Origin of the sequence: Pseudarthrobacter scleromae (genome assembly GCF_014644515.1) — a bacterium.
Taxonomy (GTDB): Bacteria; Actinomycetota; Actinomycetes; order Actinomycetales; family Micrococcaceae; genus Arthrobacter; species Arthrobacter scleromae.
This window is the reverse complement of the sequence record NZ_BMKV01000004.1, coordinates 288,358-403,700: the sequence shown is the minus strand read 5'-3', so window position 1 is coordinate 403,700 and position 115,343 is coordinate 288,358. Positions and strand designations below refer to the sequence as shown.

The 115,343-nt window shown below is 64.2% G+C and carries 92 protein-coding genes and 1 pseudogene (2 of these 93 only partly in view); 44 read left to right on the top strand and 49 right to left on the bottom strand.

Annotated features, from left to right (window positions below; translation table 11 throughout):
* From IEX33_RS12705 to IEX33_RS12695, 3 genes are all read right to left on the bottom strand, one after another.
* Positions 1 to 2,550: the 5' portion of a PEP/pyruvate-binding domain-containing protein gene (locus tag IEX33_RS12705; RefSeq protein ID WP_188730683.1), read on the bottom strand. It extends 264 nt beyond the left edge of the window; 2,550 of the gene's 2,814 nt are visible here — the first part of the coding sequence; the start codon lies at positions 2,548 to 2,550; its stop codon lies off the left edge, out of view.
* A gap of 9 nt (positions 2,551 to 2,559) precedes the next feature.
* A complete protein-coding gene (locus IEX33_RS12700; RefSeq protein WP_188730681.1) occupies positions 2,560 to 2,877 on the bottom strand; it encodes a hypothetical protein in 318 nt (105 codons plus the stop codon).
* Positions 2,878 to 2,956: 79 nt separating this feature from the next.
* Positions 2,957 to 3,877 carry a LysR family transcriptional regulator gene (locus IEX33_RS12695; protein WP_188730679.1) on the bottom strand — a complete coding sequence of 307 codons (921 nt, stop codon included), beginning with the start codon at positions 3,875 to 3,877 and terminating at the stop codon, positions 2,957 to 2,959.
* 187 nt (positions 3,878 to 4,064) lie between these two features.
* Between IEX33_RS12695 and IEX33_RS12690 the strand changes: the two genes are divergently transcribed.
* Positions 4,065 to 4,808: a LysE family translocator gene (locus IEX33_RS12690; RefSeq protein WP_188730678.1), complete on the top strand. Its 744-nt coding sequence runs from the start codon at positions 4,065 to 4,067 to the stop codon at positions 4,806 to 4,808.
* A 120-nt stretch (positions 4,809 to 4,928) separates the two neighbouring features.
* Here IEX33_RS12690 and IEX33_RS12685 read toward each other — a convergent pair whose 3' ends face one another.
* From IEX33_RS12685 to IEX33_RS19355, 4 genes and pseudogenes are all read right to left on the bottom strand, one after another.
* A complete protein-coding gene (locus IEX33_RS12685) occupies positions 4,929 to 5,501 on the bottom strand; it encodes a DM13 domain-containing protein (protein ID WP_188730676.1) in 573 nt (190 codons plus the stop codon).
* A gap of 6 nt (positions 5,502 to 5,507) precedes the next feature.
* Positions 5,508 to 6,206 (bottom strand): DUF998 domain-containing protein, encoded by a 699-nt coding sequence (locus tag IEX33_RS12680; protein WP_188730674.1) that lies wholly within the window; start codon positions 6,204 to 6,206, stop codon positions 5,508 to 5,510.
* Positions 6,207 to 6,341: 135 nt separating this feature from the next.
* Positions 6,342 to 6,770, bottom strand: a complete 429-nt coding sequence (arr, locus tag IEX33_RS19360) for an NAD(+)--rifampin ADP-ribosyltransferase (protein ID WP_229675378.1) — start codon at positions 6,768 to 6,770, stop codon at positions 6,342 to 6,344.
* A gap of 30 nt (positions 6,771 to 6,800) precedes the next feature.
* Positions 6,801 to 7,547 (bottom strand): annotated as a pseudogene (locus tag IEX33_RS19355) (alpha/beta fold hydrolase); the annotation flags it as partial.
* A gap of 213 nt (positions 7,548 to 7,760) precedes the next feature.
* Here IEX33_RS19355 and IEX33_RS12670 point away from each other — a divergent pair.
* A complete protein-coding gene (locus IEX33_RS12670) occupies positions 7,761 to 8,081 on the top strand; it encodes a GYD domain-containing protein (RefSeq protein ID WP_104186321.1) in 321 nt (106 codons plus the stop codon).
* Positions 8,082 to 8,386: 305 nt separating this feature from the next.
* Here IEX33_RS12670 and IEX33_RS12665 read toward each other — a convergent pair whose 3' ends face one another.
* The 8 genes from IEX33_RS12665 to IEX33_RS12630 all read right to left on the bottom strand — a co-directional run bounded on the left by IEX33_RS12665 (position 8,387) and on the right by IEX33_RS12630 (position 17,862).
* Positions 8,387 to 8,623 carry a hypothetical protein gene (locus IEX33_RS12665; protein ID WP_188730670.1) on the bottom strand — a complete coding sequence of 79 codons (237 nt, stop codon included), beginning with the start codon at positions 8,621 to 8,623 and terminating at the stop codon, positions 8,387 to 8,389.
* A 74-nt stretch (positions 8,624 to 8,697) separates the two neighbouring features.
* Entirely contained in the window at positions 8,698 to 10,716 is a 2,019-nt protein-coding gene (locus IEX33_RS12660; RefSeq protein WP_188730668.1) for an Ig-like domain-containing protein, read from the bottom strand.
* Between the two features lie 355 nt (positions 10,717 to 11,071).
* Positions 11,072 to 12,301 (bottom strand): amidohydrolase family protein, encoded by a 1,230-nt coding sequence (locus IEX33_RS12655; RefSeq protein ID WP_188730667.1) that lies wholly within the window; start codon positions 12,299 to 12,301, stop codon positions 11,072 to 11,074.
* Positions 12,298 to 13,857 carry an ABC transporter substrate-binding protein gene (locus IEX33_RS12650; protein ID WP_188730665.1) on the bottom strand — a complete coding sequence of 520 codons (1,560 nt, stop codon included), beginning with the start codon at positions 13,855 to 13,857 and terminating at the stop codon, positions 12,298 to 12,300. Before IEX33_RS12650 ends, IEX33_RS12655 begins: the two co-directional genes overlap by 4 nt.
* Before the next feature lie 69 nt (positions 13,858 to 13,926).
* Entirely contained in the window at positions 13,927 to 14,937 is a 1,011-nt protein-coding gene (locus IEX33_RS12645) for an ABC transporter ATP-binding protein (protein WP_188730663.1), read from the bottom strand.
* On the bottom strand, positions 14,934 to 15,992 hold the full coding sequence (locus IEX33_RS12640; protein WP_188730661.1) for an ABC transporter ATP-binding protein: 1,059 nt from the start codon (positions 15,990 to 15,992) through the stop codon (positions 14,934 to 14,936). The genes IEX33_RS12645 and IEX33_RS12640 overlap by 4 nt, the downstream gene beginning before the upstream one ends.
* The gene (locus tag IEX33_RS12635; protein ID WP_188730659.1) at positions 15,989 to 16,948 is read right to left on the bottom strand and encodes an ABC transporter permease; all 960 of its coding nucleotides are present in this window, start codon (positions 16,946 to 16,948) and stop codon (positions 15,989 to 15,991) included. The genes IEX33_RS12640 and IEX33_RS12635 overlap by 4 nt, the downstream gene beginning before the upstream one ends.
* A complete protein-coding gene (locus tag IEX33_RS12630) occupies positions 16,945 to 17,862 on the bottom strand; it encodes an ABC transporter permease (protein ID WP_188730657.1) in 918 nt (305 codons plus the stop codon). The genes IEX33_RS12635 and IEX33_RS12630 overlap by 4 nt, the downstream gene beginning before the upstream one ends.
* Before the next feature lie 228 nt (positions 17,863 to 18,090).
* On the opposite strand from IEX33_RS12630, the gene IEX33_RS12625 reads away from it, so the two are divergent.
* Complete coding sequence (locus IEX33_RS12625) at positions 18,091 to 18,795, top strand: GntR family transcriptional regulator (RefSeq protein WP_188730655.1); 705 nt, start codon at positions 18,091 to 18,093, stop codon at positions 18,793 to 18,795.
* Positions 18,796 to 18,867: 72 nt separating this feature from the next.
* A complete protein-coding gene (locus IEX33_RS12620) occupies positions 18,868 to 19,854 on the top strand; it encodes an ornithine cyclodeaminase family protein (RefSeq protein ID WP_188730652.1) in 987 nt (328 codons plus the stop codon).
* 74 nt (positions 19,855 to 19,928) lie between these two features.
* Here IEX33_RS12620 and IEX33_RS12615 read toward each other — a convergent pair whose 3' ends face one another.
* A complete protein-coding gene (locus IEX33_RS12615) occupies positions 19,929 to 20,858 on the bottom strand; it encodes an NADP-dependent oxidoreductase (RefSeq protein WP_188730912.1) in 930 nt (309 codons plus the stop codon).
* Positions 20,859 to 20,996: 138 nt separating this feature from the next.
* On the opposite strand from IEX33_RS12615, the gene IEX33_RS12610 reads away from it, so the two are divergent.
* From IEX33_RS12610 to IEX33_RS19435, 3 genes are all read left to right on the top strand, one after another.
* Entirely contained in the window at positions 20,997 to 21,824 is an 828-nt protein-coding gene (locus IEX33_RS12610; RefSeq protein ID WP_188730651.1) for a hypothetical protein, read from the top strand.
* 64 nt (positions 21,825 to 21,888) lie between these two features.
* A complete protein-coding gene (locus tag IEX33_RS12605; protein WP_188730649.1) occupies positions 21,889 to 22,659 on the top strand; it encodes a type 1 glutamine amidotransferase domain-containing protein in 771 nt (256 codons plus the stop codon).
* 101 nt (positions 22,660 to 22,760) lie between these two features.
* Entirely contained in the window at positions 22,761 to 22,889 is a 129-nt protein-coding gene (locus IEX33_RS19435) for a hypothetical protein (protein ID WP_268238416.1), read from the top strand.
* Between the two features lie 157 nt (positions 22,890 to 23,046).
* Here IEX33_RS19435 and IEX33_RS12600 read toward each other — a convergent pair whose 3' ends face one another.
* On the bottom strand, positions 23,047 to 23,265 hold the full coding sequence (locus IEX33_RS12600; RefSeq protein ID WP_188730647.1) for a helix-hairpin-helix domain-containing protein: 219 nt from the start codon (positions 23,263 to 23,265) through the stop codon (positions 23,047 to 23,049).
* Between the two features lie 117 nt (positions 23,266 to 23,382).
* Between IEX33_RS12600 and IEX33_RS12595 the strand changes: the two genes are divergently transcribed.
* Both IEX33_RS12595 and IEX33_RS12590 read left to right on the top strand, forming a co-directional pair.
* Positions 23,383 to 24,042 carry a dihydrofolate reductase family protein gene (locus IEX33_RS12595; RefSeq protein ID WP_188730645.1) on the top strand — a complete coding sequence of 220 codons (660 nt, stop codon included), beginning with the start codon at positions 23,383 to 23,385 and terminating at the stop codon, positions 24,040 to 24,042.
* Between the two features lie 537 nt (positions 24,043 to 24,579).
* The gene (locus tag IEX33_RS12590; protein ID WP_188730643.1) at positions 24,580 to 25,659 is read left to right on the top strand and encodes a N5-glutamine methyltransferase family protein; all 1,080 of its coding nucleotides are present in this window, start codon (positions 24,580 to 24,582) and stop codon (positions 25,657 to 25,659) included.
* 146 nt (positions 25,660 to 25,805) lie between these two features.
* Here IEX33_RS12590 and IEX33_RS12585 read toward each other — a convergent pair whose 3' ends face one another.
* Positions 25,806 to 27,461 carry a thiamine pyrophosphate-binding protein gene (locus IEX33_RS12585; protein WP_188730641.1) on the bottom strand — a complete coding sequence of 552 codons (1,656 nt, stop codon included), beginning with the start codon at positions 27,459 to 27,461 and terminating at the stop codon, positions 25,806 to 25,808.
* A 119-nt stretch (positions 27,462 to 27,580) separates the two neighbouring features.
* Entirely contained in the window at positions 27,581 to 28,084 is a 504-nt protein-coding gene (locus IEX33_RS12580) for an Lrp/AsnC family transcriptional regulator (RefSeq protein ID WP_188730639.1), read from the bottom strand.
* A 93-nt stretch (positions 28,085 to 28,177) separates the two neighbouring features.
* On the opposite strand from IEX33_RS12580, the gene hisC reads away from it, so the two are divergent.
* Positions 28,178 to 29,275, top strand: a complete 1,098-nt coding sequence (gene hisC, locus IEX33_RS12575) for a histidinol-phosphate transaminase (protein WP_188730637.1) — start codon at positions 28,178 to 28,180, stop codon at positions 29,273 to 29,275.
* A 44-nt stretch (positions 29,276 to 29,319) separates the two neighbouring features.
* On the top strand, positions 29,320 to 30,732 hold the full coding sequence (locus IEX33_RS12570) for an amino acid permease (protein ID WP_188730635.1): 1,413 nt from the start codon (positions 29,320 to 29,322) through the stop codon (positions 30,730 to 30,732).
* Between the two features lie 1,898 nt (positions 30,733 to 32,630).
* Here IEX33_RS12570 and IEX33_RS12565 read toward each other — a convergent pair.
* The 3 genes from IEX33_RS12565 to IEX33_RS12555 form a co-directional block, all read right to left on the bottom strand.
* Positions 32,631 to 33,218 (bottom strand): DUF7255 family protein, encoded by a 588-nt coding sequence (locus IEX33_RS12565; protein WP_188730633.1) that lies wholly within the window; start codon positions 33,216 to 33,218, stop codon positions 32,631 to 32,633.
* Positions 33,219 to 33,407: 189 nt separating this feature from the next.
* Positions 33,408 to 34,208, bottom strand: a complete 801-nt coding sequence (locus IEX33_RS12560; RefSeq protein ID WP_188730631.1) for a hypothetical protein — start codon at positions 34,206 to 34,208, stop codon at positions 33,408 to 33,410.
* 60 nt (positions 34,209 to 34,268) lie between these two features.
* A complete protein-coding gene (locus IEX33_RS12555) occupies positions 34,269 to 35,018 on the bottom strand; it encodes a FadR/GntR family transcriptional regulator (protein ID WP_188730629.1) in 750 nt (249 codons plus the stop codon).
* Positions 35,019 to 35,114: 96 nt separating this feature from the next.
* Between IEX33_RS12555 and IEX33_RS12550 the strand changes: the two genes are divergently transcribed.
* The 6 genes from IEX33_RS12550 to IEX33_RS12525 all read left to right on the top strand — a co-directional run bounded on the left by IEX33_RS12550 (position 35,115) and on the right by IEX33_RS12525 (position 41,171).
* Positions 35,115 to 35,993 (top strand): carbon-nitrogen hydrolase family protein, encoded by an 879-nt coding sequence (locus IEX33_RS12550; protein WP_188730627.1) that lies wholly within the window; start codon positions 35,115 to 35,117, stop codon positions 35,991 to 35,993.
* Positions 35,994 to 36,002: 9 nt separating this feature from the next.
* Complete coding sequence (locus tag IEX33_RS12545; protein WP_188730625.1) at positions 36,003 to 37,352, top strand: APC family permease; 1,350 nt, start codon at positions 36,003 to 36,005, stop codon at positions 37,350 to 37,352.
* Positions 37,353 to 37,400: 48 nt separating this feature from the next.
* A complete protein-coding gene (locus tag IEX33_RS12540; protein WP_188730623.1) occupies positions 37,401 to 38,180 on the top strand; it encodes a carbon-nitrogen hydrolase family protein in 780 nt (259 codons plus the stop codon).
* Positions 38,181 to 38,526: 346 nt separating this feature from the next.
* The gene (locus tag IEX33_RS12535; RefSeq protein ID WP_188730621.1) at positions 38,527 to 39,816 is read left to right on the top strand and encodes a hypothetical protein; all 1,290 of its coding nucleotides are present in this window, start codon (positions 38,527 to 38,529) and stop codon (positions 39,814 to 39,816) included.
* Positions 39,817 to 40,100: 284 nt separating this feature from the next.
* Complete coding sequence (locus IEX33_RS12530; protein WP_188730619.1) at positions 40,101 to 40,727, top strand: hypothetical protein; 627 nt, start codon at positions 40,101 to 40,103, stop codon at positions 40,725 to 40,727.
* 177 nt (positions 40,728 to 40,904) lie between these two features.
* A complete protein-coding gene (locus IEX33_RS12525) occupies positions 40,905 to 41,171 on the top strand; it encodes a hypothetical protein (protein ID WP_188730617.1) in 267 nt (88 codons plus the stop codon).
* A 3-nt stretch (positions 41,172 to 41,174) separates the two neighbouring features.
* Here the strand turns inward: IEX33_RS12525 and IEX33_RS12520 are convergent, their stop codons facing one another.
* The 7 genes from IEX33_RS12520 to IEX33_RS12490 all read right to left on the bottom strand — a co-directional run bounded on the left by IEX33_RS12520 (position 41,175) and on the right by IEX33_RS12490 (position 53,074).
* Positions 41,175 to 44,324: a UvrD-helicase domain-containing protein gene (locus tag IEX33_RS12520; protein WP_188730615.1), complete on the bottom strand. Its 3,150-nt coding sequence runs from the start codon at positions 44,322 to 44,324 to the stop codon at positions 41,175 to 41,177.
* Positions 44,321 to 46,834 carry a PD-(D/E)XK nuclease family protein gene (locus tag IEX33_RS12515; RefSeq protein ID WP_188730613.1) on the bottom strand — a complete coding sequence of 838 codons (2,514 nt, stop codon included), beginning with the start codon at positions 46,832 to 46,834 and terminating at the stop codon, positions 44,321 to 44,323. The genes IEX33_RS12520 and IEX33_RS12515 overlap by 4 nt, the downstream gene beginning before the upstream one ends.
* 411 nt (positions 46,835 to 47,245) lie before the next feature.
* Complete coding sequence (locus tag IEX33_RS12510) at positions 47,246 to 48,928, bottom strand: nuclease-related domain-containing DEAD/DEAH box helicase (RefSeq protein WP_188730611.1); 1,683 nt, start codon at positions 48,926 to 48,928, stop codon at positions 47,246 to 47,248.
* A 150-nt stretch (positions 48,929 to 49,078) separates the two neighbouring features.
* Entirely contained in the window at positions 49,079 to 49,381 is a 303-nt protein-coding gene (locus IEX33_RS12505) for a hypothetical protein (protein WP_188730609.1), read from the bottom strand.
* A gap of 404 nt (positions 49,382 to 49,785) precedes the next feature.
* Positions 49,786 to 50,481 carry a hypothetical protein gene (locus IEX33_RS12500; protein WP_188730607.1) on the bottom strand — a complete coding sequence of 232 codons (696 nt, stop codon included), beginning with the start codon at positions 50,479 to 50,481 and terminating at the stop codon, positions 49,786 to 49,788.
* 152 nt (positions 50,482 to 50,633) lie between these two features.
* Entirely contained in the window at positions 50,634 to 52,112 is a 1,479-nt protein-coding gene (locus IEX33_RS12495; RefSeq protein WP_188730604.1) for an ADP-ribosylglycohydrolase family protein, read from the bottom strand.
* Positions 52,109 to 53,074 (bottom strand): ARPP-1 family domain-containing protein, encoded by a 966-nt coding sequence (locus IEX33_RS12490; RefSeq protein ID WP_188730602.1) that lies wholly within the window; start codon positions 53,072 to 53,074, stop codon positions 52,109 to 52,111. Before IEX33_RS12490 ends, IEX33_RS12495 begins: the two co-directional genes overlap by 4 nt.
* 92 nt (positions 53,075 to 53,166) lie before the next feature.
* Between IEX33_RS12490 and IEX33_RS12485 the strand changes: the two genes are divergently transcribed.
* Both IEX33_RS12485 and IEX33_RS12480 read left to right on the top strand, forming a co-directional pair.
* Positions 53,167 to 53,832, top strand: coding sequence for an NUDIX hydrolase (locus IEX33_RS12485; RefSeq protein ID WP_188730601.1), 666 nt, complete (start codon positions 53,167 to 53,169; stop codon positions 53,830 to 53,832).
* Positions 53,833 to 53,897: 65 nt separating this feature from the next.
* A complete protein-coding gene (locus IEX33_RS12480; RefSeq protein ID WP_188730599.1) occupies positions 53,898 to 55,772 on the top strand; it encodes a TY-Chap2 family putative peptide chaperone in 1,875 nt (624 codons plus the stop codon).
* Here the strand turns inward: IEX33_RS12480 and IEX33_RS12475 are convergent.
* Together IEX33_RS12475 and IEX33_RS12470 are read right to left on the bottom strand one after the other, a co-directional pair.
* Complete coding sequence (locus IEX33_RS12475; protein WP_188730597.1) at positions 55,719 to 56,936, bottom strand: 5-methylcytosine restriction system specificity protein McrC; 1,218 nt, start codon at positions 56,934 to 56,936, stop codon at positions 55,719 to 55,721. The genes IEX33_RS12480 and IEX33_RS12475 overlap by 54 nt on opposite strands.
* A gap of 2 nt (positions 56,937 to 56,938) precedes the next feature.
* Positions 56,939 to 59,116 (bottom strand): McrB family protein, encoded by a 2,178-nt coding sequence (locus IEX33_RS12470; protein ID WP_188730595.1) that lies wholly within the window; start codon positions 59,114 to 59,116, stop codon positions 56,939 to 56,941.
* A 490-nt stretch (positions 59,117 to 59,606) separates the two neighbouring features.
* Here IEX33_RS12470 and IEX33_RS12465 point away from each other — a divergent pair, with 490 nt between their 5' ends.
* Positions 59,607 to 60,482: a DUF3883 domain-containing protein gene (locus IEX33_RS12465; protein WP_188730593.1), complete on the top strand. Its 876-nt coding sequence runs from the start codon at positions 59,607 to 59,609 to the stop codon at positions 60,480 to 60,482.
* A 423-nt stretch (positions 60,483 to 60,905) separates the two neighbouring features.
* Here the strand turns inward: IEX33_RS12465 and drmC are convergent, their stop codons facing one another.
* From drmC to IEX33_RS12435, 6 genes are all read right to left on the bottom strand, one after another.
* Positions 60,906 to 61,631 (bottom strand): DISARM system phospholipase D-like protein DrmC, encoded by a 726-nt coding sequence (gene drmC, locus IEX33_RS12460; protein ID WP_188730591.1) that lies wholly within the window; start codon positions 61,629 to 61,631, stop codon positions 60,906 to 60,908.
* Between the two features lie 5 nt (positions 61,632 to 61,636).
* Complete coding sequence (gene drmB, locus IEX33_RS12455; protein WP_188730589.1) at positions 61,637 to 63,712, bottom strand: DUF1998 domain-containing protein; 2,076 nt, start codon at positions 63,710 to 63,712, stop codon at positions 61,637 to 61,639.
* The gene (drmA, locus tag IEX33_RS12450; protein ID WP_188730587.1) at positions 63,709 to 67,446 is read right to left on the bottom strand and encodes a DISARM system helicase DrmA; all 3,738 of its coding nucleotides are present in this window, start codon (positions 67,444 to 67,446) and stop codon (positions 63,709 to 63,711) included. The genes drmB and drmA overlap by 4 nt, the downstream gene beginning before the upstream one ends.
* On the bottom strand, positions 67,447 to 71,493 hold the full coding sequence (locus IEX33_RS12445; protein ID WP_188730585.1) for a DNA methyltransferase: 4,047 nt from the start codon (positions 71,491 to 71,493) through the stop codon (positions 67,447 to 67,449).
* Positions 71,483 to 74,689: a DISARM system SNF2-like helicase DrmD gene (gene drmD / locus IEX33_RS12440; RefSeq protein WP_188730584.1), complete on the bottom strand. Its 3,207-nt coding sequence runs from the start codon at positions 74,687 to 74,689 to the stop codon at positions 71,483 to 71,485. Before drmD ends, IEX33_RS12445 begins: the two co-directional genes overlap by 11 nt.
* A gap of 63 nt (positions 74,690 to 74,752) precedes the next feature.
* Positions 74,753 to 75,913 carry a DNA cytosine methyltransferase gene (locus tag IEX33_RS12435; RefSeq protein ID WP_188730582.1) on the bottom strand — a complete coding sequence of 387 codons (1,161 nt, stop codon included), beginning with the start codon at positions 75,911 to 75,913 and terminating at the stop codon, positions 74,753 to 74,755.
* Between the two features lie 544 nt (positions 75,914 to 76,457).
* On the opposite strand from IEX33_RS12435, the gene IEX33_RS12430 reads away from it, so the two are divergent.
* Positions 76,458 to 77,438, top strand: coding sequence for a reverse transcriptase family protein (locus tag IEX33_RS12430; RefSeq protein ID WP_229675363.1), 981 nt, complete (start codon positions 76,458 to 76,460; stop codon positions 77,436 to 77,438).
* A gap of 469 nt (positions 77,439 to 77,907) precedes the next feature.
* Positions 77,908 to 78,438: a hypothetical protein gene (locus tag IEX33_RS12425; protein ID WP_188730578.1), complete on the top strand. Its 531-nt coding sequence runs from the start codon at positions 77,908 to 77,910 to the stop codon at positions 78,436 to 78,438.
* A 1,509-nt stretch (positions 78,439 to 79,947) separates the two neighbouring features.
* On the opposite strand, the gene IEX33_RS12420 is transcribed toward IEX33_RS12425, so the two are convergent.
* On the bottom strand, positions 79,948 to 80,355 hold the full coding sequence (locus tag IEX33_RS12420) for a DeoR/GlpR family DNA-binding transcription regulator (protein WP_308421977.1): 408 nt from the start codon (positions 80,353 to 80,355) through the stop codon (positions 79,948 to 79,950).
* 78 nt (positions 80,356 to 80,433) lie between these two features.
* On the opposite strand from IEX33_RS12420, the gene IEX33_RS19535 reads away from it, so the two are divergent.
* The 5 genes from IEX33_RS19535 (at position 80,434) to IEX33_RS12395 (ending at position 86,586) form a co-directional block, all read left to right on the top strand.
* Positions 80,434 to 80,787 carry a DUF6994 family protein gene (locus IEX33_RS19535; protein ID WP_377090830.1) on the top strand — a complete coding sequence of 118 codons (354 nt, stop codon included), beginning with the start codon at positions 80,434 to 80,436 and terminating at the stop codon, positions 80,785 to 80,787.
* Between the two features lie 333 nt (positions 80,788 to 81,120).
* On the top strand, positions 81,121 to 83,556 hold the full coding sequence (locus IEX33_RS12410) for a DUF4011 domain-containing protein (RefSeq protein WP_188730575.1): 2,436 nt from the start codon (positions 81,121 to 81,123) through the stop codon (positions 83,554 to 83,556).
* Positions 83,543 to 85,519: a DUF3320 domain-containing protein gene (locus tag IEX33_RS12405; RefSeq protein WP_188730573.1), complete on the top strand. Its 1,977-nt coding sequence runs from the start codon at positions 83,543 to 83,545 to the stop codon at positions 85,517 to 85,519. The genes IEX33_RS12410 and IEX33_RS12405 overlap by 14 nt, the downstream gene beginning before the upstream one ends.
* A gap of 328 nt (positions 85,520 to 85,847) precedes the next feature.
* The gene (locus IEX33_RS12400; RefSeq protein ID WP_188730572.1) at positions 85,848 to 86,036 is read left to right on the top strand and encodes a hypothetical protein; all 189 of its coding nucleotides are present in this window, start codon (positions 85,848 to 85,850) and stop codon (positions 86,034 to 86,036) included.
* Positions 86,037 to 86,088: 52 nt separating this feature from the next.
* Positions 86,089 to 86,586 (top strand): type II toxin-antitoxin system HicB family antitoxin, encoded by a 498-nt coding sequence (locus IEX33_RS12395; RefSeq protein WP_188730570.1) that lies wholly within the window; start codon positions 86,089 to 86,091, stop codon positions 86,584 to 86,586.
* A gap of 525 nt (positions 86,587 to 87,111) precedes the next feature.
* Here the strand turns inward: IEX33_RS12395 and IEX33_RS12390 are convergent.
* The 3 genes from IEX33_RS12390 to pdxA form a co-directional block, all read right to left on the bottom strand.
* Positions 87,112 to 88,191, bottom strand: coding sequence for a CBS domain-containing protein (locus IEX33_RS12390; protein WP_188730568.1), 1,080 nt, complete (start codon positions 88,189 to 88,191; stop codon positions 87,112 to 87,114).
* A 321-nt stretch (positions 88,192 to 88,512) separates the two neighbouring features.
* Positions 88,513 to 89,286 carry a DeoR/GlpR family DNA-binding transcription regulator gene (locus IEX33_RS12385; RefSeq protein ID WP_188730566.1) on the bottom strand — a complete coding sequence of 258 codons (774 nt, stop codon included), beginning with the start codon at positions 89,284 to 89,286 and terminating at the stop codon, positions 88,513 to 88,515.
* Between the two features lie 70 nt (positions 89,287 to 89,356).
* Entirely contained in the window at positions 89,357 to 91,741 is a 2,385-nt protein-coding gene (gene pdxA, locus IEX33_RS12380) for a 4-hydroxythreonine-4-phosphate dehydrogenase PdxA (protein ID WP_188730564.1), read from the bottom strand.
* A gap of 221 nt (positions 91,742 to 91,962) precedes the next feature.
* Here pdxA and IEX33_RS12375 point away from each other — a divergent pair, with 221 nt between their 5' ends.
* Positions 91,963 to 92,340: a VOC family protein gene (locus IEX33_RS12375; RefSeq protein ID WP_188730562.1), complete on the top strand. Its 378-nt coding sequence runs from the start codon at positions 91,963 to 91,965 to the stop codon at positions 92,338 to 92,340.
* A gap of 4 nt (positions 92,341 to 92,344) precedes the next feature.
* Here IEX33_RS12375 and IEX33_RS12370 read toward each other — a convergent pair whose 3' ends face one another.
* Both IEX33_RS12370 and IEX33_RS12365 read right to left on the bottom strand, forming a co-directional pair.
* Positions 92,345 to 92,938, bottom strand: coding sequence for an HNH endonuclease (locus IEX33_RS12370; RefSeq protein WP_229675362.1), 594 nt, complete (start codon positions 92,936 to 92,938; stop codon positions 92,345 to 92,347).
* A 437-nt stretch (positions 92,939 to 93,375) separates the two neighbouring features.
* The gene (locus tag IEX33_RS12365) at positions 93,376 to 94,101 is read right to left on the bottom strand and encodes a hemerythrin domain-containing protein (protein ID WP_188730560.1); all 726 of its coding nucleotides are present in this window, start codon (positions 94,099 to 94,101) and stop codon (positions 93,376 to 93,378) included.
* A gap of 471 nt (positions 94,102 to 94,572) precedes the next feature.
* Between IEX33_RS12365 and IEX33_RS12360 the strand changes: the two genes are divergently transcribed.
* Both IEX33_RS12360 and IEX33_RS12355 read left to right on the top strand, forming a co-directional pair.
* The gene (locus IEX33_RS12360; RefSeq protein ID WP_229675361.1) at positions 94,573 to 95,430 is read left to right on the top strand and encodes a metallophosphoesterase family protein; all 858 of its coding nucleotides are present in this window, start codon (positions 94,573 to 94,575) and stop codon (positions 95,428 to 95,430) included.
* Between the two features lie 81 nt (positions 95,431 to 95,511).
* Positions 95,512 to 95,739 carry a hypothetical protein gene (locus IEX33_RS12355; RefSeq protein ID WP_188730557.1) on the top strand — a complete coding sequence of 76 codons (228 nt, stop codon included), beginning with the start codon at positions 95,512 to 95,514 and terminating at the stop codon, positions 95,737 to 95,739.
* Between the two features lie 46 nt (positions 95,740 to 95,785).
* Here the strand turns inward: IEX33_RS12355 and IEX33_RS12350 are convergent, their stop codons facing one another.
* Complete coding sequence (locus IEX33_RS12350) at positions 95,786 to 96,874, bottom strand: LacI family DNA-binding transcriptional regulator (protein ID WP_188730556.1); 1,089 nt, start codon at positions 96,872 to 96,874, stop codon at positions 95,786 to 95,788.
* Positions 96,875 to 97,084: 210 nt separating this feature from the next.
* Here IEX33_RS12350 and IEX33_RS12345 point away from each other — a divergent pair, with 210 nt between their 5' ends.
* From IEX33_RS12345 to IEX33_RS12310, 8 genes are all read left to right on the top strand, one after another.
* Positions 97,085 to 97,567, top strand: coding sequence for a hypothetical protein (locus IEX33_RS12345; RefSeq protein ID WP_188730555.1), 483 nt, complete (start codon positions 97,085 to 97,087; stop codon positions 97,565 to 97,567).
* Between the two features lie 49 nt (positions 97,568 to 97,616).
* On the top strand, positions 97,617 to 98,777 hold the full coding sequence (locus tag IEX33_RS12340) for a substrate-binding domain-containing protein (protein WP_188730552.1): 1,161 nt from the start codon (positions 97,617 to 97,619) through the stop codon (positions 98,775 to 98,777).
* A 53-nt stretch (positions 98,778 to 98,830) separates the two neighbouring features.
* Entirely contained in the window at positions 98,831 to 100,339 is a 1,509-nt protein-coding gene (locus tag IEX33_RS12335) for a sugar ABC transporter ATP-binding protein (RefSeq protein WP_188730550.1), read from the top strand.
* A 2-nt stretch (positions 100,340 to 100,341) separates the two neighbouring features.
* On the top strand, positions 100,342 to 101,328 hold the full coding sequence (locus IEX33_RS12330) for an ABC transporter permease (protein WP_188730549.1): 987 nt from the start codon (positions 100,342 to 100,344) through the stop codon (positions 101,326 to 101,328).
* Positions 101,329 to 101,374: 46 nt separating this feature from the next.
* A complete protein-coding gene (locus tag IEX33_RS12325; protein WP_188730547.1) occupies positions 101,375 to 102,190 on the top strand; it encodes a sugar phosphate isomerase/epimerase family protein in 816 nt (271 codons plus the stop codon).
* A gap of 70 nt (positions 102,191 to 102,260) precedes the next feature.
* On the top strand, positions 102,261 to 103,433 hold the full coding sequence (locus IEX33_RS12320; protein WP_188730545.1) for a levoglucosan dehydrogenase: 1,173 nt from the start codon (positions 102,261 to 102,263) through the stop codon (positions 103,431 to 103,433).
* A 60-nt stretch (positions 103,434 to 103,493) separates the two neighbouring features.
* Positions 103,494 to 103,814 carry a putative quinol monooxygenase gene (locus IEX33_RS12315; protein WP_229675360.1) on the top strand — a complete coding sequence of 107 codons (321 nt, stop codon included), beginning with the start codon at positions 103,494 to 103,496 and terminating at the stop codon, positions 103,812 to 103,814.
* A 148-nt stretch (positions 103,815 to 103,962) separates the two neighbouring features.
* The gene (locus tag IEX33_RS12310) at positions 103,963 to 104,508 is read left to right on the top strand and encodes a flavodoxin domain-containing protein (protein WP_188730543.1); all 546 of its coding nucleotides are present in this window, start codon (positions 103,963 to 103,965) and stop codon (positions 104,506 to 104,508) included.
* 64 nt (positions 104,509 to 104,572) lie between these two features.
* Here IEX33_RS12310 and IEX33_RS12305 read toward each other — a convergent pair whose 3' ends face one another.
* Positions 104,573 to 105,349: an SDR family NAD(P)-dependent oxidoreductase gene (locus IEX33_RS12305; protein ID WP_188730541.1), complete on the bottom strand. Its 777-nt coding sequence runs from the start codon at positions 105,347 to 105,349 to the stop codon at positions 104,573 to 104,575.
* On the bottom strand, positions 105,346 to 106,080 hold the full coding sequence (locus tag IEX33_RS12300) for a FadR/GntR family transcriptional regulator (protein WP_308421973.1): 735 nt from the start codon (positions 106,078 to 106,080) through the stop codon (positions 105,346 to 105,348). Before IEX33_RS12300 ends, IEX33_RS12305 begins: the two co-directional genes overlap by 4 nt.
* 145 nt (positions 106,081 to 106,225) lie before the next feature.
* On the opposite strand from IEX33_RS12300, the gene IEX33_RS12295 reads away from it, so the two are divergent.
* The 4 genes from IEX33_RS12295 (at position 106,226) to IEX33_RS12280 (ending at position 109,814) form a co-directional block, all read left to right on the top strand.
* Positions 106,226 to 107,719 carry a GntP family permease gene (locus IEX33_RS12295; protein ID WP_229675359.1) on the top strand — a complete coding sequence of 498 codons (1,494 nt, stop codon included), beginning with the start codon at positions 106,226 to 106,228 and terminating at the stop codon, positions 107,717 to 107,719.
* A gap of 150 nt (positions 107,720 to 107,869) precedes the next feature.
* Positions 107,870 to 108,652 (top strand): SDR family oxidoreductase, encoded by a 783-nt coding sequence (locus IEX33_RS12290; protein ID WP_188730535.1) that lies wholly within the window; start codon positions 107,870 to 107,872, stop codon positions 108,650 to 108,652.
* A 103-nt stretch (positions 108,653 to 108,755) separates the two neighbouring features.
* Complete coding sequence (locus tag IEX33_RS19350; RefSeq protein WP_229675358.1) at positions 108,756 to 109,454, top strand: hypothetical protein; 699 nt, start codon at positions 108,756 to 108,758, stop codon at positions 109,452 to 109,454.
* 30 nt (positions 109,455 to 109,484) lie between these two features.
* The gene (locus IEX33_RS12280; RefSeq protein ID WP_229675357.1) at positions 109,485 to 109,814 is read left to right on the top strand and encodes a hypothetical protein; all 330 of its coding nucleotides are present in this window, start codon (positions 109,485 to 109,487) and stop codon (positions 109,812 to 109,814) included.
* Positions 109,815 to 109,847: 33 nt separating this feature from the next.
* Here IEX33_RS12280 and IEX33_RS12275 read toward each other — a convergent pair whose 3' ends face one another.
* Positions 109,848 to 111,437, bottom strand: coding sequence for an alkaline phosphatase D family protein (locus IEX33_RS12275; protein ID WP_188730532.1), 1,590 nt, complete (start codon positions 111,435 to 111,437; stop codon positions 109,848 to 109,850).
* A gap of 162 nt (positions 111,438 to 111,599) precedes the next feature.
* Between IEX33_RS12275 and IEX33_RS12270 the strand changes: the two genes are divergently transcribed.
* On the top strand, positions 111,600 to 112,838 hold the full coding sequence (locus tag IEX33_RS12270; protein WP_188730530.1) for a S8 family serine peptidase: 1,239 nt from the start codon (positions 111,600 to 111,602) through the stop codon (positions 112,836 to 112,838).
* A gap of 21 nt (positions 112,839 to 112,859) precedes the next feature.
* Here the strand turns inward: IEX33_RS12270 and IEX33_RS12265 are convergent, their stop codons facing one another.
* Both IEX33_RS12265 and IEX33_RS12260 read right to left on the bottom strand, forming a co-directional pair.
* A complete protein-coding gene (locus IEX33_RS12265; protein ID WP_229675356.1) occupies positions 112,860 to 113,279 on the bottom strand; it encodes a hypothetical protein in 420 nt (139 codons plus the stop codon).
* 41 nt (positions 113,280 to 113,320) lie between these two features.
* Positions 113,321 to 114,646: a GAF domain-containing protein gene (locus IEX33_RS12260; protein WP_188730528.1), complete on the bottom strand. Its 1,326-nt coding sequence runs from the start codon at positions 114,644 to 114,646 to the stop codon at positions 113,321 to 113,323.
* A gap of 172 nt (positions 114,647 to 114,818) precedes the next feature.
* Between IEX33_RS12260 and IEX33_RS12255 the strand changes: the two genes are divergently transcribed.
* Positions 114,819 to 115,343, top strand: the beginning of a protein-coding gene (locus IEX33_RS12255) for an NAD(P)/FAD-dependent oxidoreductase (protein WP_188730526.1). It continues 1,275 nt past the right edge of the window; 525 of the gene's 1,800 nt are visible here — the first part of the coding sequence; the start codon lies at positions 114,819 to 114,821; the stop codon falls past the right edge of the window.

The following is a 115,343-nucleotide window of genomic DNA, read 5'->3' as shown; positions in this document are numbered from 1 at the left end:
CCTCCCGGTGGCGGTGCCCGCGGAAGCGGGTGTCCCCGTCAGGCGGTCCGCGGCAGCCTGTTGCGGCAGGGCGGCGGCCGCCATCATGGCGGCTTCCACGTCGGTGCCGTCCGAAAGCAGGAGGCGCGGAATGCGCCGGCGCCGCAGTTCGACGTCGTACAGCCGACGGCGGCGGGTGACGATTCCCTTCAGGTCCGCGCCGCGAAGGCCCACACGCAGTTCGTCGAAGTCCAGGAAGAACACGTCACCGGCGTCGCCGATGGTTCCGTTCTTCACCAGTTCGGCGCCCACCTCCGCCAGCTGCCGGTGCATCTCCGCCAGTACCAGCACAATGCAGAACTTGGGCAGTTCCCGCAGGCCGGCGAGCTGCCGTGTCCGGTGCAGGCACAACGCCACCAGGCGCCCCCGCAGCCGGCTCTCCGTCCCGGCACGCTCCACCAGTTCGCTGATCCGGGCCTCCGCGTGCCCGGCGGCCCTGGCGAACTGGCGGTCCGGGGCCTGTTCGGGATCCTCCACGCGGAGGTAGTTGGAGACCATGCCGAGAATGTGGTCCGGCTCCTCGAACCACCTGGGCATCCCCAGGTCGATCTCCGCCACCGCCCGGTGGCCGTACTGGGACAGGAATGCCTGCAGCCCGGACTGGGCGGCGCCGGGCAGCGTGCCCGCCTTGAAGCGGACCGCCAGGTCTCCGGGTGTCAGCCCACTGAACGCCCTGCGGACTTCCGGGTCCTTCCCCAGGGACACGGCAAGGTGCCACAGCTCCAGGTCCATGATGGTGGTCACGTTGTGGGGCAGCCCGCGCAGCACAGCCTCAAGTTCACGCGGCTCGGCAATTCCGCGCAGCAGCCTCCGGGCACCGGCCAGCATCAGGTACCCCATGGCCGGGGCCGGCAGCGAGGCCTGGATCAACCCCTTGAACGTAATGGTAAGGATGTCCTCGGTGTGCTGGAGCCGCCTGGCCGCAGTGGCCGGCAGCGGGAGGGCCAGCCGGGCTGCGAGGCGGTCCTGGTACCGCCGCGCCCTCCGCAGTTCCCGGTCCGGCCACAGCAGGGCACGGACCATGCCGGGAATGATCCCCAGGAAGACGCCCAGTCCCTGGGTGCCTTCAGCGCCTTTGGACTGCGTCCGGGAAGGGGCGGTCTTGTCCTTGCGGCCGGCTTTCCTGCGGGGTGGCCGGGCAACGCTGAACCGCGGATCGTCCAGGAGGGCAGGGAGGATCGCTGCCGACCGTCCGTCCGCGAGCGGCAGCAGTTTGGCAATGACCTCGCGGCCCGATTTGTTGCGGAGGATGGGTGTCAGGTCCACGTACATCCGCAGGCCCGGGTTCAGGGTTTTCCACGGCCCGCTGTTGTTGCCGCGCATAAGGGCCAGCACATGGAGGCCCATCGGGGTGAGGGGGCGGGTTAGGCCTTGCATCAGGGTGCCGCACAGGTAAACGCGGGTGTCCGCGCCTGGCGCTGCGCCGGCCGGCCCCACCGTGCTGGTTTGCCCGGTGAACGGGTCCTCCTCCGGCAGCGGGTAGAGGGTGGTGATGGGCCGCGACTGGGTCAGCCAGGCTTTGCCGCCGTCGTCGATCACCCATTCCACGTCCTGGGGCGCGCCGAACAGCCGCTGGGCGTCGTCGCCAAGGGAGGTCAGTTCGCGAAGCTGCACCCCGGTCAGGGTGGACGGCTGGTCCTTTGGCTGGTGCAGGATCCGGCCCGAGGCCGTCTCCACCACGAAATGGTCCGGGTTCACGGTGCCGGACACCACCTGCTGTCCCGGCCCCGAGCTGGCGTCGATGACCGTCTGGGTCCGGGTGCCGGTCACGGGGTTGGCGGTGAACAGTACACCGGCCGTGGCGGCGTCCACCATACGTTGAACCACGACGGCGAGGCCCACCTCGCGGTGGCTGATCCCGTTCGTGGTGCGGTAGGCCACCGCCCGGTCCGTCCAGAGCGAGGCCCAGCAGCGCCGGACGGCCTGGACGACGGCGTCGGCTCCGTCCACGTCCATGAAGGAGTCCTGCTGCCCTGCGAAGCTGGCGAAGGGGAGGTCTTCGGCGGTGGCGGAGGAGCGCACCGCCACCGGGCCGCTGCCCATCGCGGCGTAGGCGTCACGGATGGCGGCCTCGACAACGGGCGGCACCGGCGCTGCCAACATGGCATCGCGGGCCTGCTGCGCGAGGCTGTCCCGGTCGTCGTGCGAAAGTCCGCGACCGCCGTCGGACGTTTCCGCCATGGCCAGCCTCTCTGAACCGTCCCGGCGGGTGCCGCCCGGTAGGAGGCTATCCAGCCCGACCTCGTCCAGTTCCATGCCGTCCAGTTCTATGCTGTCCAGTTCCATGCCGCCCAGTCGGGCGGCGATGGCGTCCATGTCCGTGGGTGCGGCATTCCGGTAAGCCGCCGTCGTCAGGCAGAAGCCCGGCGGAACGGGGAAGTCGGCGGCAACAAGCCGGCCTAGGTTGAGGGCCTTGCCGCCCACGGCGGCCAGCGACGCTGATGCCATGTTGCCGAGATCAACAACCAGGTCCGGCCCGGCGCTGCCCTGCTCAGTGCTTCCTGAAGCCATGTCCTGCTCCTAGCCGTTGCCCGCACCGTCTCCGGTGTCCTCCCACATGACATCCAGGTTGTGGAAGATCACGGGCCCGTCGCAAAGCTTCGCCATCTTGGCGGCGAACTCCGAGGTTTCCGGCCGGCCGGAATTCTCCATTGCCGAGTCGAAGGAATCGAAGTCCACGATGGTGAAGTAGGTCCCCGGGTGGTCCCTGTCCGCCGTGGCAACAATGCGGCGGAACGTGGGCGCAGTGCTTCCCTCGGTTTTTGAGGGTCGGCCGAGCTCTTCGATTTCCTTGATACGTGAGGTCCTGAACTCGATGATCTGCACAAACCCGGGCATAACGGCTCCTCGACGGCGGTGGGCACTGATGCGGATCAGGCTAGTCCCCTCGACGCGTGGTGCACAGGGGAGAAGTGCCCTACTTTCCCGGCTGCGCGTGGACAGTTTTCGGTGCAGCGGCTTCCCGGAGTGCTGTGAGTGCGGTGTGGATGAGGCGGGCCCGGACGGGGTGTGTGCGGGTGAAGGCCACGATGCGGCGGCTCACTGTGGGACCGGTAAGGGGGCGGTCGGTGAGGTTTTCGGGGAGTCCTGACAGCGCGATCCCGGGAAGGAGAGTCACTCCCAGGCCGGCAGCGGTAAGGCTGATCGCGGCATGGTGGTCATCGAGCCGGGCTACGTACCGTGGAGTGAACCCTGCCGTTGTGCAGGCCCGGGTGATGATGCGGCCGGTCGGGCCGTCATGAATGTCGTGGTCGATCCATGCTTCGTCCCGCAGCTGGACCAGGGCCACTGCGTCCTGCGAGCACAGCGGGTGGTTCAGGGGGAGGACCAGCCGCAGTTCTTCCTCGGCCAGGACATGCCGCTGATAGCCCTCAATGGTGAGCGGGTCCGCATCGAGCGCCTCGTTGCGGATGTCAATGTCAGGCTGGTGCCGTCCTCCGCCCGGGTGGAGCTCGTTGATGCTGATCTCCACCACAGTTTCAGGAGAGGCGGTTCGCAGCACGCCCACCACATGCGGCATCCACGCCTGGGCGACGGACGCGAAACAAGCAAATGTGATGCGCTCGGCCCGGCCTGCCCTGAGGTCTGCCACCGTACGTTCGAGGCGTTCCAGGTCAGCAAGCGCCTGGCTGCTTTCCTCCGCCAGATGGAGGGCAGCCGGCGTGGCCTCGATGCCCCGGCCACTCTTCTCGAACAGCACCAGCCCGGTCTGCCTGGCCAGGGCCTGCAAGTGCTGGCTCACCGTGGCGGGAGTGAGGTGCAGGCCTGCGGCCGCGCCCTGAACGGAACCGGCAGCGATCACCGCCCGCAGAATGATGAGCTTATGGGGATCCAGCATGTGCCGATTGTATGCCGATGCCTGATAATTCGACGGAAATACTTGCTGGTCCCTCACGGTGTTCCCGTGCCAAAGTGAAGGGGAAGGTGCGGGGCAACGGATTAAAATGGGCCTCCGCACCACACCCCCTCCTGAGGCCCGGCGCTCCGCCGCCATCCCTGCCCGACCCGCCCGAAAGGCCGTTCCCGTGGACACATCGAACTACCTCGCCCTGCTGGGAGTAGCCGTAATCCTCGCCATCACCCCAGGGCCGGACACGCTGCTGACCCTCCAGTACGCATTGCGCAGACGGAGCGCAGGGATCTTCGTCGCCGTCGGCTCCGCGTCAGGGATCTTTATGTGGGCGGGCCTGGTTGCTGCGGGTGTTGCAGCCTTCCTCCGGGACTCGCCCGTGGCCTTCCACACCCTTCGCGTCCTGGGAGGTGCTTACCTCTTCTACCTCGGCTACCGCGCCCTCACCACCCACACCCGCGCCCGCATGGCAGCGAGGAAATCGGTGGCAGCAGGATCTGTGGCCGGATCGCAGGGGCCACGCGCCACCACCCTCCTCGCCGTAGGCCCAGGTGATGCCTCCGCTGATACCCCTGCCGGTGACCTTCAGCCAGGAGGGGGTATCCCAACGAGGTGGTCGGCGTTCGGTGCAGGGGTGTTGTGTTGCCTCACGAACCCCAAGACCGGGTTGTTCTTTCTCGCCCTCATACCGCAGTTCAGCCCCACCGGCGCGGGTCCGCTTTACGTCGTCGCCGTGGTTGGCGGCACCGTGGCAGCCGTCATTGGCAGCTACCTCGCCGTCGTCGCTCTCGGTGCGCACACCGCCGGAACCTGGCTCAACCGGCCCGCGGTTACCCAATGGATCCACTGCATCTCCGGCGTGGTCTTCATTGCGCTCGGACTCACCACCAGCATCCCCGTCGTCACCGCTCTGCTCTAACCCACGATCGCGAAACGGACGGCACGCGCCCGGGCCCGACAGCGGCGGTCACTTCGCCGTCGAACGTTACGCCAGCGGTGTGCGCGCCCCAGGGACGGACGTTCCGGGCCGGAGCACGGATTACGTGTTCAGCTCGGCAGCGGCGAAGGACACAGCGAAACGTGCGCACCAGATGCTGACCGAGGTGTAGTCGCCCAGAGCAGCTGCAGCCGGAATCTCGTAGTTCTGATCGCCCTTGTTGGCTTTGAGCGCGCCCAGGTCCAAGTAGGCGCCGTCGTCGAAGACGTGCCAGCCTGCCACTCCCTCAATGACCGGGGCATCGCTCAGCCACACCTTCAAGTCCGGCCCATCAGAAGTGTCAAGGCGTTCGAGCCGGAGGATCCGGCTCCCGTCCGCGACCTCAAGGATCCGTACCGTTCCGGAGCTGGCATGTTCGTGGCTGATGAGCTGGCCTGTTGCCAGTTCACGCGGAGCGGCGGGCGCGGCGGGCACGCTGGGCGTGGTGGATGCAGCGGGGGCGCTGGGCTCCGCCGACGATTCCTGGGACGCGACGGCGGCCGGGGCAGCGGCCGGAATGTCCTCGGTCACGGTGGAGCTGGTGAAGAGCCGCCAGGGCTGGAACAGGTACAGCCCTACCGCCAGTGCAATTGCAGCCACGAACAGTCCTGCCGAGATGGCAGCGCGCTTTCCCATAACACCTCAACGAGCGGATCGATCCGGCCGTTCCTCGGCGGGCGCATGCAGCGGCCTCCTCCATAGCGCCGCCGCGAGCACTGCCACCCACAGCAGGAACGCCCCGATGCTGATCCGCTCGCCGATGCCCAGCACCAGGTTAGGGCCGGGAGCTGCCATGAACGCCACCATGCCCATGAGCGCAGAAGCGGCGAGCGAGAGGATCGAATACCACCGCATCCGGCCGTGGAACCCCGCCGCCACGAAGCACATCGCGGCCACCATCAGTCCGAGCTGGATGTTCGTGGCGAAGATATGCATGGGAACGGACGCATCGACTCCCAGCGTCAGCGGGTACAGGGCCCCCATGATGTTCCACAGCCCGTACGCGGTGAGCAGGCCGCCCGCGATGCGCAGGGCGCGGTTCCCCTGCACGGAATTCCATACGCCCACACCGAAAGCGGTGAACAGGGCTGTATAGAGCCACGTAAATACGACGAGGATGTCCCGGCCGGGGGATCCCACCGCGAACAGTTCGCTCACCATCTGCTCCGTGCGGCGGTACCCCTCCCATCGGGATGCCGCCAGCCCGTCCGTGGCCACCACGTAGAGCAGCGAAGACAGCGGCCCGGCAGCCAGGAGGACCCGCCGGACGGCGTCCCGCCGCGGGCTCCCGGTTTGTGCGGCCCGGCTGCGTTGGGGGTGCCGCCCTTTCGCGATTGGCATTTTGGAACGTTCCTCAGAGCCCGCGGGCTGGTAGGGGCTTGCTGCAGGATCTGCGGGCGTTGGGCCCTGATGCCTGCTTCTTTCAGCGTGTGCCGGCTTGCCTGATGCGGGTAGGGCCGAACGGCCTTGCCCGGGTTAGTCGATGGCCTCGATGCCCTGCCGTTTCAGTTCCTCCAGGTGGCTGAGCATGTGCTGCAGCGCCTCGGGGGAGTGCGGCTGCCAGTCCGGAACCTCGCCGAGCACGCGGAGGGGTTCACGGGTGCGGTAGGACCGGGTGGGGTTGCCGGGGAACTTCTTGTCGGTGAGGTTGGGGTCGTCCTGAAAAGCGCCGGTGGGCTCCACGCGGTAGATCCTGCCGGCCCCCTCACCCACGCTGAGTTCGGCGCCCCAGGTGGCGGCGTCCAGGGTGGCCGTGAAGTAGAGGTGGTTCGCAGCCTTCCGTCCCCCGTAGTTGGAAGCGTAGCCGGGTACCAGCAGGTCCCCGGGCCGCACGTCCGCCTTGGTGCCGTGATAGAAGGGCCCGGAATCGGTTGGGCCGGTTGGGGTGTTCTTGAGCGGGTGCAGGAAGGCCGCGGCATCCGTTGCCACCCGCTCCGGGCACTCCCACAGGACCAGGTGCCCGGCGTCGGGATAGACCGTCAGCACGGCTCCAGGAATCCGCGATGCCAGGACCTCCTGGTCCTGCCGTGGCAGCAGGTCATCCTGGCCGCCGTAGAGGATCAGCGTAGGCGTCCGGATGGCGCCGGCTTCGGTGGGCGGGGCGGCAGCGGTCAGCCCGGCCAGGATCTTCTTCCACACGTGGGCAGGCATCCGGACGCCGTCGCGCACCCGCTCCTCCAGGTACCAGTCCGGAACAGGCTGGTGCAGGGTGAACCAGGAGAGCGACGACCGGACCCAGTCCTCATCGATGGGGTCGGCCAGCCGGTCCACCTCCTTGGCGAAGGCCGGCAGTCCCTGCAGGCTCAGCGGCGACCCCACCAGGACCAGCCCGGCCACCCGCCCGGGATGCGATGCAGCGAGCTGCTGGGCCACGTAACCGCCGCTGGAGGAACCGAGGACAAACGCCGTCTCCACCCCGGCTGCGTCCAGGATGGCCGCCGCGTCCTCCGCCTGTTCCGCCAGGGAGTAGCCGCCCACGGGTTTGTCCGCCTCGCCCTGGCCGCGGAGATCCGGTGCATAGACCCGGAAGCCGGCCAGCCCGGGCAGCAGGCGGTCGAAGCAGCGGCGCGATTCGCCCCACGCATGCAGCAGGAGCAACGGTGCCGCGCCCGCGTCGCCCTGGATCAGGCACGGCACCGTGATGTCGGTGCGCAGGGTCAGGTTCCGGACCTCGGATTCCATGGCATCAGGGTACGCCGGGTGCTTGAAAGGAGCACGAAATCGGCCCACCGCTTAGGCACGCAGGCTTCGAAACCAGCTGGCAATCCGCGGCCTATTGACTGCCTGCAGGCGGAGGAATAGTTTCTGCGATAGCGGGGTCCAACACCCCGTTTCCACGGAATGAAGGGCCGGATCTGGGCCGCTCCTGCACCGCGAATACAGGAGGAAAACATCATGCCGAAGTATTTGTTTGAAGCCACCTACGTTGGCCAGGGAATCAAGGGGCTCATGCAGGAAGGCGGCACCAAGCGGCGTGAGGCGCTGGTGGAGGCCCTCAAGTCCGTCGGCGGAACGCTGGAGAGTTTTTACTACGCCTTTGGCTACTACGACGTCCTTGGCGTTTTTGAGGCGCCGGACGATGCAAGTGCCGCTGCCCTGTCGCTGCTGATCAATTCGAGTGGGAACGTCAACGTCCGCCTGAAGCCGCTCCTGACGGTGGAGGATCTGGACGAAGCCGCCAAGAAGACGCCGACCTACCGGGCGCCGGGACAATAGGGCGCCTGACAGTAGGGGAGCCGGGCAGACGAGCAGCAGGCCGCCGTCGTACATTTACGACGGCGGCTGCCTTAGGGTCCGGTGGCGCGTGTGGCCCTGGTGTTCGGGGGCCTGTCCTTCAATAGGACAGTCGCGGCGATAACGCCCCCGGCGGCGACGAGGGCCAGCGGGCTTTGCAGGATTGTGCCCAGGATGGCGAGCCCCGAATCGGACACGGGCCTCGACGCCGCAAACAGGCAGGCAACGTCCATCGCGAAGGCGGCCGCGTAGCCGGCACCGAAGCAGAGGAGCAGTGCAGGGGTCCTCTAGTCCTTGGTGAACGCCCTCACGGCTGCGTCGTAGGCAAGGTATTTGAGGCCGACGATCGTGGGGGCGAAAGTCAGAACGAAAAAGACGTCCAGGTCCTCCGGGAATTTCCTGAGCGGAACGTTCGCGTCTCCCTGGTAGACACCGGCTGAGTGAAACCACATGCTGCCCACCTGGGCCGCGATCAGCAGGACCGAGACCACGGCGTACCTCAGCGCTGTTCCACCCCGGGTCATCCCTAAAGCCATGGCTCAGTATGGCACTTGTGATCACGGGTGATGAGCTGCTTCCACTCACTCAGCCACGGCCCCTAGGGGGAGGTCAGGGTGAGGATGAGTTTGGGCCGGTTGGTGGTGGTGGTGTTCTCGCTGGAGGCGAAGTCGAGTCCGTCGCTGCTGGAGGAGTCCATGGCTAGCGAGAGTTTCTGGCCCAGTTCGGTTTTGAGTGCCTCCCGGTCGAGGGTGACGCTGTAGGTGGCGGCGGTGGTGGCGCCGGTCAGTGTCCCTGCCAGGGTTCCGAGGGGCGGGCGGGAGTTGTAGCGGATGGCGCTTTCGGTCCAGGTGTCGTCCGAGACGAGTTTGACCCGCTGGCTGCCTGTTGAGCCGTTGGTGACCCGGAGCTGGAGCTTGGCGTCTGTGATTGTCTTGCCCGCGTGGGGCCCGAGGTCGAACTTCAGGTAGCTGATTGCGGTGGGGCTGTAATCGACTCCCAGTACGGTGGCTGCGCCGTAGTCGGTGGTGGTGGCACCGCTGGAGACGTAGCTGTCCTCGAGCGCCTCAAGGGTGATTGTCTCGGCCGTTCCGCCGCCACCGCCGGCAGCGGCGGCGGTGGTGAAGGTCCACGTCTTGGCCGTGGCCAGCGCATTGCCGGTGGTGTCCTTCGCTCCGGTGCTGATGGACGCGGTGTAGGCCGTGGAAGCGGCCAGGTCTGCGTTCGGGTCCAGGGTGACTACCCTGTTGGTGGCGTCGTAGGTCACCCCGGCCGTCACGGCAGCTCCGGCAGCGTTCTTCAGCGTCACGGTGGTGCCGTTGATTGTGGTCGCGTCCATCGCCTCGGAGAAGGTCCCGGTCACATTCGTGGTCACCGCCACCCCGGTCGCTTGGTCATCCGGGGACACAGCGGTCACCGTCGGCGCAGTCGTATCCCCACCACCCGGCGGTGTGTCCCCAAGATTTATGTGGGCGTGCCAGTACCGGGCGTTGGGGGTGCTCGCGGCCGCCAACACCACCAGGCCTGTCTGACCGTTGACGTTTTGTTTCGTTGATGTGGGGTCGTTGATGTCCGTGTCGGTATCGCTGCTGATGATTGGCGTTCCGGCGCCGGGAGGGAAGGAAACGTTGTCCAGCGGCGACTTCTTGTAGTAGACGGTGCCGCCCTCCTCCGGTGCGACCGCGAACATCCAGACCTGACGGTGCTCCTCGTCAATCATGACCATGGGCCGGGTGTGCTCATCCTCCACAGCGCCGAACTGCGCGCTGGTCCATTGGGACCTGCCGTCGCGCACCAGGAGCGCCGCAAACGTCTGACCGACGTTCCGGTGGGCTGTCTTGATTGCTGCGTAGAGGCGGCCGCTGCCGTCACTTGTCAGTTGCCTGAGGTTCAGGTGGTCGTTCGCACATCCCCCGGTGCAGTTGTTTCCGCCCCCGTAGGCCACCTCTGTCTGCCACGAGTTCTCCGGCTGACCGTCCTGGTGGATGGCCAGGTAGAACTTCCTGTGCTCCGCCCGCTGGTTGCTCCACATGATTCCGATCTTGTCGCCCTGGAACGACGTGACTGCAGAGATATCGTCGTGGTGCACCTGGGCGTTTGTTGTCGGCAGGACGAACGGAGTCCCCCATGCTGTGTCGCTCGTCGTCGAGTGGTTGACATAGACACGGTTGCTGTTGTCCGCCGAGACGACCGTGTAGGTGACCCACAGCTTGCCGACGGAGTCTTTGGCCACCGTAATCGATTCCGTACTCCCACTGTGAAGGGTGACGGGGAAACCGGCGTCCCGTGAGTAGGTCTTCGTCGAGGCGTTGTAGCTGAAGCGGTGAAGTTGTGCGGACCCTGAAGTCACCGCTTCCTGGGAAGGTGGAGAGCTCCACTCCGATTCCACAGTCGTGCCGGACACGACGTAGAGCTTGCCGTCCTTTGCGTCCCACAGCGCGTCACCGCGCGCACTCGCCCGTGCATCAACAACCGTTGCCGTCTCCTGCCACGCCTGGGTCGCGACGTCGAGCCGGTGGATCTTCGTCGCATTTGCGGACGCGCTCCATAACAGCCCCCACCAGCTCCCATCCTGGAACCAGAGCTTGCTCTGCGCTTTGTCAGCAGTAGGGTTTCTCACGCCGTCGCCTGCGTACGATGGCCCCGGCTTTCCGAGATCGGCTGCCTGGGCGGGGACGGGGAGCGCCACAGTGGCGGCTGCGGCGAGTAGCAGAGCAATGAAAAGGCGTAGCAGACGCATAGTGGTGTCCTCGGGGTGATGTCGGCGACACGGAGGCCGTTTCTTCACCTCCCGGAGGGAACACTTTATGTCTGCTCGCCACATCCTGAACCGCAGCGGAAGCAGATAGGGGAGGCAGGAGGGGGTATTAGGTAGGCAGATACCGTACCCTGCCGGAGGGATTCAGGGTTTTTTCAGCCCTCCGGCACCCGGCCAGCCTGCCGCCGTCGTAAATTTACGACGGCGGCAGGCTGGCTTAAACCAGTTGCAGCGCGTCAGCCACCACACGGCCGCGGTGGATGACGGTGCGGCCGGGGAAGCGGTCCATCACGGCGGCCGTCACGGTATCGCCCTCCACGAGCACCAGTTCCGCCGCGTCGCCGACCGCCAGGCCGGGCCGGTCCGCCACGGAGGCAACGCGCGGCGCCTGCGGGTCGATGACGCTGGACCCGCCGATGGTGGCGACGGCCACGCAGTGCTCGATGAGCTCATCGGCCCGGAACTTGCTGGTGAACGCCAGCTGCCAGGTGCGGTCCAGCATGTCCGCGTTGCCGTAGGGGGACCAGTAGTCCCGCTGGCCGTCCTGGCCCAGCCCGACGCGGACGCCGGCGGCGGCCAGCTGCTGCAGGGGAAGCGGTGCGCCGGCCGGGGCGATGGTGGCCATGGAAACATCCAGCGCCCCCATCTCGTCGATCAGCTCCTGCAGCTGGGCCGCCGGCAGGTCAGCGAGCCCGTAGCCGTGCGAGATGGTCACCAGCCCCTGCATGCCCAGCGCCTTGGTGCGCTCCAGGATCAGCTGGGCGCTGAAGAGCCCCAGCTGGCCGGGCTCGTGCAGGTGCATGTCCACCGGGAGGCTGTACTTCTCGGCGAGCCCAAACACGATGTCCAGGTGCCGGACGGGGTCGCGGTCCAGGGCGCACGGATCGATCCCGCCCACCACGTCGGCCCCCATCCGGAGGGCTTCCTCCAGCACCTCGGCGCTGCCCGCCTCCCGCAGCAGCCCGGCCTGCGGGAACGCGATCACGGCAACGTCGGCCCGGTCCCGGTGCGCCTCGCGGGCGGCCAGGACGCCCTCGAACCGCTCCAGGCCGGCGTCGACATCCACCTGGGCGTAGCTGCGCACCCGGGTGGTGCCGCGCTCGATCATGGCCCCCAAAGTCATGGTGGCCCGTTCGGCAACAGAAGCCTCCGCGCCGCGCCAGTTCTGCCGGTCGTTGAGCATCATGTCCCACACGCCCGGCGCGCCGGTGTGCGGGCGGAACGGCAGGCCCAGCCGGGTGGAGTCGAGGTGCACGTGGACGTCGGAGAATGACGGCAGCAGGATGCGGCCGCGGCCCTCCACCACGGCGGCACTTCCCGGGGACGAACCCGCAGGAGCAGCCCCTTCCGGGGTGGCGGGCCCGACGGCGGCGATCACCCCGCCGTCGAGCGTTACGTCAGCTGCGTCCCCGCCCCAGGGACGGACGTTGCGGAGAACCAGGGTCATTTCTTCAGTCCTGTCGTGGAGAAGTCGTAGAGGCCGTCGGCGCGCTGGGTCCAGTCCAGTTTCGTGTCCACGGCGAAGTTGTTGGCGGGCACGTACAGCGGGATGTAGTAGCCCTGCTCGTTGCTCAGGCCCAGCAGCTCCTCAAACACGGACAGCCGGTCCTGGCCCTCAACGCCGCGCTGCTTGACGGCGAGCTCGGCGGTGCGCGGGTCCTGGGCGTAGTTGTTGTTCCCGGCCTTCTCGTAGAAGTCGGTCAGCGGCAGATCGCCGTCCACGGTGGACGGTGCCCAGGTGTTCAAGTAGATGCCCTTCATCTGCCGGTTGCGGACTTTCAGTGTATGGCTGGCCTGGTCCGCCCCCACCAGGTTCACCTTGATTCCGGCGGTGGTGAGGTAGCCCTGGATGGCCTGGGCCACCTCGCCGCTCAGCGGGATCCGCCCGTCCAGCGCGTACTCAAAGTCGATGCTTTCGCCGTTGTATCCGGCCTCCGCCAGCAGCTTCTTCGCCTCGTCCGGGTTGTAGCCGCCGTCGGACAGTCCGCTGACGAAGCCCTCAACGGCCGGGGCGAGCATCTGGGTGGCCGGTTCGCCCAGGCCGGACAGCACGGTGTCCGTGATGGCCTTCTTGTCGATCGCCAGCCCCACTGCCCGGCGGATCTTTTCGTCAGCCAGGACGCCGGCCGTGGAGTTGACGCCCAGGAATACCACGCCGTTGGACAGCTCGGACTGCACATTCGCCGCGCCGGACCCCTTGACCGGTTCCACCTGGGCGGGGCTGATCTGCGCCACGTCCAGGGATCCGGAAAGGACGCCGTTCACGCGGGACTCGTCCGAGGCCACCGGCACCAGGCTCACCGCGTCCAGCTTGGCGGGCTCGCCCCAGTACGAGTCGTTGCGCACCAGGTCGTAGGCAACGCCGCGCTGGATCTTCTCGAACTTGAACGGCCCGGACCCCACCGGGGCTGCGGCGAAGGCCTCCGGACCCATGGCGGCGTAGGCCTGGTCCGGGACGATGGAGATCAGGGATGTGTTGCGGGGGAACGCGGAAAACGGGGCCTTCATGGTGAAGCGCACGGTGAGATCGTCCACCTTCTCCACGGAGGCCAGTGAGCTGAGGTAGCCGAAGTTTTCCGAGGTGGGGTCCTCCAGGATCCGGGTGAAGGAGAACACCACGTCATCGGCGGTGAGGGGCTCGCCGGTGGTGAAGGTGACGCCTTCGCGGAGGGTGAAGTCCCAGGTGGTCAGGTCCGCGTTGGGCGTCCATTCGGTGGCGAGCTTGGGTTCCAGCGAGCCGTCCGCGGTGATCTTGGTGAGCTGGTCGAAGGTGTTGAAGAAGACGGAGAGGACCACCAGGCTGCCGGTCTTCACCGGGTCCATGGAGGTGGGATCGGTGGGCAGCGCGGCCACGATCCTGCCTCCGGTGCCGGCCTCGGCGGAGGAGTCCGAGGTGGATTCGAAGCCGCCGGCGCAGCCGGAGAGCATCAGCGCGGAGGCAAGCCCCACGGAGAGGGCGGGCAGGGCGCGGCGGAACGGGGAGCGGGCGCGGGACATCGGCATGGGTTCTCCTGGAAGGTGTGGTGGCCAGTGCGGCCGGAGGGTGGAAGTGCTGAGTGGGGCTGCGGGTGCCTAGGGGTGGACCAGCAGGCAGGCGGACTGGTGCGCCGGGCGGACGGGGAAGTCCGCCTGGATGGGCACCGGGGGAAGGAGCTGGGGTACGACGGCGGCGCACGCGTCCGTGGCCACCGGGCAGCGGGTGCGGAAGGAGCAGCCGGACGGCAGGTTGGCGGCGTCCGGGAGGTCGCCGCGGAGCACGATCCTCTGCCGGGTTGCGGCGGCGGCCGGGTCTGCCACGGGGGCGGCGGACAGCAGCGCCCGGGTGTAGGGGTGCTGGGGCTGGGTGAAGACGTCCGCCACGGGTCCGGTTTCCACGATCCTGCCCATGTACATCACGGCCACCCGGTGGCTGATCTGCCGCACCACCGAGAGGTCGTGCGCAATGAACAGGTAGGACAGGCCCAGCTCGGCCTGCAGGTCCTGGAGCAGGTTGATCACCTGGGCCTGCACGGACACGTCCAGGGCGGACACCGGCTCGTCCAGGATGAGCAGTTCGGGCTTGAGCGCCAGGGCCCGGGCGATACCCACCCGCTGGCGCTGCCCGCCGGAGAACTCGGAGGGCCGCCGGCTGCCCATGGCCCCGGTGAGCCCCACCTGCTCCAGAAGGGCGTTCACCGCGGCGGCGGTGTACTGGCCGTTGATCCGCAGTGGCTCGGCGACGATGTCATGCACGCTCATCCGCGGGTCCAGCGAGGAATAGGGGTCCTGGAACACCATCTGCATCCGGGCCCGTTCCTGCCGGCGGCGGCCGTTCAGCAGCCCGGCGAGGTTCCGGCCGCCCACCGCCACGGATCCTGAGCTGGGCTTGTTGATGCCCAGGATGGTGCGGACCAGGGTGGACTTGCCGCAGCCGGACTCACCCACCAGGCCCAGGGTTTCACCGGGGGCCACATGCAGGGAGACGCCGTTGACCGCCTTAAGCGTGCGGCGGGAGAACAGCGGGCCGCGGGCCGGGAACTCCACCGTCAGGTCCTGGACGGTCAGGACGTCGAGGAAGGGCGGGGCCGGGGTGTCGGTTCTCATGCCGGTTGTCCTTTCAGCAGCTGGAGGGTGTTTTGGCCGGCATAGTGGCAGGCGGCTGCCTGGGTGACGGAGTGTGCCGGGCCGTCAGCGCCTGACGGGGGCGTGGGGAGCAGCGTGAGCACCGGCCGCGCGGCGGTGCATTCGTCCCGTGCCTGTCCGAGGTGGCAGCGCGGCTGGAACGCGCAGCCGGCGGGCCGTTCAGCGGCGGCCGGGGGCGAACCCGGAATCGCGAAGGCGCGTCCGCCGGCGGTCCCTTCGCCCAGGATGCTGGCCAGCAGCCCGGCGGTGTAGGGATGGGCGGGGGAGCTGAACAGTTGCTGCACGCCGGCGGTTTCCACCACCCGGCCGCTGTACATCACGGCCACCCGGTCCGCGGCTTCGGCCACCAGGCCAAGATCGTGCGTAATGAGGATCATGGCCGAGCCGGCCCGGGTCCGGGCCTCCGCCAGGACGTCCATCACCTGGGCCTGGACCGTGACGTCCAGGGCGGTGGTTGGTTCGTCGGCGATCAGCAGGCCTGGATCGTGCGCCATGGCCATGGCGATCATGGCCCGCTGCCGCATGCCCCCGGACCACTGGTGCGGGAAGGAGGCGGCGCGTCCCTGCGGATCGGGAACGCCGACGGCGGCCAGCAGGCTGTGGACCTTGTCCGCGGCCTGCTTGCGGTTCAGTCCGGAAGCGTGCAGCTTCACGGCTTCGGCCAGCTGGCGTCCCACGCGCTGCAGGGGGTTCAGGGCGGACATGGGGTCCTGGAACACCATGGCCAGGTCCTTGCCGCGGAGGCGGCGCATCTCGGATTCGGGCAGCAGGGCGAGGTCCCGGCCGCGGAACAGGATCCGTCCGGAGGCGATCCGTACGCCCTGGGGCAGCAGGTCCATGATGGCAAGGACCGTCAGGCTCTTTCCGGAGCCGGATTCGCCCACTAGGGCGAACACCTCGTCCTGGTGGACGTCGAAGGTGACGCCGTCCACCAGCCGTACCGGGCCGTCGTCGCCCGTTGCTTCGATGGTGAGGTCCTGCACTGACAGCAGGGGGCCGGAGTAGGCAGTGTTCATGCTGTGCGTCCTTTCCGGAGGAGTGCGCCGGTGGTGCCTTCGGCGGTGAAGCGCTGGCTGGTGAACTGGGCGCCGGCCACGGTCAGGAACATCACGATGCCCGGCAGGATGGCCAGCCAGGGGTTGGTGCCCAGGTACTTCTGGCCTTCGAAGATCATCGATCCCCAGCTGGGGACGGGCGGCTGGACGCCCAGGCCAAGGTACTCGAGCGAGGACTCGATGAGGATGATGGTGGCGATGTCCGTGGCGGCGATGATCAGGGTCTGGGAGAAGACGTTGGGCAGGATGTGCTTGCGGATCACCCAGCCGTGTCCGCCGCCCTGGGTCAGCGGCGCCAGGACGAAGTCGCGGTTCCGCAGGGACCTGGTCAGGTTCCGGCTGACCCTGGCGTAACCCACCCAGTAGGTGAGCCCCAGGGTGGCGATGGTCACCGTGGCGCTGGGTCCGGTGACGGCGGCGACGGCGATCAGCAGCAGCACCACCGGCATGGCCAGGTTGACGTCGGCAAGGGTGGTGATGGCGGAGTCCAGGCGGCCGCCGAAGTAGCCGGCGGCCATGCCCAGCCCGGTGCCGATCACCGCATTCAGGATGACGACGGCGAGGGCTATGCCCAGCGTGACGAAGCTTGCCAGGGACAGGCGGCTGAGCATGTCCCGGCCCAGGGAATCGGTCCCCAGCAGGTGGTCCGGATCGGTGAAGGGCTTGCGCATGGCGGCGGAAAGGTCCTGGCCGAAGGGGTCGTAGCCCGGGAGCAGGGCGCCGCCGGCGGCGAGCAGGAACACCAGGCCCAGCATCACGCACCCGGCCACGAAGGCGGGGGACGCGGCGCCGCGCTTGCGGCGGCCGGCGGCAGGGCGGCGTCGTGCTTTACCTTGCTGGTCCGCTGGGGGACCGTTGGTTTCGCCGGCGGCGGCGGGAAGCCCGGTGGGGTCGGTGGGCAGCAGTTGCTGGGTCATGCCAGGCTCACTCTCGGATCGATCTTGGCGGAGAGCAGGTCCACGGCCAGGTTCACGGTGACGAAGACCAGGGCCACCACCAGCAGTCCGGCCTGGACAATGGGGAAGTCGCGCTGGCTGACGGCCTCGGTGAGCACCTGGCCCAGGCCGGGCCAGGCGAAGACGGCCTCGACGACGACGGTCCCGCCGAGGAGGGAACCCAGGTTCAGTCCCGCCATGGTGAGCACGGGCAGTACTGAGTTGGGGAGCATGTGGGAGAACAGGACCCGGGCGCGGCTTTGGCCTTTGGAGAAGGCGGTGCGGACGTAGTCCTGGCCGGCCTGGTCGCTGAGGGCAGCGTCGATGAGCCGGACGTAGAGGACGAACTGGCCGGTGGCAATGGTGAGGACGGGGAGCACCAGGCTTGCCGGGCTGGTCCGGCCGAGGGAGGGCAGCATGCCCAGCGCCACGGAGAAGAGGAGCACGGCGAGCAGGGCGAAGAAGAAGTCCGGAACGGAGTGGCGGAGCGAGCCGCCCCAGATGAAGATGGAGCGGAGGGTCCGGCTGCCGGTGAGCTGGATGGCGGTGGCGGCCAGGACGGCCAGCAGGAGGCCCAGCAGGAAGGACCAGAAGGCGAGCTCGAACGTGGCGGGGAGCCGTTCGGCGATCAGGGCCAGCGCGGATTCACGCTGGCGGTAGGAGATGCCGAAGTCGCCGTGGAGCACGTTGCCCAGGAAGGTCAGGTACTGCACGTGCAGGGGTTCGTTGAAGCCCAGAGCACCGTTCAGGGCGTCCACCTCTGCCGCGGTGGCGTTGTCCGGCAGGAGCAGGCCGGCCGGTTTGCCCGTGGCCCGGCCCAGGATGAAGGCGAAGGTCAGCACGCAGAAGAGGGTGAAGACCGCTTGGCCGGTGCGTTTAATCAGGTACTGGGGCACTGTGCCCCCTCTCAGGAAGTTGTTCTTGCTTACCCCTGGAGCAGGGGTTCCGATCACAGCGTAAGGGCGGTTTTTGGGGATCCTGCCCAGTTGACCGGAACGTCACGGAGGTTAAACATGCCGGAAACTTTTGAATACCAAACAGAGCAATATTGGCGTATTGCCGTCTAAAAGTGCATGCTTGGCATACCAAAGGGCATTTTTGACCCTGAAAGTTGAGGAGGAGCCATGGGGAACCAAGAGCCTTCGGAGTCCGGAGCCGGCCTGTCCGAGCAGGTGGCCGAGGCCTTGCGTGAACGCATCATTTCCGGGCAGCTTCCCGGCGGCAGCAAGCTCAATGAGAGGGAGCTGTCCACGGAGCTGCAGGTCTCCCGTATACCCCTGCGGGAGGCGCTTCCGCTGCTCGAGGCCGAGGGGTTCATCCATTCCGAGGCGCGGCGGGGAAGTTTTGTGCACACGTTCACGCTGCGGGATGCGGTGGAGGTGTTTGACCTGCGCCTGCGGCTGGAACCGTTCGCGGCGCAGTGCGCGGCGCTTCGCGTGGCCGGGGGCGCCAGCCCGGAGGACCTCCTGGCCTCGCTCGAATATGCGCGGACCGGTGTTCCGGAAGAGCAGGCCTCCGGCCGGAACTCGGACCTGCACGAGGAGATTGTGCGCCTGGCGGACCACGACCTGCTGCGCCGGCTGTCCAGCCTGCTCAACGGCCGGGTCCGCTGGCTGTTCCGCCTGACCCCGGAGCGGGACACCCCCGGGATGTGGGAGGAGCACGCCGAGCTGGTGCATGCCATCGCGGAGGGCCGGCCCGCGCTGGCCGAGGCCCTGGCCAGTGCGCATGTGGAGCGGGGGCGGCACGCCTCCCTGCCCCATCTGAGTGACCGCCTGCCCAGCGAGCCGGTGCCGCGGCGCGGGCGAAAGACCCGCAGCCCGGCCTAGCTGTTTTCCTGCTTCCAATCTGCCCCTGGCAACTGTTTCCTTCTTTAGTTGCCCCTTCACTTCGAGGTGAACATGACGCTTGTGCTTACTGCTTCCGTTCTTGAATCCCTGGCCGATATGCCGGCCACCATCGCCGCCGTCGAGGAGGCCTTTGCCGCGATTGCCACGGGCGAAGCCTGCCAGCCTGCCCCCACGTCCCTGCACCTGCCGTCCTCGGACGGGCGGTTCATCCTGATGTCCGGCCTGGGCGATGCGCAGGAGCTGGCCGGGGTGAAGCTGCTGGCCGATATCCCGGCGAACCGCGAGGCAGGGCTGCCCACGCAGCGGTCCAGCATTGTGCTCTCGGACCAGCGGACAGGGGAATGCCTGGCCCTGCTGGACGGCAGGGTGCCCACGCGGGTGCGGACGGCCGCCGCCAGTGCGGTCGCCAGCAGGCACCTTGCGCGGCCGAACAGTTCAACCCTGGGTTTGATCGGTGCCGGCGCGCTTGCTGTGGCGCATGTGGAGGCGATGCTCACGGTGCTGCCGATCGACACCGTGGTGTTGTGGTCCCGCAGCGGGGCCACGGTGGAGGCGTTCCGGGCGAAGATCAGCCATCTGCCCGTGAAGGTGGTGGCCGCGGGTGGGGTCCGGGACGTGGTGGAGGCAGCTGATGTGCTGTGCACGCTGACGCCGTCGGTGGAGCCGCTGGTGCGGGGCGATTGGTTCCTGCCCGGCCTGCACGTGAACGCAGTGGGCGCCCGCCCGCGCCGCACCCACCGGGAAATCGACTCGGACGGCATGTCCCGGTCCAGCCTGTTCGTGGACAGCATCGCCACCGTCGCGGAGAAATCCGGTGACCTGCTCATGGCCGTCTCCGAAGGTGCCGTTTCCGTGGACGACATCCGTGGTGAGCTGGGGCAGGTTGTTGCCGGCCAGGTTCCCGGCCGCACGGCTGAAGGGGACATCACGCTGTTCAACTCGGTGGGCATCGGGATGCAGGACGTGGCGATCGGGCGGCTGCTGTACGACGCCGCGGTTGAGCAGGGGGTTGGCGTCCGGGTGGACATGGCAGGGTAAAGGCGGTGCAGGGAACCTGGCTTTCGACACTCCTTCACTGCGATGGCCGGCCCGGCGCCAACCTGTTGCTGGACTCAGGAAACCTGGTCTACCGCAACCACAATCTTGCCGCGGGTGTGCCCCTCCATGTTTGAGCGGAAGGCGTCCGCGGCCTTGTCCAGCGGGAAGACCTCGGCAATCTCCACACGGATATTCCGGCTGTCCACCAGATCGGCCAGTTCCTGAAGGTCGGTTCCCACGGGATTGACCCACATCCAGTCGCCCCCGTGCTGTTCCACTTCACTGTCCGCGATCGAGGCGTGCCGGCCTCCCTCGGCCAGCACCGCCAGCGTCGCGTCGAGATTCCCGCCCACAAAGTCGGCAACCACGTCCACGCCGTCCGGGCGCAGTGCCCGCACGCGCTCCACGAGCCCGTCCCCGTACGCAACCGGCTCGGCTCCCAGGGAGCGGAGGAATTCGTGGTTCTTCTCCGAGGCTGTGGCAATAACACTCGCGCCGAGGGCCGCCGCGATCTGGATGCCCAGGGAGCCCACGCCTCCGGAACCGCCGTGGATCAGGACGGTTTCGCCTGCTTTCAGCCCCAGCCGGTTGAGGACCTGGTAGGCGGTCAGTCCGGCCAGCGGCAGGCCCGCTGACTCGTTCCATCCGAGCGAGGCCGGCTTCCGGGCCAGGAGCCGCTCCGGCAGCGCGATGTACTCGGCAAAGCTTCCGCCGTGGACGTAGTCCTTGCGGCCATAGGCGATGACCTCGTCGCCGGGCTGGAACTGCCGGGCATCGATGCCCACCGACTCCACTACCCCTGCCACATCCCAGCCGGGGATGGCGGGGAACTCCAGGTCCATGACGGCGTCGAGCCCGCCGGCCATGATCTTCCAGTCCACCGGGTTCACCGCGGCAGCCTTGACTTTGACCAGCACCATGCCGGGCCCCACCTTTGGCATTGGCTGATCACCAAATTCGAGGACGTCCGGGTTTCCGTAAGTGTTGTAAGTAATTGCCTTCATGACTGCCACAACGGCAAGGCTGCGCTTCGGTATTCCGGGTGCCCGCGCAAAGTGGCGAACCGCACGCGGCGATGGACGGGCAGCGGAGCAGGCCTGGGATTCCGTGCCGCGGCGTGGGCAGACCGTAGACTCGGGGTCATGTCTCTTGGGGGGATGCCGGCCCGGCGTATAACAACGTTCATTTTTGCGGTCGTTCTGGCCATGCCGCTGGCGGGGTGTGAGTACAGCGGCCCGGACAAGCCGCCGGCACCGTCGTCCCCGCCGCCCGCAACGCCGTCGGCCGCGTCCTTCAAGGACAACGTCAACGAAGTCACGCGCTTGCTCGAAGCGTCCCCTGCCGACCCCGGCATGCCGTCGGAGGCTGAACCTGCCGGGAAGCTGTCCCTTGACCTGGCGCCCGGAGACTACCTGGTCACCGGCGCCTGCGCAGGGGTCTACGGGGCCAAGCTCACCCTTGTGAAAGCTGACGGCGTCCCGGAAGCGTCCAGCTTTGAGTGCACCTCCACGCTGGACCGCTTTGTCAGGCACGACGGCGGGCCCCTCACCATCAGCGCCGTGCCGCCCACGGGCAGACCCGCCGCAACGGGCGTCAAGGTGCAGGCCAACCCTGACCGCAGGCTTTCGGAGCTCGAAGACCTTTCAGACTGGGCAGCGCAGCAGCTGCGACCGCCTGTGCCCGGCGAGCTGCGGGGCACCGGCAGCGGGAACACCACCACCACCGCCGGCGTGGCGGCCGCCCCGGGGCAGTACGAACTCCAGCTCGTGTGCGCCGGACTGCCGGTAGCCGAGCTGTCCGTCTCCACCTGGAACGGAGCGGAACTCCTCGCCCCCGTGTCAGTCCCTTGCGGCGGGAGCATGTTCAAGGCACCCCTGGTGCTGCCCACCGAGGGGGCCAACCTCACGATGGGACCCGGTGGCCTGGACAGCCGGTTCGCCTACCGGCTCGTCCCCACAGGCCAGCCCTGAGCCCAGCTCGGGGGCTGCGGATCGGCCGGGGCGTAGGGTGGAAGGCGGACGAAAGGAGCATTTCATGAAGAAAATCCTCATGGTACTGACCAGCGTTTCCGCGATCGGCGATACGGGAGAGAAGACCGGCTACAACGTGGCCGAGGCTGCACATCCCTGGAAGGTGTTCAAGGATTCCGGGCATTTCGTCGACTTTGCGTCCATCCAGGGCGGCCAGCCCCCGCGCGACGAGGTGGATACGAAAGACCCCATCCAGGTCGCCTTCACGGAAGACGAGACCACCCGCGCCGGCCTCTACAACACTGCCCGCGTCGACGTCGTGGATCCGGAACAGTACGACGCCGTTTATCTCGTGGGCGGCCACGGCACCATGTGGGACTTCCCGGACAGCGAAGGCCTGCAGAACCTGGTGGCCAGCGTCTACAACAACGGCGGTCTGGTGGGCGCGGTCTGCCATGGACCGGCCGGCCTGCTGAACGTGGAGCTGGAGAACGGTCTCCGCCTCGTGGAGGGCCGCAAGGTGGCCGCCTTCACCAATGACGAGGAAGTCGCTGCAGGCAAGGACAAGGTCATTCCGTTCTTCCTGGCAGACCGGCTTGAGGAGCAGGGCGCCACGCACGTCTCCGCCGGTGTCTTTGAGGAAAAGGTTGTGGTTGACGAGCGCCTGGTGACCGGCCAGAATCCGGCCTCGGCTGCCGGAGTGGCCAAGGAGATGGAGAAGCTGTTCGCAGTGGTCATCCACCAGGAAAAGGCCGAGGAACAGCACGACGCTGAGGCGCTCCGGGCCGAGAAGGACGCCGTCAAGGCGGCCGCCGCCGCGGAAGCTGAGCAGTAACACCAGCAGGCACTGAAAACTGACGGCCACCCGGATGCTGGGGTGGCCGTCAGTTTTGCGTCCGGGAGGCGGCAGCCGAGATGCAGCTCTAGGCTTGGCCTATGTCTACTGATGAAGAGAAGGACCCTCCCGTCCCCGCGGACGTTGAGGGCAAGATCCCGAAAAAGGTCCACGACAAGCCAGTCAGCGATGACGGTGAGGCAGCGGCCGACGAACCCAAGGACCAATAAGTCCCGCTCCAGAACGGACACGGGAGCCCTGGCGCGACGTACGTACGTGCCAGGGCTTTTCGGTGTTTGGGCGCACGACGGCGGCGCACGGGTTGGGTGCCACCGGTACAGCGGCCAGGGGGCTTAGCCACGGGCGGCTGTTACGTCCGTTTGTCCGCTACGAAGGGTCGGTGAACTCGAGTCCGCGCTCTTGCAGCGCGGCTTCGAGGAGTCGAATTGCTTTGGGACCCACGCCATGCAGGGCGAGCAGCTCACCAGGACCGTGCGACGCCACCTGCACCAGCGTCGTGATGCCTGACTGCAGCAGGGCGCTGTTGGCCGGTCGGCCCAGGGGAGGCAGGTCCCCGATCTGTGCCGGGGTGTCTCGGGTGCTCATCAGAAACAGGGTAACGGCGCCGGGATCAGCAGCACCAAAGAGTCCCGCATCAGGCCTTGAGCGGTGGGGGCCGACCGCCCTACAGTGACAGCCAACGACCACTTCAGGAGAGACGCCATGTCCCTTGTCCGCGTACATAACTTCTCCGTCTCCCTCGACGGCTTCGGCACCGGCGAAGGCCAGCAACTGGACGCTCCCTTCGGCCACGCAGGCACACGGCTGATGGAGTGGGCCTTCGAGACGCGGACCTTCCGCGCGATGGGCATCCATGGGGAATCGGAGGGATCTTTCGGCGTCGACGAGGCTTTCGCCAGCCAGTGGGGACCCGGGGTCGGCGTCGAAATCATGGGGCGCAACAAGTTCGGTCCCCAGCGCGGTCCCTGGGAGAACGAGGACTGGAAGGGGTGGTGGGGCGATAACCCTGTGTTCCACACTCCTGTGGTTGTCCTGACACACCATCCCCGGCCGGTCCTCGAAATGGAAGGCGGAACAACCTTCCATTTTGTTGACGCGGACCCTGCCTCCGCGCTGGAACAGGCCCGTGCCCTTGCGCCCGGCATGGACGTCAGGATCGGCGGCGGCGCCAGTACGGTCCGGCAGTTCCTCCAGGCCGGCCTGATAGACCATATGCATATCGTCCTCGTGCCGATCCTTCTGGGCCGGGGTGAACGGCTCTGGGACGGCCTCGAGAGCCTCGAAGAACGCTTCGACATTGAAGCGACTCCGTCCCCGAGCGGGGTGGTGCATCTGGTCTTCACCCGCCGCGCGGTGCTGTAGGCGGGGCTCGTTTTGCTCGGGTGACGTAGCATGCCGTTCAAGCCAAGCCGGAATAGAGACGGACACAAAGGGATGTTCTGAAGTGATCCGTCGGTCGGCCACGAAGGTTCCCTGGGCGCCGGCGTCGATCCAGTGGTGCAGTGCGGAGAGGTCATCCAGTGAGCGGATGACCGCCGACTCGGCACCGAGTGCGCGGGCAATCCCGCTGAAATCCACTTCGGGATCAGCACTGGCTGGGTGCCGCGGTGGATCACGGCACACCTGTATCCTGACAATGCAGGTTGAACGGCTCCAGCGGCCATCAACCAAGCTCGGTTCGCGGCCGGATGACAGTCCGGAATCCTGGGCCGTCGCCCTCTATGTCGTGGATTACCGCCGCAATCGTCAGTCGCCGATCGGCTCCTCTGACGCATGGAATGGACCTTTATCAGTACCGACACGCCAGCTCCCGTTGGAATCCCGACAGACCCCAAGCCCGCGCACATAGCTGCGGTGGAGCAGCCCGCCCTCGTAACCTGGGTCGAGGCTGGTGCGAGCATGACCGCGCGATGGCGTTCGGCGAACGGCAGGCCGGCGCCGGGGCGCGTCGAAGTTGTCTCCGACTCTTTTACGGCCGATGATGCGATCCGGATGGCGTCACAGGGGATCGCGATGCTCTGGCACGGTGACTTCCAGAACGCGCGGCAGATCCTCAACGCCCTGGACCGGCGGGTAGGCGCCGGAAAGAAGATCGCAGGAACTCCGGCCGAAAAGTTTTACCGGCATCGCCAGTCCCGCTCGCATCGTGCACGCATCCTGGGCCTGCTGCTGATTCCCCTTGATCCGGGCCCGGTGATTCCGCTGCGCCGCGCACCGGACATCCGGCAGGCCGCCGTTGAAGCGTACGGTGATATCGGCGAATCTTCCGTGGTGTCCCTGCATGAGCTAGTCGGGGCAATTGGCGCCCACGAGTGGCGACGGAATGGCGTCTACGTCGATGCCCTGCAGGGCCGCATCCACCCGCACTACGGCACGTTCTTCCCCACCCGAAGCGAGTACGTGGAGCTCGTGGCCGCCGCTCCGCTGCCGTCTGACACGCTGGCGTTCGACGTCGGAACCGGCACCGGGGTGTTCGCTGCCGTCCTCGCGCGCCGTGGCGTCCACCGCGTGATCGCGACGGACAATGAGCCGCGTGCCATCGCCTGCGCCGCTGAGAATTTCCGGAACCTCGGCCTCCAGGACCGTGCTGAGGCCGTCCTGACCGACATGTTCCCGCCCGGGCGGGCACCGCTCATCGTGTGCAATCCGCCCTGGATTCCGGCCACGCCGCATTCCAGCCTGGACAGCGCCGTCTATGACCCCGGGAGCAGGATGCTGTTCCGCTACCTGAACGAACTCTCCGACCATCTAGAGCCGGGTGGTGAGGGCTGGCTTGTCCTCTCCGACCTGGCCGAGCACCTTGGCTTGCGGACGCGTGAGGACCTGCTGGCCGCAATCACGGCGGCCGGGCTGAAGGTGGTGGAACGGCTCGACACCAGGCCAACGCATCCGAAGGCGTCAGACCATGACGATCCTCTCTTCGAGGCGCGCGCGGCCGAGGTCACGTCCCTCTGGCGGCTTGTTCCCCGCATGTTTTGAGTAGTCGAACCGCGGCACTTTGACACGGACACGCCGTGGATTGCGCCGTTTCGGGCCGTGCCAGCGTCAATGTGCCCCACGACGGCGTCCTGCCAGGTGTTCGGCGGCAGGCCGCTGGGGGAGCCCGGGCCTGAGCTGTGACCTAGTTAGCCCGCCACCGCCGTCGCCTCCTGCTTGGCCTGCATCCACTCGCTCAGCCACGGGGCGCGGACGCTTGAGGTGATCCGGCAGTCGGCCACGAAGGTTCCCTTGGCGCCGGCATCGATCCAGTCCTGCAGCGCGGACAAGTCTGAAAGCGAGCGGATGATCGCCGACTCTGCACCCAAAGCGCGGGCAACACCGCTGAAGTCCACCTCGGGGATCAGCATGGGCTTCTCGGTCAGGCCCTGGGAGCCGTACTGGTGGATCTCGGCCCCGTAGGCGGCATCGTTGTAGATCACCACGATCGCACTCCGGGCCGCGCCGATGAGCGATTCGAGGTCCGCCAGCCCCATCAGGAACCCGCCGTCCCCGGAGGACAGCACCAGGGTGCGGCCGTCCTCCACGGCACGGGCGGCCCCGACGGCGCTCGCGAGTCCGAGCCCGATGGACTGGAAGGCGGTCCCCACCATCACCAGGTCCTGCGGCCGCGGAATGTTCCAGTACATGGGTGCCCAGCCGATGAAGTGCCCGCCGTCCTGCACTACCGTGCGGCGCTCCGGCAGCACGGCATCCAGCGCCGTGGCAAGGGCGCGCGGGTCCAGCCGACCGTCCGCGGTTTCCGCGGATCCGGGGTGGTGGACCGGTCCTTCGGCGAGACGACGGCGGGCTTCCGCGCGCCAGCCGCGATCCGCAGGTCCGCCGTCCAGCAACTGCAGGAGACGTGCCGCGGCCGTCTTCGCGTCCGCGCTGACGAACAGGTCCACCCGCGGGTGCGTCGGCTCCACTGCGGTGTCGATCTGGATGACCGTGCTGTCCGGGCCGAGCAGGTGCCCGAACCGCATGGTGAACGGGCTCAGGCTCGCCCCGGCCACCAGGACCACGTCCGCCTCGCCCATGAGCCCGGCCGCGGTGTCGGTGCCGAAACCGCCGGCCACGCCCAGGTACCCCTCGCCATTGAGGAGGTTGAGCGCCAGGGCGGTTCCGGCGGTCAGTGCGCCGAGCCGGTCGGCGAGCTCGCGGAGCTCCGGGCCGGCGCCGGCGAGGTGCGCACCGCGGCCGGCCAGGATCAGCGGCCGCCTGGCACCGGCGAGCAGGCGGGCTGCCTTCCCAAGGCCGCCGTCGACTTCGTTCGTCACCTTCGGTGCGTGCGTCGCCGGAAGCTCCTCGTCCCCGGCCTCGAGGGACGCAAGGTCGTAGGGAATGGCAAGGACGACGGCGGTGCGCTTGGTGAGTGCGTAGTCCACCGCCTGCCGGGCGATGGCGCCGGCGGTCTCTCGGGTGACGGTGAAGGTGGCCGCGCCGAGGCCCGCGGCGATGGCCGCCTGGTCCACGTCTTGCGGCCGGGCACCGCTGGTGGGGGCGTCGCCGGTGACCAGCACCACGGGGATCTGCGCCTGGACGGCCTCCGCGAGGGCGGTGAGCGCGTTGGTGTAGCCGGGGCCGTAGGTGGTGGTGCCCGCGGCGAGGCGTCCCGACGTGCGGTAGTAGGCGTCGGCCGCGGCGATCGCGGCGCCCTCGTGCCGGACGGCGGTGAAGCGGAGGCCCTGCTGCTCCGCGGCGTCCAGGAAGTAGACGTTGCCGTTGCCCATGACGCCGAAGACGTCGCTGACATAGCTGCTGAGAACCTGCGCCACGCGGCCGGAGACGGTAAGAGTAGTCATGCAGGAAGCGTGTGGCCTGCATTTCACATTTGCAATACCCGCGGATGATGCTGGGACTTTTGGCAGCAGTGGGTTCTTGTAGTGACAATTTGCCCACTTGCGGCGCTCGTCACCCGCATCTAGTCCGACGTGCGGGTTTCCTGCTCGGACAGCCGGCTGATGAGCCCGTCGTAGCGTGGCGGCATCAGTTCCATGACGGAGATGGCGGTGCTGGTCCGCTGGATCCCGTCGATTTCCAGGATCTGGTTGGTGATGCGATAGAGATCGGCCGTGCCGCGGGCCACTACCTTGGCCATGAGGTCCGCGTCCCCGGTGGTGGCGTGCACTTCAATGACCTCCGGGATGGCAGCGAGCCCGCTTTCCACCGAGCCGAACCGCGTCTGGCTGATTTCCAGCGAGAGGAAGGCCATCAGCTCGTAGCCCAGTGCGGCGGGGTCCAGCCTCCGGCTGAAGGAGCGGAGGGCGCCGCTGCGCTCCAGCCGTGCCAGCCGGGCGTGGACGGTGTTGCGTGCGACGCCGAGGGTCCGGGAGAGTGCCAGGGCGCTGGCTTCGGGGTCCTTGTCCAAGGCAAGGATGATGCGGCCGTCGAGTGAATCGAGGGTACGGGGGTTCGCGATGGTCATATTTTCACCACAGACATTAGAAGTTGAGCAGAAGTCCCAATGGCTAGAGCGTATCTTGCAATGTGGGCCGGGTCACTTCCATGATCAATCCTCATGACCCCCGATCAACTCCTGACTGCACCGGACACCGCGCTGCCCGCCCTTCGTGGCGCCGTCGCCGGCCTTCCGTCCTACGTCCCCGGTCGGCGCAGCGCCGGCGCGGACATCGCAGCCCTCGCCAGCAACGAAAGCCACTATGACCCGCTGCCCGCAGCCGTCGCTGCGGTGGCCGAAGCGGCCGGCAGGATGAACCGCTACCCGGACATGGCCGCCGTCGAACTCCGGGAACGGATTGCCCGGCACCTGGGCGTCACCGCCGCAGAGGTTGCCGTGGGACCCGGCAGCGTGGGCGTCCTCCAGCAGATCATCACCGGACTGTGCGACGCCGGGGATGAAGTGATTTTCGCATGGCGCTCCTTTGAGGCCTACCCCATCCTGGTGGAGCTGGCGGGCGCCCGGCCGGTCCGCATCCCGCTGGACGACGCCGAGGGCCACGACCTCGACGCGATGGCTGCCGCCGTCACTGACCGGACGAAGGTGATCCTGCTCTGCACCCCGAATAACCCCACCGGCGTGCCGATCAGCCACTCTCGCATCGAGGCCTTCCTGGCCGCTGTCCGCTCGGACATCCTCGTGGTGATCGATGAGGCTTACGTGGAATATGCCGAAGCGGGCAGTGACCCCGATTCTTTGGCGCTCTATCGCCAGTACCCGAACGCATGCATCCTGCGCACCTTCTCGAAGGCCTACGGACTGGCCGGCCTGCGGGTGGGCTACGCCGTGGCGGGGCCGGCGATCGCCGAGGGGCTGCGCCGGACCGCCCTTCCCTTCTCTGTGAGCGCGCTGGCCCAGAAGGCGGCCGTCGCATCGCTGGACGCGGGGGAGGAGATGGAAGCGCGGGTGGCTGCCGTCAGGCAGGAGCGCTCCCGGATGGCGGCTCAGCTGGAAGCCCAGGGCTGGAAGCTGCAGCCGAGCCAGGGCAACTTCCTGTGGATCCGGGCCGATGACGATCTCCTCGCGAGGCTGGTGGACGCGTTCAACGGCGCGGGCATCATGGTCCGGGCGTACCAGGGGGACGGGGTGCGGATCACCGTTGCGGATCCTGCCTCGAACGACCGCGTGCTCCGGCTCCTGGAAGCCCACTCGGCCTGAAATTTTATCCCCAACAGTTCCACCTACTAACTAGAGGAATCCTCATGGAACAACAGACAAAGACGTCTGCCCGCGCGCTCGGCGCGGCCCTCAAACCCCGCCAGCTCACAATGATGGGCCTCGGCAGCGCCATCGGCGCGGGCCTCTTCATCGGCTCCGGCGCCGGCATCCAGGCGGCCGGCCCGGCCGTGCTGATCTCCTACCTCGTGGCCGGCACCCTCATCATCCTGGTGATGTGGGCCCTCGGCGAGATGGCCGCGGCCAACCCGGACAGCGGTGCGTTCTCCGTCTACACGGCCAAGGCCTACGGGCCGGTGGCCGGTGCAACCGTGGGCTGGCTGTGGTGGATCCAGCTCGTGGTGGTCATCGCGGCGGAAGCGCTTGGTGCGGCAGGCCTGCTCGCCACCATCTTCCCTGCCCTGCCGGTGTGGCTGATGGCCTTCGTGTTCATTGTGGTGCTCACCGCCGTGAACCTCACCAGTGTGAAGAACTTCGGCGAGTTCGAGTTCTGGTTCGCCCTGCTCAAGGTGGCGGCCATCGTCGCGTTCCTGCTGGTGGGCTTCGCACTGCTCTTCGGCTTGGTGCCCGGCGTGCAGTCGCCGGGCCTGTCCAACTTCATGGGCGACGGCTTCGCGCCGAGCGGTTTCGCCGGTATAGCCACGGCGCTCTTTGTGGTGGCGTTCGCGTTCGGCGGCACCGAGATCGTATCCGTGGCGGCAGCTGAGACCGCCGAGCCTGCCCGCAGCGTGAAGAAGGCAGTCCGCACCGTGCTGTGGCGCATCCTGGTGTTCTACATCGGTGCCATCTTCATCATCGCGGCCGTGGTTCCGGTTGGTTCGGAGGGGCTGAAGAGCCCGTTCGCCGCCGTGCTGGAGGCCGCCGGCATGCCCGGTGCGGCCACCGCCATCACCCTGGTAGCCGTCGCAGCACTGCTCTCCGCGCTCAACGCCAACCTCTACGGCGCCTCGCGCATGGCGTACTCCCTTGCGGAGCGGGGTGAAGCACCTCGCGTGCTTGCTGCAGTGTCCAAGGCCAGGGTTCCGGTTGTGGCAGTGCTGGCCAGCGTTGCCTTCGGTGTTGTCACGGTGGTGCTGGAGCTGGCGTTCCCCGAGATGGTCCTTGGTGTCCTGCTGAACATTGTGGGCTCGACCTGCCTGCTGGTGTGGACGTCCGCGCTCCTGGCCCAGCTGGCGCTGCGCCTCCGTGCCGACCGTGAGGGGACGGAACTTCCCCTGCGAATGCCCGGCTTCCCTTGGCTCACGTGCTTTGGCCTGCTCATCCTTGCGGCGATCTTCACGGTGGGCTTCATCGGCGAGGACTCCCGTCCCCAGCTCCTGAGCACCTTCGGGCTCGTGGCGCTGCTGGCTGTGGCGAACTGGCTGAACCACCGGAAGAGGGACGCTCAGCCGCGTGTCGAATCTTCTGAAGGTGACCAGCAGCTGGTGCTGATCGACTGAATCAGCCGCCGCGATCCCTTTTTCGGGTTCAGAGCATACGAAGGGCGCGTCCGGTTTGCCGGACGCGCCCTCCGCATTCAACCATCCATCGTCACCTCGCAACGGCTTGGCAGCTTGAGGCCTATGAATTCTTATCGAGGCGCCTGCTGACGGATACCGTGCTGACTAAGCCCTGTCAGGTATCCCGCACCTAGAAAAAGTGTCAGCCACAACTGCCACATAGGCTCACGCCCCAGATCCGTCCACGGGATTGTCCCTACGCCGACGCCAACCAGCACTCCCAGCCCAAACCAAAGGAGGGCTGCGATGACAACAGACCTGACGCCCAAGCCTGATCCAAGAGTGACTCCGGCCAGAAGCAGTCCACATCCGGACCAGACCATCAAAAAGACCCGCAGTGAATCTTGTGTCTGTCCACCTTCTGGCCACAGCAGGACTGGAACCACAACGGAGACAACTACAAATGCAATCACCCGAGCCGTGCGACTCCAGGTGTTGGTGCTCGTTTCTCGCGAGGTTTGAATCGACATGATTGCTCCTTAGTAAGGTCCGCACCGGACGATGCGGGTAGCAGGAAGACCTGTTGCAGCAATTGAGGCTTACGCACCAAGGGCACCCGATTGTTGCGCATGCTATGCAGGTAGACAAAATTCCGCAGGCAAATGCGCATCCGTAACAGCATGATTGGACGCATCCCCAGTTCTGTTCGTCGCACCTGCGGTACATACAGTCAGGGCAGCCATTAGCTAATATGCCAGGCTCGTCGGCCCTTAAAGCGCTGATATCAGTTGCAACGCCGTCGTCTGCTTCGGCTATGAGTTGCGATGTTTGGGCTCCAGTGACTTGGTAGACCCGCGTAAGTTGCCGCTTGCCTCCCGACCTGGTCGTGACGGTGTAATTGGCCACCACAATCTCATCGAGAACGAAAGAGACAGCAATCATGCTGCCTCCGTCAGCCAAGTCATGACGGACGCCTTTGACTGAAGCTGTGCCAATGACTTCTTCCGATGCCTCAATTCCGCGAAGCTGTGGGCTTGTCATCATTCGCGCAGATTACTGCATAGGTTTCAGTGCCATTAGCTTTTTCATGTGCTCAGAACGGGAAGACTCACGCCATGCCGACAGTGCTTGGGATGCAGTGAGGTTCACTTTCGATTTCCCCGTCAGCTGGTCAAACCAGTGCTGGTTTCGAAGGTTTTTCTGTGGGCTGGCGACAGCTGATGTGCCGCTGCCGCTCAAGATTGAAATTCCCAGTACCGCACCCACGGCACTTTTCACGAAAGAGCGCCAGCTCGGGACCTCTTTGTATTCGTTGCCCCTTCCTGCTTTAGCCGGCCAAGTTGCCGTAAAAGTTGCCAGCCGCCACGCAGACCCAACCTGGATGCCAGCGCGAATTCCATTCTCGCGCCCGTCCTCACAAACGTGGATCCCTTATTTATTTCAACGAGTGTTGGAGTCCATGGGGCATCGTGCCCGTAAGCTTCCACTCGCCAGGCGACCATCTCGGGTGCCGAGAGGTTCATAACCTCAAGCTTTCCGTGGCTTGCATCCGCGACACCTTCGGCGATTCGGCTGCAAGCCATGCACCCGGCATCAAAGCCCAGAACTAATCTGCTATTCAAAATTCCCCCCAATAGAAGACGGCATGCTGTCGCATGCCGTCAGGGGACCACCCTCTTTGAGATGACTAAACATGTCAAGTCAATTTACAGAATGATGTTACTAGGAACTCTCAGTGCGATGAGGTAGATGCCCTGGACAGACCTGAGAGCTGTTTGCCACTGGCGGTCGGGGATGCGATCCCTTGAATGAAAGGTTCGGAAGCGAGCGATTCGTGGGGAACGAGCCTTCCGGCAAGGTCTTTCCGTCCTAGGGACCGGGAACGTAGCATAACGGCCTCAGATGGAGAGAGCTCGAGCGATCCTGTCCCGATGCCTTGGATATGCCTCTGCTCCATCGTCGTCGATCGCCGGCACTCGAATGACAGGTGGCAAGCCCATCGCCGAGGCGGCCAAATCACGCAGCGAGTCGTAGTAGGCGCGCTGCCTCGTCCTTGAACCCGGGTTGGGGAACCCCTTGGCGAGCTTGGAGGCCCGATACTTGTCGGCTCGGACGGCGTTGCGACGGCATAGGTCAATGTATTCGTCGCGGTCGAATCCGAGGGCTGCATCCGGAGGGTAAGCGTCTAAGGTGATTAGCCGCCAGCTTGAGAAGTGTTGAAGTTCATCAACTTCAATGATGGTGCCGGTCGGCTTGTGGAGTAGGTCGCCTCGCAACACATTAGAACGCCCAGCGGCATACGGGGCAGCGTCGCCCTCAAGCGCCAGAAAGATATCGTGGAGGGACCTAACTGCGTCGGCCGCCTCTGGTGGGAGGCCGAAGTGTCCCTGCTCAGTCATCCACGTAAACGAGTAACTCTGCGTGAGCTCGATGCCATCAGCTGCGGCTGCTGCCTTGAAGGCCAGTTCGGTGTCTCCTCGTGCCATGCTGCTTACCATAACTGGGTCATCCTGTTACGTTAAGCCCTTCGCGGGGGAAACGGTCCGCACGAACCAATTACCCGATTCTCGATCGTGGCGGCGAATAAACACTTCCCCTGGTCTGGCCGTATGGCCAGAATTTCGGAGGTCTGGGCCGGACATGGACCACCGTGTTCGCAACGCGCCGAACAGAGGTTACGCTCGGCCCGTGGCCTTGAGAGGCTGGTCAGCGGCCCTGCCCTTTTCCAGTGTTTTGACCAAAACGTCAAGATTCTCTTCCAGCTCTTTTAGTCGATGGTTTTGAGCGACAGCCGGCACTTGGAGGTCCTGAGCAAAGCGCCCCAACCAGAGGGCAAGGTCTTCAGGGGTCTCGCTCCGAAGGTCTTCGCGATACCGCTTCCGGAACGTGGCGAATCCAGTGACAGTTGGTATGGGCTCGGTGCTGCCTAAATCGACCATAAGCTCGGCGACGGCCCGCTGCTCTTCTCGCCAAAAAATAAGGTCGAGTCCGGCAGAGCGGTCAGAAGCAAAAGTACGTGCCAAGCGCGCGACATCTGCCGCAACCTCGCGGGTATCCGGGTCGGATTGAAAGAGTAACAAGTTGGTACGGCTGTAAAGGAGTTCTTGAAGTGCCCAGTACCTAGCGAACCTATGGAGTGTTCCAAGAAGGGCCACATCACGTCGGTGGTCGTCTTCACTGTTGAGGTAAGCAAAGAAGTTTTGGTTGCGAATATTGTAGATTCGGCGCTGCAAATCATTCGCAGCGAGCAGGAGCGGCTCCCGAAGGTTATCTAGCTCAGCCCTCGCACTCAGATGCCGCTCGTGATGTGCCTTCTCCGCATCAAGGCGGTCCTTCAGGCGTATAAGCGCTTCGTTGTTTTTTGCTTGGCCTCGTTGCGTTCTCAGGCTCGCTGTCGCGGCAATTAGTGACGCCACAACCGAAGCGGCGAGAGCGAAAGAGGCCGTGACAACGACTGCAAGAAGGGCAGAATCCATGCCTCATGGTAATCCTCGAACTCGGCAGGCTGGGCTCGGGTCTCCTTTACAGAAGAAGGCTTAATCTTTACCTCGCGCCAGCCCCATAAACATTGTCCGGTGCAGGATGTCCACGTGCTTCCGGGAAACCTCTACGGCTTCCTCAACCTCGCCGGCGCGGAGGGCAGCCACCAGTGTGATGTGGTCCTGGTTGGACTTGTGCAGCTTCTCGATCGGGTAGGGGATGAAGTAGTCGTACAGCTCGGCGAGCGTCTCGTGATAAACCTCGACGGCGGAATCCAGGCATGACGCAGTACCCACCAGTTGATGGAACTGCTCGTCCATCCGGTGGTAATAGGACCAGTCGGTTGCATCAGCCATTTCGCGGGTCAGCCGCTCCAGTTCGTCCAACTGCTCGTCAGTGGCATTGACCGCCGCATAGTGTGTTACCGCGCATTCGAACAGCAGCCGCCGGTCCACCAGTCGGTTCACCGCCTGGGACTCCGCAGGCGATGCGGAAAGTGACGCCAACACCTCGGTAGGAGGCGAATCCGCCACAAACGTTCCGCCGGCCCGGCCGCGCCTGCGCACCACAACGCCTTGCTCGGCAAGGCTCGCCAAAGCACGGCGAGCCGTGATCGGGCTGACCGAGAGACCCAAGGCCACGTCCTCCTGGTCCGGCAGCCGCTCGCCCGGCTTCAGCAGCCCCAGTGAAATCGCCATCCCGATCCGCATCCGCACGGCATCCATGGCACTGCGGCGCTCCATCCCGGGCATCCTGCCGGCGCCGAGGCGCGAGTGCTCGGCGGTGTCCTCCAGCTGACGGGTCATATCCGCTACTTTACGGCCCACACCAGCCCTCTTCCCTTTATTGGATCATTCTGATCTAATATAACCCGGATCACACCCCAACGCGGAGACAAACCCATGCAACGCATCCTTCCCCTCATCGCTGCCCAGGCCCGGCCGCGGCTCATCGGCGAGCCCGTCTCGGCCTTCGCGGACGAGGTCAAAGCAGCCCTCGAAGCCCAGCCGCACAGCAAGCTGGTGGTCTTTCCCGAGCTGCACCTCTTCGGCGACGAAAACCCGGACCTGCAGCGCACGGAAATCCTTCAAGAATCCGCCGAGCCCCTGGACGGGCCACGGGTCAAAGAGCTCAAACAGCTAGCGAAAGACCTCAGCATCTGGCTGGTCCCCGGCAGCGTCTGCGAACGCGGCCCGGAAGGCCAGCTCTTCAACACCCAGCTGGTCCTGTCCCCGGAAGGGGAGCTGGCCGGCTACTACCGCAAGATCTTCCCCTGGCGCCCGTTCGAGCCCTACGATCCCGGCGACCGGTTCACCACAGTGGACCTGCCCGGCATCGGCAGGGTGGGCCTGAACATCTGCTACGACGCCTGGTACCCGGAGGTGTCCCGCCAGCTCGCCTGGATGGGCGCCGAGGTGATCCTCAACGTCGTCAAAACCACCACCCCGGACCGGAAGCAGGAACTGATCCTGGCCAAGGCCAACGCCATCGTGAACCAGGTCTTTATGGTCAGCGTCAACTGTGCCGGCCCCACCGGCAGAGGCCAAAGCATCATCGTGGACCCGGAGGGCACCACCCTCGCCGAGGCCCCGGACGATCAACCGCAGCTGCTCACCGCGGAACTGGACCTCGCCGCCGTCGACCGCGTCCGCACGCACGGCACGGAGAACCTCAACCGACCCTGGTCGCAGTTCCGCGAGGGGGAGCCCGCCGTCGAACTTTCCGTCTACCAAGGCCGGATCAACCCGGCCACCTGGACACCGCCGTCCTACAAGCCGTAAGGAAACACCGTGACAACAACCCTCACCCGCACGCTGAAGCTGCCCTCGCTGGTCCTGTTCGGGCTGGCGTACCTGACCCCCATCATCGTCCTGGGGATCTTCGGCATCATCGCCGAAACCACCGGCGGCGCTGCGCCCGCCGCGTACCTCGTGGCGCTCGTGGCCATGCTGTTCACCGCGCACAGCTACGGCCGGATGGCCGTCGCCTTTCCCGTGGCCGGCTCCGCCTACACCTACGTCCGCCGCTCCATCGATTCCCGGGTGGGGTTCCTGGTGGGCTGGGCCGTCCTGCTCGACTACCTCTTCTTGCCCATGGTCATCTGGCTCATCGGCGGGTCCTACCTGAGCGCCCAGTTCCCCGGCGTCCCCATCGGCGTCTGGATCGTGGGCTTCATCGTCATCACCACGCTGCTGAACATCCTGGGCATCAAGGTGGCGGACAAGGCCAACTACGTGTTGATGGCGTTCCAGCTGCTGGTCCTCGTGTTCTTTGTGGCGCTGGCCATCGGCAGCGTGGTGTCCGCCAACGGCGCCGGGGGACTGGCAAGCGGGCAGCCGTTCTTCAATAGCACCGCCAGCTTCGCCACCATCTCCGCCGGCGCGGCCATCGCCGCGTACTCGTTCCTGGGGTTCGACGCCGTCACCACCCTCACCGAGGAAACCATCAACCCGCGCCGGACCGTGCCGCGCGCCATCATGCTGGTGGCGCTCATCGGCGGCGGCATCTTCGTGGCGGTGTCCTACGTGACCCAGCTGGTCCACCCCGGCGGCGTGTTCGAGGACTCGGCCTCCGCGGCCAGCTCCATCGCCCTGCAGATCGGCGGGCAGCTTTTCGGCGCCGTGTTCCTGGCCGGCTTGGTGGTGGCGCAGTTCGCCTCCGGCCTCGCCGCGCAGGCCAGCGCCTCCCGCCTGCTGTACGCGATGGGCCGCGACTCCGTCCTGCCCAAGGCCGTCTTCGGCAAGCTCAGCGAGAAGTTCCACACCCCGGTGGCGAACCTGGTGGTCACCGGCATCGTGGGCCTGATCGCGGTCTTCCTGGACGTGGCGACGTCGACGTCGTTCATCAACTTTGGTGCCTTCACCGCCTTCACGCTGGTGAACGCCTCGGTGGTGTTCCACTATGTGCGCCAGCACCGGGCCGGGCAGCAGCTGAACCCGGTGTCCTACGTGGTGGTCCCGGTGATCGGCGCCATCGTCTGTGCCTACCTGCTCTCCCGGCTGGACAGCAATGCCATTACGCTGGGGGTGTCCTGGCTGGTGCTGGGCGTGGTGGTCCTGGCCCTGATCACCCGCGGCTTCAAGGCCTCACCGCCCGAGATGACGGCCACGGAGAAGGCGACGGTCGAGGCAGCCGCCTGACGCTTGTTCAGTTTGTAGTGCGGCCGGTGAGCCGAGGGAGGACAGGTTGTGAGGATAGCGCTGGGGCAGCTGGAGTCGGGCGCCGACATCCACGCCAACCTCGCCGCCATCGACAGGTTCGCCGCCGAGGCAGCGAGCGACGGCGCCGTGCTGGTCGCCTTCCCGGAGTACGCCACCTACGAAAAGAAGAAAGTGGACGCGACATTCCCCGCGGTCGCCGAACCGCTGGACGGCCCCGTCAGCCGGGAGCTCGCGGCCATTGCCCGCCGCCACCGCATCGCGCTGGTGGCGGGCGTGGTGGAAACCTCGGACGAACTGGGCCGGGCGTACAACACGCTGGTGGCTTACGGCCCCGACGGCGGCCGGCTGGCTTTCTACCGGAAGATCCACCTGTTCGACGCGCAGGGCTTCGGGGAGTCCACGTTCATCAAGCCCGGCCCGTCCACCGACCCGGTGGTGTTCGAGCATGGGGGAGTGCGGTTCGGGCTGATGACCTGCTACGACCTGCGGTTCCCCGAGCTGGCCAGGTCACTGGCCGACGCCGGCGCGCAGGTCCTGCTGGTGTGCTCGTCCTGGGTGCCGGGCGAGCATAAGACAGAGCAGTGGCTGGCGCTGAACGCGGCGCGGGCGATCGAGAACAGCGTGTATCTGGCGGGGGTGTGCCAGGCGCCGCCGGTCTCGGTGGGGCATAGTGTGCTGGTGGATCCGATGGGTGTTGTTGAAGCTGACCTTGGGCTGGAGGCCGGGGTGCGGGTGGTGGAGGTGTCGCTGGAGACCGTGGACCGGGTGCGGGAGTCGTTCCCGATGTTCCGGCAACGGCGGTTGTAGGTGCGGCCGGGTGCCAAAGCCCGTGATATCAAGAACGACCCGAAGGTGCGGTAGTACTGTTTTCGCGGGGGACAGAACTTCCTTGACTGTGCTCCAATGAGGCCTCATTGGGGTCACTCGTCCCGGGCGGGCCGAGCAACGCCACGAGTGGGCGGCCACTTGAGCTCTACTAGAGCCCTACTGCACGCCGGTGGGAGACACTTGGTCGAGGAGTTTGAACGCGCCGCGTCCTGCCAAGCCAGGATCCATGAATACAATCACCAGAGATTCAGGTGTCACCGGCGGTTTCTCACCTATCAGCCGCATTCACACCTCCTGGAGAGGTGCAATCACAGAGGAGTAAGCGATGACCGATATCGAAAGCATCACGTTGGAGGCGGAGCTCGTCGGAGAGGACGCCACGCGTGATATCGCAAAGGCGGTGAGTGCTCGTCACACCATTGCTCGTAAGTACGTCATGAGGCTCCGTCGGCGGCACCCGGAGGCGACGCCGGCCGAGGTTATCCAGATGTTGGAGCGTCACTACGCGACGTCGATCACCACCGCTGGCGCCCTTATCAGTGCCGGTGCGATCGCCGCTGACATTGGGATCGCAATGATCCCTGGAGTAGGGGCAGCGGCGGCCGGTATGAAAAGTGCAGGTCAACAGGCCGCCAAGAAGACAGTCCAAAATGCCGCCAAGAGCGCTGCGAAACAGGCCGCAAAAAACATGGCGATGAGTACTGCGAAGAACGGTGCACAAAGGGCTGCGGCGCTACTTCCAGCCGGCGATGAGCAACTGCAATTCGAAATAACGGCGGTTTTCGCGCTCGCTATTGCCGATATCCACGGGATGGATCTCGACAAAGATCAAGCTCTTGCCCTCGTCTACGGACTTTCAAATGAACGCGTTAGCCAGAAACAGATCGCGACGATGGCCACAGACCTATCGAGCTCGGCGGTCGAAGGTGTCGTCGTAGGTGGCAACACTGCTGCGGCAGGTCGCGCGGATTGGTCGCATTGGGCGAATACGCTCGCCGATAGCCTTCCTGGCGGCGCCGCGCAGAGTCTGGTTCGTACCATTGAGACCGGTGAGCTAGACACCGTCCGCCAAAATTTGAGCGGAAAGCAGCAGGCCACGATCGAATATGGCGTCGGAGCCATAACGGGAGGCGTCACGCGCTTCGTGTTCGGCCGCGACGTCGTGAACGCGGCCCGGGCCGCGTTCGCCGAAGCTCCGGAGGTGTTCCCCGAGCACCTCGTCATTCCTGCCGGGCCCGAGGCAGAGGATGGCGATGCCGACCAGAACCGAGCTCTCGCAGCCATGGAGGACGCCGCGAAGCTGACGGGGAATTGGATTGCGGGTACTGCCACCACGGTGGGAGGCGGCGTCGCGACGGGCGCTGCGGCAGTCGGTGCAGGGGTGGCAACCGCGGCCGACACCGTGTCACGGGTGTTCCGGAGCGTAGACATCGACGGCGACGGAATTCCGGACGAGCCCCAGGCGCTCACAGCAGTCAAGGGTGTCGGCGGTGCCATCGCAGGAACGGCAGGCAACATCGGTGGGAACGTGGCGGGACTCTTCAAGCGGAGAAAGCGCGGCGAACACGCGACGGACGGGCCGGATGCAGGAGTCGACGAAGCGGTCAAGGAGTAAGCCTGAGGTTGGGTCTGCCGAGCGCGGTGGAGTTGGGCGTCCGCGAAGCGAGCAGTCCAGCATTACCTATTGGGGCAAGCCTCGTAGACACGTTGGGAACCAGCTGGCTCGTCGGGCGATGCTCCATGCCGCGAGATCCGGGACCGGAATGGCGCGTCGTAGTCGACCGCCCTTCGCATCCATATATGGTTCGAGGGGACTTGTCACGGTTGTCTGGTGCGGCTAGACAACCCCGCGTAATTTCGAGGGTCTCGATGTCGAACGAAGCTGGAGATTGAATCGTCATGAAGTTTTTCAAAGCACGGGTGTTGCTTTGGCCGGCCTTGCTGCTTTTGGTGCTGCTGGGCGGGGGAACGGTCGCCGCATTCGCATCCGGTGGACTTAACGCCCTCGCCCTCAAGTCCCTGTTCAGCAGCAGCTCCAGCGAACGTGATTCCCAAGTGGTTCAGGCCGTCACGCGCGTGCAAGAGGTTGCCTTGCTCAGCCTTCACATCGAGGGCATCGACAGGTACGAAAGCAATAGCGAAATTTTCGGCGTTGCCATCCCGGCGACTGAGAAAACCACTCTGCTCCAGTACAAGTTTAACGCGAAATTAGGCGTCGACGGGTCACGGGTAAAGATCGAATCCACAGGTCCGAAGTCGTTTCGTGTGACCGTGCCAAAGTTCACCGGCATAGGCTTCGACAATCCCCACTTCGAAGACCCCCTTGAGCGCGGCAACCCTCTCAGTTGGCTGTCTGAGCCGGCCGCCCAAACGCGGATGGTCAACAAAATTCTCAGCGATGAGAACAGGCAAATGTACATCTCCCAAAATGAAGAAGCCTTGAAAGATCAAGCCAAGGTGTTCTACCGGGGAATAATTGCCGGCGTCGCTCCCGAAGTTACCCTCGACTTTGAGTTCGCAGGGTAGATGCCCGCAGCGTCGCCGCTTAGCCTCATGAAGTGCTCGCGGAGGAGCTGACGGTAGCTCTAGACGACCCCATGACCCTCCCAACGAACGGTCAAAGCCACCCTTGAAGGGCACCCGAGGTAACTTACAAAAAATCTAGATGCGCTCTTTGTCAGGGCGCGGGCCTACAGTGCTCCCATGACTCCCGACGAAACGGCCCCAAGCCCGGAACCGAAGAGGAAGCGCGCCGTCTCGCGGGAGTGCCCGGTGTGTGGCAGCGAGGCCTGGCGGATTGCCTATGGAATGATCATGCCGTCGGCGCGCGAAGCAATGCCAGAGAACACCGAGTTCGCCGGATGTTGCATCGACATGGAAATCCGCGAGTACCCAGCCACCGGTAAGACGGAGATGGGCATACCCAAATGGGCCTGCCAGAACCCGGAGTGCCGTCACCGCTGGTGGTGAGCCCTAGCTGATCCGGAACACCTTCCCAAGTGCCGGCATGTGGATCAGGGTTTCGACAACGGGCCGCCCCGTGATGGACTCAATCGCTTCGGCATACCCCCGCATCTGGCCGATGTAGTTGTCCTTGATGTGACCGACAGGATCCTTGCCGGGGTAGGACTTGTGGTCCACGAGGACATAGCCGGCTGTCGTCTCCAGCAGGAGGTCGATCCACCCCTCCATGAGCTGGTTGTCAGCATTCCGCCAGGCAACCGACTGCTCGGTTGTGAGCTTCGCGCCCGGGTAGTGCTGGTGCAGGAAGGCGAGCATCCGTTCACCGGCCTCCACCACGACACCCGGCTCGACGGCGGCGGACGCGCCCCAGCGGTCCAGGAGCCGCTGCGCGGCGCTGAGTCGTACGGAGGCATCCATGTCGCCGAGAGGCAGAGCAAAGTATCCGTGAATGGCGGAGCCCACGTGATCCCAGTTGGAGGCGCCGTGGGGGATCAGCTGCGGCCCAAGGGCGGCCGCCTCGGTGACGTCGGCTGCGAAGCCGAAGCTCGCCAGGGAACTGGCGGTTACCCTGGCAGGTTTATACGAAGCCGGCGCGTCGACGGCGACGCCGTCCTCGTGCTCGACCGTGGCGTCGTCACCGGGATCGGCTGGTCCATCCGCGGGCTCGTAGCTGAACGCCTCCACGGTGAGAGTGTGCTCGCCGTAGCGCCCTTGGACGGTCAAGGTTCCTTGGTTCCCGGCTCCCTCAGTCCACTCCACAATCGGGCCTGTTCCGAGCGAGTTCAGCGAAGCCGGCGCGGCTTTGGCGGCCGCCAGGCAGGTCACGCTGACGGAGCGCGTGAGGCCCACGTACAGCACCCGCGCCGAGTCGGCCTGGCGCCGTGCCAGGACCCGCTGCGCGACAGCCGAGGAGTCGGCCACTCCGGACAGCGGCTTGAACCCCTTTTTACCGAAGGGCCACGGCCAGAATCGAATCCAACGTCCTGCGAGAGGGTTGCTGACGTCGATCTCATCGACTCCCTCGACAGCCACGTCCCACAGCTTCGCGGTGATATCGGTGTCGAGGCTCGCCAGCACGACGGCCGGCCACTCCAGCCCCTTGGCCTTGTGGTAGGTCAGTACGTTCACGACGTCGTCGCCGAAGTTCTCGCTGCCGGTGCTGTCGGCGTCTGCGAGGAAATTGAGCGAGCCGCTCAGCGTCACGGGCTTGCTGAGTGCGGCACACGATTCGTAGTACTGCTCCAGCAGCGAGCGCAGCGCGTCCAGATTCTTGAGCCGGGTTCCCGGGTTGCTCCACGTCTTGATGAGGCGGGCCAGCCCGAGGCGCGCTGTGACCTCTTCCAGCATCTCGGTCGGCGTGCACAGCTTGGCCAAGTGGCGGAGCTCAACCAAGCCGGACACCAGCGGGTCGCTTGCCCAGCGCTGGAGCTCTGCTGTCGGCTCCTCGGCGTCGAACAGGGCCGGGACCCACCGGCCGAACTGGGGATGGTCAGGATGCAGGTGTGCCAGCTCAGCCAGGGCCACGGTGTCGTCGTCGGACGCGACGAAGGCCATCCCGGCGCGGACCAGCTGGATTTCTCGTGCGGCGAACAACGAGGAGGTGTTGGTGGTTGCCTTAACACCTAGCGCCGCCAGTTCTCCGGCGATGGCAGCCACGTCTACATTCGTCCGGGCGAGGACCGCGACGTCGGACCCCTTGAATCCCCGGCGCTGGATGAGATCCACGACGCCGGCGGCGACGGCCCGCCGCTGCTCCGGTACGGTTTTCGCTGCTAGGGTCCACGCCTCCCGGGCGCCGCCCAGGGCGTTCTTGGGATGGGACTCATCGCGGCGGGCTTCGGGGACCGTCAGACGGACTTCGTCCTCGCCGAGCTCCGGGAACATGGCGAGGCTGATCGCGTTGGAGAGGTCGATGACGGCTTCCTTGGACCGCCAGGAATCATGAAGCTGGGTCTTGCTCTCAACCCGGGCGGCCACGGCCTTCATCAGCTCCGGATCAGTGCCCCGGAATTCGTAAATTGCCTGCTTCGAGTCGCCTACCCAGACCACCTTGTGCACCAGCTCGGCGAACTTGGTGAACAGCTGGAGCTGCAGCGGGCTTGTGTCCTGGAACTCATCCACCACCATGAACTTGATGCGTCCGGTGATGGAGTCGCGGAACCCTTGGTTGTTCTCCAGCAGGTCTAGCACCAGCGTTTCCTGGTCGACAAAGTCGATGAGTCCGTACTGCCGCTTGAAGTCCGCGAACCGGTCCAGGCAGGCAGCGGCGCACGCAAACACCAATTCGGTGAACTCCCGCAGCTCGGTCTGGAAGGCCGGGTTGGAGGCCAGATCGACGTCGACCGCAGAAGTGTAGCTCTCCAGGTGCCGTTTGGCGTGTGCGTTCGGGACGCCGGCCGCCTCGATCCAGAAACGCCAAGGAGCATCCTCTGGCGAGGCATGGGTCAGGACCGGCTCCAGCAGGGCGATCGAGGCCAGGAGGTTCTTTAGTGGAGTCTTGCCGGATTCGGCGATCTCCGCAGCCAGCCCGCGAAGGCTCATGAGCCCCTGGAGGAGCTGGTTGGACCAAGTTGCGCGGTCGTCGAGACCGGCCGGACCCAAGACCTGCTGTAGTCCCTGCCATGACGCCGCGGCGGAGTGCGTCAGCGCCGAGGGGGCAATCCTGTTGCTGCGGGCGGCATCCGTGATGTCCCGGACGACCTTGCGCCAGTCAGGGCCGGTGCCCCGGATGTCGGCTTCGCCGTCGTGTCCCAGCCGGCGGGCGAGAGGCTGGATCCGCGGAGTGAACTCTGCGAACACGGCGTCCGTGGCGAGCTGGAAGATCCGGAACTGTTCATCTTCGGCGATAATCTGCAGGGCCGGCGACAGCCTGGCGTCGACCGCGTATTCCCGGAGCAGCCGGCCGCAGACGCTGTTGACGGTGCCCACCATGCTGACGGACATTTGGCGTGCGGCGTCGGGGCGTTCCTGGCCGAAGAGTTCGGCTTGGACCCGGTCGATCAGTTCGGCGGCGGCCTTCTTAGTGAAGGTGGTGGCCAGGATCTGGCTGGGCTTCGTCCCGTTGTTGATGGCCCGGGCAATCTCGCCCATCAGGCTGTGGGTCTTGCCGGTGCCGGCGCTGGCCGTGATCATACTGACGTTGTTCAGGGCGTGGTTCATGACAGGTCCCCCTTGAGGCCGCAGAGTGCGGAGAAGTCGCAGAAGTTGCAGGGCGGCTTCTGGTAAAGCCGGTCGTCTGCCGTTGCCGTGTCCCGTTGCTCGGCAGACGAGCCCAGTTCCTGACGTCCGGCCGCCAGGACGCGGCCGCCGACCACTTCCGAGATGGAGAATTCGGCGGCGCGGACCGAACGCCGCCAGGTGCTCCGGCTGGATGCGGGGCTGGCCAGGGCCGGGCCGAAGAGGGTGCTGGTCGAGGCGAACTCGCCCTGCTTGAGCATGTAGTAGGACATCGCTGCGTCTTCGGCGACGGTGGACATGGGGTCCGGACCGTCGTCCAGGGCCCAGTGGTAGAGGGCAAGCTGCATGGCGTCCCCCTGGGTGATTTCTTCGCGGCGGTAATTCGAACGGTTGGTCCACTTGAGGTCGATCACGACGGGTTCGGCTTGCTGATCCGCGGCCAGGACATCGATGTAGCCGGAGACCTTGACTTCGATCCGCGTCCCGTTGACGTTGAACAGGGCCGGCTTGCTGAACTCGTGCTCAGTGGCGCGGATGTAGACCCCTTGCGTCTGCAGGGCCTGGAAAAGCTTGATGACCGAGTTCTCGATGACGGGCCGGAGGCCGGCGAGTTTGCTGCCGTGGCCGGGCAGGAGTAGCTCCGAGGCGTAGTGCGGCACGAGTTGGTCCAGTTTGGCCTGGACTTCCGCCGGCTGGGGTACGGCGCGGTTCGCGGCGTAGAGGTCGCCGAAGAGTTCTTCGACGACTCGGTGGACCAGGGTGCCGATCATGGTGTTCCCGGTGGGCACGGACTGCGCGTCGCCTACCTTCAGCCGGCCCTTCTTCTCCAGAACCCACTTCATCGAGCAACCAATCAACGTGCTGAGCTGCGAGTAGGAGAGCTTGTCCGGCATGAACTCCGGCCGGGGACCCAGCTCATGGGATGCCGGCACCGGCCTAGTCTGGGCGGGCTGCACTGGTGTCAACGCGGCGGTTCGGCCCGCGAGGCGCCAGACACCGTCGCGCACCACCTTGGCTGGGGTGGTGCTGAAGGCCGAAATGGCGTGTTCCACCGCCTTCTTGTTCTCCTCCGGGGTTCCCGGTAGGGGCGTCGGGAGGGTGCTGAAGGCCAGTGAGGACAGCACCGGGTGGGCCTTGGTGGGCTCCCCGCTGATCTCCGCGGCGCGCACCAGCAGCAGCCGCCGGCAGTGCCGTGCGGCGTTCACCGCCACTGAGAGTTCCAGCTCTGCCAGGGCAGCAGGATCAGGCAGGACGACGCCGGCGCCGAGCAGGGCCTGGCGTTCGGCGTCGTCCCAGTGACGGGACCGGGCCTGGCCGTCATCCTGGCACCCCCACCAGACGAGCGTGTCGACGTCGTCGCACAGTTCACCGAGGCTGCGTAAGGTGACCCACGGCGCCGCCTCGCCGCCGGCCAGGGGGCTGGCACTGGCGGGAATGACGGATTCTAGGATCCGTGCGATGGTTTTGCGGGTTACCGGTTCCGGACCGTCGATCAGGGCCGTGAATTCATTGAGCTGGCTGAGGACGGATTCGAGTTGCGGGTAGAGCTGCACGCGGCGGCTGAGCTGGGTGCGCAGCCACTGTGCGCGTTCGACGACGGCGGTGCCGGTGACAGTTCCGTCGTCGGTCAACAGCCCGGTGCCAAGAAGCTGGTCCAGCTCTGCCGCTACGAGGGGGCCGAGGGTCTCGTCGTCGCTGATCTTTTGGATCGCCGCGAGCCATTCGTCACCGCCGGTCCCCGGCTGCTGGGACAGCGCGTGCAGCAGGTGCCTGGCCGCTGCCCGCCGGACGGGGCTGACGGGGAGGTTGAGGAACTCGCCCAGCAGTTGAACGTCCACTGGTCCCCAGATGACGGTGAAGAAGAGGGGAATGATCTGGTCCATGGCCCGCCACCGGGAACGGCTGCTGACACCGATCCGTGGCAGTCGGCGGCGCTGCAGCTCCTGGTCCAGCAGCGCGGTGCTCGTGGAGGCGACGACGGCGGAGCGATCCGTCGAGTGTTCGCCTTCGGTGGTACCGGCGGACGCGAGCCAACGGGCCGTGTGCTCCGCTGCTTCCCATTCGGTCCTGGCGACAAGAGCGGTCACTTCGCCCACGGGCTCCGTCGGGACGGACGGCTCCAGGACCGTCACGCCGCGGCGCTCCAGCGCGCCGATGAGGCGGTTCCAGATTGCGGGGAACGAGCCACGGGGGTGCTGGAGCTCAAACTGCGAGATTCCGAGCGGCCAGTGGGCTGTGGCTTCGCTCTCGAGCTCGTGGATGAGCTCAAGCGGGAAGTCGGCGAACGCCCGGTCGAGGGGGAGTCTGCTCTGTTCCAAGGCAGAGATGGCCTTCAGCTTGGGGGTGGACCCTTCAGGGGCGAGGCCCGACCATCCGTTGACGACAAGTTCGTCGCGCATGTTCAACAGGTCGATGGCCGTGGACCACGGATCGACAGAGAAGGAACCGTGGAACCAGGCCTCCGGGCTGTCCTGCTCCGCGAGCCGAGCCATGTACTGCCTGATCCTAGTGGAATGCCGCGCGTCGGGTCCGGTGAGTCCGAGGCGGGTCTGCAGGAGCTGCGCCAACCCCAAGGGACCGAGCCGGACCGTGCCGAGTGCGGAATCACGATAGGTCCATGGAGCGCGGTCCAAGTACAGGCCAAACAAAACGTTCACATCATCCCCCGGGACGTGTTGGAGCGACAGTTCCTAGATCATATGGGCAGGGTCTGACAAAGAACGGTGTGACGCGTTTGCTGCCACGGAGCAGCGACTGGTCAATGAACGTTGCATAGTTCTCCATGGGCGTCGGGCCACCGTTCCTGCTTGTTTGAACTGCTAGGACTGGCGTTAGCTGCCTCGCCGACAAATAGGGCCCGGCCTCTCTCCGGTCTGACGTTATCGCCCGGTCAGGACCGGCTTTCACCCTAAAACGAGGTTCGGTGGATTCCACGCCTGCGCACGTGACAACGCCACCTTCAGCTCCCGGCCGCCGGCCTCCTCAAGCAAGCCCGAGTCGCCGACGACCACCAGCAGGCTCCTTGCCCGGGACAGCCCGACGTAGAGCTGTTCGGCGGCCCGGTCCATGTCCTTGAAGCCGTTGACGCACAGCACCACCACCGACCGTTCCAGCCCCTTGAAGCCCAGAACATGGCCGTAGAATTCGGCTTCACCGGCGTGGAATTCGCGCCAGTAGTCCTCGGTGGCGCCGCGCTCGAAGAAGTCCAGATGGACTGGGTGCCGCTCCTTGGTGGTGAGGAGGGCAATCTGGTTGTTGGCCCAGCCTTCAGAGATGAGGGCCTCCACACAGTCGTCCGCGAGGCCTAGTGCCTCGTCCGTGGGGCAATCGACCACCCGTACCGGCAAACCTGTGCTGCCGCGGGGAGTGAAGTGCTCGCCGGCAAAGGGTCTGAACGTTTCGGCGATCTTTCGGGTGTTCCGGAGGTTCTCATCAATGTGGATGGGCACCAAGGCGGCTATCGGGCCGGAGGTGAGATCCGCCGTCGCGCCGCCCCACCGGCGATAGACGTCCTGGCGGTCGTCCATGAAGGCGTACACTTGGCCGCCGTCGGGGTCCTTTGTGCAGGCGAGCAGCGCGTCCCACCACAGCGGGGCGAAGTCCTGGGCTTCGTCGACGACGACGGCATCCAGCCGCTCATGCGGCTCCATGGTTGCCGCCAGCTCCTTCAGCAAGCGGGGCATCTCCACATCGAAGTACTCCTGCCCTGATCCGTCCGGAACCCCCAGCCCGCGCACGTATTCGTGAAACTCGCCGGTGAACACGGGCTTGGCCTGGCGCCAGGTGGAAACACGGTCCTGCAGGTACTGCCCGAGCCCCTTGTTGTAGCAGAAGAGGCCGACGCGTTTGCCCTGCCTGCTGAGCAGGCGCGCCTTCTCCACGGCCAGCCAGGTCTTCCCGCTGCCGGCACCGCCGGTGAACCGGATCCGGGGGAGTGAACGGGTTGCTTGCAGCAGGACGGCCTGACGCTCCGTGAGGTGGTCCTGGGCATCTTCATCCTCCTGGGGATTGCCGGAGGGCCCGACGGCGGCGTCCAGGTTTCCGCTCAGCTTGCGGACGATGCGCTCAAGGAAGACCGGAGCCAGCGGGGAGGCCCCGCCACCTTCGTTTTCTATTGCCCGGCGGACAAGCTCGGCGGGGGACTGGCTATCGGTCTGGTCTAGGATGAGCGAGCGGGGGCAACCGGCCATGGCCCAGTCACCCGGCACACTGGTGTAGGGCAGGCCGACCATGTAGGCGCAGCGGCTGCTTAGGCGCGAACCGAGCTGGTCCTCGAGCCAGTTCTTGAGAGCATGCAGCGAGCTTTGCGACTGCGCCACCGGGCTCAGTATCTTGCGCTTGTTGTTCCGGTCCGATTGGTACCACTGGCCGTCGGCGATGGTGACCTGGCCGCCTTTGACCTCGATGGCCGCCATGCCCACTCCGGGCCAGAGGACGAGGACGTCGATTTCGTATTCTTTCCGGCCGTCGCGTATTTGCACCGAATGGGCCAAGACAACGTCATCAGGAAGGCTTTTCTTCAGTGCGTCCCAGACGGCCTTTTCTGCCAACTGCCCCTCGCCGAATTCCGGTTCTCCGGTATGCACCTCATTGTTGCCCCTACACTGTTGAACCGGCTGTCCGGTTTGCGCTGTTCCAACGTTAGCGGGAAGCGCTGCTGGCCTTGCCGTGGCGACACGAAAACGGGGTTGTTTCCTGTCTGTGGTTAGGCCTTCTGACGCCAGAACCTCGATGTTTCAGATGGCTGGATCAAAGAGTTCTCGGATGTCATGACTCATCTCGCTTTGACGAATACTTGCGATCAGACGGCGAGTTTGATCGGCGCCGGGGATGTGGAGTTCTTCGCCTTTTCGAAAGGCCTCGGCGCAGTATTCAAGCATTGCCCGGTCCTGATTATTCACATTCGGCTCGGGCCTGACGTCGACGCAATTTAGTCGGAATATGTACTCCCAAGCGCTCTGAACATGCTCGTCCGTCTCGTACGGCAGAGCGATAGCCGATTGACGCGTACTGATGGAATTGATGTTCAGGATCTTCATGCTTCGCGTGCTGACGACCCTGCGCCCTCGCTGCTCCCCCTGCACCGCAGGGACCTTGGCGTCGACAAGGAGCAAGATCGCTGACGCCAAGGCGGGCCACTGTCTGAATAGGAGAGTCCTTGCGCTCGGTCCCCCTGGTTCGACCTCATGGTCATCCCTCCAGACCGCGGCGATGGGACGGATCAAAGCCGTTCGCGGATCTGCAGGCGGTTGTGGAGGACATACGTGGTCCGCACGCCAACGGTCGAATAGCCAACTCGCGGAAGGCTTGGTTCCGACGGTCTGAGTGCTCGCGCCGCAGGAGCAGCGCTCCTCGATGACGGGGTAATTGAACACAGCTCAGCTTTCTATTTGATGAGGTGAGGGTGAGTATCAGTGGCGGTTTTCATTTAAACTTCAGCAGCCTAAGCGGTATAGCCCAAGGTGAATCCGTACATGTCGATGATCTTGGCACGGGTGAGCGGTCGGTCGGTGAGCTGGCCGGTTGCGAAGTCCAGAGTTTTGTAGTGCAGGGCCAATTTGTCGATCTCCATCTTGTTTTGCTCGTAGAAATCCTCAAGCAATGAGAGTGAACGGCTTTCAATTTTGTTGAATGCCGTCTTTTCAGTCCCCTCAGCAAGTGACCGGATGCCTTTGATGAAGTAGGTGTCAAAAGACGGAACCGCCCCCCAAACGCCCATCATGATCTTGGTGACAAGGGTCAGGGAGGTCCCGCCTTTTGGCAGTATGCTCTTTCGCAGATCGGCATAAGCGGCAAGAATCAGCTTTTGAGCGAGAGGCTCGAGAAACGGTTGTTCGTTCAGCTCGCGCATCTCCGGGTTGTACGCTTCAATGACCTCTATGGTCGCCTGATAATGGCGGGCGTTGGTTTCGCGAAATAGGTAAGACGAACCTCGCAGCATGCCCCAACTCGCGAGGTAGTAGCCAAGTTGGAGGCAGCTAAGCTCCATGCTTCGCGTGGGTGCGGAGTTGTCTTGGAAGTAGTTGAAACAAAAGTCCCAGCTCCGTTCGCGGCGATACTCCCCAGCTGACAGTCCATTGGATGAGCGGAGGAAAGCCTCTACCGAGGATGTGATTTTTCCAGGTTCCATTGCACGCATACTGCGAGACTAACCGTCAGCCTCAAGCAATTAGGTGAGGCTCGATGACCCTGATGTGAAGACTTCCCATAACTCTCAAGGGGCTTAAGGATATGGGAATTTGACACCCGCAGAAGGCTAATCGGACGGCCGGACAACATCCGCCCGGGCCTTCAACTGTCTCCGAGCACCCGCATAAACAGCGGATTCGGCCGCGCCCCGGGCAGGACGCGTTGCAGGTCCGCCAAGGCTTCCAGAGCAGAAATGCCGGCAACACTAGCGCCGTATAGAGCAGCAACGGTCGGCGTGCGTGACTCCGCCCGGACGCAGTGCAGCAGTACCGTTTTGCCCTCCGCGCGGTAGTGTTCGACGGCGGCCGCCGCCTCTCCGAGGACAAAGGCGGCGTGTGCGTTGTCGCCTTCAACAGCGGAGTCGACCACCCAGAAGGTGGCATGGTTCTCCGGCGCCATACCCGGAACATCCCGCGTGCCCAGTCTGCAGAGCGACACCACGGCACCAATCCTCAGCTCAGCCACGCGCTGAAGTGAGCCGACCCCGCCCAGCCACACGCCGTCGTCGTGCGGGTGCCGGACCAGCGCGTCGGTGCGGCCCCACATGCTGTAGTCGTGCCGTTCAGCCCGCGGCCAGGACAGAGGCCGCTGGCCCTCGGCGCGGCCCAGTTCCATGCCCAGCACCATCAGGTCGCGGGACCGCAGGCCCGGCCAGCCGTGCAGCCGCTGCCGCCACTCGAACGGCACCGCCGTGTAGCCGTACGCCGCGCCCAGCAGGCTGCCGGCGATGGCGGCCACTGTGTCAGTGTCGCGCCCGCCGCGCACCGCCTCCTCCAAAGCAGCCCGAAGGTGGGCGGGGCCAACAGTTGACAGGCCCGCATAATGGATGGCGCTCCATGCCCCTTGGAACGCCTCAGCTACCCAGCCGTTGCGGGCGAAGTCACGGGGCCGGGACCGCTCCGCCGTCTCGATCCGCTTCAGCCACACCGACGCCCGTTCGACGGGCAGCAGCGGCAGTCCGGCGCGGACATCGAGCAGACCGGTGAGGACTGCATGACGGATGGCAACGCACCACAGCCCGCAGGCCTCCTCTGCGTCAGGATCGGCATGGGTCAGGGCGCTCAGCACTCCCGCGGCGGCCATCAGTTCAGAGGGCTCCCGGTCCAGGTACGCAAGCGCGAGGGGAGCAGTGCGCATCAGCGAACCGTTGCCGGCTCTCCGGCCGGTCCGGGCATGAAAGTCAGCGGCGGCGGCAGTGAAGTCCGCGGCCTCAACCTCGCGGCCAGCAGCGGCAGCCAGCCGCCGCGCAGCAGCGATGACGGCACTCGTCTGCGCCCCCACGTCCTTCGCTTCGGCCGACCAGGCAGTCCACGCCCGGACCACCATGGTGAGGGTCGCGGGGGAGGACGCGCCGCCGTCGGACGCGGCCTCCAGCAGCGCCTGGGCGATCGGGATAGCCATTGAGGTGTCGTCCGTCCACTCGGCCGGCGCGAACCCGAACGGGCCGCCGCCCTTCATGGTGACGTCGGCGCCGTCCGGCAGCGGGGCGCCGAACTCGTAACCGGCTCCGAGGGCGTCGCCGGCGGCCAGGGCGACGAGGACGCCGGTGGCGCGGTCATTCTGCAGGGGGTTCAGTTTCATGCCATCTCCATCAGGGGGTGTTGGGTGTTCCAGCCGGTCAGGTGGGCCAGCTGCGGGCGGCGCTGGGGGAGTGCGACGGCGATGCCGGCGGCGGTGACCGCTCCGGCGGCGCGGGTGACGTTGCGGCTCCGGAGGGAGCCGTGGTTCCGTACCTCCACAGCCGCGGCGCCGCCGTAGAACGTTCCGAACTCCATCGCCTGGACGTGTGCGGCGAAGTCGCGGGCGCGCTGCCCGGGCATCGGGCCGGAGGCCAGCGCCTGGGGTGGCAGGAGCTCAAGGTCCAGCAGCGCCGACTCGATCAGCTGCCGGTAGTGGCGGCGGAAGAGCGTGTGGGTGCCGAAGACCTCCAGGAGCAGCGGCTGCCGGGCCAGGCCGATCACCACGCCGCGCTGGCCCTCCAGCGGAGCCGGCGCGTCCGCCGGGCTGAACCGGTTCCGTTCCTCCTTGTCGTCCTTGAACCAGTCCAGGTGCTGGAGGAGGGAGCTGGTGGCGGAGGCGCCGCGGGCGGCGTCGAAGCGGCGGACCCGTTCCCAGATGCGGTCCTGCCGGTCGCCTCCGCGTTGCCCGTTCAGGCCGTTGGCCAGCTCGGACCAGACATTAAGCGGAGCGCGCCGGGCCTGCCGGCGGTGGCTGCTCTGGCCGGCTTCCCAGCGGCCGGCCTCGACGCAGAAGGTGTCGATGTCGCGGCTTTCGCCCGGGTCGAGGACGACGTCGCGGGCGCAGGTCCGGTGCTGCTGGCCGCCTTCGAGCAGCTCGCCTTCCACCAGCAGTGCCGGGTGCGGGCCGTTGTTGGTGACGGTGAGTCGGGACACCTGGGCGCCGCTGGCGAGTTCGGTGACGGCGACGTCTGCGTGGGTGCCGGTGCTGATGCCGAGGCTTCCTGGCGCGGAGGTCCAGACGGGGAAGATGCTGAGCGGGCCGAGGCTGCTGCCGGCGCCGACGTGGAGCTGTGGGACTTTCATGGGACCTCCAGTTGATTTATCGCATTTCTGCGCTAATTGAATTCAGTATGCACGTGTTGCTTCTTTAGCGCAAGACTGCGATAAATGGAGGTGTGAAGGATTCCAAGAACACCGATGGTCCGTCCCTGCTCGACTACCCGCGGCCGTCGGTGGCGGTGGATACGGCGGTGCTGACCGTCGCGGACGGAAGTGTGTGCGTGCTGCTGGTGCGCCGCGCGGAGGGCCACCAGCACGGAAAGTGGGCACTGCCGGGAACGTTCCTGCGCGAGCGCGAGACCCTGGTGGACGCGGTGCTTCGCTGCCTGCGGGAGAAAGCGGGGATCTCCGGGCGGGTGCCGCGGCAGCTGCAGGTGTTCGACGAGCCTGGCCGTGATAACCGCGGCTGGGTGCTGTCAGTGGCGCACGTGGACGTGGTGCCGCTGGCCGCTTTGGAAGAGGCGTTGAAGTCCGACGGCGTCCGGCTGGCTTCCGTGGGCGGGGAACCGGAGGTGATTGTTGGCTTGCCCTACGGGCACGCTGACATGGTGGCCAAGGCGGTGGAGTGGCTGCGGGCTGCCTATGCGGAGGCGCCGGATCCTGGCGCCCTGCTGGATGAACCGTTCACACTGAAGGACCTGCGTGACCTGCACGAGGTGGTGGCTGGCGTGCCGCTGATGCGGGATACGTTTCGGCGGTTCATGGAACCGAAGCTTGCGGGGACAGGGCAGATGTCCGACGGGACGCGGGGGAGGCCTTCGCGGTTGTGGGTTCGGCCCTGAGAGTTGAAGCCTTGATGGGCCGGTTGAATGAACCTTGACGAGCTATTGTCGATTATCGTCTGAGAATGAGCCTCGAAGCCTGGACTCCTCTCGAATCTGTCGACGATGAACTTTTGACCTTGGAGACCGCCGCGATTCTGACGTTGGCCCTCAAGTACAGAGCGGACAAGGTAGAGGCTGCAGTTGACGCATGGACTCCGCTGCAGATTGCCCTGCTCCAAGAAACGAGGAGAGAGGAACAAATATCAGAGGCAATTAGTTTGCTCGGTGAGTTGCTACACGTGACGGGTCTCAGACTTCCGTCTGCGGTTAACAGGGCGGAATTGCCAGCATTTGTTGAGGCATTGCGTGAACTGTCTCGACTCGTTCGTGTGGCGCCGGATCGCTCAAGCAGTGTGAGGGCAGCCGTGGGCCTCCTCAATCTGGCTTGTGAAGAGTCCATGGAACAGAGCGCTGCCGTGTCCAAACTTTTTCGCAGCGGACTACTGGACACGGCATGGCAACATGTCCGACGCTTTGTTGCCGCGCCCGCTTCTGAAGAACGACGAATTCAGCCACCCGAGATTGGCACGCCAGCCTCGAGCGAATGGAATGCGCATGACAGGTCCCTTCTCGGTGACTATTCGCCCTGGTCTTGGGGAGTCGGTCCCATGTTCCAAACTCTGGGCGGCTGGGATGCGACCTGGCAAATGGCACGACGATCGTCCAAAGCAGAACACTTGGACATGATCCGTTTCTGGGCACCGCTTCCGCACCTCGTCCTTGGACCCCTTGGGTGGTCAGATCCGGCGTTGGGCGTGGCCCGTTGGATCCTCTTGGGAATGCCACAGTCGACGCCGGAATTGTCATTGTTAGGGCGTGTTTGGGGTGCCGAGGCACTTATGTATTTCTCACATCCGCAAATGGACTGGATACCGGAGTCTCACGGGTGTCTCGGTTTTCAACCTGGAACATCCGGGCGCCGGATCAGCCGCATCTACGAGTCGCGCGAAATCGCTGAAGCCTTTTGGGGCTGCGGAGGACTTCATATGCAGGTCCATTTGGAGTGGCAGATGTGCGGACAACAAGAACCAACAGGAATCCGGCCCCCTGTGTATACAAGTGTGGTCGATCGTCCAAATGTCGTTCTTCACCTTGATGCCACAAGGGGATGGCACACGCTCTTGCAGACTGTTGGTGACAGACTTGCCGCTGAGCTCGCGGACCCGAGAATTGAGGTCACGATAATCGCCCCACCCGTCGGCCTGCTCGGCACCTTCAGGAGATCCCAGCTGACGGGCCTCTGGTATTCGGGCTCCCACGAGGCTCATACGTTGGGTCACACAAAGCTGAACACTCCCGTTCGTAGATTTCCATCAACCGGCGCCGTTAAACCGCCGACCCCGGTGCATGGGAACCCATCCCTTCGGCACACGAACGCCGCGGCGTTCTGGCTTGCCAGTGAACTTGCTCGCCGGCACCCCCACTACGTGCTCTTGGGTGACTCTGCTAGCAGTCTTCGGCTGGTGAGTGACACTGGGCCGATCATCAAAATTTCGCGACATGCAGCGGTGGAGGCGGGGGCAATTGTGTTGACCCCCGGGGAGTTTTTTGCAGTGGACGACAAGCGGAAGCTCATTGAAGACCTCGAAACCAAGTTGGGGTTGCCCGCGAGGAAACGGGCAGCAGTTACGACGAGACGGACCGTTATGTACCGGGCCATGGCGCATATCCTGGCCGCGACCGTCGGCGACAAAGCAACCTGGGATTTTGTTTCTGCTGATGCAGAACACGCGGGGGCCTGGTATATGACGCGGGATGCAAAACCCATTGCATTCTTGACGCGAGACGGGACAGTCAGTTTTCCGGAGGGATCGGTCAACCTGTTAGAGCGATACGAAGCTCACTCAAGAAAGATGACTGCCATGATCGGAGAGGTCTTCCGGCTGGTCATGCCGTAGGGATGTTGGGCCTTCAATAGGCCGAACCTCTTCCTGTGCCTGAGAAGCAAACTCTGAAGGTATCTGTGAAGGCGGGGTGAGAACGTCCAGCAGTTGCTGGCGAACCTCGATCGCTGACCTTCCGAGGTCAACCGTGGCTACCGTGATCCGATGGCCGCTCGAGTCGAAACTCTCCCGGATCGATCGGCCAACAGAGGGATACAGCAGCATGCCTTCAGCAGACAGTGAGAGAGGGTCATCTGTGGCTTCCTGGGACCGAACGTATGTGTAAATCTGATAGAGGTGGCCGCTCTTGAAGGTCTCTCCGCCGAACTGGCCCTTAGCTAGCGCAGAAGTGAATTTGGTGTCGATGATGATACGCCGCCTGGCCGGGGAGTTTTCCAGCAGAATATCCGTTTGCATTTTAGGAATGAACGCAGCTGCGCCTGGAGTCGCATGTAGGGAGTTCCAGGAAATGAACTGGCCCGTCTTGATCTGCCAACCGGATGGAACCGCCGCGACCCGGTAGAAGCCTCCCACCGCGCGTTCGAACAGGCGCCGGAACTCGTGTTCAGTGAGGCTTGATCGTCGAAGCCTTCCGGTTCCTTCATCGCTTGGCAGTTTGAGTTGCAGGGCCAGGCGAGCCGCGAGCAGTACCGCCCTGTCCTGCACGTCGTTGCGTGAGAACCGAACGGTCGTGTCTCGGACAGCTGATCGTGTATCGGTGCCCCTGACGCCAAGGTCAGACAACCGCTGGGCGTCGGCCCGGCACCGATGGCTCAGCAATTCAGAGACGACCAAGGGAGCCAAAAATGTCAAAGCGGCCTTAACCAGCCTATTTCTGGGAGTGTCGACGGTCAATTCCTCGTAGCGGCATGCCACTTGCCCCCGGCTCAGCAGTTGATGAGACTCTGTGCGCAGGACGTCGATTCGGCCGCGGACTCGCCGGAGGTCCCTTTCAGTAGGAGAAAATCCCGGTGTTAGTGGCTTCTTCAGGCGGTCCGCTACGCTCGCGACAAGTATCTCGCCTAGTAGGTCTGGTAGTCGCTCCGGGTACTCTTCAATGCCGCTTAGCGAGGGGCTTCCGGTTTTATAGAAATCGGATGCATACAGCAAAAGCAGCCAGAGGTTTCTGACTGGAATGCGGGTTTTTCCGGAAACGGCCACGAAAGCATCCGGATCCATTTCTAATTCAGTCCCTCGACGAGCTTTGACGCTTCGGCCTCCGCTGACGAGGGATCTTCGAACCAATATTCCTTGAGCGTGGGAGCAATTTCTGTTGTTACAACCGATCGGAACCAGCTGACGTATGAGTCCACACGTTCCTCTGCCGGCGGCGTCACGAAGCTGTGGCCGAGCATAAACTCTGGACCTAGCGTGGCATCGTCCCGGATGGTTGCGTTCAAAGTCTCAAAGCGGCGGCGGATGCTCACGAGCTGCGCAACTTCAACGTTGTGTTTGGTTTGCATCCACAGCAACCAGCTGTCATTCAAGGCAGGGGCGAGCGAAATGAACCCAAATCGACGGCGGAACGCCAGATCCATGATGGCAAGGGAACGGTCTGCGAGATTCATCGTGCCGATGATGTAGAGATTGCTCGGGACATGAACCGTCTCGTCGGATGCACGTGGATAGGCAAGATGGAGAGCTTCCCGGGGAGAGCGCTTCCCGGCCTCGATGAGCGTGAGCAACTCACCGAATACCGGGACGGGGTTTCCGCGGTTGATTTCTTCTATGAGAACGACGTGAGGCACTTCGGGTGCTGCGTTTGCACGCTCCACCATCTCTAGGAAAGGCCCGTTCACCAAGGTCAACTGGCCGTCAGAGCCGGGACGCCACCCTCGTACGAAGTCTTCGTATGACATGTTCGGATGGAACTGGACGGCCCGGATAGCCGACTTCAGGTCTCTACTGCCGATCAATGCGTATGCCAGTCGTCGCGCCAGCCAGGTTTTGCCCGTGCCGGGAGGGCCTTGGAGGATGATGTTCTTCTTAGAGCGCCAACGCGCCAAGATGTCCGCCAGCTCGGATTCTGAAACAAAGCAACCGTCGAGGACAATGTCGGCGACCGAATATGGCTTTGTTGGGGACGCCGGTGCCAACTCCACCGGATCACCGTCCGCCTCGTCACTCGAATTGGTCCGCCCGGACGGGTCCAGAAACGCGGTCCACGAGAGCTCCGGGAAGGAATGCACCGGATATTCAGGGTCATCGAACTTGGCTACCAGAGTGTCCAATATGTCCAGGTACCGGCTGCCGTCCGCCTGGAACAAGTTGCCGTCCAACATCAGGGCAGTCTTAAGGTAATTTCGCGACTGACCGTCTAGCGGCAAGAAGTTCCAAGGGCGGATCCAAAAGAGGCCCATACTCAGTTTTCCGCCGACACCAGGGATACTGCGGGCACGGTCGTACGCTTCGGCAAACCTAATCCGCGTTTGATCCTCAGAGGAGCTGGCCAGGTGAAGCGCTGCCTCAAAAGCGTTCCATAACGCATCGATGTCACCGGGCGCCCGATCAGGCTTATAGGAAAAGAACCATGAGTTCTGATTGTTTAGCAGTGGTATTGCATCGAAAGCAGTAGGCGGAGGCGTTGACAAGCCCAAGGCTTTGGCCCAGTCTCCCGCCAAAGTCGTACGTTTCGTATGGGTAATCCCGCGATTGAAGGATCCAAAGAGAGTGAACGGGCAGATATCGTCAAGCGGCATGGCTACGCCGTTCTCATCCTTGTCCGTCAGGTAGTTAAGATTCTCGTGACGCGTCTGGAGGTTCTGGAGAGCTGCTAAGAGCTCGCCCCGACGGTCCTTATATGAAAGCAACGCAGTGGCCAGCTCTTCATAAAACGGCGTCCACTGGAAGTCCTCTTCGGGACTCGGGTCCTCATCGCCAAACCGTTTGGACCAGGCTGCATCGTTGCGGAACCTGCTGATGTCCTGCTGCTCATTGTCAAAGGCGAAGCGGATCAGCGCTTCGCTCATCCAGCTCCCGGCGGCCACCTTCCAAATGGTTGCCCGTCCCGTGTAGAAATACCATTCGCGGGGCTGCTCCAGCGGGTTCCAGTCCACGTCGACTCTGCGGCCATCGCCGTGGTTACGCGTGACACGTCCCGTTGCCTTGATGGCCATGGTTGAGACGAGGTGGCCCCGGGTGTCGAATGGGACGCCGTGCTTCCGCACGTAGCTCGCCTTTATCGCTATGCGGTCGCCGGGCCGCATGGATTTTACGACGTCGAGGTGACGGTCCTCAAAGCCGTTTTCCCAGACCCCTTCGGCCAGGAACCGGGCAGTTTGGTCCTGGGGGTCCCGATCTGAGAAAAACGCTCCGACGAACCAGTTCTGTTTCGCGGTATTTACCTCTTCTAACAACATGCCTCGGGGACTCCTGTGTTCACGTAACGGCACGATCCGGCCAAAGATCATTAGACCATCGCCCAGGGCAACCTTGAGTGCATGACGCTCGAATGGTTTTCCGCATCGAATGCGATTTTGCACGCTGACCTGGCGGAGTGACTTATTTCGTTGGGGGAATGGTGCCGGGGCAGCTGTCGGCGGCTTGTACGAACCAGTGAATCGGGCGTAGTTGGTCAGCGATCGGCCCCAATGCAAGACTTCAGAACTTCAGCACCCCGGGGAGAGGACGATCGTGATTGCCAAAGGCTTCATCGGGCAAGCGGATGTGTACGCTCGAGCGGCTGCGGTGGCGCACTGTAGTGAACCTGCATCAATGCCTCTTGGAAAGGCGAAACTCGACTTACTCCACCGGAATAATGCCGCCGAATCGAATTCATGGAGCCAATGCTGCCTGGGTTAACCCGCGGAGATCAGCGCTGGACGAGGACGGGTGCTATATCCTGGCGCTATGGTCATGGGGGAGACGGGAAAACCGTGGACTGCGGACGAAGTAAGAGCAACTGTCAGCAAGTATTTTGACATGCTGGTGATGGACGTTCAGGGACAGCACTTCGTCAAAGCCGCTATTTATAGAGAGCTGTCAGCCCGTTTTGCGGCGAGAAACGTCAATTCAATAGAACGGAAAATGAGCAATATTAGTGCGGTGTTGGTCGGGCTCGGCTACCCGCATCTGCGTGGACTGTCACCTTTGCCAAACTATCAGCGAAGCTTGGTTGAATCCGTTCTTGAGGAATTGACGCGCCGCCAATCACTCGACGCGATTATTGAATCTGGGGTCTTGGACGACGCTCCTGTCGGGCCGGTTGACATCGTAAGGGAGGCGGACGTGCCTCCAGAGATGATCACTGACCTTCTGCACGGTCAGGGAATGTCGCGTGCCTTCAAACGCGATTACCTGGCATTGGAAGCAGCCAACCGAGCGCTGGGCCTTGCCGGTGAACTGGCCGTGGTCAGGCATGAGCAGACCTTTCTCCGCAGGATCGGTCGAATGAAATTGGCCGACCGTGTTGAGCACGTGGCTCAGACACATGGGGATGGCCTTGGATATGACGTACTTTCCTTTGATCCTGAGGGCAGGGAAAAGTGGATCGAGGTCAAGACCACCAAGTATGCGATCGATGTTCCATTCTTCGTCACTCGAGGCGAGGTCCGCGTCTCCAGTGCCTCCCCTGAGCATTACCATCTCTACCGGCTTTACGGATTCGGATCTTCCAAGGGGACGGGCCTGTACCGACTCCAAGGAGACCTTGAAAAATCCTGCAAGCTGGACGCAATTTCGTTTGAAGCGGCGCCGAAGAGTCAGCTCAGACTTTCACTTATTTGAATGGATGACGTTTAGCTGATAATCAGCAGGCAGGTCGTAGTGCCGGTTCAGCCTGCTCAGATAAGTTACTGAGCCTGCAGTTTTCTTGCGCGCCCGCGCCAGTGCCGCGGGGAGGAGCTTGTCGTGCACAATGACAAGCTCCTAATAGAAATGCGTAAGTGATGTATAAAGCCGGTCGTTGGTCCCGGAGCTGGCCGGGAATGCCGCGCGCTCCATGACGACTACCGAATCGAACCCACGTCCACGAGCATCCTTTTGTATGAGAGGCTGAAAGCGCTAACGTTGCGTGCCGTCCATCGGTTTTCCAGCCTGCGGGTCGTGCCGCTGGAGCCCAGCAAGGTGGGACGTGATTGCGGCTTCGGTTCCCTCCGGGTGAGCTGCCGGAAGGCGAATGCATACCTGGACTGCCAGAAATTCCAGACATCACACCTTGGCCGGATTTGAAGAAAAGTGTTCCAAAGACCCCGATTTCTGCAGGGAAGCAAAGCGCTGTCTGAGCTTCGAGGCAAACAGGGGATCGCGAATGAGAACACCAGCCTCCAGATTTCCGTGAGCGGCGGCATTGCTGAAGTTCGCGCTCGTCACTAGAGCCAAGGTGGAATCCACTATGACGACCTTCGAATGTTGAACCCCGTATCGCCCCGCAGGTGGAACGTACTGAAGAAAGCGTGCGCCTTCAAGCGTGGCTTGGAGTTTCGTGGCGGTGTCTTCCATCTTTGACTTCTCAAGCACGAGAGTGACGGACACGCCCCTGGCGATTGCCCGCCACAGGGCCTCGACGAACGGCGAGCCGATCGATGCTGAGTAAGTCGAGGCGAGAACGTCTTCCTTAGCTTCGTCGATCAGGTGCGCGACAGCTGCCGTCGTGTGGTCGCCGTCGCCGGGGAAGCTAGGGCCGCTCCAGACGGCCCGCGGCGGTGCGGGTGCCCGACGCGCCGCGGTCGCATACCCCCGTAGCACTGACGCCAAGAGTGCTGAATCGCCAAGTACTGACAGTGCCTGCCCCAGCAGCTCGACCGTGGCACGCGACGAGTCCGGCAAAAATGATGCTGCTCGGTCCAGTCGCCCGTCGATTTCCAATGATGCGGCTATGCTCGTCGCCTGTGAGGCAGACAGGGCCTGCGCCAACTGAAGCAATGCATCTGCCACGACGCCTAGCCTCCGAAGGTTTCGAGCACCGGTTGGAGCAGACCATCGACCGCGTACTCAGGCCCTGAATTCAGCGTTAGTGCGAAGCGACGGTCGAGGAAGCGATTAGCCTTCTCGCAGGACGTTTCCGACACGAACAGGCAGAAGTGGCAGGCCGCGCCGTGTAGAAAGTCCTCCTGACCGCTGGGCACCCGATGCGCACAGATAGGGTCCGAAGAGCATCGTTCCGCTCGTCGCAGCGCATCCCGGAACACCCCTTCCAGCCGCTCCGTTCTGGCCAGATCAACCAACCCTCCGAGAGTTCCCTCGCTGTCGGGGGACGTCGTGGCGATCAGAATTCCCGCGGCAGCCTCCCGGTCGTCCGTCTCACGCCACGCGTAAAGACGTTCGGATAGTGATGCCGAGCCGTAGCCGCTGGACATTGCCATCTCGCGAATAAGCAAGTGCGACATCGTGTGCAGCGCCCAGTATCGGGGCGGCGGCATTCGGTCTGCTGGATCGATCGCCACCGCTGTGCGACTCTGGCGCCTTTTGACGTTGCGTTCGTGAGCGGCCACATGGGACTGCCACACCTTGGATCCGAGTACACCGTCCTCCCAGGCACGCATCACGTCCTCATCGAAGCGCAGGAATACTCCTTCACCACGGTCCTCAGTTGCCGGAACCCATTTCGGCTTTCCCGACTGGACAAGCGGCGCGATCCGGCTCGGAGCGTCGCCTACGCGGTCCAAAGCATCGATGCGCGTGAAGCCGATGAACGCGTTGGCCTTCTTGACCCTCTCCACCGCGACGACGTGGGACAGGACCGGCTGGAGGGCCGGAGCCACCTCCACCGGCCGCACGCGGAAGCCAGCCTTTCGGTCTTCGCGCTCGAAGTCCTCTGGGTGAACGAGAGTGTCCCACTCCGGTTCCAGTAGGCTGATTGGATCGAAGCCCGAGGGTGAGGACTCGGGTTCAGCGACAGCTTGGCCTCGAGCGACCTGAATTCCGTTCCAGAGGGCGTCATCTGCAATTCCGTCAAAGATCGAGCGGACGTCCTTCGGGCCGAACTTCCGCCACGCCAGTAGATCTTCGAGTGTCTGCACATCTGCGAAGGTGACGGCCGGCAATCCCTTCACTGTCTCTACCACGTCCGCGGTCGTAATGTGCTTGCGTGCAGGCAGCACGAGCACGCTCACCGAGGCGGGGAACCATTGGTTTGCGGCGCCCAGCAGCATCAGCCTAACGTCCGCCTGACACGGATGGTCGGCCGGCGCGTAAGTGGGAAGGTGTGGGTGCCGTCCGCGGCAGTCGGGCAGCATCTCTTCTCCGCCGGCCCGCGTGAGCTCAGCGATATTTCGTGAGGCGTCGCAGGCCACGCAAGAGATCTTCACCTGCGGTCCGAGGTTCGAGCGCCATTCCATCATTCGCATCTCAGGCTTGGCGACCTTGCACGTCGCGGGGTCGCCGTCGGCGCCGTGTACCCACTCAACATAAGGGAACTCGTCGAGGTGCCCGTCGGTACAGGCAATCAAGTAACGGGCAGGCACGGCCAGGCGCGGCCGCGCTTCCAAAGTGCCCTGCTTCTGGCCCTTCTTGGGACGGCCCTTGCACGCTTTGTGCACGAACTGCGCCTTGTCAGGCCGGTGCTTGCTGGTGTTTACGAACTCGAACTTGGTCGACTCCGAGATAGGCGCCAACAGGTCACAGCCGGTGCAGCGAAGCCACTGGGGGAACACGCGGGTCGGGATTCCAATCGGAGTGCCACCTTCATGGGCCTTCTCCGGCACCCAGGGGGGTTGCCGCAGCTCTTCGACGCGAGGCAACATCTTGCGGACTGCCGCAAGCAGTCGCGGCACCAAGACCAGCTGCGGGCCGCCCTGTTTCGAGTAAGCGATCTCCCAAGCGTCAAGCCCCTGGGGCATCACCGCTATGTGAGGCATGTCCACCGTGGCCCCAATGCCCGAGGTGTACAGGAGCGCGCTGGGTCGTACCGAGCCGACACGGCTGTGGTTCTTCGCACCGACGGCTTCCAGCTCCCCAAAGGGGTTGGCCACTACTCCGGCGACGCTGGATGCCTCTTCCTCTACGACTTGACTCATTTCGCATCCTTCTTCGAGAAGACCCATTTCGGCGCAGCTGCACTTAGCGGCTCCGCTAGTCTGCCAACGATCGGTGTTACAAGGAGATTGATCTCGGGCTGAACTTCGCGCATCGAGTTGGCCACTTGAAACAGACGGCTGTCTTCGTCGGGAACCACTGTCTCCGGGCTCACCAGCAGGGGTGACACGATCTGCCCACCGCCCAGGGAGTCCTTTTGATAAGTCAAAGCGCCTGACCACTTGTCCGACTCGTCCGTCCACTTGTCGAGGCGCAGGATGAGCTTGCTTTTGGCGGCGTCCGCTACCGCGTCGTCACCGCCGCTGGCAATTCTGATCCGTGTGACGAGCCGGTCGACAAGGGTGTCGACGAACGGCCGACGCTGCACGATCGTCCCAGCCCCGATTTCAGGAGAAAGCGAGGGGGCATTCCGTTGGTCGGCAACGCGGGCCGCCGACACCAGTACGCCAGTCAGGCCCCGTTCCAAAGCGGCATCGGAGAACGGTGTAACCGACAGTGCCTCGACGTGCGCATAAAACGTGTCGTGGTAATGCTCGAACTGTTCATAGTGCGCCATGTCCCGCGGCCGGGACCGGTTGGCGAGCGTCACCACGAGGCCCGGTTTGGAAGCTTCACGACCAACGCGGGAAGAGGCCTGGATATACTCCGCAGTGTTCTTCGGTTGGCCAACCACCAGCATCAAGCCAAGCCGCGGCACGTCCACCCCTACCTGGAGCATGGAGGTAGCGAGGACCACGTCATACGGCATGTCCCGAGGGGGAAGCTTCTTGCCAGCCTTCTTGGCAGCGGCAGCCCGCACACCATATTCCCGTTTTGCCTCAGTCGTGTCCCGCTCCGGGTCGAACGGGACGCCCAGGGTGGTGAGCGTCTTGGAGATATCCGCTGACGAGATACGGGATGTCAATTCGCCGATCCGCAGTCCGCTGGATCCTCGCCGCGGGTATCCTGATTCCTTGTCGGGGTTGCTTGTTCGGGTGACGATGTCGTCTTCGAGATAGCGGCGCATGCCTGCCAGCTCCCGGGTGGCGGAGAAATAGTCAACCAGCGTCACGTATGGTTCGGCGGCCGCGCCGTGAGCATCGAACAGTTTCTGTCCGGCGAGCAGAAGGATTTCACTGACCCGGATTTCGGCCAGGGTCAGGCGTGCCCCATGGGCACTTACTCCGACGTAACGCCGGCCGGGATCCTTCTCACTGACGGCGACCTCCTTCGAGAAAAAGGTGTCTGTCACGGATAGGACCTGGGGCGGGAAGATCTGCACTTGGCGTGCATAGAGCTTCATCACCTGATCGCGGGCGTTCCTCACGGTCGCGGTGGAGGCAATAATTAGGGGCTTCACTAACGCGTGGCTGTCGACAGAGCCGTACTCCCACGTTGAGAGTGTGTCTATTGCTCCTTCGAACAAGCCCACTGCAGTGCCGAGCGCGCCGGTGATGAGGTGGAGTTCGTCCTGGATGATGAGGTCCGGCGGTCGCAGCCGGTCCACATCTTTCACGATGGCCTTCGGATAGGTTCTCCCGCCCTCCGATTTTGCGGTGTGACCGCTGGCTCCGCATACAGAGGTCACGGTGTCCGGGTGCTTGTAGCCGTGCCGTTCGCACCGCTGAGACACGTAGCCAAACAGGCTCGCCGCCTCACCTTCGCGGGCCAGTCTCGCAAACTTGTCGACGGTCGCCAGTAGGAAGGTCGGCGGATTACGGTAGATCTCGTCGTCCACGGTGAGCACGGGAAGACCGTCGACTGCACTGCCTCCGGCTGAGAACGGGCACCGTCCGAGCTTGTCTCCGCAGTACACGTGGATACGCTGGGTCGCCTTCACGGCAACGACATCCGCCTTGGGATTGATTGGCGTTCCGCACCATGGGCAGCTGCTGAACTGAAGCACCGTGAGTCCGTAGGCGGAATTGCCGTCGTCGTTGCGTACGTCGCGCACCTGTTGCTCCGCCTCAGCAAAGCGTTTCGGGCTGACGCTTGAGCCCACCCACAGCCCGATGCGGAACGGTTCCTGTCCCCACGTCGTGGAGTCTTCACACCGGACTAGTTCGGCGGCGCACATGAGCGTGGTGGCACGCAGGAACTGCTGAGAGGTGAGCAGGCGGAGCGTGTACCGCATCAGCACGGCGACACCGTCGCGGCCGTCAATCAGGCCGCCGGGCGTCTCGATGACGCCTTGGAGGCGGCGGATTCCGAACGTGAATGCCGCGAGCCCCAGGTAGGCCTCGGTCTTGCCACCACCGGTGGGGAAGAACAGCAACTCCGCGCGGGGCAAGTCGCCGGACCGCCGAGGCACCGTCGGGTCGACGATCGACGGCAGTTGCATCAGGATGAACGCGAGCTGGAAGGCGCGCCATGAAGCCGCGCCATCACCCTTTGCATCGATCGCTGCCGTCGCATCCTTAACCGGCAATGTGCGGTCCGCATTCCTGAGCGCGGCTATCTGGGATCGGAGACGCTGATCGCGCATCGTGCGGTTCATGAAGGCAAAGGCTTTTCGGGCCTGTTCACTTGCATGGGCGTTCGGATCAGTATTCGTCAGCAGACTGAGGCCAGCGCGCAGGCGCTTCAGCGCATCCTCGCCGTCTTGAACTCCGCTTTCGGCGACTTTCTGGAGGTGCTCGGGCAGAGCCGCGGCGTCGAGGCGTCGGTCATTGAGCCAGTGCTCATAGCCGTCGAGCAAAGGTGTCAGGTATTGCCCGAGCTGATCCGGAGATGCCTCCGTTAGCAGCCGCATGCTCATCACGGCCCCCTTGATGGTTGGTGCAAGGGTTTGCGGGACCTCGGCGGTGGGGAGCCAGGTCGTCCGCACCGAAGTGGCCGTGCGGGACTGCGGATCCGGCAGGGTCCAGGTGGCGGAGGCCGTGCGGCCCACGGCGAATTCAAGGCGATCGCGGTACAAGAGATCGAGCTGCAGCACTTCGGGGTCGCCGAAGTCACGCGCCTGTTCAAGGGCGTCGCGAGTGGGACGGAAGACTGCGCTCCTGTCCTCGGCCCGTACTTCCAGCTGGGTCTGGAACAGCCAGACCTTGGGCGGAAGCTCTTTACCGGTGACCTTTGTGTTCTGTAAGGCGGCTTCTACCACCCGCAGCCCGTCGTGGTCGAAGACTTCGACCGAGATCGCCACGTGGCCCTCAATGATCACTTCGGTGTGCGTCTGACCAACACCGACCGCCGCAATGTCAATCGTCCGCGGCACAACGTGGTCGGTCCGGTCATAGAAGGTCTGCGTGCGGCCGTCCTCGTCGGTCTCCCGGCGGGACGCGTATTGACCCCACCGTGCTGTGAAAACGAGGTTGCCGACGTCGGGGCCGACCTGGAAGCGGAGCCCCATGGACGACGGTGCGATGAGCTTGGACTCCGGGCCTCGGTCTTCATCGGTATCAGTTCCGCCAGCGTCAGTAATGACTTCATCGGGCTCGTCTACAATGCCCTGGACGTCACGGCTCGCATCGGCGTCCAGGACTGCCGCAATATCAGAGTCGCGGAACTCATCCGGGCTGTCTACCGCCGGCTGTGCCTTTGCTTGAGGCAGCGGGTCGTCGTCGCCGATCGAGACCGGCGCCAGCGCTCCGACTAAGTACCGGGCGCGCGGCGTTCCGTTGACCGTCTCGTCGGGCTCGCCCCACGGTCCGATCAGATCCCGCTGCAATAGGTCTATAAGCTCGTCGCGGACCTGGGCGGAGGTCGCTGGTTGGGAGGGCACAGTCTGTGTGGTCATTTAGAACATCGCTCCTTCTGGGGCGGTCTCCGGATCAAGGTCGAGCTCCAAGGGGGCGTGCGCTCGTCCGCCGTTCTGTGCCTCCAGCGCTGCCCGGCGGTGGTTCTCTTCCAGCAGCCGGTCGAGAATCTCGACACGGGCAGCCGGACTCACTGTGAAGCGCTCCATCTGCCGGTATGTGTGGAAGCCGTGGTCCAGCCGGACGTCTGACCAGCCGTAGGCGTCCATTACGGCGTTATCGATTTCGACGTGGATCTCGCGAACTCGTGCCACCTCTGTATCGGCCGTCACGCTCGGATCATTGACGCGATTGTAGAGCGCGGTCAGCCCTAGTTCGCGTCGAAGCATGATTTCCCGACGCTCAGTATCCAAAATCTCGCCAATTTTTTGCATCCAACCGGTCGATTGCGGTCGAGGAAGTGTCTCGAAAACATCGGATGGGGTGTAGCGGGGGTCATTTCGCATCCCAGACCCATATTTGATTGCCCAAGTTTGGTGCGGCATCGACGAGAGAATCGCCACGTCCGCGTAATCGTCGAGCGCAAACACCCCTAGCGTATTTGCGAAGACCTGATCGGCGTGCACCCGGAGGGGCATCACAGTCTTACTAACGAGCGCAATAGCGATTACATGTGACTGCCCGGAAATAGCCTGGTATAGGCCCGGTCTGCGGGCCTCGAACTGCCACCATTGCTCGACGAGGCGCGGGTATTTGTTAGCGTCGAGGAGTAGCCGAACGGGGCGTACGCGTTCCACCAAGAGCTTCCAGGGGGCACCAAAAGCCTTCGCACTGGTCTCGTTCATCCCGCCGAAGTCAACGACGTACCGGGAAGCACTAGCATCAGGGCGCGAGTTCAGGTCCTCGCCTCCGAAATAGGGAAACACCACCTCAGCGTTGGCGGTGCTTTCGGCTATTAGGAAATCCCTCTCGTCCTTGGAAAGGAAAAATCCCGTGCCCCGAGCAATGATTCCTTGAAACGCAATTTTGGCATTGTCTCGCAGTCGTACGGGTTCTCCCCTAACACGTCCCTGGGGCTCAAGAAGCGAGGAGATTCCAGGGACAAGGGTGCCATCCGCCTCGACTCGGACGCCCGGCTCCAAGGCGCGGCCGCTGGCCCACGCCGCGGCGTACTCCAGATTGGCGCTTCGTGCAGGCCATCTGGCGCTTTGAACCGAGCGGCGAATTGTCCAACCGGCCTCCACCAACACTCCCAGGCCAACATCTCGAGTCGCACCTTGCGCGACCGTATTGGTTCCGATTAGTCCGAACTGTCCGTGCCCGTCTACCGTCAGAGCACCTGCGCGGAGGAAAAAGTACGCGACTAGATCGGCGCTTCCGCGGCGACCGCTAGCAACGACATTCACTAGCCAGTCGCGCACGTTGTCACCCATGGCACCTGTGAGCTTTTGCCCCCCCAGGAACGGGGGGTTGCCGATGATTGCGTCGAAGCCGCCGTGGTCGACGATGACATCGGGAGCTTCAATCACCCAATGGAGCGGCTTCCACCGCTCCTCTCCAATATCAACTGTAGGAGTGAGCCCCGAGGTGAGGATCGCGTCGAACCGGCTCCTGTCACCGGTGACACTGTTCGACGTGTATGCGGCGTAGAGTGCATCGGCCAGTTCTTCATAGCGCGCTTCAAGCGCTTTCCCGGGTTTGCCTCCTTCTCCGAGACCCGCCGCGATGATCCCGTCAGCAACATCGCGCAGGCGAGTGGTCACCTCGCGCGATTCTTCCAGGAGCTTCCGCTTGGCCCGAGTGGAGCGCATCCGGTCGGCGTCATCGACTTGGCCGCTGGAAAGCTCGCGACGAAGCTGCGCGGCGCGGGCGAGGTCGCTGTCGACGTCGAGCTGCAGGAGCTTCCTCTGGAGGATTCGACTGCGGCTGGGGTCGATATGCTGTGCGCGGAGCTGCCGTTCGGAGGTGACGCCGAGCAGTGAGTTTCCATGGAACACACGGTCGTCAACGAAGGAAAATGGCTTGCCGGGGTCCATCGAGACAAGCCACAAGGAGAGCTTGCACATCTCGACGGCCATGCCGTTGATGTCCGCGCCATAGAGGCAGCGGGCTACCACTTCGCGGATCGCCCACCGCTTGGCGTCCTCGTTGGCGGCTCCGCTCAACCCCTCCTTCGAACGGGCTTCGATGAGGCGTTTCGCGAGGTATCGGGCAGCTGCGACAAGGAACGCGCCGGAACCGACGGCGATGTCCGCGACCTTAAGGTTGAGGATCTCAGTGGAGCTCCTCAGGACCCAGTCGTCCCGGTTCTCGGTGTCGAGGGGACCCGGCGAGAAGACGAGCGGTTCCAGCGCATGAAGTACCACCTCTTCAGCGAGCGACCGAGGGGTGTAGTGGGTTCCGGTGTTGGCTCGTTGCGGTGACTCGGTCATCACTAGTCCGCCCGCAGGGACCACGTACGGGAAGTCGCGAAGGTCGCTTCGGATTAGGGCGTGCAGCGGCGCGAGCTGGTCGACCAACTCGGTATGGCCGAGCAGCACGAAACCGAGGCGGGTGCGGGCGTCGGCGGCATTCGTTTCGTCGTCCTCTTCGAATGCTTTAGCAATTTGTCGTACTGTAGCGGGTTTTGCATTGGGCTGGGTCTTGCCCAGATGGTCGATGAGTTTCTTGGCAAAGTCTGCGCCGCTCGTCGCAGCATCGGTGATGGTGCGTAGCTCGGTCAAAGCGATTTCAGGCTCGTACCCACTCTTGCCATGGAGCCCGACGACGACGTCTTGGGTGTATTCGGCGGAATACCCGAGCAAACCCTCGTAAACGTAGCCGATCTGTTCGACGTCGAGGTCGCGGAACGAAAGCTGGCGGGCTTCGCCGCCCACATGGGCGATCTGCACGGCCTTGAGGACTTGGAGCATGACCCGGTCGGAGACGCGGACGGAGAGCTGCCCTTGTGCGTTGGTCGTACGTAGCCATGGGAAGCGGGCCGGGTCGAACAGCGATCCACCGTACGCCGGCATCCGGGTGTCTTCGAACGTGGCACCCGAGAAGATAGCAGTGCTGGCGGCGAGTAGGCGGTGCCAGGTCTCCCAGGTGTGGTCGAGGGCTTCCTCGCTGTCGTTCTGCGCCCGATGTTCCAAGTCAACGCGAACTCCGGAAATGGCGTAGGAGTCGCGGTACATCTGATGCTGCGGCAGCAGGGCGCGTTCCTCGGCGAAGAGGAGAAAGACGACGCGCATCAATACGGACACTGCCGCTTCGTACACCTGCTTGCCGTCGTCCGGCAGAGGAGACTCCTCTCCGTTTGCGACGGCCCGCAAGTGCGACTCGGACATCGCCTGGAGGACGAGCTCGACCGCACGCCGGACTTGGTCGCCCAGGGCCTCGGTGATTGCCTCGGCACTGGCGACGCTGAGCTCAAACAATTTCGGCAGACGCTTCTCGGTGGCGCCGCCGGCGAGCGAGACCAGCCCGGTGAGGACGAGGAACGCGTCCCTGCTGTCCCGTTCCTCACGCCAGATCAGCGAATCGAAGATGCCGCTCGCCGTCGTGACGTCCCGGACGGCGGATACGATGCCCCACCAGCGGCCATCGGTGACCAGCCCGACGCTGATTTTCGCTTCGCGGAGGAGGGCAGCAGTGCGGTCGACGGCGTCGGCTGCCCACCCGTCGGAGCCGGTTCGTCGGAGGTCGTCGGTGGGGTCGACGACTACGACCAGCGCGGCTGGGCCGTCACCTGCGTCGAGCGCCGCCCAGGGGCGTACCGTCACGTCGCCATCGGGCGAACTGGCGAGGATCGTTGAGTCGGGGTGCTCCACGAGGTAGTCGCCCCACTGCAGAAGATCGCGGAGGACTGACGTGACCCAGCGGTCGCGCCAGGCGAGGTCACTAGCGGCACCTGTCTGGCCTTGACGGGCAGTCCACGCCTTTGACCAGACCGTGTGCTCGTAGACGAACGTGCTGTTGACGTCGTCGATGGCGTTGTACGGCCGGTCGAGTCCGTTAGGGAACACCGATTTGAGGGCAGCGCGCGAAAGGAACGGCCCATCAACGTCGACGAGAGACAGCCACTCCCAAGGGTCCTTAGTTGCCATCGTTCTTCCCCAGTCTCTCAGCATCGGTCGGGCTCAGTGCGAACACGACCGCGGCGACGAATGTGTGCGGTTGCAGATTGGCGTACCGCCTGGAGACGGCGTCCCGCTCATCGCGCTGCTCCTCGGCGAGGGCGTCGAGACGCCTTCTGATGCTTATCAAGTCCTTCTCGCGCTGGCGCTGCTCCTCGTGGAACAGCATGTCCTCAAGCTCGCGTTTGCGCTCTTCGGCGTTGTCGAGCGTGCCCGCCAATGTCTGGCGGAACCTGGCGAAAACCTCGTTCACACGTTCGAGGTCGGCGGTCTTGCGCTTGACAAGGTCCTGCTCGATCCCGCTGCGTAGCCTTTGAGCCCGAGAGGCGACGGCGTCCGCGACGCGCTGGCGAATGCCGCCGTCGTGGGCGCCATCTGAGTTCCAAAGATTGGCCAGTCCGGCGAGCACTGCGGGGGCAGGTGAAGTCAACTTCTCGGCGTCCAGTGCTGTGACCAGAAGATCCTCCGACCGTTCGACGCCGAGTTCCTGGCGTCGAGTGAGCCGAGTGCCGGCAAGGAACACTTCCTCGTGGAGGCGAGTGCCGCCGTCGCCGACAACGACCAAGCGTGCGACGCCGGCGACGAACGACTGCTCCAGCCCGTCGACTACGACGGCGCTCACGCCATGGATGTGATTTGAACGGGTCCAGATCTGGCCCCGGAGTTCACGGGCTGCGCGCTGGATGAGCGGGTGTCCCAGGTGGGCGTAGACGATGTCGGTGCGACCCTTCGCCTCTTCACCGTCGAACGTGATGGGGCGTGCCACATCTGGGCGCAGACGCGTGCGCAGCCCCTCCAAGCCAGGCGTCCAGGTCCGGTCGAGTCCGGACGGCAGGACGTAGAGGTCGGCCTGTTCGTCGTCGTCGACCACACCAGTGAGGCCGGGCTGACCGGACACCCGCAGCCCGGTCTCCAGGACGCGGCGCAGATTGCGGTCACGCAGGTGAAGGCGGTCACGGGAACTCTCAAGCCTGTCGGCGAGGGAAGTTAGTTCACGGCGGAGATTGTGTTCGCCTTGCATGGCCGTCTGAATGATCTGCTCGCCGGAGCCTTTGATCAGTTTAGGCCGGTCAGGCAGGTCTCCGTAGCCAAGCGTTCGCTGGATATCCGGATCAATGATGTCGCCGGCGGATCCGAGGTCTTCCTGTACCCGTGAGATCTTGCGGGCGACTCGGGCAAGATAGTCCGTGTCCCTGGCGTAGTTCGAAGAGGTAGCCGACTTGTCTTCCGGATCTGGGTGGTAAATCTGCGGGCGTTCGGTCTGCCCATATCGGTCGATGCGGCCGATGCGCTGCTCAAGGCGGTTGGGGTTGAAGGGGAGGTCGAAGCTGACCAGGCGGTGGCAGTGTGTTTGCAGGTCGATGCCCTCACCCGCGGCGTCAGTCGCGATCAGGATCCGCACGGGGTCCTTGGAAGGGTTCTCGGTGAAGCGCACACGGATGAGTTCGCGCTCTTCGGCATCGGTTGATCCCTCGATCACCGCAAGACGGTCGCCGCCCAGGTCAAAGGCGTTGAAAACGTCACGGATCCAGTTGAGCGTGGCGACGTACTCGGTGAAGATGACGACGCGTTCGTTCAGCCAAGTTCCGTCTGGAGTGAGCAGCTGACCCCGGATCAGGTTGATAAGCGCCTGAAGCTTCGTGTCAGGCAACGAGGCATAGCGCCATCCCCAGTCGATGAGCCACTCAAGATCCGCGACGTCTTCATCGTTCAACGGAATCTGGGCGCGCTGTGCCGTGCGGAGTGCCTCAAGCTCAGGCTGCTCCAGGCGGCCTTCCTCTTCGTCGGAGGCTTCGTCGCCGAGCACCTCGTCGTAGTCAGGCAAGTCGATGTCGTCGTCGCCACGCAGACGGGTGGCGAGATACGTTTCGGCGGTCGCAGCGAATGCTGTTGGCGAGGAGAAGAACCGCTTCTTCAGGATCAGAGTCGCGAGGTCTGCGGCGCGCTTGCCCTTCTCGGCTTTTACGGCGGCGTTGCGCCGTCTGGTGAACGCGATCAGCCGGTCGTAGGCCTCAGACTCGTCATCGGAGGGCTGGAACAACAGGGCGTGCACTTCCCGCAGTTGGAAGCCCTCATCAGGAAGGTCTTTCTTGAGCCGGCGAACGGCCACTTCGCGCAGCGCCTTGGCGTCGAGATCGGCGCCGCGGGCGAAGCGCTGCGGGTCGACCATCTCCATGAGGGCCGTGAACGATTCGGTGTAACCGTTGTGCGGGGTGGCACTGAGGAAGAGCCGGTGTTCGCAGCGCCTCGCGAGTTCGCGGACGGACACCGTGCGCTGGCTGTCGACGGCGTAGCGGCTCTTGTCATTGCCGCCTCGCGATGGTGTGGCCGGGGCAACGTGGTGGGCTTCATCGACGATCACGACATCGAAGGCGTACCGGTCGGCAACACGCTTGTCGTCGGCCCGGGCGTACACATCTCGGAGGAGTCGCTCGGCTCGCGGTGATGGCAGCCAGGACATAGAGACGATGACCCGGGGGAAAAGGATGAACGGGTTCGCGTGCACTCCGAAGCGTCGGCGGAAGTCGCGCATGGTGTTGGAGTTTACGATTTCGAAGCCCAAGCCAAACTTGTCGCGCATTTCCTCCTGCCACTTGATGACCAGGCCGGCTGGGCACACGATGATGACCGATCGGGCGCGGTGACGGAGCAGCAGCTCCTGAACCACAAGTCCGGCTTCGACGGTCTTGCCGAGGCCGACGTCGTCGGCAAGGAGGAGGTTTGCTCGAGGAGCTTCCAGTGCGCGGCGGAGCGGCTCAAGCTGGTAGGCCTCGATGGTTGCGCTGCTACGGAAGGGGGCTTGAAGCGTCCGGGCATCCGCCGAGGTCAGAGCACCCCAGCGAAGGGCATCGACGTAGGCGGCGAAGGTGGTCGGATCGTCGAAATGCTCTGGGTCGACTGTCGCAGGGAGGCCTTGGTCAAGAATGACGCCCCGCCCCGGCTCAAGCTGCCAGATGGCGGTCATCTCGCGGCCGTAGTGCTCTTCCTCGATCGACTGGAGCGACACCGCGTGCTGGAGCTCGGCTTTCCCGTCATCCGCGCTGGACCGCTCCAGGGCCTGTGCGGCGACGTCGGTGACGATCCATTTTGAACCTCGAACCGTGACCAATTGACCGACCTCAGGCAGCTCGTCGTGAACTGCCGACGCCGCAGGCGCGACTGTCATTAATGCTCCCCCATTTTTCGATTTCGTTGATACTCCCACTATTTATACACACCAGCACCGACATCAGAGGGAGGCGTACTCCTTGAGGTCTTGCATGAAGGCGTCCTGGTAGCGGAGGGTGCTTCGGAGCAGCCGCGAGGCGAACCCTCGTGTCGCCTTCGCAGAAAGGGCGTTTGAGCCCCTCTCCTCAAGAACCCTTTGAAGGGTGAACGTCCGGCGCAAAGGTCCCGTGACGGGAGCTTCCGAGACTCTTGCGCGCCGCACGTGGTCGCCGACCGAAATTCCCGCCGAGCCCCAGCCTTGTTTCACGTCGAGTTCCCGGGGGAGCTGAACACTTTCCAATTGGTCGTAGGCTCTGAGCCCCTCGGCTATCCACTGCACCGCGGGGACGGCCACTGCGTTGCCAACGAGCTTCCAGCGGTCTCTTGACGGTGCCGCGCTGGTCCAGCCCGGGCGAAAGCCTTGCAGTGTCTCCAAGGCTTCAATGGACGGCGTCCGGAACCTCAATTCCGCCGGCAACCCGGGAAGCCAGACACCGGGGGCCGAGGGAATTCCCGCAGTGGTAGATCCCTTGATCGTTGGCACAACACCGTCGCCCCAGCCAACGCCGCGATTGCCCTCAGTCCAGTAGAACCCATGAGCCTTGTGGATACGGGTCGTGGTGCTCCGCATGCGATCCGATGGCGCTGCGTAATCCCGAAACAGCACGCGGTCCGGGTCCTGGTGGCGGCTGGCGAGCAGGAAGACTCGTTTACGCCGTTGGGCTACGCCAAAATGCTGGGCATCGAGGGTGCGGTAACTCCAGCTGTATCCGGCGGCGCTGAGCATGCTCCCGATGATGGACATCGCCTCGCCACCCTTGAGCCGCAACATGTTCGGGACGTTTTCAAGCAAGACCCACTCAGGCTTCTGCGTCTGGATTGCCTGCAGGACGCCGATTATGAGGCCCGAAGCGTCGCCGGAGATTCCGGCAAGTCTGCCGGCTGAGGATAGGTCCGTGCACGGGAATCCAGCTGTCACGAGCTCGGCGTCGTGCAGCTTCGCATCAAGGTCCTGTACGTCCTCGAACAACTCGGCCGAGGGAAAACGTTTGCTGAGGACGGACTGGGCTGATGGCCAGTTCTCATAGGCCAGCACCTTGCCCGAGAACCCGGCTTTTCGAAACGCCTGTTCGAAGCCCCCGATGCCGGCAAAGAGGCTAAGGATTGTTGCGTCGTGATCCATCTCGTTCAATTCTTGGGATTGCATTGGAAACTGGTCGCAACCGGAACGCGTGATTCAGGAGATCTCGTGGTCCAGGCCACGTTGATGGTCCGAGGTCCTGAGCGACCCCAGTTTAGCGCTGCCGAACTTGCCGGGCCGACTTCTCCGGCCGACCACGAAGCGATTTCGATGGACTAAGGATATAGGTAGCTCGATGGCGCCGGGATCGCATCCGACAAGGCGAGGGCAACGGTGGCCTCGCGAGGATCTAAGACTGTCCCGAACCTAGATGGACCTTAGATTTGACGTGCCTCCGTTCGCTTGGGTAAGTTGCGCTCAGAACAGGATCGTCAATATCTAGCATGGGCTTCACTTTCCAATCCGGATTGGCGGGGGAGGCCCTATAAGCGTCTCGCGATACGCTGGGCCAGCCAATTGAGCTGGCTTTGAAGTACGGATTTGTCGCATCATCGTTCCGATCATGTAGACATTGACGGTCCTGTTCGCTTCATTCCTTTCCCTCAGATCCGGCAGCAGGGCCCGAGTCATGCTGCGAGGGCGACCAATGTTAATCAATAAGCGCCCCATCCCAGATTTGGAGCATCTTGCGTTGGCAGTAGGCCTCCGGCCGGCATACCTCCGAGATGTGGCTGCGCGTAGTATCGATCCTTATCGCGAGTTCCAAGTTGCCAAGGCCAGGGGATCGGTGCGTACTATCGCGGCGCCAGAACCGGATTTAGCCAAAGCTCAACGGTGGATCTTGGAGCATATGTTTCTCGGTTCTCACGCTGGGGCATCCAGCTTTGCGTATCGCAAGGGCGTTTCCGTTGGGGACTGTGCTCGTGTTCACGTCGGGGCACGTTGGCTCGTCAAGCTTGATTTGAAGGACTTTTTCCACTCCGTCGACGCACGGCGGGTTGCGACGATATTTCGAAAAGTCGGATGCGACGATGTCACTTCGGTCCTGCTGGCAAAACTTTGTACGAGAAGGAAAAACGGAAGTCGCGGCACCCTCACGGGTGCGACTCCGCTCGACTATCTGCCACAAGGCGCACCGACGAGTGGGATGCTTGCAAACCTCGCCGCGGAAAACTTGGACCGCTCTATGTCGCGGTTGGCGAGTCGGTACAGGCTTATGTACACGCGCTACTCTGACGACCTGACTTTTTCTTCAAACCGAGACTTCTCACGAGCGAGTGCCTTCGCCCTCGTGCGCAGCGCCCGTGGCGAAATCGCTCGAAACCACTTCAGCATGCACGAAGACAAGATCCGCATCAGCCCACCGGGATCTCGTCTCGTGGTGCTGGGCCTGCTCGTTGATTCGGAGCGAGTGCGGATGCGGGGAGATTTCAAGAAAACCCTCAACTGGCATGTCTACGGGTGCACGCGCTTCGGGCCGGACAAGTACTCTGCATCCCTGGGATTTTCTTCCATAAGCGAATATCAAGCTCACGTAAATGGCCTATTCGCGCACGCCATCGATATCGAACCCGAATGGGCTGGTGCCCTACATGCCAGGTGGAAGGAGATCACGGCACCGCGCTGAAGCTCAACCTTCGAAGCCTAGCGCTTTCGACATGGCGATATCGGAAAACTCGTAATTGTATGGCTGCTCCAGGGCGTCCAAGTTCGGATTTAACACCGAGCCGTCTTCGTTCACGCCAATGCAGGTAAGCTCGCTCGTCTTTCAAGTAGAGCGTGCTGGCTTGAAGTGTACGACTTGGTAGCCGGACGGGAGCGCAGGATGGCCTACAGACTAACGAAGATTTCGTCGATGGACTCGCACAACTGTGCGTTCTGAGTGTCATGACACCGAGCTGCCCTGACCCGGTGCCTTCCCGGGCTGGAGTCCTGTCTCCACGGAAGTGCCCTTTCCGCAGAAGGTCGGCATCAAGTGGGGCCAGAGGTCGCATCCTAATCTTCTTTTATCGGTAAGGTCGGCCTCTGATGACGTGAAATGATAACGGGAATTACTTAGTCATGATTAGTCGCATTAGAACAAACTGGGGGAACGTATGAACTGGGTAGATTTAGCACAAATTGTTAGCGCCGTGGCCACGGCCACGGCGCTAATTTTCCTTACTCGGCAGACTAAACATTCGCAGGATGCTGTCACCGAGGCACAGCGCATGCATGCGCTTGAAAGCGCACGAGAAAAGCGAGCTCTGGACCTCGATGCGCAACGTCAGGCCTCCGAAGTGGTTGCATGGCCCGTCGTAGCTCAAATCCAGGGCAACAGTCAGTGGGGACTCCGAATCGTGAACAACTCGACCGCTCCAGTATTCAATATTCGTATCACGAGGCAGGAGGCAGTCGCTCAAGGAGGGGCTGTGATACCCGAGCTAAACGCCAAGGCGGAAGTTCTTGCACCCGGTGAGTACTTCGTCAGCGACCGTTTCCGGTGGCCTGTCCTGATGACAGACCAAGACAAAGCCAAACCAATCGCAGGGAATGCTGGTTACATGGGATCATTGGAGTTTAAAGACAGCAAAGGCCGCGACTGGCGACGTGAAGTCAGCGGTGTCCTCGTCGCGCTGACCGAATAGGGTGCGGGATAGCAGCAGAACGAGCATAGGCGACTGCCATCGCCGGGATATGGGGACCACGCAGAGAGTCTCGGCATGGGTAATGGTTCTGGCGTAGGACGGTCTTGCCTCGCGACCCAGCCAGGTTGTAGAAACCGTTGTCGGTTTTCGCTTTCGCGATCTCGTGGACCGGCCCGGTGTGCGCGCTCATCTGAATCATCCGGACACAGGGGTTTGGTAGTCACGAGAGTCCATCGAGCTTCAGAGCGTTCGCTCTGCGTTGCGTGTGGCACCTGAACGGCCGTTTTTGTGGCACGTGGAAGGCGATGTGAGTTCCAGTATCTGGTTGGCATTCACTTAGGGCAGCTGACATCAGGGTCATCGACGGAGGCCGCTCATTTCGGGAAACGCCAGTTATCAGCAATGTTTCCGTGGAGTCCTGCACTCGATACGTAGTATGCGCCAACCCCCGGTACATGTAGGGGTTGCTTAGAGTTGACCCTATTTTTTGGTCTCGCCGGTGATGGGGCTTTCGATCGATGTTCGTTGGGTTCGTAGTTTCGTCTTGCTGTCCTTATACCAGAGATTGTGCTGATACCTGGAAAAAGGTCTTGGTGCAATCTAATGAAAATGTGTGCTGCTTCACGAATGCGACCTTTAGCAAAGAAGTTGGGTTCCCATCCCGGTGGTGTTTTCCAACCAACTTCCGACTGATCAAATTCCTCAAGCCACCAGAAAGTTGCATCATGAAGCGATCCCTGCAGGATTGAAGAGCAATTTATCCAAGCTTGCCATGTGTCCAACAAGGCAATGACCGAGCCGGAGGTTCGCTCGCCCGAGGGACCATAAGTTCTGTCCAGGGAGTCCCAAAAGGCCAAGCAAGCACGAACCTCGGCGTCGGTTTGGTATGGCCTGGTATTTGCCAGGGCACGAATCTTGAGGCTTGTATCGTGTGCCAAACATTCTCGACCTATATGGCGTTGAGCCAGAAAGGTTGAGACCGATCTGGAGACTTCACCTATAAGGCTGTCCAACACGGCCAGACTTGCAATGGTTTTGGGGTAAGGCCTCTGGCGTACGGTTTCCTTATGCTGACTGCGCGTGTAGCCTCTGCCATTATGTCGCGAGATCATAGAGCTCCGATTACATGCCTAGACAATCGTTTATGCTTTCGTAGACCCTATGGAAACTGAGTGCCAAGCAGCACGAGTAGCGTGTACCTCCTATTGCAAAGTCCGGTACTTGGAAGCCCTGATCTAGGTGGGTTTCTGTTCAGAAATACTGGGACTTTGCGGACTGTCCTAGGATCTAGGGCCGAACGGGTGTGGCCGCCTGGTTTTCGAGCACCATTGTCCACGGGCTGGCGATCCACGACGTCACGACGCCGTTGATGAGGCAGGGTTGGCGGCTGCAAAAGCTTTGGCGGTCTCAATTGGGTTTCGCCGATGAAGATCAGCAACCCGCCGAAGGGTCCGTCACCAACAGCCCCACCCAGCACAAGCTCGTCCCCTTCGACTACTTCCCCCGCCCTTACCCAGCGGGCGTCAACAAGATAACGCTGCCACCTCTACTTGTATCCCCGCGTCCCGGAACTTCTGCACCTGGCCGGGGTCGGCGCCGTCGTCCGTCACAGTGTCCACGGCAGGGCCAGCTGCGCCCAGGCGTGGAGCGGCCGGAGCCTGAGCTTGGAGGAATCTGCCAAAACATAAACGGAACGCCCCCGCCGGACCGTGAGCTCCTTGCGCCTTGTCTGGGCATGGTCGGCTTGGCAAAGCTCTGCGGAACCGCACGCAGCCGGCCTCCCAGGCAGTCCATCTCAAAGCCCTCCGAATCGGCGAGCCCCTGCAGCGTGTTGATGCCCGGCGTAGTCACGGACAGCTTCTCGAACCCCCGCAGTTCGAGGGCCACGGCACGCGCTGTGGAGCCGGCGTCGAGCAGGATGTTCTCGCCCGGCTGGATCCCCGTAGCTACCGACGGGCGATCGCCTGCTTCTGCTCGAACGCGCTATCAACCCGCATGCGGGCGAGAACGGCCTGCTCCGGACTCTCGGCTCCAGCACCACGCGGACTCCATCCCAGGATCGCCGATCGCTTCGATCTGACCCTAGAGTGCATCCGCCGCCGCTATCTTGGTGAGCCGAGCCCCCTTGCCGATGTCCTGCTCCGGTACGCGGAATTCTTCGCACTGTTCGGGGATTTCGTCGGGTACATCAAATTGTTCATACTCGAAGACCTCGCGGAGGAGGACGGCCACACAATCCGGTTCTTCCACCCGTTCGCCGACTTCAGCACACCAGCCGTTCCGAAGGACCGTGACGGACACCTTGAGTATTTACGGCTCAGCAACGCTTTCATCTCCGCCCGACAATAATCCTAGGGTCGACGAAGAACTTCAAGGGCGGATCGCACGGTAAGCCGGAAGCCCACTTAGTCGCAGCCCCACCGGCCCCGCGGAACGGCGGCGTCCGCATCAAGCTCGCTGCGTCGGCCGGAATGCTCTTTCTCCGTGTCCGTAGCGTCAGGAGGGGCGAAAGGGCCGCAAATGACGGGGTTCAATTGGACCGGGCCGTAACTTACCGCTTTTCCGGACCGCTGAGCGGTGCCATAACCAGCAGACACGCAGGATTGTCAGCGCCGGATGCCATGATTGGTTGCATTGATTGAATGACGGTACTGATGGCGGTGCCGTAGATGGGGGAATTTGATGAGTCTGTCCAACCGCGAGTACGTGGGCCGGGCCCTTGAGGCCTTGGCGGTTGGCCTTGAGCCCTACATCGCATCAGTGCTCGCTGAGGTAGCCCCCGGCGTGGCATGGACCAAGATCATTCAGCACAAGGATGAGAACGCTGGCCGCGCTGGGCAATCCTACGCACCCACAGATCTGAGCCTGCAGCTGCGCATCATGACTGAATCCATGGGCTCACTCGGCTACCCCTTCAACCTTCCACATGAGGCACGCAGCCACACCTCCGAGCTGCGCCAGGCACGCAACCGCTGGGCCCACAATGAGAGCTTCGACGACGCCGATACCTTCCGTGACCTGGACACCGCAGGTCGTCTGGCCAAAGTGATCGGGCTGGACCAGACTCACTGCGAGCTGGTTGCGCTTCTCACCGAGTACCAGAACCGGTCTTCTCCGAACCGGGAACAGCCGGAAGAAGACCAGGAGGCTCTGCCGGCCGCCGTTGCACAGTCCGGCCACCCGGAGGAAAGCCTTCCAGGCGAGCCCTCGGCCCATGAACCGGCTGCATCCGCTGCCCACGTTGTGGTTGAGGTGACCACAGCAGATGCACTGAGCTACGCGATGGCGCACAACGGCTTGCGCTTCGTCAGGCAAATCAAGATCACCAACAATGGCGCGGAAATCCGAGGTGCAGTGGTCCAGGTGGACGCCTCCGCGCAGACAGGCCGGATCTCCGGCGACTTCCAGCAGTATGTGGACCTTGCCGCCGGCCAAACCATCACGCTCGATGACCTCAACGTTCCAGTTCAGGCTGCCACCATGTATGAGCTGGCTGACCGCCAGATTGGAAAGGTGCTGGTGACCGTCCACGCGGCGGGCGCCGATGCCGCCGTGGCGGAGCTGGGCCGCGCAGAAACGGACCTGACGCTCCTGCCCGCCCAGTTATGGATCGCCGGAAGGGGACTCGTCTCCTACGAGTTCCTGGCCGCGTACGTACAACCTCATCACCCCAGCATTGCCAAGCTCATGTCCGAGGCCGCCGACATCCTCGTCCAAACAACGGGCAGCGGCAGCTTCGACGGATACCTGGAAGACGGGGACCGGGTTGACCAGATCGTGTTCGCGATCGCCCAGGCCATGAGCTCCCGCGACATCCGCTACAGCATGCCACCGGCCAGCTGGGGACTGGAAGGGCAGCAGGTACGGACGCCCGCGCAGGTCCTCGACGACCGTCTGGGCACGTGCCTCGACACCACGCTGGTCCTGGCCGCCGCTTTGGAATTCTGCGGCATCAGGTCTCTGCTCTGGCTGGTGGACGGCCACGCCTTCCTCGGCTACTGGCGCGAGGAAGGCAGCCTCAGTACTGCGGCGTCCGACGACGTGCCCGAGCTGGTCAGCCTCGTACAGCGGGGCTTCATCGGCCTCGTGGAAACCACGCGCCTCACCGGCAGCCAGCCGATCTCGGCGGCCGCACTCCGCAGCAGCCCGCTGAACCGCTACGTGGAAAGCGGCAATGACGAGATCAACGCGGTGACTGACATCAGGCGCGCCCGCCTGGATGGCATCTACCCACTGCCGGCCCGGACCACTTCCGACGTCGGAACCTACACCGTGGTCAACTACGTCCCGGAAACCAAGACTGCGCCGGCGCTGCCAGAGAAGGCAACTTCCACCGGAGGAACCGCCCGGACAGCATCCGACGTTCCACCCCGCGTGATCCAATGGAAGAACGCGCTGCTGGACCTGAGCCTGCGGAACAGGATCATCAACTTCACTGACACCGCCCGGTTCCCACTCGCAGTGCCCACCGCATGGATGGGCACCTTCGAGGACCTCATCAGCAAGGGCACGTCCGTCAGCCTGCTACCGTCCAACCAGATCAGTGCCATCCACCAGGAGCGCGGCATCCGCTTCGGCAGGGACCTTCCCCAGGATGAACTCGCCGACCTGCTCAGCTCCAAAAAAGCCGTGTTCGCCGAGGTCAGCGAGGACGGCTACAGCACCAAGATGCGCGGTCTCGCCTACAAGGCGAAGACCCAGCTGGAGGAAACCGGAGCCAACAACCTGTACCTGGCCCTTGGCAGCCTGATGTGGGAGCTGGACGGCCGGGCGCTTCGGTCCCCACTGGTTCTGGTCCCGGTGAAACTGACTTCGGCAGGGAAGAACGGTCTGTACCGGGTCACACTCGATGAGACGGGGCAGTCCACGCCGAATTATTGTCTTCTTGAGAAGCTGGCGCAGTCCCACGACCTGCGTATTCCGGGCCTGGCCGAGCCGGTGGAAGATGGATCCGGGATCGATCTGGACGCTGCCTTCGACGCAGTCCGTGCCGCCGTCTCGGCCAAGGGCCTGGCCTTCCGCGTGGAAAACACCGTGGACCTGTCCATGTTGCAGTTCGCCAAGTTCCGCCTGTGGAAGGACCAAGGCCGGTCTGTTCGACATCGTGGTGTTCGATGAAGCCTCACAGATCCGGGTAGCCGACGCGGTTGGTGCCATGGGCCGCGGTACGTCAGTGGTGGTGGTGGGTGATAGCAAGCAGATGCCGCCCACGTCATTCGCCGAGATTTCCTCCGACGCCGGCAGCGACGGCGACGCCGAGATCTCCGTGGTGGAGGATATGGAGTCGATCCTTTCCGAGTGCGTGGAAGCGCGGGTGCCGCGGCAGTGGCTGTCCTGGCACTACCGTAGCCAGGACGAATCGCTGATTGCTTTCAGTAACCAGCAGTACTACGACAGCAAGCTTTCCTCGTTCCCGGGCCCGTCCCACGGCGCTGCGAATGCGGGTGTCCGCGGACATGGCGTGAACTTTGTCCGCGTGGATGGCCAGTTCCACCGCTCAGGACCATCCAAGGTCCTTCGTACCAACCCGGTGGAGGCTGCTGCGGTGGTGGCCGAGATCCGCCGGAGGTTTGATGCTGATCCGGCGGGGACGCCCTCCGTAGGTGTGGTGACGTTCAACCTGCAGCAACGTGCCCTGATCGAAGGGCTGCTGCGCGACACCGAGGATCCACGGATCGTCGCTGCCCTGGACGAGGATTCGGAGGGACTTTTCGTCAAGAACCTCGAGAACGTGCAGGGTGATGAGCGGGACGTCATCCTGTTCTCGACGGGGTTCAGCAAGAATGACAAGGGATACCTGCCGCTGAACTTTGGTCCCTTAAACCGGTCGGGTGGGGAACGGCGCCTCAACGTTGCTGTCACCCGTGCACGCCGGCAAGTTATGGTTTTCTCCAGCTTCAACCCGGCCGATCTGCGTTCCGAGGAAACCAGCTCCATTGGCATCAAGCACCTGCGGTCCTACCTTGATCTGGCCGAGCAGGGGACTGCCGCGCTGCCTTACGATGGCCGCCGCGCTGCCAGCATCGATCTGCACCGGGAAGAGATCGCGGACGCGCTGCGGGACCGAGGCTTTGTCATTGCAACAGACGTGGGGCTGTCCGACTTCAAAGTTGATATCAGCGTTGCCGTTCCCGACAACCCCAACCGCCCGTTGATGGCCGTCCTTCTAGACAGCCCCGCGTGGGCTGCCCGCCGGACGGCGGGCGACCGGGACGGGCTTCCCCGGGATGTTCTTACCCGCATGATGCGCTGGCCCTCAGTGCAGCGGGTATGGCTGCCGGCGTGGCTGGCTGACAGTGAAGCTGTCCTCGACCGGCTGGAACTTTCGTTGCGGGAAGCCGCAGGCGAGGTTCCGGAAGAACTGACGGCAGAGCCGGACACCCTAGTGATCGCTGGCCCGGGAAACCTTGACGAAGCTCATCCCGCTGATGCGGACGAAAGCTTCACCGACATCCTGGGGACGTTGCCACTTTTTGAGGAGATCCGGAAACCTCTTGCCACGCTGTCGTCAGAACGTGTTGATGCCGGGGTTCAGTTGTACGAACCGTGGACTGTCCAGAGATTTGGAAGCACCGACATCCTCGACAGCCTGCACTCACGTCGTTCCATAGCTGCCGTCCGGGACGTCATCGGTGTTGTTGTCGCGGCTGAGGGGCCCGTGCACAAGGACCGCCTGGCAAAGCTGGTGTGTGCTGCATTCGGCCTCAATAAGGTCAACGGTTCCCGTGCGAACTCCGTGCTTCGTCTGGTCGAACCGTCGGTTCACGTTATTGACGACGATGGCTTTGTCTGGGATGCCACAGTTGATAGGCGCGCTTGGAAGGTTTTCCGGCCGAACGACGCTGAGATCGTCCGTAAACCGGAGCACATCAGCGTTGTGGAGTTGCGGAATGCCATGGTGAATATCGTGAGTACGACTGGTGGTATCGCGGTGGATGAGCTGCATCGGGAAACGATTCAAACGTTCGGCGGGAAGCGCCGGACGGCTGGCATAACGGCTCGCCTGAATCAAGGGGTGCAGCACGCAGTGGACACTGGGCACTTGGAACTGCGCGGTGACACCGTGCGGCTGGTGACATAGTCCGAGCTTGATGGGACTAAAAATCTTCGTCGACACGAACCAGAATCCGGGCGCGGGTGACACAGGCATGTTCTCGTCAGTGCGCTTGGGATATGGGGTGAGACCTTGCCGGAGATGCTCGGTGGTGCACCTGGGCGGATCCTGCCACCCGATGCACTTCGAAGCCTAGGATTAGCCGTCGTCGCGCAATTGTCTGGAACAGGCATCCAATAGCCGTCGTCGCGCGTCGTTCGCTTGTTCATCGGACTGAGGGCCAGTCTAAGTGATACCCATAGACAAGTCTGTCTATACCCATAGACAGCATTGTCTATGGGTATAGACTAAGTGGATGAAACGGATCGACCTCATCAGGGAAGCCAAGCGAATCGCCAAAGAGCCCGGCGAAACGTGGGAGCTAACCAACGGTGGCCGACACGACCTGGGTAGAGTCGGCAACGGCATTAAGGTCGCCATTCCGCGTCACAACGAAATAAACGAAATTACCGCACAGAAAATTCTCAAGCACCTCAAAAACTAGATCCCGCACAATAACTAATCTAATCCCCGCAAAAACTAGAAAGCCCAATCTCATGAAACTCACCGCTGTAGCCGAAAGGGCCGGCAAGTGGTGGGCAGTCGAAGTACCAGAAATTCCTGGACTGTTCACCCAGGCCAAACGCCTCGATCACATCGAAGAAATGGTAAAGGACGCCGCAGCTCTACTAACAGGAAAACCGGAAGATTCCTTTGCAGTAGAAGTCACCGTCGACACTAGCAATCCTCAACTAAACGACCTGATCCATGACGCGAAGGCCAAGGCCAGAGAAGCGGCCCGTCTCCAGGCGGAAGCCTCCGAGCAAAGCCGTCAAGCTGCATCAAAACTAGCAACCGAAGGACTCACCGTTCGTGAAATAGGTGAAGTCCTCGAGCTGTCCTTCCAGCGGGCCCACCAGCTGCTCGGAGCTGGAAGGAATAACCCCGATACCGAGATAACCAAGGGCATCACCAACAGGCGAAGTGGTAAAACGTCCGCCACAAAGAGTAGGGGTACCGCTAAATCCGCCAGCAAGTCTAGATCCAAGGCCTGACACAGCCTCCCCGATAGGCGACAACAAGTCCTGACCCGTTGAACGGTACAAGTGCCCCAAAGACTAGGCCCGCAACACCATCGCGGTTTGCGGGCCGATCTTTTGCTGAATGAGAGAGCAGTTCGATGTCTCGTTTATTCGCACCCATACCTACAGGCGACAGGGCGAGACTAAAGACTCGATGCGGACTTTGGCATAAATGTGCCACGAAGATCAGTAACAACTCGAAGAGGGGAGAGGGCCACGCTCACGGCGGGTGAAGTGCCTTTGGCGCATTTGGCAAGTCCCGCATCGTCAACATGCCTCGTACCCAAATCAAAGGTATGGGCCGCAATGGACACTACGGGCTCGGATCCTTCCGCCTGTTGCTAATTTGTGCTTTGTCTTTAGAACACCTTCTTTGACAATGGGAGGCTGCGCCCACCGAGTTACCGCAGCCACCCCCACAAGGATCCCCGCTTCCTGATCTTCTGCACTTGTCTGGGCGGGCACCGTGGTCTGTCACCAACACAGATGGATAGGACTTCACTGTTTGGCCGTGGTGGTCTGCCCTATAGGTTCAGCTGTATCGTCATCCGCCTTCTGATCTGGTTCATGCGCAATCATTCGTAGCCACCTCGTCAAGCGGTGAACAACCTCGAGGTCCGCTGATAAATCTTGATCTTGATTGTCAAAATGGGCTATCGAATTTCGAAGCTTACGTGTCGTATTCAGCCACCCGTCGAACTTTGTCAGCGAGAGCGACCAGCCGAGGGCCGTCCAGTGATTTTTGAAGAGCTGTTGAAGCTCGCCAAACATGAGCTCTTCGACAGAGTTCTTCTTACTCTTTGCTAGAGCATCGCTTAGTTTGACTCGCGCTACCCGCTTCAACTCCTGTTCACATCTGCCGACAGCCAAGAAGGGAAGGGTAAGTTTCTCGAACTCCCTAGTTAAATCCGATGCTGTGACAATTCCCGAGAGTTGCCCACGGTAGGTCACCAGAACGTAGCCGTGATCGGCAATTGGACTTACGCTCGCAAACAGATCGGAGTGCAGATCCACAGCAGAGGCCGGAATCGTTGCTGAGCCGACGAGAATAGGATTGTCACCCCGGAGCCTTGCTTGCGCATAAGACTCCCATGTAAAAACGCCAACTATTTCACGTCGTGCCTCGGACTCAATTACAGGCAATTGCGAGAAATCGTTCCTTAGCATGACAGTGACGGCATCAGCAACGGATGAATCCCGGCGAACAAATCCGCTGTTATCACTCTCATCGTCTCGTGTCCGTAGGGCAAATGAAGCTGAAGGAATGCGAGAGAGCGTAAGTAGGTGATCCTCAGGTTGATCATCCGCGCCCGGAGACAGTTCTCCGTTCAATCCCTGGAGGGTCACATGACTGTCAAGCGGACCGCTATCGAACGGGGGGTCCGTTCTGAGGCCCATTCTTGCAAGATCCGACGTAATGGTCGCGACAGAGACCTTACCGCGCCCTTTATTTCCCCAATAGCCGATGAGTGTTCGAATTTCAATGGGGCGGCCGGAGTTTTTGAGATAATCCAGATACTTCTTCGTTTCGTTCAAATCACTTCCGGCATCTGGTTCCGGTGGTATTTGCCCAGTCATGTAATCCCCTACTTCGTTGCGGCGTATCGCCGATCCTACCGTTTGATCGCACGCCCCCCTCAAAGATTCCCAGTCTCAGGGATCCTAAAAGAAGTGGCATCAGAAGAGAAATCTGTGATTCTTGATTTATATGTCATGCGGGCACTGTTTGCGGAAAGACTGGTGACTGAGGCCAAAACTGGTCAGATCGAATGCTTCCAGAAATCCATCTGGCCGCCACCAACTGCGACTCCGGTCATCAGCTAGAGTCGGCAAAGTCTCGCACGAGCATCAGCTATTTTGCGCACTCTCTTGGTAATGCATAGCTCGCCAAAGAACCATTTAGGGCGCCACTGCCGCCACCTCAACCCGCACCCCCGCGTCCCGGAACTTCTGCACCTGCTCGGGGTCGGCGCCGTCGTCCGTCACCAGCGTCCAGGGGAGCGCGAGGCGGGCCCAGGCGTGGAAGGGCCGCAGCCCGAGTTTGGACGAATCCGCAAGCACGTAGACTTCCCGGCCGCGGCGGGCCATGAGTTCCTTGAGCCGGGTTTGGGCGTGGTCGGCTTCGCAGATGCCGTGCTCCGCGGTGACGGCGTCGGCGCCCAGGAACACGCGGTCGAAGCTCATCCGCTCCAGCGCCGCCTCGGCCAGCGGTCCCACGAAGCTTTGCGAAAGGCTCCGCAGGCGGCCGCCGAGGCAGTCCACCTCGATGCCCTCGGAGTCGGCGAGTTCCTGCATGGTGTTGATGCCCGGCGTCGTCACGGACAGCTTTTCGAACCCCCGAAGCTCATGCGCCAGCGCACCCACGGTGGAGCCGGCGTCGAGCAGGATGTTCTCCCCGGGCCGGATCACGGCCGCGGCCCAGCGGGCGATGGCGTGCTTCTGCTCGAACGCCTCGCCGGTGCGCTGCCTTAGTGACGCCTCCGGGTGGGCGCCCAGTGCCATGGCCCCGCCGTAGGTGCGGGCCAGCCGGCCCTGCCCGTTCAGCAGTGCCAGGTCTCGGCGGATGGTGGACGCGGTCACCTCGAACCGGGCGGAGAGTTCCTCTACGGAGGCCAGCCCGGTGGTCACGGCAAGGTGGTAGATCTCCTCGCGCCGCGCGTTTGCGCTCAGCATTCCCGGTCTCCTTCCCGTGGCAGTGGTACCCATGCTAGTTCCGGCCCCCGCCCAGTCCCCGCAGCAACGCCTACACGGCGACGGCGGGCCGGGTGGCCATCTCCGCCGCCTGGTGCAGCGCCTCCACCATGGACCGGGAATCCGCGATCGCCTTGCCGGCGATGTCGAACGCGGTGCCGTGGTCCACGGACGTGCGGATCACCGGCAGGCCCACCGTGATATTCACGCCGGCCTCGATGCCCAGCACCTTCACCGGCCCGTGCCCCTGGTCGTGGTACATGGCCACCACCAGGTCGTAATCGCCCCGGCCGGCCAGGAAGAACAGGGTGTCCGCCGGCAGCGGGCCCACCGCATTGATCCCGGCCGCCTGCGCCGCCTTCACACCCGGCTCGATCTTCTCCGCTTCCTCGCCCTGGCCGAACAGGCCGTTCTCGCCCGCATGCGGGTTGATGGCGCACACGCCGATCTTCGGGTTGGGGATGCCCGCGCGGACCAGCGCCTCGTGGCCGCGGCGGATGGTGCGCTCCACCAGGTCCGGGTTGATTTTGCGGATCGCATCCATCAGCCCGATGTGCGTGGTCACGTGGATCACCCGGATCTTGGGGGTGGAGAGCATCATGGACACTTCCTCCGTGCCCGTCAGGTGCGCCAGCAGTTCCGTGTGCCCGGGGAAGATGTGCCCGGCCGAGTGCAGCGCCTCCTTGTTCAGCGGCGCGGTGCAGATGGCCTGCACCTTCCCGGCCATCGCCAGCTCGCTGGCCACCCGGATGTACTCATACGCGGCGTGCCCGGCCACGGGGGAGAGCTGCCCCCACGGCAGGTCCTCCGGCAGCAGCGCCAGGTCGATCACGTTCACCCGGCCCGGCGTGAACACCGCATCCTCCACGTCCTCGATGCTCTGGATGTCAGACTCGATGCCCAGGACGTCCGCGGCCTGGCGCAGGCGCAGCGCGTCGCCGATCACCACGGGCCGGCACTCGGCGTTGCTCTGCGGATCCAGCACGGCGGCCACCACCACCTCCGGCCCCACCCCGGCGCCGTCGCCCATGGTCACGGCGACGTAGGGGAGGGTGTTCTGCTCGGTCTTGCTCACTGCGGCGGTTGTCATGTCTGCTCCAGATCGTTCGGAAGTCTTGCTGGGAAGGGTGGGGGCGGGAGCGTGCGCGGTCAGGCCGCGGCGCTCCCGGATGTCGTCGTAAAGCTGTAGGAGGGCCAGGTCGTCGCCGAAGCTGCCGGGCTTGGTGCCCACCAGCGTCCCGTCGTCGGCACAGCTGAGCACGGCCCCGTGCTGCACGGCCGCAAGCGGTACCAGCCGGTGGAAACCAACGGCGTCCAGGACTTCCCGGGCCGTCTCACCGCCGGTGAGGATCAGGTCTGTTGGTGTTGCTTTCGCTGCCTCGGCTGCGAACGTGGACAGGGCCTGCACGATGCTGGCGGCCCGTGTCGGGTCCACTTTTGAAGCGGCAAGGGTGATGGCTACGCGGTGGCCTGCCCGCAAATCCGCTGAAACCTGGGCCAGTTGGGGAGCATAGGCCCCGGTGGCTCCTGCGTACTGCGGGTGCAGCCTGACCACCGTGAAGCCTTGGGCTTCGAGTTTGGCCAGCTGCGCCTGCGCGGTTCGGGACGCGGAGCCGACGACGGCGAGCACCGGCCTGCCGCCTCCCAGCGGTTCCGCAGTGGTTTCGTCCGTCTGTGCTCCGGGTTGCGCAGTTCGCGCAAGGCGGGCTGAGAGGCGCTCTGCGAGCACATCTGCCGTTCCGCCGGTACCCACCAGCACAATGCGCCGGCCGCCGGACTGGAAGTCCAGCTCCAGCAGGGCGTCCACCACGTGCTCCAGGTCCTGGACGGTTTCGCCGTCGGCCACCACCAGCGCGGGCTGGTCCGAGTCCAACAGCATGGCCAGTGTTGCGGCCCGCGATCCGGACCGCACGTCAGCAAGGGCCAGGGTCTGCACTGAGGACGGATCGTCAGGGCGCAGCAGCGACGGAATGTCGGCCGGCGGGGCCGACTGTTCGGCCTGCCACAAGCCCGACTCCGCCAAGGGAGTCCCGGCAACCCCAGGGCGGCCGTCAACGACGGACCGCTGCAGCTGGGGGAGTGCGCCCGCAACAACGGCATGGAAACCAAGCCCCGCCAGCGCGGAAACTTCGGCACGGACGTTGCCACGCCACAGCGAGTCGATCTTCTTGAACAACACCTGCGCAGTATCGGCGTCGGGGCCGGCGAAGGCTTCCTTGACCGTAGCCTCAGCAGCAGATTCAGCAAGCCCGCGGGAGTGCGTATCGGTGACCACAACGTCGGCGGCGGGCTCCGCAAAGGAGGTGCCGGCGTCGTGCGTTCCCGGAACACTGGGAGTACCCAGCAGGACCTGCGCACTCAGCCCGTGCTGCACAAAACAGGAGCCAACCTCGGCGGCGCCGGAGAAATCGTCGGCCTGTACAAATACGGAAGCCACGTTGCTCCTCTCGTCGTCGGCTGGGGCCGCGCAGTGGCGGGATGCATTCATCATGACATGCTTGCGCGAATCACGCTACTTTTGTTGCGCAATTTACGCATATCGGCAGATGATCGACCGGGGATGTCTGCTGCGAAGCGCCGACGTTGCGCCTCGGCGCACCTCTTGGCCAAGCATCAATTTCCGGACAGTTCGGGCTTGGTCTTCGTACACTGGGGTTCATGGTCTCCCGTATCAGCGAACTGGTCCTCAACTGCGCCGATCCGGAACTCCTGGCGGGGTTCTGGAGCCAGGTGCTCGGATATGTCGAGCTCGACCGGGAGGACGGTGCAATCGAGATCGGCCCTCCGGATGCCGGGTTCGGCGGCCTGCAGCCCACCATCATCCTGAGCCCGAGCAGCAACCCGCGGACCGGACGCCTCCCGTTGCACATTGATGTCAACCCGGTGGACAGGGACCAGGACGCCGAGCTGGAACGCCTGCTTGCCCTTGGGGCCCGCCCGGCCGACGTCGGGCAGGCCGGCAGCGAGCAGTGGCACGTCCTGGCCGACCCTGAAGGCAACGAGTTCTGCCTCCTGCGCAAGCGGCTTGACCCCTGACTGTCTACGGAAGCGGCTGCCTCTCGCCGACGGCAACGGCAGCATCCAGCGGGACGTAGGTCCGCCGTCGCCGCTCCAGCCGCAGCTGTTGTCCCGGGGAAGGGATCCGTGCGCCCTTGGCGCGGTTGCACCGGCTGCAGGCCGCCACAAAATTCTGCAGGCTGGTGGACCCGCCCTTCGACCAGGGATAGAAATGGTCGCCATGCTCGGCCGCGCGGGAGCACCGGCGGCCAAAACCCGTCTCCATCTCGCACACGCCGCCGGCCCGCGCCATCCCTGCGCGGCGCTGCTGGCGCGTAAAGCGCCGCACTGGATCCCGCCGTCGAACGTCCCGTGCGTTGATCACGGCCGCGGCAATGATGAGGACGACGGCGGTAGCGCCTGGGAGCATCACCGCGGCAAGTACATCGTCCGCCATGCCGCGGAAAACCTCCGTTGCCGAGGACGGGGCCGCGCCGGCATCTGCCCGTGGCAGGAGCGAAAGAATGGCCGAGCCGAACAACCACAGGGTGACGGCCGTGAACAACAGGCGAAGGCCCCTGCGTGTCCAATAAATGCGCTTCAATTCCGGCATCCGGATGTCCCCCAACTTGTCCACGGACCGTGACGCTCCCGTCCCGGGTCTAACGGGATCGTACACTCGTGCTCTCCCCGAAGGGCTTATCTGCGGTAGTCCAGGGCGTCGAACTGCTCCTGCCAGTGCGACTTCTCGCCCTCCACATACAGCCGGTGCGACGAGTTCCATTTGGGCCATATCTCAGCCGCGGACTTCCTATCGGGCTCCGCGGGGCATGGCGCCCGGGTTACCTGCAGTGGGGGTGGCGCCCGGTGTACGTTACGTGTGGGGCCAGCGGCGGTGTTCCTCCGCACGCTCGGCCGGCTGTTTCCCCTGATGAGCAGGTGCGCGAGGTTCACAAGCCCTACTACCAGGCCGAACGCCGCTTAGAGAATACCGACCAGGACCAGGGCACCCAGAAGGACGCCAATCCACAGCAGCAGCCCGATCGCAGGAAACAGGAAAACCATGGCCGGTTTCTAAAGCGTCTCGGGGACCGGGCGCCCGGGAAAGAGCGTCGAGTACTGTTTCCGGTACATTCTGCGCCCAATGAGGCGGTAGCCCAGGCGGACCGGCGCGGGGATCTCCTTGAACAGTTCCTTCCGGTCTGCGGGCGGATTCGTGGCCAGCACCATCCCCAAATAGGTGACCAGGAATTTCTTGTCGAACTGCTCAATGCTGTGCTGCCCCAGTCCGTCCATCTCCTTCTCGGTCATCACCCTGTCCACCACGGGCATCACCTCCGTGACCTCCCGGCGCAGGTGCACTTTGAGGATTGCCGAGAGGTCCTCATAGCGCGCGGCCAGCTCCGCAGAAGACTCTGCATCCGGGGCCGCCATCCAGCCCAGACGGACGGGCTCGATGCCCTCGAGCCGCTGGGTGACCTGCCGGTGCTGCTCCAGCATCTGCGCCACGTGCAGCGCGCAGGCAGGTGCCCGCTGGCCCAGCTGCGGGTACATCAGCAGGTCCTCGCCCTCGTGGTGGATGTGGAGTACCTTATCGAAGTTCCCGAGGACCTCCCCCACATAGGCGGAGCGGGCAGTGTCGCCAGGTTCCACGGAGCGCACCAGGCCTGGCGCCTCGTCGTACGCCCACAGGAAAAAACGGTGTATGCGCCGCATGCCCGCCGTTCCGGTGCACAGGACGGGTCCGGGCGGCAGTGGAGGTGCGGTCTCGCCGGGCTGCATTGTGAAGAAGTCGGTCATAGGAGGGGCCCCTAACGGCGGTCTAGCGAGACCAGGACCTCTCCCCGGGAGCATTTTATCGCTTGCACCAAAGCCGAACAATGGTCCGGACCAACCGCAGGAGCGGCCCCGGCGGGCGTATTCCGGGTGGAGGGGGTGCCCTTGACACCCTGTCCATGCCTGAGAATTATCAAAAGTGCCGGTGCACCTGGTTGTCCCTCGCAGGACGGCCTGCGGGCCGGCTTCATGGAGGGTTACCGAATGCAGCCAGCACTCCCGCGACGCGAGTCCTTGCGGAGCGTGGCCGCAGCCGCTGCAACCCTCGTGGCCGTCTCTCTTGCGGGGTGTACTGGCCCTCCACGGCCGCCGGACCAGCCGTCCCCGGCTGTGTCGTCCCCGTCTGCGACCCCCACGGCAGCGCCCCCAACGGCGACCCCGCCACCTTTTGATGGCCAGCCTCCCTTTCCCTTGGGAGATGTTCGGATCGCTGCTGTGGGCGACATGAACGGCGTCAGGACTTACGCGCCCGGCAGCCCGTCCGGCCGGAACGGTGCGGCGATCACGCGGCTGGTGCAAAACAACGAGATTGACGCGTTCCTGGGGATCGGGGACTTCCAGTACGACGCCGCGTATTGCGACGACTATGTGAAGTACTGGACGAGGCTCTGGGGTGGGACGATGCCCAAGCTGTACTGGGCATCCGCCCCCAACCACGACTGGAAACCGGGGCGCAACGAAGACCTCGACGATTTCATGAATGGCCAATGCCCGGGGTCCTCTGCCAAAGCGGCCATCAACCATGAGCGCGGATTTATCGAAAACGGGCAACCATACTCGAAGGACTTCGGGAACTGGCATTTCGCGTTCCTGTCCTCCGCGCACTGGCGGTACAACCCGGCGCGTGCCCAGGCATTGACAACGTGGCTGGACAGGGACCTTGCTGCTGCCAAGGCTGCGGGCAAGCACCTGGCAGTGGTGCACCACGAGCCGTACTTTACGTCCAGCACGGACACGCATAAGCGGAACCTGGACCATAAGCCGTGGATCGACGTGATGTGGAAGCACCGGGTCCGCCTGACCCTGTCCGGTTCGCAGCACAACTACGAACGGTCGTGCCCGGTAAACAACGCCGACCAGTGCGTCAGCGACGGCATGACGGCATTCCAGGTTTCCACGGGAGGCGTCGGGCTCCGCCCCTTCACCAACAGCCCGCGGTACATCGTGAAGCGGTTCAGCGACACCCACGGGTACCTTCGGCTGACACTGAGGGCCGACGGCTCATTTGACTGGGAGTTCGTTCCAACGTCGGGATCGAGCACGGACGCCGGGACGCGTTCCGCACCGCAGTAAACCAGGGAGTACGACGGCGGTGCTGCCGCCGGCTTTGCGCGGGCGGTGACGCCAGTCCTGCCGGCGTGGGACACTTCGGCCATGGGCATCGAACAGTGGTGGACGGAGCTGCAGCCATCGACGCGGCAGTGGCTGATCAACAACAACGGCGATGAGGTGCCGGCGGCAGTGGTGGCCGAGATTGCGGAGGCAGGCGGACCAGCCAGCGACGATTCCTGGTGGTCCGGCCAGGATGAAAGCCCGGGGCACTACCTCCCCGACGACGCCATCGACTGGGTCGAGGCGACCGCGAACGGGGAGGAGCCGTAATCCGGCAAGCGATCAGAAGCCTCCACAGGTTGGGCGGCCTTCCTAACTACTGCTTCTTTGGTTGTTTGCTGCTTCGGGATTTGGCCTGGACGGCACTGTCGCGGACAACAAGCGTGGGTGCGATGGGGGTGCGGTCCACGTCCCGCCCCTCCATAGCACCAAGAAGCACCTCCACGCTCATGGTCGCCAACGCCGTGAAGTCCTGGCGAACAGTGGTCAGGGGAGGCAGGAAGTAGTCCGAACCTTCAATGTCGTCGAAACCCACCACGCTCACGTCGTCCGGGACCCGGACCCCATTCTCTGCGAAGGCGCGGATCAGCCCGAGCGCCGTGTGGTCACTGGCGGCGAAGATAGCCTGGGGCACCTTGTCTTCCCGCACAAGCTGGAGGGCGGTCTCGTAGGCCCAGCGGGGGCTCCAGTCGCCCTCCGGGCACAGCCCCGGTGCAAGTCCGGCGTCGCGAAGCGCGGCCTCCCACCCGCGTTTGCGCACCCGCCCGTCGAACCAGTCCATGGAGCCGGCGAAGTGGGCGATGTCCGCGTGGCCCAGATCGATCAGGTGCTGGGTGGCCAGCCGTGCGCCCAGCTCCTGGTTTTCCGAGTACGTGAAGACGTTTGGCGTCGACGATGCTCCCGCGGCGATCATCTCCACGGGCACACGGCACGTGGCGTTCCATACAGCTGCCGCCATGTCCACCACAGGCGCAATGACAATGATTCCCCCGACGCCGGTATCGTCCAGGGTGTCCAGGGCGGTCTGGACTGACTCTTCGTAGGGCTGTTCGACACTAATGACGGTTGTGGCGTAGCCCTTCGTGCGTGCAACGTTCTCAAGTGCCATCAGCGTTCCCACCGGGCCAAACCGCGGGGAACCATCGGAGAGTATGCCGATGGACGTGGACCGGCTGGTGACCAGTGCCGTGGCCGCCCGGTTCCTGCGGTACCCGATCTCCTTGATCACCTGCAGAACCCGTTGCCGCGTTGCAGCGCTCACGTCCGGTGCGTCGTTGAGGACCCGCGAAACCGTGCCGAAGGAGACACCGGCCATGCTCGCAACATCATTGATGGTGGGCTTCCGGCGCAGCGGGGCGTTCGGTTGCCTCTCGTTCGCCTCGTGGGGAACCGTTCTGCCTGCCACTTTCGCTCCTGTCCTGCACCGCACGAGCACACCCCGGCTCCGTGCCTTTTCGATCTTACGTCGGCCAGGTCCTCCCGGCCCCTCAAAAGAAGCTACAAAGTGATGCTTGACACAAATCTCCGTAAACGCTTACGATGAGGTCCGTAAACGTTTACGGAAGAGTCGTAAACGCTTACGGAGTTACAACCATTCAACGAGGAAAGGAGCGCGATGCCCGGCCCTATCGTCTATGCACTCGCGCTCGATCCGAACGCAGCGCTCCGGGACGTCGACCACGCCCAGTGGGCAAACCTGGAAGCACTGCTGGGGGACACGGCGCCTGGTGATCTTGCAGCCGCCGTCCGCACCTTCGTCTCCGCAGGATCTTCGGCGGTCATCGGAATCTTTGACGACAATCTCCTCTGGGCCAGCCTGGTGGTCTCCGTTGACAACTCAGGCAAACCCGCGTCCGTGTCCACCATCCACGGCCCGGCCGCGGAAGCTCCCGGCGGCATGGCCAAGGCTGCCGGCGAGGCGGTGAAGTGGGTTCAGGCCCACCACGGACCATGTTCCCTGGGCTTCTTTGTAGACAAGGTGCATGCAGAAGCGCTCCTGAGAGCCGCAGACAAGGCCGCTGCCATACGCTCAGCCTCGGCCTCCGGCGCACTCGTCCTGTCCCCGGTGCCACCGGCACTGGCCCTTGCCCTCGCCTGACCCAATCCAGGCATCCACCCCTATCCATCCACTCAAGCACTGGAGAACAATGATGATCCGCAGGCTTCCCTTTGTGGCCCTCGCCGCAGCCCTGTCTCTTTCCGTCGCTTCCTGCAGCAGTCCGACGTCGGGCGCCTCAAGCGTTCCCGACGCCGGCGTGTCCGAGAAGGCCCAGCAGGCCCTTGACAAGATCAAGGGACAGGTCCTCAGCAAGGGGCCCAACGGCGAGACGCCCTCCCCGGCCTCGGCAGCAGACCTGACACCTGAAGAGATTGAGAAGGTCAAGGCGCTCAATGCCACGGCTGCCATCGTGATGCACTACGGCGGAAACGATTGGGCCACGGCCCAGGTCAACGGCCTTAAGAGCGAATTCGAACAACTCGGCATCAAGGTCATCGCCACAACCGATGCGAACTTCAAGCCGGACAAGCAGGTTTCGGATATCGAGACTGTCATGACGCAGGAGCCTGACATCATCGTTTCCATCCCCACGGACCCCATAGCCACGGCATCCGCTTACAAGAAGGCCGCGGAGGCGGGCACCAAGCTCGTCTTCATGGACAACATCCCCCAGGGACTGACCGCCGGCCAGGACTACGTCTCCGTTGTGTCTGCCGACAACTACGGCAACGGCGTTGTCTCCGCCCATCAAATGGCCAAGGCACTGGGTGGCAAGGGGAAGATCGGGCTCGTCTTCCACCAGGCCGACTTCTTCGTGACCAAGCAGCGTTATGAAGGCTTCAAGGAAACCATCACGAAGGAATACCCGGACATCCAGGTGGTCGAGGAAAAGGGGATTGCCGGTCCGGATTTCGCTGGAGACGCCCAGGCGGCTGCCAACGCAATGCTGAGCAAGTACCCTGACCTGGCTGGCATCTGGGCGGTCTGGGATGTACCTGCAGAAGGTGTCATGGCTGCGGCCAGGGCGGCCGGCAGGCAGGACCTGAAGATCGCCACGGAGGACCTCGGGAAGAACGTCGCGATCGCCTTGGCAAAGGATGAACTCATCGTCGGCCTTGGAGCGCAGGTTCCGTTCGACCAGGGTGTCACCGAAGCCCGGCTGGGCGCAGGGGCCCTCATCGGCAAGGAAGCGCCCGCCTACGTGGCCCTGAGTGCCCTTCCGGTTGACCACTCCAACGTCCTCGAGGCCTGGAAGCAGGTCTACCACGAGGACGCACCGAAGGACATCCAGGACTCCTACAAGAAGTAGCCAAAAACCGGCGGTGCGGGGTGCCCACCCCGCACCGCACCGAAAGGGCAACGATGAACACCGCAGACAATGTCGTCGAAATGCGCTCGATTTCCAAGGGCTTCAACGGCGTTCCCGTATTGAACGACGTCAGCTTCGACGTCCGCAAGGGCGAGGTCCACGCACTGGCTGGCGGAAACGGCGCCGGGAAGTCCACGCTCATGAAGATCCTCCAGGGCGTCTACCAGGCGGACGCCGGCGAAATCCTCATTGGAGGCAAGCCGGCCGTCATCAATACGATCCAGGACGCGAAGGCCGCCGGGATCGGCATGGTCTTCCAGGAATTCAGCCTGGTGCCGAGCCTGACGGTTGCACAGAACATCTTCCTGACCGCGGAGCCGCTCGGTCCCGGACGGCTCATCGACGACCGTGCGGCGGTGCGCCGGGCCAGGGAAGTTTTCGCAGAGATGGAGGTCGACGTCGACCCCCGCGCAGTGGTCTCGCGGCTCGGCACCGCCTACTGGCAGCTGACCGAGATCGCGAAGGCACTCGCACAGAACGCGCAGGTGCTGATCATGGACGAACCCACTGCCAGCCTGGCCCGGCACGAGTCCGAAGCCCTCTTCGAACTGATTGACCGCCTCAAGCAGCGTGGCATTTCAATCATCTACATCTCCCACCGCATGGATGAGGTGTACAGGCTCGCAGACAGGATCACCATCCTCCGCGACGGCCGCCACCTCCTCACAGCGCCGCTGACGGACGTCACCCCCGAGCAGATCGTCGAAGGCATCGTGGGCAAGAAGATCGAGGGCCAGCTTTCCTACCGTGCGCGTGACCATGCGGAACACACCGGGGCGCCGCTGCTGGAAGTCCGCGGCCTCAATGCGGGGCCGCGGGTCCGGGATGTTTCCTTCGTGCTCCGGCCCGGCGAGATCCTGGGCCTGGCGGGACTGATGGGCAGCGGACGCACTGAACTCGCCCGTACGCTCTTTGGCATTGACAAGGTGGACAGCGGCGAAGTCCTCCTGCACGGCAAAAAGGTCACCCTGGCCTCGCCGCAGCAGGCCATCAACGCCGGCGTCGCCCTCATCCCGGAGGACCGCAGGGCCCAAGGCCTCGTCCTGGACCACTCCGTCCGGGACAACCTGCTGCTTCCCCTCCTGGGCCAGATCCAGCGGGGACCGCTGCTGGACGGCGCCAAGGGCAAGGAATTGTCCTCGTCCTTGATCAAGAGGTTCGCGGTGAAGGTTGCCCACCCCCACCGCCCGGTGCGTCTCCTCTCCGGCGGAAACCAGCAGAAGGTGGTCATCGCCAAGTGGCTGGGCACCGATCCGGACATCCTGATCCTCGACGAGCCGACAGCCGGCGTCGATATCGGCACCAAGAGCGAAATCCTGGACATGATCCGTGCGCTCGCCAGCGCCGGCAAGGCCGTCATCGTCATCTCCTCCGAGTACCCCGAACTACTCGCGGTCAGCGACCGCGTCCTCGTCCTCAAGGACGGCTCCATCATCCGTGATATCCCCCGCAGCGAGATTGCTGACGAGGAATATCTCCAACTCGCAGTGCAGGGAGTCTGAAAGTGAGCAAGGCAAACACCATCGCGCCGCGGGACACCGCGGCGCCCCGCAATATCGGCACCATCCTCAAGGACCTCGACTGGCGGCGCTACGTCATCTACATCGGCTTCGTCGTCGTCTTCCTCTTCTTCGCCGTTCTGCTCCGCGACCAGGGCTTCCTGTCGCCGAACAACCTGCTGAACATCTTCCGGCAGACCGCCACGATCACCGTCATCGCCGTCGGCATGACCTACGTGATCGCGTGTGCGGAGATCGATCTCAGCGTCGGATCCGTGGCCGGCCTCTCCAGTGTGTGCACTGCAATGGCACTGTCACAGTTTGGTCTGATCCCCGGCATCCTGGCCGGGCTCGCCGTCGGACTCGTGGTCGGATCCATCAACGGTGCCCTGGTCAGCCTCCTGGGCATCCCGTCCTTCCTGGTAACACTCGGCATGCTGGGGATAGCCGTGGGCGTTGCCCAGTGGATCACCGCCTCGGCTCCCCAGCCCATCCTCAACGACACGTTCAACACGGTGTTCGGATCCGGCAACTTTGGTCCAATACCTGGCCTGGTGGTTTGGAGCGCCATCTTCGTCGCCATCGGCGCCGTGGTGCTGAACCGCACCAAGTTCGGCCGCCAGGTCCTGGCCACGGGCGGCAACCGCAACGCCGCAGATTTCACGGGCATCAACACCAAGCGCATCAAATTCCAGGTGCTCCTCATCTCGGCCATGGCGGCAAGCGTCGCCGGCATGCTCTACGCCGGCCGCCTCCAGTCCGGACGGTTCCAATGGGGCTCCGGAGACGAGCTTTCCGCCATCGCCGCCGTCATCCTGGGCGGAACCAGCCTCTTCGGTGGGTTCGGCTCCATCATCGGCACCCTCTTCGGCGCCCTGCTGATCGGCCTGATCAACAACGGACTCATCCTGGCCGGACTCGACAGCAGCCAGCAGCAGGTGGTCCGGGGCGCCATCATCATCCTGGCCGTCGCACTGGCCCGGAAGAAGTAGCACCCATGACCTCCAAATCTCCTGTGGCACCTGAAAGGCACAAGCAATGAAACTTGGTTACTGTTCCATCACTTGGGGCGGCGTGGTGGGCCACCCCCAAGGCGTGACGAGCGTCAAGGACCTTTTCTACATGACCCACGGGTCCATGAAGGACGCTGTCCAGGACATCGCATCAGTGGGCTACGAGGGTGTCGAGATGTTCGACGGCAACCTCGCGGAATACGCGGAAAAGCCCGGGGAACTCAAGGAAATACTGGGCAGCTCCGGAGTTGCCCTGACCAGTGTGTATACCGGCGCCAACTTCATCTATGCCGATATCCTCCCCGACGAAATGCACCGGATCCACCGGGCTGCCGAACTGGCCGCGGACTTCGGGGCGGAACGCCTTGTAGTCGGAGGCGGCGCCCGCCGTGCGGCGGGAACCACCGAAGAGGACTACCACCGCCTCGGCACGGCCCTGGACAGGGTCACGGACATCGCAGAAAGTTTCGGGCTCTCGGCCAGCTACCATCCGCACCTGACCACCATCGTGGAAAGCCCGGACGAGCTGGACAAGCTCATGCCGCTCACCCGGATCGGATTCTGCCCCGACACCGCCCATCTTGCGGCCGGGGGAGCGGACCCGGCCGCGGTCATCCGGAAGTACCCCGACAGGATCCGGCATGTCCACCTCAAGGACCTTCGGCGGGACCCCTTTGCGTTCCTGCCCCTTGGCCAGGGTGAACTCGATTTCCCGGACATCCTCGCCGCAATCCGGGAGAGCGGCTACGACAGCTGGCTCATGGTCGAACTGGACGGCTACGACGGCGACCCCCGGGAAGCAGCCGACATCAGCAAAAAATACCTCGAGAAACTCCTCTGACTCCATTGACTACCAGGGGACGCCACCGCAGGCGCTCCCACCATGTTTTTCCGAAAGGAACCCGATTCACATGCAGAAACTTAACGTCGGCCTCATCGGAGGCGGCTTCATGGGCAAAGCCCATTCCCTCGCTTACGCGGCCATGCCCATGTTCTTCTGGCCGGCACCAGCCCTTCCGGTCCGCAAAGTCATCGCCGAGGCCACCCCGGAGCTGGCCTCGGAGGCTGCCCGGCGCTTCGGCTTCGAGAATTCCACCTCGGACTGGCGCAGCATCATCGAAGATCCGGACATCGACGTCGTGGATATCGCCACACCCAACCATCTCCACGCCGAAATCGCGATCGCCGCAGCAGAGGCAGGCAAGCACATCATCTGTGAAAAGCCGCTTGCACGCACAGGCGAGGAATCAAAGGCCATGTACGACGCGGTCAAGGATAAGAACCTCGTCCACATGGTTGCCTTCAACTACCGCCGCACGCCCGCAGTCGCGTTGGCCAAGAAGTACATCGAGGAAGGCGCCATTGGCCGGATCCTCAGCTTCCGCGGCACGTACCTGCAGGACTGGAGCGCCGACCCCAACTCCCCGTTGTCCTGGCGTTTCCAGAAATCGATCGCAGGCTCAGGTGCCCTGGGTGACATCGCCACGCACGTCATCGACATGGCCCGGTACCTCGTCGGCGAGTTCAGCGCCGTCAACGCCCTCCTGTCCACGTGGATCCCGGAGCGGCCCCTCCAAACCGGTGGTGCTGACGCACTTGGGACGGTTCGGGGCGGAGAGGGCCCGCGTGGCGAAGTCGATGTGGACGATGAAGTGATGACGATGATCCGCTTTGCCAACGGAGCCGTGGGATCCGTGGAGGCGACACGCAACGCGCACGGCAGGAACAACTACATCACCTTCGAAATCCACGGAACCGAGGGCAGCATCGTCTTCAACTACGAACGGCGCGATGAGCTGCAGGTCTGCTTCGCCTCCGACCAGGCCGACCGCCGCGGATTCCGGACCGTTTACACGGGACCGGCCCATCCTTACGGAGAAGGACTCTGGCCCATCCCTGCCCTCGGCATCGGATACGGGGAAACAAAGATCATCGAGGCCTATGACTTCTTCAAGGCCATTGCAGAAGGCGGCAGCGTAAGCCCGAGTTTTGCTGACGGCTATCAGGTGGCGCTCATCGACGACGCAATCGTCGAGTCCGCTGCAAAAGAATCGTGGGTCGAGGTTCCGCAGATCAACGCGTGACCCAGCGGGAGGGGCGGCCGAGCCGCCCCTCCCGTAAGCACAGAACCTAAGGACGAAAAATTGCCACACACAACAGCCGGCCAGGAAGAAACGCAAGTTTGGCTGATGCCGGTGTTCATCGCAAAAGCAGGCCAGGAGGCAACGCTTCGTGAAACACTCCTTGGCCTGCAAGTCGTGAGCCGAAAAGATGCCGGATGCCTGGAATATACGGTCTTCGCTGACGATCAAAGGCCAGATACGTTCGTCCTCTTTGAGGGATGGGCACGCCACGAGGACCTCAGGGCCCACAACGACGAAGCCCATGTGAAGGAATTCGTGAAAGCGGTGCAGCCCCTGCTGGCCGGACCCTTCACAGTAACTCCCATCACTCCGCTTGCCTGACCGTGGCGAAGGACCTTCCAGCAGACAGCCCGGGGCTGTGGGCGGAGGATATCGCGGAGTAGGCGATTTCCGAGGGTCGGGACCAACGGCACATCCCGGCCGCCACCGTGTCCATCAGACTGGAGACGGCACGATCGGAGGTTCAGCCATGACTGTTTTAGTTGCCTATGCCAGCGCGATGGGCTCGACGCAGGAGATAGCCCAACACATAGCGGACCGCATGGCGTCTTCGCTGGACGGCGTCGAGTGCCGTTCCGTGGACGAGGTGGAGACCGTCTCCGGCTACGACGCTGTTGTAGTCGGCAGCGCCGTTCACAATCAGTCGTGGCTGCCCGCGGCCGATCAGTTCTTCGCCCGGCATGCGCCTGAGCTCGCTAAGCGGCCCGTCTGGGCCTTTAATGTGGGGATGGCTGATGCACTGCCGAAGCCGTTCCGCAAAAAAGGCGCGGCGCTGCAACAGGCACGACTGGCAGGAGTCCTGCCCCAGGACGTGCCGCTTCGCGGCCACAGAATGTTCTCCGGCGTCTACAAGGCGGACCAGATGTCGACAGCGCTGCGCACCCTGTTCCGGCTCACCGGCGGCCGCTTCGGGGACTTTCGGGACTGGACCGCTATCGACGCCTGGGCCGATGACATCGCGGCCCAGCTCGCCAAGCCTGCCTCGCCCACGTCCCCGGGCAGTGCCGCTGCATAACGACGGCGGGCGGCGCGCCGCCGTCGTGCCCTTAGGAGTGGTGACGTGCGCGCCCGCCTGCGCTCTAGGAAATCTGCAGACCGCCGTTGATGTCGTAGGTGGCCGCGGTGATGAAGCCGGCGTCCTCGCCCATGAGGAATGACATCAGAGCAGCCATGTCGTTCACGGTTCCCACGCGGCCCACCAGGATGTCCTTGGACATCTCCTTCTTCCGCTCGTCCGTCAGCGTGCCGCCCATGATGTCCGTGTCCACGGGCCCCGGAGCGATGCAGTTGACGGTGATGCCGTGCTCGCCCATCTCGCGGGCCAGGGCGCGGGTGAAGCCGATGATGCCGGCCTTGGCGGAGCTGTACGCGACCTTCGAATAGGTGCCGCCGCCGCGCTGGGCGGAGATCGACGAGATGCTCACCACCCGGCCAAGTTTCCGGTCAATCATGCCGCCCAGGACGCGCTGGGTTACCAGGAAGGTCCCGGTCATGTTGATCGCGAAGACCCGCTCCCAGCCTTCCTTGGTTTCCTCCATGAAGGGCCGCGGTGAGCTGATGCCGGCGATGTTGGCCAGCGCCACGATGGGAGGCAGTTCCGCCTCCACGCGGCTGACGGCAGCATCGATGGACGCCTCGTCCGAGACATCCGTCTTCAGTCCCAGCGCCTGCACGCCATGCTTGTCCCCGATCTCCTTGGCAGCCAGGGCCGCTGCTTCGCCGTCGATGTCCAGGATGGCGATGTTCCAGCCCTCGCGGGCCAGCCTGTCCGCAGTTGCGCGGCCAATGCCGCGCTCCGAGGCGGCGCCGGTCAGGACGGCCGTGCGTGCAGCGGGAAAAGTGGTGGTGTCAGTCATGCTGGTTCAACTCCTGTGTTGGATTCCTTGGCTTTGATGAAGCGCGCGTAGTCGTCGTAGGTCTGGTTGATGTGCTCGTCCATGGCCTTGCGGGCTGTTTCCGGCTCGCCTGTGGCAATCGCCGCCAGGACCAGCCGGTGGTGCTCCAGGGCATGGCGCTGGACTTCGGGGAACGCCGATGTTTCCCGGCGGGTGGTGTAGAGCAGGTGGCCCAGCTGGCCCAGCAGCGCCGGGAGGAACGGGTTCGCCGAAGCGCTGAACACCACGTTGTGGAAGGCTAGGTCCGCCAGGGTCACGGCGTCCAGGTCGCCGGCCTCGTGGGCCGTTTCCAGGTCCGCAATGGCCTTCTCCATGGCGGCAAAATGCTCGGCCGTGGCGTGCCGGGCGGCGAGCTCGGCGGCCCCGGTTTCCATGATGCGGCGGACCTCGAGCAGCTTCAGCGCTGCCTCGTCAATCCCGGTGCCGCGGGCGGCTGCCCGGAGGATGGCCTCCAGTCCCGTCCATTCCTCGGGCGGGTTCACGTAGGTCCCCAGGCCGCGCCGCACCGTCACGATGTTCTGGGCCTGCAGCGTCTTCAGCGCCTCGCGGACCGTCAGCCTGCTGACATCGGCGGCCTTGGCGATCTCCGCCTCCGCCGGCAGCGATGACTGTGGAGGAAGGTCGCCGGAGAGCACGCGTTCAAGGAGCTCGGCGAAGACTGAGTCCGCTAGTGTCTGGCGGCTCACCGGCATCCCTCCTCCATTGGCTTGTCAGATGTCTTATGTCCGGATAGTGTGGCACCCGTCACTCGACGGAGTCAATTCCAACCGGCACTGGCGCCATTCGAGGAGAGCCGGGCAGCGCGCCCGGGCTCTTGTCCCCAAGGAGTACATCAACGTGGATATACAACTACTACTTGCGCTGGTACTGGGCATCGCGACCATCGTCGTGCTCGTACTTCGCACCCGGCTCGACGCGTTCGTCGCGCTGCTCATCGCCGCCCTCGTGACCGGCCTCGTGGCCGGCCAAAGCCCCCTCGACATCGTCAAGGCCATCACCACCGGCTTCGGCAACACCCTTGCCTCGATCGGCATCGTGATCGGCCTGGGTGTGGCCATCGGCAAGATCCTCGAAGTCTCCGGCGCCGCCAACGCGCTGGCCCTGGCCTTCCTGCGGCTCTTCGGCAAGGGCCGGGAGCCCTGGGCCATGGGCACCGTCGGCGCCCTGGTGTCCATCCCGGTCTTCTGCGACTCCGGCTACGTCATCATGAACCCGCTGGCCCGCTCCATCGCACGGGTCAAGCGCGCCGGCTACGTGACGCTGGCCCTGGCACTGGGCGTCGGCATGACCCTGACGCACCACCTGGTCCCGCCCACCCCCGGCCCCCTAGCCGTCACCGGCCTGCTGGGCGCGGACCTGGGAGCAGTCATCCTCACCGGCCTGGTGTTCACCGTCCTGCTCCTGCCGATTGCCGTGACCTACGCCAAATGGATGGGACCCAAGCTCGAAAGTTCCGTCACCGAGGAGGTCCGCGAGGCCGTCTACGGCCGCGCCGCACTGGTGGGTGCCGCTGAAGGATCCCACCACGGCAGCACCGGAACAATGACCGACGACGGCGCCGCCGCCCCTGCGCAGGAGGACCTGCCGGACGATCCCGAGCTGGACCTGGGCACCCCGCCCGAGGGTGCCAAGCCGCACCGCGTGGGCGCGTTCCTGGCCTCCCTGCCCCTCCTAATCCCGCTGCTGCTGATCGTGCTGAACACGGTTACGGGCGCCATCGACCAGAATGCCCAGGGCGTTGTGGGCGGCACGTACGAACCCTCCGCCTGGGTTGTTCCCTTCGCTTTCATCGGCAACCCGGTGATCGCGCTGATCATCGGCGTCCTGCTGGCCGTATACGTCCTGCTGCCGCGGTGGACCCCGCGCAGCCGCGTCCAGGGCTGGTTTGCCGAGGCTGCCGCCTCAGCCGGCCTCATCCTGCTGATCACAGGTGCCGGCGGCGCCCTGGGACAGGTGCTCCGCAGCTCGGGCGTGGGCGACGCCCTGGCCGAAGCCATCGCCGCCACGGCACTGCCCGCCTTCCTGGTGCCGTTCCTGGTGGCCACCCTGGTCCGGCTGGCCCAGGGCTCGGGCACGGTGGCAATGATCACCGCCGCCTCCGTCACCGCTCCGCTGGTGGGCACGCTGGGCATCGATCCGCTGGTGGCAGCCATGGCTTGCACCGCCGGATCAATGATCCTCAGCTACTTTAACGACTCCTACTTCTGGGTGGTCACCCGGTTCACCGGGCTCGAAGGCACCGCTGCGCTCCGCGGCTGGTCCGGCATCACCACCGCCGTGTGGGCCGGATCCATCCCGCTGCTGTTCATCCTGAACCTCATCCTGGGCTGAGCCGCTCCACACAGTAGGAATCGCTGACGAAGCGCCGTGAGGGCCTGGGCCCGGTTGCACAACCGGGCTCAGGCCCTTGGACTCTGGCCGCACGGCGGGCAGCCGGGCACAGTGGAGCCAGATGCTGGATAGCAAGGGAAAGAAGGCGCCATGCCCCGCACATCTGTCCTCACCGGTGCTGCCTCGGGGATCGGGAAGGCAACGAAGGACCTGCTCGAGCAGCGGGGCGAACGGGTCATAGGGGTGGACATCCACGACGCCGAGGTGGTGGTGGACCTTTCCACCGCTGCAGGACGCGCAGCCCTGGTCCAGGAGGCAGGCAGGATCAGCGGCGGATCCATCGATGCCATCTACGCCGTTGCCGGCCTGGCCGTCCCGGCGCCCGCCACCGTGGCAGTGAACTTCTTCGGGACGGTGGCCACCCTTGAAGGCCTCCGCTCCCTTCTGGCGGGATCGGAGGCTCCACGGGCCGTCGTCGTTTCTTCGATGGCCGCCCTCCTGCCCAGCGACGGAGAGCTCGTTGACCTGCTGACCGAGGGGGATGAGGCAGCTGCCATGGCCCGTGCCGAGGTCCTGGCCAGTGATCCGGCAACTACGGGGCGGCTGATTTATGCTTCGACCAAGCTGGCGCTTTCCCGGTGGGTCCGCCGCGAGGCTGCCGCGGCGGCGTGGGCTGGGTCCGATATCCCGCTGAACGCCGCAGCGCCCGGCATCATCGCCACTCCTATGACAGCCGACCTCATCGCCACCGCGGAAGGGCGGGAGCAGCTGCTGCACGTGGTCCCGATGCCGCTGAACGGCATCGCCGAGCCCATCGTCGTGGCACGCCTGCTGGCGTGGCTCAACAGCGAGGAGAACACGCACCTGTGCGGGCAGGTCATCTACGTTGACGGCGGCAGCGACGCCGTCCTGCGGGGCGACTCCGTCTGGTGATCCGGGCGCCCGGTGTCCGGACCTAAGTCCCTGTTCCGGAGGGCAGCTCCGGCGTAGCTTCAAAGTAGGCGCCGGAATCAAGCGTCCGCACCAAGGGAGCATCATGACCAGGCCCATACCAAGGCTTTCGGCATTCAGCGTTCTCACCTTCAGCGCCCTGGTCATCCTCACAGGCTGCTTCGGCCCGCCGGCCCCGGCGCCCACGAGCACCACTGCCGCCCCCACTACGACGGCGGCACCCACCACCAACGCCGCCGCACCAACCACGACGGCGAGCCCCACCGCGGCGACCAGCCCGCCCGTGGCCCCGCCCTCCACAGCCGCGGCCCCGACGTCGTCCGCCCCTGCCAGCCCGCAGCCCACGGAGGAACCTGCCCAGCCCGGACTTCCGGAGCAGGTGGCCCCGCTGACCATCTACTACGTTGCCGTGGACGACAACGGCGTCTCCGGTCCCTTGATCGGCTGTGGCGACAGCCTCGTCGCCACCACCACGGCGCCGGTCCGCTTCACGGACCAGGTGCGTCCCAGCATCGAGACCCTGCTCGCGAACAAGAGCCGCGACGTCGGCCTCTCGGGGCTCGTGAACGTCCTATACCAGTCCAACCTCAGCTACACCGGCGGGGAGTTGACCGGCAGCACCATCACCATCTACCTCGCCGGGCAGTTCATGCTGGGCGGTGTATGCGACATCCCACGTGCGAAGGCGCAGCTGGAGTACACCGCCATGGCCGCCTCCGGCGCTACGAGCGCCCAGGTGTTCGTCAACGGCCGCCCCATCGATGAGGTGCTCAGCCTCAAATAGTGCACGCACAGGCGCAGGGAGGTGGCCGTGGTGAGCTGGGATCTGGGGATTGCCGGATTGGGGCTGCTCGCGGTTATGTCGTTGGGATTCGGCCTGATCGCACACTGGATCGTCGGCAAAGGCTTGACGCGGTGGTTGTGGCTCATTGCGGCGGTCGCCTATTTCATGGCGGGAATCCTGGTCAGCGAAGTCTGGTTCGGCTGGGCCACGGGGAAGGAGCTGCAGCCGAACATTGACGGCCTGTCCTTTGACGAGGTGCAGCTGGTGACGCTCGCCGGCCTGGTTGCCGCCCTCATTGCGCGGTACCTTGTCCGGCGAAATCCGCATACCGGGCAGCCGGCGCGGAAGCCTTCACGCTGACTGCACACAGGCGGCGTACGTCCTTCTCAGGGACTACCCCCGTGCCTGCAGCCCCGGAACCCCGTCCTGGATGGTGAAGGAGGCCTTCGTCGAAACCGGTGCGCCCGGCGTCGTGACGTAGTCCAGCGTGCGGAAGTCCGCGGTCATGGCGTCCCGCGTGATCTTGGTGTTCACGTAGCCGCGATTGTCGTTGAAGAACTTCAGGTGCTGATTCCACGCCATCACGGGGTCCGTGGTGGAACCGGTGCCGTTGCCGGTGGAGGTTATGGACGTGCACACCAGCTCCGAGCCCACCACGGGCGAGGCAGGATCCTTGTAGTTCACCTTGAGGTCATTGGCCCAGTTGCGGTGCACATCGCCGGTGAGCACGACGGCGTTGCGCACCTTCGCGTCCAGCCAGCCCTGTGTGATGCGGCGGCGTGATGCGGCGTACCCGTCCCAGCCGTCCATGGAGACGTCGTCGATCTCCAGTGCCTGCGCGCGGTCCCGCTCGGCGAAGAACACCTGCTGGCCCAGGATGTCCCACCGCTGGGTGGAGTTCCGGAACCCGTCCAGCAGCCACTTCTCCTGCTCCGCGCCGGTGATGGTCCGGTTCTCTGCGAGCCGTTCGGCCACGTTCTTCTTCCAGCCGTCGCCGGCGAGCTGGTCGTCCCGGTACTGCCGCGTGTCCATCATGTGGAAGTTGGCCAGCTGGCCCCACTGGATGGTGCGGTAGATCTTCATGTCGAACCCGGCCGGCACGGAGGATCGCCGCAGCGGCATGTTCTCGTAGTACGCCTGGAACGCGGCGGCGCGACGCTGGCGGAACCGTTCGGTGGTGTCGTTGAGCTGGCCCGCGTCGCGGTTTTCGGGGATTTCGTCCGCCCAGTTGTTGTCCACCTCGTGGTCATCCCACACCACCAGCCAAGGCGCCACCGCGTGCGCTGCCTGCAGGTCGGCGTCGGACTTGTACTGCGCGTGCCGCTGCCGGTAGCCCTGCAGCGTGGTGGTTTCCGGGCCCTGGTGGTCGCGCGGATTGCCGCCGCCGATCACGTAGCTGTCCTTCTTGTACTCGTAGAGGTAGTCGCCCAGGTGCAGCACCAGGTCCGGGTGGTCCTCGGCCAGGCGCGTGTAGGCGGTGAAGTACCCGTGCTCGTACTGCGAGCAGCTGGCGAACGCCATGGCCAGCGCAGCCGGCGTCTCATGCGGCGCGGGGCTGGTGAGCGTGCGGCCTACCTGGCTGAGGTGGCGGCCGCTGCGGAAGCGGTAGAAGTATTCGCGGCCGGGCTTGAGGCCCTGGAGCTCCACGTGGACGGAGTGGGCGGTTTCCATCCGGGCGTGCTCGACGCCGCGGGCTACTACGGTGCGCATGCCCGCGTCTTCAGCCACTTCCCATGCCACGGGGACCTGACGTGCGGGCATGCCGCCGAGGCCGTCCCCGGCCAGCGGGTCCAGCGCGAGGCGCGTCCAGATCACGAAGCCGTCCGGCCACGGTTCGCCCGACGCTATGCCGAGCATGAACGGATCGGTGCGGAGGCCGGCGTCGTCCGCTGTGGAAACGGCGACGGCGGCACCCGGCAGGGCGGCCACGAGCCCGGCACCCAGGCCGGCGGAAATCAGGGATCTGCGGGAGATGTTGTCCATGCGTTCGAACCTAGGGACGCCGGTTGGACAGGTCCTGAGGGGAATATGAATGAGTGGTTAACTGCGTGACAAGAGATGTAATTTGTCCGGAACCACTCGGCTTAGTCCACATCTCCACAAAGGGCCCTATCCAGCCAGGTCCGCGGGGCGCAAAATGGCGGAATGAAAAGACTTGTTTCGGCCAGTTTCGCGGCGGCAGCGATGGTGCTGGGCGGCATCACCCTGGCAGCCCCCGGTACCGCTGCCGGACCGTCCCACATCGCCGGGCAGATCATGGTCAAGTTCCGGGACCACGCCGCGGCGGCCGCCGTTCTGCGGGGGTACGGCCTCAGCGACGGACCCGAAATCGGCGGCACCGGCGCCCGCCTGATCAAGGTCCCGGCCGGCAAGGAACTTCAGCTCATCGCAGCACTGGACCGCAACCCTGCCGTCGACTACGCGGAGCCGGACGAGGTGGTCACGCCCGCGTCAAACGACCAGTACTTCAGCCGCCAGTACGCCCTGAGCAACACAGGCCAGTCGTTCACGAACACCGCCGGCACGCTGACTATAGGCGCGGGCAGGGCAGACGCTGACGTGGATGCCGTCGAAGCGTGGGGCCGCACCACTGGCGTCGGCGTCAGGGTTGCCGTCCTCGACTCGGGAGTTGCCAGTGACATCCCGGACATCGCACCGAAGGTGGTGGCACGGGCCAACTTCAGCGGTGCCAGCACCGGCGAGGACAATTACGGCCACGGCACGCACGTGTCCGGCACTGTTGCCGCCACCGCCGGTAACACCATCGGCGTCGCCGGGGTGTGCCCGGGGTGCAGCATCCTGGACGGCAAAGTCCTCAATGACAGCGGCGTCGGTTCGAGCTCAGGCCTAGCGAACGGGATCAACTGGTCGGTCACTAACGGGGCGAAAGTGATCAACATGAGCCTCGGCGTGCGGACGTCACGCACTCTCGAAACCGCCGTCAACAACGCGTGGAACAAGGGCGCCGTGCTCGTGGCTGCAGCCGGGAACGGCGGAAACCAGACCAAGATCTACCCGGCCGGATATCCCAACGTCATCGCCGTCGCCGCCACCGACAACAACGACACCAAGGCATCCTTCTCCACCTACGGGGCAAGCTGGGTGGACATCGCAGCCCCCGGCGTCAACGTCTACTCCACCTTCCCGAACCACAAGTTCTACCTGGGAACACAGAACAACCGCTCGATGGGTTACGACGTGGGCAACGGCACCTCAATGTCCGCACCGATTGTGGCTGCCACGGCCGCCCTCGCCTGGAGCGTCAACCCCGGTGCGGACAACAAGGCCATCCGGGAGAAGGTCCAATCAAGCGCCGACAAGATCCCCGGCACCGGCACCTACTGGGCCAACGGCCGCGTGAACGCGAACAACGCAGTCCGGTAAATGCGGCCCGCAGGGTGAAAGCTAGAACCCGGATGCCCGCTGGCGGCGGAGGTTTTTCAGGTGGAGGTAGGCCATCAGCACCAGCAGGGGAGTGTGGATGGCCGGCAGGTTGTGGGCGAACCACCGGGGCAGGTAGATGTCTGTGACCGAGCCGGACTCGGCGCCGTACCGCTTGGCCAGGCCGGTGAGGGGGCAGCGGAACCCGTTTCCGGCGAATACCAGGGTTTCGGTGGTGACCACTGCAGCGGCCAGGCCAGCACGCTTGTCGGTGCGCCCGGCCAGGCCGGTGATGAGCAGATAAACAACGCAGGACTCAATCGACAACCACGCCAGGGTGTGGACTGCCTTGATGGCGACGACGGCAGCCTGGTTGGCCTCTGTCCCGCTGCCGGCAGCGTCGCGTTGCCGCGGCCCGGGGCTCCGCCGGGGTGTCCTGCTCACCCCTGCAACTTCCCACGTGATCCCTCGGGTGCGGAAGTGCCTTAGGTCCCGCCCCTGGCGAGTTTTGCTTCCGCCGCTGCTGCTCCCGCGCTAAATGACAGATACCGTGCATCGTTCCTGCCCACCAGTTTCCCTAGTGCGTCCACCGCCTGCATGTCCGCCGAGCCCATGTCCGTGGACAGCCAGCGGATGATCAGCGCAGGGTCAGTGCTGGCGCGGACGGCCGCTCCCAGGGCGAGGTCCAGCCGGTCCCGCAGGAGCTGTACCGCCATGTTTCCGGAACGGCTGAGCAGGGGAGCGCGGTAGGCCTCAAGCGCGGCAGCCACGTTGCCCCCGCGGAGCAGCCGCAGGACCCGGCCGGCATCCGACCGCCCGGCGAGCCCCTTATCCAGCCGGTAGGGGTTGGACGCTATGGCATCGCCCAGCAGGGACCGGACCCGGAACATTTCCGTCCGGATGGACGCTGCGATACCCGCGTCACCGTGGAGCTCGTAGGCCAGTTCTTCGGCGCTCCAGCCCTGCGTCCGCGAATCCAGCAGCGCCAGGATCTCCGCCCGCCGCAGGGTCAGCGGCACCCGGCTGCCGTTCCGGAACACCGCCGCCGGCTGGTCGCCGAGCAATTCAAGAGACTCAACTGCCGACGTCGGCCGTGCAGCGGGTCCGGTCCGGGAAGACTGCCGGGAAACAGGACCCGGGGAAGGGGCACCCAAGGACGTGCCGGCGTCGGACGTCCTCAACAGCGCCTCCGCCATGCTCACCGCGCACCGCACCATGCGCAGCGTGTCCGCAGTAAGGGACTCCAACGGCCCAGAAACGTCCAGCACGCCCAACAGCCTGCCGGTGGAAGGATCGGTGATGGGCGCCGCGGTGCAGGCCCACTCGTGGTGCGTGCGGACCAAGTGCTCGGCGGAGAACAGCTGCACCGGACGGCCGGTGACCACAGCCTCGCTGATGGCGTTGGTGCCGATTCCCGCCTCGGACCAGTCCGCGCCCTCGGAGAACTCCAGCCGGTCCGCCCGCCGGAGCACCTGGGCGCTGCCCACCCGCCACAGGATCTCGCCGCCGGCGTCCGTCAGCACCAGGAGGTGCCGTCCGTCGCTGGAGTCATCGGCCAGCAGCTCGCTGAGCGCCGGCATGACCTGCTGCAGCCGGTGCTCCCGCCGCAGTTCCAGGACCTCGGACACCTCGTGCAGGTGGCGGGGGCTGTGCTGGTCAGGGCTGATGCCCAGCGCCATGGAGCGGCGCCAGGAGCTGGCCAGCAGTTCCGGGATTTCGGGCCGCGGAACGCCGGAGATCACCAGTTCATGGGCGCGGCGCAGCACCCGCGAATACGCCGCCGGGTCCGAGAACTTCAGGCCGTGGTCCATGGCTCCCTTCCACCGCCGTCGCCTTCGCCCGGCGGTGCTGCATGCAACGCTGCTGTAACCCCCGCTGCGTTTCACTGGGGTGACGCAGCTCACGCCCGCCCAGCATATCGCAGGGTGCAGGACGGAAACGGAGCCGCCCGAACACCACGGACCATCACACAAAGGAGTGGACATGACCGAATCACCAAAGGCCGCCGCGCAGGCCTGGCTCAAATCCCTGGATGAAGCCCTGCAGCGGCGCGACGTGGAGGCGGCGCTGGAGCTTTTCGGGGACGACAGCTACTGGCGGGACTTCGTGGCCTTCACCTGGAACCTCAAGACGCTCGAAGGCAAGGCGGACATCCGGCGGATGCTGGAAGCCACCCTTGACCGGGTCCAGCCCGCCAACTGGGCCCTGGCCGAGGACGCCACGGGCAGTACGGGCGTTGATGGAACCGTGGAAGCGTGGATCACTTTCGAAACCGGCGCTGCCCGCGGCTACGGCCACCTGCGGCTGCGGGACGGCAAATGCTGGACCCTGCTCACCACCATGCAGGAACTCAAGGGCTTCGAGGAAAAGAAGGGCCCCCGCCGGGACCAGGGAGTGGCGCACGAGATCGTGAGGGGGCGCCGGTCCTGGCTGGAGCTCAAGGAAGAGCAGGAGGCGAAACTCGGGTACGAAGAGCAGCCCTACTGCGTGATCATTGGCGGCGGGCAG

Coding starts and splice junctions, on each gene's coding strand:
- IEX33_RS12300 (WP_308421973.1), bottom strand. CDS start 106,080: ATGCCGGTGAGCCGCCAGACACTAGCGGACTCAGTCTTCGCCGAGCTC.
- IEX33_RS12645 (WP_188730663.1), bottom strand. CDS start 14,937: ATGAGAACCGACACCCCGGCCCCGCCCTTCCTCGACGTCCTGACCGTC.
- IEX33_RS12445 (WP_188730585.1), bottom strand. CDS start 71,493: ATGGCAACTAAGGACCCTTGGGAGTGGCTGTCTCTCGTCGACGTTGAT.
- IEX33_RS12345 (WP_188730555.1), top strand. CDS start 97,085: ATGCCCGGCCCTATCGTCTATGCACTCGCGCTCGATCCGAACGCAGCG.
- IEX33_RS12680 (WP_188730674.1), bottom strand. CDS start 6,206: ATGCCAATCGCGAAAGGGCGGCACCCCCAACGCAGCCGGGCCGCACAA.
- drmD (WP_188730584.1), bottom strand. CDS start 74,689: ATGACAGTCGCGCCTGCGGCGTCGGCAGTTCACGACGAGCTGCCTGAG.
- IEX33_RS12385 (WP_188730566.1), bottom strand. CDS start 89,286: ATGCTGAGCGCAAACGCGCGGCGCGAGGAGATCTACCACCTTGCCGTG.
- IEX33_RS12275 (WP_188730532.1), bottom strand. CDS start 111,437: ATGGACAACATCTCCCGCAGATCCCTGATTTCCGCCGGCCTGGGTGCC.
- IEX33_RS12585 (WP_188730641.1), bottom strand. CDS start 27,461: ATGACTACTCTTACCGTCTCCGGCCGCGTGGCGCAGGTTCTCAGCAGC.
- IEX33_RS12520 (WP_188730615.1), bottom strand. CDS start 44,324: ATGAACCACGCCCTGAACAACGTCAGTATGATCACGGCCAGCGCCGGC.
- IEX33_RS12495 (WP_188730604.1), bottom strand. CDS start 52,112: ATGAAACTGAACCCCCTGCAGAATGACCGCGCCACCGGCGTCCTCGTC.
- IEX33_RS12655 (WP_188730667.1), bottom strand. CDS start 12,301: ATGACCCTGGTTCTCCGCAACGTCCGTCCCTGGGGCGGGGACGCAGCT.
- IEX33_RS12470 (WP_188730595.1), bottom strand. CDS start 59,116: ATGTTGTTAGAAGAGGTAAATACCGCGAAACAGAACTGGTTCGTCGGA.
- IEX33_RS12635 (WP_188730659.1), bottom strand. CDS start 16,948: ATGACCCAGCAACTGCTGCCCACCGACCCCACCGGGCTTCCCGCCGCC.
- IEX33_RS12685 (WP_188730676.1), bottom strand. CDS start 5,501: ATGGGAAAGCGCGCTGCCATCTCGGCAGGACTGTTCGTGGCTGCAATT.
- IEX33_RS12390 (WP_188730568.1), bottom strand. CDS start 88,191: ATGACTGGGCAAATACCACCGGAACCAGATGCCGGAAGTGATTTGAAC.
- IEX33_RS12425 (WP_188730578.1), top strand. CDS start 77,908: ATGAACTGGGTAGATTTAGCACAAATTGTTAGCGCCGTGGCCACGGCC.
- IEX33_RS12260 (WP_188730528.1), bottom strand. CDS start 114,646: ATGGACCACGGCCTGAAGTTCTCGGACCCGGCGGCGTATTCGCGGGTG.
- IEX33_RS12375 (WP_188730562.1), top strand. CDS start 91,963: ATGGTCTCCCGTATCAGCGAACTGGTCCTCAACTGCGCCGATCCGGAA.
- IEX33_RS12580 (WP_188730639.1), bottom strand. CDS start 28,084: ATGACCATCGCGAACCCCCGTACCCTCGATTCACTCGACGGCCGCATC.
- IEX33_RS12535 (WP_188730621.1), top strand. CDS start 38,527: ATGACCGATATCGAAAGCATCACGTTGGAGGCGGAGCTCGTCGGAGAG.
- IEX33_RS12365 (WP_188730560.1), bottom strand. CDS start 94,101: ATGACCGACTTCTTCACAATGCAGCCCGGCGAGACCGCACCTCCACTG.
- IEX33_RS12700 (WP_188730681.1), bottom strand. CDS start 2,877: ATGCCCGGGTTTGTGCAGATCATCGAGTTCAGGACCTCACGTATCAAG.
- IEX33_RS12355 (WP_188730557.1), top strand. CDS start 95,512: ATGGGCATCGAACAGTGGTGGACGGAGCTGCAGCCATCGACGCGGCAG.
- IEX33_RS12480 (WP_188730599.1), top strand. CDS start 53,898: ATGAGCCTCGAAGCCTGGACTCCTCTCGAATCTGTCGACGATGAACTT.
- IEX33_RS12530 (WP_188730619.1), top strand. CDS start 40,101: ATGAAGTTTTTCAAAGCACGGGTGTTGCTTTGGCCGGCCTTGCTGCTT.
- IEX33_RS12620 (WP_188730652.1), top strand. CDS start 18,868: ATGACGCTTGTGCTTACTGCTTCCGTTCTTGAATCCCTGGCCGATATG.
- IEX33_RS12605 (WP_188730649.1), top strand. CDS start 21,889: ATGAAGAAAATCCTCATGGTACTGACCAGCGTTTCCGCGATCGGCGAT.
- IEX33_RS12565 (WP_188730633.1), bottom strand. CDS start 33,218: ATGGCACGAGGAGACACCGAACTGGCCTTCAAGGCAGCAGCCGCAGCT.
- IEX33_RS12400 (WP_188730572.1), top strand. CDS start 85,848: ATGAAACGGATCGACCTCATCAGGGAAGCCAAGCGAATCGCCAAAGAG.
- IEX33_RS12305 (WP_188730541.1), bottom strand. CDS start 105,349: ATGACTGACACCACCACTTTTCCCGCTGCACGCACGGCCGTCCTGACC.
- IEX33_RS12590 (WP_188730643.1), top strand. CDS start 24,580: ATGACCGCGCGATGGCGTTCGGCGAACGGCAGGCCGGCGCCGGGGCGC.
- IEX33_RS12695 (WP_188730679.1), bottom strand. CDS start 3,877: ATGCTGGATCCCCATAAGCTCATCATTCTGCGGGCGGTGATCGCTGCC.
- IEX33_RS12290 (WP_188730535.1), top strand. CDS start 107,870: ATGCCCCGCACATCTGTCCTCACCGGTGCTGCCTCGGGGATCGGGAAG.
- IEX33_RS12560 (WP_188730631.1), bottom strand. CDS start 34,208: ATGGATTCTGCCCTTCTTGCAGTCGTTGTCACGGCCTCTTTCGCTCTC.
- IEX33_RS12435 (WP_188730582.1), bottom strand. CDS start 75,913: ATGGATCACGACGCAACAATCCTTAGCCTCTTTGCCGGCATCGGGGGC.
- IEX33_RS12625 (WP_188730655.1), top strand. CDS start 18,091: ATGGGGAACCAAGAGCCTTCGGAGTCCGGAGCCGGCCTGTCCGAGCAG.
- IEX33_RS12515 (WP_188730613.1), bottom strand. CDS start 46,834: ATGGCTCGGCTCGCGGAGCAGGACAGCCCGGAGGCCTGGTTCCACGGT.
- IEX33_RS12570 (WP_188730635.1), top strand. CDS start 29,320: ATGGAACAACAGACAAAGACGTCTGCCCGCGCGCTCGGCGCGGCCCTC.
- IEX33_RS12320 (WP_188730545.1), top strand. CDS start 102,261: ATGCAGAAACTTAACGTCGGCCTCATCGGAGGCGGCTTCATGGGCAAA.
- IEX33_RS12395 (WP_188730570.1), top strand. CDS start 86,089: ATGAAACTCACCGCTGTAGCCGAAAGGGCCGGCAAGTGGTGGGCAGTC.
- IEX33_RS12670 (WP_104186321.1), top strand. CDS start 7,761: ATGCCGAAGTATTTGTTTGAAGCCACCTACGTTGGCCAGGGAATCAAG.
- IEX33_RS12595 (WP_188730645.1), top strand. CDS start 23,383: ATGTCCCTTGTCCGCGTACATAACTTCTCCGTCTCCCTCGACGGCTTC.
- IEX33_RS12325 (WP_188730547.1), top strand. CDS start 101,375: ATGAAACTTGGTTACTGTTCCATCACTTGGGGCGGCGTGGTGGGCCAC.
- hisC (WP_188730637.1), top strand. CDS start 28,178: ATGACCCCCGATCAACTCCTGACTGCACCGGACACCGCGCTGCCCGCC.
- IEX33_RS12525 (WP_188730617.1), top strand. CDS start 40,905: ATGACTCCCGACGAAACGGCCCCAAGCCCGGAACCGAAGAGGAAGCGC.
- IEX33_RS12410 (WP_188730575.1), top strand. CDS start 81,121: ATGAGTCTGTCCAACCGCGAGTACGTGGGCCGGGCCCTTGAGGCCTTG.
- IEX33_RS12665 (WP_188730670.1), bottom strand. CDS start 8,623: ATGACCCGGGGTGGAACAGCGCTGAGGTACGCCGTGGTCTCGGTCCTG.
- IEX33_RS12475 (WP_188730597.1), bottom strand. CDS start 56,936: ATGGATCCGGATGCTTTCGTGGCCGTTTCCGGAAAAACCCGCATTCCA.
- IEX33_RS12310 (WP_188730543.1), top strand. CDS start 103,963: ATGACTGTTTTAGTTGCCTATGCCAGCGCGATGGGCTCGACGCAGGAG.
- drmA (WP_188730587.1), bottom strand. CDS start 67,446: ATGACCACACAGACTGTGCCCTCCCAACCAGCGACCTCCGCCCAGGTC.
- IEX33_RS19350 (WP_229675358.1), top strand. CDS start 108,756: ATGACCAGGCCCATACCAAGGCTTTCGGCATTCAGCGTTCTCACCTTC.
- IEX33_RS12555 (WP_188730629.1), bottom strand. CDS start 35,018: ATGACCCGTCAGCTGGAGGACACCGCCGAGCACTCGCGCCTCGGCGCC.
- IEX33_RS12505 (WP_188730609.1), bottom strand. CDS start 49,381: ATGAAGATCCTGAACATCAATTCCATCAGTACGCGTCAATCGGCTATC.
- drmB (WP_188730589.1), bottom strand. CDS start 63,712: ATGAGTCAAGTCGTAGAGGAAGAGGCATCCAGCGTCGCCGGAGTAGTG.
- IEX33_RS12600 (WP_188730647.1), bottom strand. CDS start 23,265: ATGAGCACCCGAGACACCCCGGCACAGATCGGGGACCTGCCTCCCCTG.
- IEX33_RS19435 (WP_268238416.1), top strand. CDS start 22,761: ATGTCTACTGATGAAGAGAAGGACCCTCCCGTCCCCGCGGACGTTGAG.
- IEX33_RS19535 (WP_377090830.1), top strand. CDS start 80,434: ATGCGGGCGAGAACGGCCTGCTCCGGACTCTCGGCTCCAGCACCACGC.
- IEX33_RS12550 (WP_188730627.1), top strand. CDS start 35,115: ATGCAACGCATCCTTCCCCTCATCGCTGCCCAGGCCCGGCCGCGGCTC.
- IEX33_RS12615 (WP_188730912.1), bottom strand. CDS start 20,858: ATGAAGGCAATTACTTACAACACTTACGGAAACCCGGACGTCCTCGAA.
- IEX33_RS12490 (WP_188730602.1), bottom strand. CDS start 53,074: ATGAAAGTCCCACAGCTCCACGTCGGCGCCGGCAGCAGCCTCGGCCCG.
- IEX33_RS12430 (WP_229675363.1), top strand. CDS start 76,458: ATGTTAATCAATAAGCGCCCCATCCCAGATTTGGAGCATCTTGCGTTG.
- IEX33_RS12340 (WP_188730552.1), top strand. CDS start 97,617: ATGATGATCCGCAGGCTTCCCTTTGTGGCCCTCGCCGCAGCCCTGTCT.
- IEX33_RS12335 (WP_188730550.1), top strand. CDS start 98,831: ATGAACACCGCAGACAATGTCGTCGAAATGCGCTCGATTTCCAAGGGC.
- IEX33_RS12270 (WP_188730530.1), top strand. CDS start 111,600: ATGAAAAGACTTGTTTCGGCCAGTTTCGCGGCGGCAGCGATGGTGCTG.
- IEX33_RS12465 (WP_188730593.1), top strand. CDS start 59,607: ATGGTCATGGGGGAGACGGGAAAACCGTGGACTGCGGACGAAGTAAGA.
- IEX33_RS12650 (WP_188730665.1), bottom strand. CDS start 13,857: ATGCCGATGTCCCGCGCCCGCTCCCCGTTCCGCCGCGCCCTGCCCGCC.
- IEX33_RS12610 (WP_188730651.1), top strand. CDS start 20,997: ATGTCTCTTGGGGGGATGCCGGCCCGGCGTATAACAACGTTCATTTTT.
- IEX33_RS12500 (WP_188730607.1), bottom strand. CDS start 50,481: ATGCGTGCAATGGAACCTGGAAAAATCACATCCTCGGTAGAGGCTTTC.
- IEX33_RS12640 (WP_188730661.1), bottom strand. CDS start 15,992: ATGAACACTGCCTACTCCGGCCCCCTGCTGTCAGTGCAGGACCTCACC.